The sequence below is a fragment of the Collinsella sp. An7 genome, from assembly GCF_002159335.1.
In the GTDB taxonomy this organism is placed as follows: Bacteria; Actinomycetota; Coriobacteriia; order Coriobacteriales; family Coriobacteriaceae; genus Coprousia.
This window is the reverse complement of the sequence record NZ_NFHP01000002.1, coordinates 115,344-228,006: the sequence shown is the minus strand read 5'-3', so window position 1 is coordinate 228,006 and position 112,663 is coordinate 115,344. Positions and strand designations below refer to the sequence as shown.

Here is a 112,663-nt window from a genome sequence, read left to right as displayed (position 1 = left end):
CGCATGGCCGTGGCCGTGGCGGGGAGCCCAGCGCGCGCAGTCGCTTTCCTTAAGAGCGCCGAGCGTCAGGAGGCCCGCCGCACGATGCTCCGCTCCCTCGACGCGCTCCCGCACGCCGATGAACTCGACATCCTCCGCGCGGCCAAGGAGCTCATCATGGCCGTCAAGGCACCGCTCGCCGAGGTCAAGTCGACCCAGGAGGCGGTTCTCAGCCAAAACGCCGACTACCTCTCGCGTGGAGCATTAAAGCAGCTTGAGGACCGTCAGAAGCGCGAACTCAACGCCCGCGAGCGTTCGGGTATGATGGAAGTGCTGGCGAGCGCCCGCTCGCTCATGCGCGACGTGCTGCTCACCCTCGAGGATGCGGGCGGCATCGTCAACGAGGACGCCCGCGAGACCGTGGGCCGTCTCGCCGCCGCCACGACCGTGCCCGGCGCGGTGCGCGCCATCCGCGCCGTGACCGCCGCCGAGCGCACCATCGCCCGGAACATCACCCCCCAGCTGGCCCTCGAGGTCATGCTCCTCGATATCAGAAAGGCGCTTCTATGCCGATCGTAGTACCCGTTAAGTTTCCCTTTGCCGCTCGCGAGCTGTGGTTTGACCCACAGGGTCTCGATATCGTCGAGGCCGATTACGCCGTCTGCTCCACCGAGCGCGGCACCGAGCTCGGCCTGGTAACGGCCGATCCCTTTGAGGTGGACGAGTCCGAGCTCGCCGCTCCGCTCAAGCCGGTCTTGCGCATCGCCACCGACGCCGACCTCGACCGCGCCGACGAGCTGGCCGATCGCGGCGACGCCGCCATGACCGACTTCCGCCGGCTCGTCAAGCAAAACGGCCTCGACATGAAGCCTGTGGGCGTGGAGTTTCTCTTTGGGGGCGAGAAGGCCGTCTTCTACTTTGCCGCCGAGGACCGTGTGGACTTCCGCCAGCTCGTCAAGGATCTCTCGGCGTGCTTCCACACACGGGTCGACATGCGCCAGATCGGCGTGCGCGACGAGACGCGCCTTGCGGGCGGCTACGCCACCTGCGGCCAGGAGCTGTGCTGCACGCGCTTTGGCGGGCAGTTTGAGCCGGTCTCGATCCGCATGGCCAAGGAGCAGGACCTCCCGCTCAACTCGGCCAAGATCTCGGGCGTGTGCGGTAGGCTCATGTGCTGCCTGCGCTACGAGTTTGAGGCGTACAAGGACTTTAAGAGCCGCGCCCCCAAAAAGAAGACGCTCATCGACACCCCGCTCGGCAAAGCCAAGATCCAAGAGTACGACACCCCGCGCGAGCAGCTGGTGCTCAGGCTCGAGGGCGGTAAGACCTTCCGCGTGAGCCTCTCCGACATGACCTGCTCGGACGCGTGCAAGAAGAAGGCCGAGGAGCAGCACTGCGCCTGCCGGCCCGACTGCGTGACGCGCGACGTGCTGGAGAAGATCGACTCGGCGGACATCTCGCTCGCCCTCATGGAGCTCGACCGCCAGAACGGCATGGACGTGGGCGACGGGCTCTCGCAGGCCGATCGCATCGTGACGTCTGGGCCCACGCGCCGGCGCCGTGCGGCCGAGGGCGGCTCGAGCGTGCAGACAGGTGGCAGCAAGCGCAGCCGCGGCAAGAGCCGCTCGGCGCAGGCCGAGCCGGAGCGCGATGAGGCTGCCGGCGCTGCGGGAGAGGGCAGCTCGACGGGTCGCCGGCGCCGCAAGCGCTCGACGGGTGCGGCTGCCGAGGGTCAGGAGCACACGAGCGCGCGCCGTTCCGGTGATGGCGCGGCGCAGCAGGCCACGGGCGATGCGAGCGCCGGCTCGGGTCCGACACGCCGTCGCCGCCGCCACCTGACGGCCGAGGAGCGCAACGACGCCTTCCGCAGCGCGGCAGCTCGCGAGGGGGCCGGTACCGGCGCGCCCGGTGCGGGCAATTCCGATGCCGCCGCGGCCAACGCCAAGGGTTCCGCATCCGCCGCACCCGGGCGCTCGCGCCGCCGGCGTCACACGGCCGGTTCGTCTGCAGAGGGGTTTGGCGGGCGCGGCCGCTCCGTTAAGCCCGATACTCCTTCCGTTGCGGACCAGTTGAGCGAGGGCGAGGTCAAGGTGACGCGTCGCCGTCCCGGCGATGGCGGGGGAGCGCGCGGCGGTTCGTCCTCCGGTGCTGCGGAGGAGCGCGGGGCGAATCCCGCCGCCTCGGGCGAGAAGGGCGAGGGCCAAGCTCCCAAGCGCCGCCGTCGCCGGCGCCCGCGCAAGCCGCGCTCCGAGGGTGGCGAGGGCTCGGCGCCCGCAGCGCCGAGCGGAGATGCATAAGGGAGCGCTCCTCGGCGCCCTCCGCGAGGCCGCGCTCGAGGTGCTCTCGCCCACGCGGTGCGCGGGGTGCGAACGGCCCGGTGCGCTCATCTGCGACGATTGCCTATACCAGCTCACGCCGATCGATCCCTTACACGCCTGCCTGCGCTGCGGCGCGCCGTTTGGCGACCTCCTCTGTACGGAGTGCGACCGAGCGGGCGCCACGGCGGGGCAGGCGTCGCGCGTTGTGGGCGCAACGACCCCAACGCCCCTGGCACCGGGCGGCAAGGTTCCTGCAGACCCTCAACGCGCCCTGGGTCGGGTGCTTGCCACGGCGGTCTTTGCCGAGCCCCTGCCGCGCATCATCCGCGCCTACAAGGATGGCGGCGAGCGGCGCCTCGCCCCGCTCATCGCCCAGATGCTCTACGATACAGCGCTCCACGCCGAGGAGACGGCGCCCGGCCGTTACGGCGGCATCCTCTCCGATGCGGACGCCGTCACCTTTGTGCCCGTAACGGCCGCGGCCTTTGCGCGTCGCGGGTTTGACCACATGGAGGCAGTGGCCCGACCGTTTGCCGAGCTTGCGGGCAAACCTCTGGCGGATGCGCTCGCCAAACACGGTCGCTCCGACCAGCGCGCCCTCGGTCGGGCCGCCCGTGCGGAGAGCGCGCAGGGTGTCTACGAGGTGGTGGCCGACGTGCGCGGCATGCGGCTCCTCGTGCTCGACGACGTCATCACCACCGGGGCCACGCTCTCCGCGGTTGCGGAGGCGCTGGCAGCCTCAGGTGCTGCTCGGGTGGAAGCGCTCGCCCTCGCCCGCGTCTGGTAAGGGGCCGGGCGTCTCGGGGTTGGCACTCAATCGTGCCCCACGCCGCGCCCCCATTGTCTTTCCGGGCCATTACCTGCGGCGCGACCTCAGCCCATCCGCCCGCGCTTTGGTATAATGCCCGCATCCCTCAGGCTGTGGTTGCGGGCGCGAGCCCTAGTCCAAGACAGACGCGGTCAAAAGGATCCACGTAAGCCGCCGCGTGCGCGCGGGGGCGATCATGGCGCGTCCTAGAGGTAAGTCGCACCGTCCGTTCTACCCATCGGGGGCATACCGCCCCGCGGGCGAGCGGGTTAGTCGTGACGCCGCCGCGGCGGCCGAGCAAACGCCCCAGTGCGCAGGTGTGGGGTCAAAGACCAGGTCAGCTGGGGGATAGACGCATAACGGCGCTGCGCTCGCTTGGAGCGTGCGCGGCTTGAGGCCCGGGTGGTACCGGGTAGGTGAGGACGGGCGAGATTCATGACGGGCAGCATGAAACGGCGCATCGGGCGTGTGCTGGCGGGCGTGTGCGCGGTGGCGCTTGCCATGGGCGCGGGCGGCTGCTCGCTGTTGACACCCTCGCTGAGCAGCGAGGCGCCCGTTACTCACAAGCAGACGGTCGACGACGCCGATCTGGTCCAGGCGGGCACCCTCACCGTTGCCGTCGACACCTCAGATGCCCCGCAGGCCATACAGCAGAACGGCACCATCGAGGGCTACGACGTGGACGTTGCCCATGCCCTCGCCGAGCGCATGGGACTCGACGTGCGGATCGTCTTCGGCGCCTCGGCCGAGAGCACCTTCTCCGACGGTACGGCCGACCTCTACCTTGGTGCCGAGGCGGGCGACAACTCGAGCTCGGTGGCCGTCTCGGGCGATTACCTCGAGAACGCGACGGCCGTCTTTGGCCCCGAGGACGCGGCCACCACGCTGAGTGCCGAGACGCTCGCCGCCTCCACCGTGGGCGTGCAGTCGAGCTCGGCCTCGCAGGAGGCGCTCACCCGCGCCGGCATCGGTGCCACCCAGAACACCTACTCCAACGTCAACGCCTGCTTTGAGGCGCTCGCCTCGGGCGAGGTCGACTACGTGGTGTGCGACGCCACGGCTGGTGCCTACCTCGCGCGTGCCTATCCGGGCGTGGGCTTTTTGGGCACGATCAGCGCTCCCACCGCCTACGGCCTTGCGGTGAGCACGCAGTCGGGCGATTTGGGTGATGCCATCATGGAGGCCTTTGACAAGATCGCGGGCGATGGCACGCTCGATGCCATCCACACCGTCTGGTATGGCCACCTGCCGCTTTCGCTCTCCGACACTGTGGTCTCGGGCGTGACCGTTCCGAGCGAAGAGGAAGAGGCGCCGGCTGATGACGCCTCGGGCGACGGCACCGCCACTGCCAGCGGGTCCGCCTCCGTCGACAGCATGAACAGTCTCGATTAACGTTTGTGCGTCGCGCCCGCCGGGGGCCGCCCCGCCGCGCTCGCATGCGCTCCGCCCCGCCGGATGCCGCCCATCCGGATAGGGGTTCAATCGGCTTGGATTGGGTACAACCTCAGTACCGAGTCCTATCCCCGAGGAGAACAGGAGCGCTCATGGATATCACGGTTTCGGGACGCAAGACCACGGTAACCGATGCTCTGCGCGCGCATGTTGACGAGAAGATCGGCGACGCCCTCAAGGTGTTCGATATCGAGCCCATGACGGCGGACGTCGTGCTCCGCTACGAGAAGAATCCCTCCAACCCCGAGCCCGCCATCGTGGAGGTCACGGTGCGCGCCCGCGGGTCGGTCATCCGCGTGGCCGAGCACGGGGTCGACATGTACTCCGCCATCGACCTGGCGGCCGATAAGGTCACCCGTCAGCTGCGTAAGTTCAAGACCAAGGTCATCGATAATCGTCAGCAGGGCCCGTCGGCGGCCGAGGTTGCCCCGGAGGCCCGGGTCGAGGACCTCGCCGATCTTCTCATCCCCGAGGACCAGGACGACCTCCTGGTGCGCGAGAAGATCATCGACATCACGCCCATGACCGAGGAACAGGCTCTCGTGCAGACGGACCTGCTGGGCCACGACTTCTACGTCTTTGAGAACGCGGCCACCGGCCTCATCAATGTGGTGTATCACCGTAAGAATGGTGGATATGGCATCATCAAGCCCAAGATTGAGGAGCCCGAGGGCTAAAAGCGAGTAAAATAGCGCCAGTGCACGAGTCAAGGCAGGCGGTCGTCTTGCGGCGGCCGCCTGTTGCTCACAGAAGGGCTTTGCATGAAGGATTCCTCGCCCACCGGTCACGCCAACCGCTACCGTATCGTTGTCGATACCTGCGCCGATCTCACGCCCCAGATCGCCGCGACGCTCGACGTCGATATCCTCGGGTTTCCCTATATCGTCGATGGGGTGGAGAAGACCGACGACATCTGGACGTCGATCTCTCCCAAGGAGTTTTACGACGAGATTCGCTCCGGTGTGAAGATGTCGACCTCGGCCATCTCGCTCGGTCGCTACCTGGAGTTTTTTACCGAGTGCGCCAAAGAGGGCACGCCCACGGTCTACCTGTGCTTTACGAGCGCGCTTTCGGGGAGCTACGACTTTGCGTGCCGTGCCGCCGAGCAGGTGCGCGCCGAGTACCCGGACTTTGAGCTCTACATCGTAGACAACTGCCTGCCCTGCGCCTGCGGCGAGCTGCTTGCGCTCGAGGCGGTCCGCCAGCGCTCGGCGGGACTCTCGGCCTCCGAGCTCGTCGAATGGGCCAACGAGGCCAAGCACTACGTGCACGGCTACTTTACGCTCGACAGCCTCGACTCGCTCGCTGCCGGCGGCCGCATTCCGCCCGCGGCGGCGCAGCTCTCCAGCAAGCTCGACGTCAAGGCGTCCCTCTCGTTCGACCTCGCCGGGTCGCTCTCGCTCACCGGGGTCAGCCGCGGCCGCAAGCGCGCACTCAAGGGGCTCATCAAGTCGTTCCAAGAGAACTACGTGCTCGATCCGGCGCTTCCGCTCACCATCGTTACCGCCGACGCCGAGAAGGACGGCGACTGGGTGGAGGCCGCGGTGCGCAAGGAGCCCGGTTGCGCCGATCTCACCATCATCCGCGGCTCGGTGGGCCCGACCATCGGCGCGCACGTGGGCCCGGGCATGGTGGCGCTCATCTTCTGGGGCAAGAACCGGGCGGAGAAGGTCTCTCTGTCCGATCGCATCGCACGGAAAGTCCGCAGCTGAGAATAGGGGGACGGGTGCGTTTTTCTCACTTTTGAGAATATGCGACCTGTCCCCATATTCTCAAAAGTGAGAAAAACGCACCCGTCCCCATATTCTCAGTCCGACGATTAAAGGAGTTATCACATGGCTGATACGAAGCAGTCCGTTGCGTTTATTGGGACCGGCATCATGGGTGCGCCCATTGCCGGGCACATCCTCGACGCCGGCTATCCCCTGACCGTCTACAACCGCACCGCTTCCAAGGCCCAGGGCCTTGTTGAGCGCGGCGCCACGTGGGCCGAGAGCCCGGCCGAGGCCGTGCGCGGGGCCGACGTGGTCTTTACCATGGTGGGCTACCCTGAGGACGTTGAGGAACTCTACCTCGCGGGCGATGGCATCCTCGCTGCGTCCAAGCCCGGCGCCATCCTCATCGACCTCACCACCTCCTCGCCGGCGCTCGCGCGCGATATCGCCGGTGCCGCCGCCGTGTCGGAGCGCACCGCGTTTGACTGCCCCGTGACGGGCGGCGAGGCGGGGGCCATCGCGGGCACGCTCACGGCCATCGCCGGTGCCACCGAGCGCGACCTCGAACCCGTTCGTGCCCTGCTCGAGACCTTTACGGGCAAGATTTTCTGCTTTGGCGGCGCGGGCAAGGGCCAGAGCGCCAAGCTCGCCAACCAGGTGGCGCTCGCCGCGTCGATGGTGGGCATGGCCGACGCGCTCGCCTTTGCCCAGCAGGAGGGCCTCGACCTCAACGCGACCCGCGAGATGATCCTTACGGGCACGGGTGCCTCGGGTGCTCTTGAGCAGCTCGGCCCCAAGGCCATCGACGGCGACTGGAAGCCCGGCTTTAAGGTTCGCCACTTTATCAAGGACATCAGCCTTGCCCTCGCCGAGGCTGAGGAGCGCGATATCGCCCTGCCCGGGGCCGATGTGGCCTTTACCCTCTACGACATGCTCGACGCCATCGGTGGTGCGGAGCTCGGCACCCAGGCCATCACCATCCTCTACCAGGAGGAAGAGGCGGCTATTGCGGCTGGGCTCGATTGGTCGCGCTATACCTCCGAGCACGAGGACGGCTGCGGCTGCGGCCACGATCATGGCGAGGGCGAGCATGAGTGCTGCGGCGGGCATCATCACGATCACGGTGACGGCGACCACGAGTGCTGCCACGGCGAGGGCCACGGGCATGGCGAGGGCTGCTGCCACGGCGAGGGTCATGGGCATGGCGAGGGTGGCCACGGGTGTTGCCACGGCCATCACGGGGAGTAGCGCCCGATGGGTGACACCGCCTTTGTGATCCTGTTTGCCCTGCTCTTTGTCTTTAGCGTCTACATCGGCTTTACGATCGGTGAGCATTGGGGCGAGCGGGCCGTCGATGCCCGGGCGTACTGGCTCTACAACCTCGCCGCCATCCTCATCTGCGTCGTGCTGACCGCGGTGCTGACGCTTCTGCCCTTGCTCTATGCCACGCCGCTCGGCCTGCTCATGGGCTCGATTGTGGGCCTTAAGATGGGCTTTGGCGAGTCGGTGGGGCCTTGGCGTCTGCTCGACCGGTTCTTTAACCGCAACCGGGGACAGCGTGGGGTCGACGCGGCGCGCAAGGCCGAGGTACGGCGCCGCAGGCGCGCCGGCGAGCGTGAGCCCGACCTCATCTCGGTGGCCCCGGGGCAGGGTGGCTCGGCCCCGGCCCAGCACACGTCCGACGCAGGACGCAAGCAGAACGATAACGGTACCGGTGCGCGCCGTGGACGCCGCGCCGGGCGGAAATAGGGAGTGGATTCTATGGCAGAAACCGCACAGCACGAGATGAACGACGAGGAGCGCGCACAGCTCGAGCTCGTCGAGAAGGACAGCTCGGCGCTCGACGCGCTCGTCGAGGACCTGTCGAGTGCGAGCCGCCGCAAGCGGCAGTTTGCCGCGCGCGTGGTGGCACTCCTTGCCGCTCAGGACGCCGAGCTCCTCGCGCCGCACATCGACGCGCTCATCGACGCACTCTACCGCCCCGAGGCACAGACCCGTTGGGAGGTGCTCGATGCCCTCACCTGCCTCGTGCCGGAGCATGCCAAGGAGGTCGGCGCGGCGTTTGAGGGTGCCGAGGCGGCGCTTTTTGACGAGCTCTCGTCCACGCTGCGCTTCTCGGCCTTTAACCTGCTCGTTACCTGGGGCGCCTCGGAGCGCGGCCGCTCCAAGAAGGTGTGGCCCATCCTCGATGAGGCCATCCAGTGCTATCACGGCGACCTTGAGTACCGCGACATGCTCGCCTGCCTCCACACCTTCGCTGAGGGCAAGATCGCCGGCGAGGTTGCCGAGGAGCTTGCCGGCCGCCTGCAGTTTGACGCGCAGAGCGGCAAGGGTGCCTTTATCAAGAGTCGCTCGGCCGAGATCTACGACCTGCTGGTCAAGCGCTTTAAGCTTAAGGATCCCAAGAAGCGCACGCGCGTCGCCCCGCGCGACGATGCGGACGACGCCGACGACGAGGAGTAACCCATGGCTCACGACGTGGTTCTCATTCCCGGAGACGGCATCGGCCCCGAGATCACCACGGCCATGCGGCGCGTGGTCGACGCCTCGGGTGCGCAGATCGTATGGCATGTGGCCGAGGCCGGCGCCGCCCAGATCGAGTGCGTCGGTACGCCGCTCCCGCCCGAGACGCTCGAGCTTGTGCGCGAGCTGGGCGTGGCCATCAAAGGGCCCGTCACCACGCCGGTGGGGACGGGTTTTCGCAGCGTTAACGTGGCGCTGCGCCAGGCTTTCGACCTCTATGCGTGCGTGCGGCCGTGCCGGTCGCTGCCGGGCGACGGCTCGCGCTTTCGCGATGTCGACCTGGTGATCGTGCGCGAGAACACCGAGGATCTCTACGCGGGTATTGAGTTTGCCCCGGATGCGCCGGAGGTGGCCGAGCTCGCCCGGCTGGTCGAGGCGAGCGGGCAGCGGCCGTTCCGCGCCGGATCGGCCATCTCGGTCAAGCCCATCTCGGAGGAGGGGTCGCGCCGAATCGTGACGTACGCCTTTGAGTACGCGCGCGCTCACTGCCGCCGCAAGGTCACGGCGGTGCACAAGGCCAATATCATGAAGGCAACCGACGGGCTCTTTTTGCGCGTGGCGCGCGAGGTGGCGGCGCTCTACCCCGATATCGCCTTTGAGGACAAGATCGTCGACGCCTGCTGCATGGGGCTCGTGCAGGATCCGACGCGCTTTGACGTGCTCGTGCTGCCCAACCTCTACGGCGACATCGTATCCGACCTGTGCGCGGGGCTCGTGGGCGGGCTCGGCATGGCACCCGGCGCCAACATCGGGGCGGATTGCGCCGTCTTTGAGGCCACGCACGGCTCGGCGCCGGACATTGCCGGGCGCGACCTTGCCAACCCCACGGCCGAGATTCTCTCGGCGGCCATGATGCTCGACCACCTGGGCGAGACCGAGGCGGCGGCGCGCGTGCGAGCCGCCGTGACGGCAACGCTTGCAGAGGGTACAAGCGTGACGGCGGATGTGCGCCTCGCCCAGACGGGTAGTGCCGAGGGTGCCGTGGGCACGGCGGCGTTTGCCAACGCGGTGATCACGCACCTGGCGTAAGCGCGTGCCGTCCGCAGGGGCGGCTGCGTGGCGTTGCGGGCGCGCAGCGCATGTGCGGTGTGTGTCCGATGGGGGGCGGCCGCTCCCTTGCCTGACGGGCGGAGTGCGGCTGAGTAAGTTGCTGCGAACGGTAACGAAGCGATCTCCGGGGGAGCGGGGGTCACGTGGGTGCGCCCGCGCATCGACGGAAAGGGAGTCGATATGGGTCTGATGCAGAAGAGGGACGACGAGGATCGCGAGTACATCGAGGGCATTGAGATCATAGGCCGCTCCGACGTGCCGGATGACCTGCCCCAGAACGAGGTCGAGCTTATGCAAGGGCCGTCTGCCGAGGACATCGCCCGCCGTGCTGGCGCCTCGGAGAGTGCCGACGAGGCGGCTGATGGCGAGGTCGCGGACGAGCCGGCGGCTGAGGATGCTTCCGAGGCGGACGATTCCGCCGACGAGCACGAGGTGGACGATGACGAGACTGAGGACGAGGTCGAGGACGCTGCCGAGCCTGCGCCCGACGCCGATGCGTCTGCCGGCGATGGGGATACCCCGGCTCCGCGCTCGCGCATCCTGCTCATGGTTGCCGGGGCGATCGTGGCGGTGATTTTTGCGGCCATCCTCGGATACTTTGTGGGCTCGGGCGGCTTTACGCAGACGGGCGGCGCTGGTGGCGCAACCGTTACCGAGGATCAGCTCGACCGGGTGCTCGCCCGCTACACCTGCGACGGTGCGGAGCGCACCATGACCGTGCGCGACGCCATCGAGGGGCAGTACAGCCTCGAGGCCGCCAAGAACGACGACGGCACCTACACCGTGCCCTCGGCGGAGGTTGTCATCTCCGACGTGCGCAACGAGCTGCTGGTGGCCGATGCCGAGCAGCGCGGCATCGAGGTCTCGGAGGACGAGATGGCCGAGTACGCCGAGGATACGCTCGGTGTGTCGGACTTTGAGACGCTTGCCGAGCAGTACCAGATCGACGAGGACCAGGCGCGCGAGATCGTGCGCACGAATGCGCTCATCAACAAGCTCTATGAGCAGATCGTGCCCGATGCGTCGTCTATGACCGCCCCGACCCAGCCGACTGCTCCCGCCGATGGCGACGAGAACGCCTCCTCGGCCGACTACGCGACCTACATCATCGGTCTTCTGGGTGACGAGTGGGATGCCGAGACCGGTACGTGGGCGCGCACCGACGGCGACATGTACGCCGCGATCGACGGGGCGAACTTTGACGGTAAGACGGCAACCTACGCGCAGGCTACGGCCGCGTTCTATGTGGCTTACCAGGACTACTACGAAACGGCGAGCGCCGCACAGCAGACGTGGACCGACTATGTCAACGGGCTCTACGCGGGCTGCAACCTGACGCTCTACGGCGTGTACGAGTAGGGCGAGGGCGCGCTGGCACCTAAGCAGCATGTGATCTGATTGGGGCGGGTGCCATCGTGCAGGCGATGGCACCCGCCCCGTTTTCATGCGCGCTTTGTGTCCGCACGGATTTCTATCCTTGGAACATGCGTTCGGATGTATCTGAGGAGGCGGTTCCTGTGGTGGGCAAGGGGATGCGGACCTATGTTGAGGTGCTGCTGCGCGTGGCGCCCGACGGCACGGAGACGCCCGAGGTGGTGATGCTGCCCGATGGACGGCTCTTCCGCATCGAGCGGGTCGAATCGCGGCGCCGTGTGGGGGATGGCTACGCGTTTAGCGTGCTGATCGGCAGCCATGTGACGACGCTCTGGAAGGAGCTGTGCGGATGGTCGGGCCCGCGGTGGTTCGTGGTGTTGCGCCACGAGCGGCGCGTGCCGCGCGCGGAGCGCACCGGGGCGGACCACGCCGCGGCTTGAGGGGGGGCATCTCTCAGGGGGGGCATAGATACGAAAAAGGCCCCATTGCCGGGGCCTCAATTTCTTATGGTGCGGGCGAAAGGACTTTCGCGTATTCGCTGCGCGAATCCGCGTCCGCTGCGGAGGCCTGCGGCCTCCTTGCGCGCTGCGCTGGAAAAGCGCTCATGCGCTTTCCTCAGCTCCGCGCCTTCTCAGGTTCAAGTCCCTGTGCGGGGCGCGGATACGAAAAAGGCCCCATTGCTGGGGCCTAAACATGTAATGGTGCGGGCGAAAGGACTTGAACCTTCACGGGGTTGCCCCCATATGGACCTGAACCATACGCGTCTGCCAATTCCGCCACGCCCGCGACTTTTGGCTTGCGCCGAAAGCACGGTCCATCTTACCGTAGCCGCGCCGACCGCGCAAGGGCCAACTTTTTAGCGCGCGAGCCGAGCGCTAGAGGCCGAGCGCCTCGAGCACCTCGCGCTCCGCTGCCGGACGGCCGATGCCGGTGAGGAAGGGCACGCCGTTAACGTACGGGCAGGAGAGGCCCTCGGGCGCGACGGTCGTGGCAATCAGGAGGTCGGCATCGGCGCACGCGTCCTTCGCGTCGCCCACGGCGCACTGGACGATCTCGTACGCATCGGCCTGGCCGTTCGCGTCGAGCAGCGCGGAAACCTTCTGAGCTACGACGGCGGAGGTCGCGACGCCTGCGCCGCAGGCAAGCACGATCTTCTTCATGGTTGTTGCCCCCTTTGAGGTCATATTTCCAAAGCTCCCACCTTTGCTGCGGGAGCGTCTGTACCCAGAGCGCCTGTCATCCCGCGGCGGAAGATCGGTTTGCCGGGGTGGCGACTGGCATCCAAAAAAGATAACCCGATTCTAACATCGCCCGCAGCGGGCTTCTACCCTAAAGCTCGCTCCAGCCAGAGGCGCAGAGAACTAGGCTTCGCTCGAGGGCGAGCCTGAGCTAACGCATGCCCCGTCACGAAGGTATGGGCCAGGGAATTATCCCTGGCCGAACCTACCCAAGAGCTATATATCGTTGCAAAGATGCTGGTAGGGGCGGTGGGACTCGAACCCACAATCCCGAAGGCCGAAGATTTTAAGTCTCCTGCGTATGCCAATTCCGCCACGCCCCCGCGAGCCAATAGTCTAGCAGATGCGCGCCGGCGGCAAGGGCGCCGCGCCCACTGCTCGCTGGATAGGGCTTAACCATGGCATGCCCCTCGCAAATGTGATGAAGTCGTGATACCGAGCGACGCCGACGGGTCTAACTAAATTCTGGCCAAAATCTAACCCAAGGGGTGTTATTTATCTAAATATCGTTCCTACCACGAATGATGATGCCATGACCAGAAAGCATCGGTAAACGTGCGTAAAAAATCGGTGTGTTATTAAAAACTATAGGAATCACGCGGGGGTATCGCGGTGTGAATAATCGAAATTCCGGTCAGTCAGTGCCATGAGCTGCGGCTTTGTGAGAGATGGTTGATGTTGGGCGGTCTAACCAATATCTGACCAGAATCTGACCGGGGTCTGACCGAACAGTCTGCACGCCCCAACTTGTTTGCGAATGCCGTCCATCCCTCACATACCGTGGAAATCGGAGGGGATGGGAGCCATGGAGACACGAGAAGGCGCGACGCAGAACATAATTGCCAAGGCAGGCGAGCAAACCGCAACGCAGGTGGGAAAGCGCGATGGGCGGTCACCCCAACCGCCGCGCTTGCCCATGGGGGAAAGTTTTACCGTGCGCCGCGTGGAGCTGCTGCGCGATCTGGTCAAGCAGGGTAGGAATGCGGGCATTGTCATCGTCGCGGCACCGCGGGGATTTGGCAAGACGGCGCTGCTGCTGCAGTATGCCGACGAGATTCGCAGCGACCCGGGGTGCGGGTACGCAAAGGCCGTGGATGCGGCAGGGATGGAGATTCAGGAGTTGCTGGCGGCGCTCGATACCTGCGAGGCTGAGCTCCCGGCAAAGCTGCACCCGCTTATTGCCGTTGACAACGTCCCGGATAGCAACGAGGAGGCGATGGAGACCCTTGTGGGGCGCCTGAGGAGCCTTCGAGCGGAGGGGTACGAGATGGCGCTCTCCTGTACGCCGGGCAACCGAGCGCTGCTGAGCGCCCTGGGCGATGCCGCGCGCATCGGGGCGCAAGCGCTCCGTGTCCACCCTCGTGAGTACGCAGCGTGGATGCGGACATTCTCCATTGCCGGCGACCTCGATGTATATGGTCTGACGCAGGGAATCCCCGCTTTGGTGGCATCCCTTTCCTCGGCGGTGTGGCAGGCGGGAACGGAGCCCGCGGTGCTCGATTCGTACGCCGAGACGCTCTACCGTGATGCCTGGCAGGAGCTGCTAACCGTGGCTCCTGATACGCTGCGCGGCGCGGGCATGATGCTGCTTATGGGCTCAGGCAAGCTGGCGGAGATGGAGATGTGCGGCGTTACGCTCTCGCGCGAGGTGCAGGTGCGTCTGACGCACGACTATCCGCTCTTTGGCCTCGACGCGGCGGCGCGGACCTTCTCGTGCGTGGGGAGCTCGTATGAGGCGCTTGCGGCTGTGCGCAAGATGGTAGCCGAGGCGATTCCCGGGTTGCCGGCGCGCGCCGTGCGGGCCTTGATGAAGGCGGGGCGCGTCGACAGGGCCGTTGCCCTTGCGCAAGAGGAGCTGGGCCGTACCGAGACGCTCGAGATCATGGGGCAATTTCCCGTGGCGTTTACGATGGCGGGCCAGGGGAGGTACATCGCACGTCTGGGGTCTTCCCTCGAGCTGGAAGAGCCCGACGCCGAGCCCACGATCGGGGTGGTGCTCGCGCGCTACACCGCCTCGCTCACGCTGGGAGATTTCAAGACGGCGCGCCGCATGGCGATGTGCCTCAGCATCAGCGCCGACGAGATAGAGCGCGATATCTCTCCCGACGATTGGGCCGTAGCCAGTGCGTTGCGGGGCGTTTGGGCCTCGTGCACGGGGATTGGCCTGCCTGATATCTCCTACCGCAATGAGGTGCGCCGCCCAAGCGAGACGGCCCAGTGCCTTCGGGACTTTGTAAGACTCATGCGCGCGATGTTCGAGGGCAAGCCGATGCCCGGCCGCATCGATGGGGCAGCCATCTCGCGAACACAGGGTGAGGGCGGCGAGGTCGAAGATGTGGCCGTGGCGCTCCCAAATATCTTTGCACGCATGACCGAGCTCATGGCCGAGGTGCTGAGCGGGAGCTTTGCAGGGGTCGACGAGCGGGATGACCGTCTCGCCGCCTCTCTCGAGGTGCTGCGGGAGCGAAATCTCGTCCCCGTGGTCGTGCTGGTACGGCTCGTCTTGGCGGTACGGCGTATCTATGCCGGGATGCCCCTGAGCGACGAGCGCGCCTTCGTGGATGCGGGAACACTTGCGGTTCGCACCTCCGATCAGGCGCTTCAGCTCTTCTGCCTGGTCTTTGAGGGATGGCAGTTCCTGGGGCTCGACCAGATGATCAACGCGGGATTTCGTGCGCAGCAGGTACTCAAGCTTGCCGATAAACGCCTGCGTTTCGTACTCGAGCAGGCGACGCTTCTGGAGCGCACGACGCATCTTTGCAACACCTCGCGGGCGGCGCTCTGCGAAGAGGCGGAGCTTCTCGACCTGTCACACGCGCCGTGCTCGCCTGCGCGGGCATGGGCCGAGGCGTTGAGCCTTGCGGTGGTGCGCTTTGATGCCGAGCTCTCGGCTTGGTTCTCGCTGCATCGCACGGAGCTCCTCGACCCGACCATTCGCCTTGCGGCACGGCTTTCGCTCCGTGCTCTGGGCAAGCAGGCGTCCTCGCTTGTGCGCCTGCTGCCCGAGCAGGTGCAGGGCCGGTATCTCTTCTCGGACGGTGCGTCCCGCGATGGCGAGCGGCTTTTTGAGGTGGTCGGCGATGCCGAGAAGACGGTTTTAGGACAGGTGACCATCCGTCTCTTTGGCGGGCTCAAGATTGAGCGCAACGGACACGTGCTTACGAGCGCGTTGTGGCGCCGGCGAAAGACAAGCGTTGTAGCGGCGCGCCTTGCCATCGCGCCCGGGGCCTTCGTCAAGCGCAGCGCCCTGCAGGAGGAGTTCTGGCCCACCTACGATTACGACCATGCCCGCAACAGCCTCTACTCAACGCTCTCGGTGCTTCGCCGTGCTCTTGGGCAGAAGAAGAGCGGGCCGCAGTACCTCATCGTGCAGGGCGAGGGCGTGGCGTTTAACGCGGAGTACGTGGTTTCGGACGCCATGCGCTTTGACCTGATTGCCCGCGAGGTGTTGCTGAAGCGCCGTGGGATCACGGCGCCAAACATCATTGACGCGTGCCTCAAGCTCGAGCAGCTCTACGCCGGTCCGCTCTATGTGCCGGATGCAGCCGGCTCCGACTACTTTATGCAGATGCGAGAGGCGTTTCGGACCAAGTTTGTCGACTGCATGCTGCGCGGCGCCGAGACGGCGATCGGCGAGGAGGACCTTTCCACGGCGGGCTGGATGGTCGAGGCGGCGCTTGCGGAAACGCCGATGCGCGAGGACGTGATTCGCATGGCGATGCGCGTGTACGAGCTTGGTGGGCGGCGCCGCGAGGTTGTGGAGCTCTACCGCGCGCATCTCGAGCGCCTCAAACGGCAGGAGCGCGCGATCCCCGAGCCCAAGACGCGCGCCCTCTACGACCAGATCGTGAGCGGCCGGGGTGTCGGCCGCATAGGACGGGGGTGATGTGCGACCTGTGGGAATAGAAGGCAGGAGGCGGCGATGTCAGCAGTGCGGAGTGGGGTGATGCGCGCTATACGGGGCGGGAGGGGCCGGTTCGGTTTCGCGGTGCTTGGGCGCCGCTTCGCCAGAAGCTTCTCGTGCACCCCGGCTGATTCGGTTTTGGGTGCACGCGAGCGCTGCGGAACCGCTCGGCCGGAGACTGGCGTCTGTTCCCGCGTAGGGTTTTGGACGCGCGGGCGCCGCGGAGCCGGGTTAGGCGCCGAGCACCTCCTCGCAGATGCGGGCCGACTCGGCGGCGTCTTTGGCGTAGTAGTCGGCACCGATCTGGCGGGCGTAGTCGGGCGTGAGCACGGCGCCGCCCACCATGATCGTAACGCCGGGCATCTCGCGCTTGAGGAGCTCGATCGTTGAGGCCATGTTGGCAACGGTTGTGGTCATGAGGGCGGAGAGTCCCACCAGGCGGATGCCGTGTTCGCGCACGCAGCTGAGGATCGCCTCGGGCTCAACGTCGCGTCCAAGGTCAAAGACCTCGTAGCCGTAGTTGTCGAGGAGCATCTTGACGATGTTTTTGCCGATGTCGTGGATGTCCCCCTTAACGGTGGCGAGGCAGACGGCACCCTTGGCTGCGGCAGATGCTTCGGGGAGCGCGGCGCGGATCACGTCAAACCCGGCGCGCGCCGCCTCGGCGGATGCCATGAGCTGGGGGAGAAAAAGCTTGCCGCGATCGAAGAGCGCCCCGACCTCGTCAAGTGCGGGGATGAGGTAGCCGTCGATGAGCTCTAGGGGCTCAACGGTGGCGAGCAGCTCTTCGCACGCCCGGGCGGTCTCGCCACGGCGTCCCGTCACCACGAGGTGGCGGATGGCCTCGTGCTGGTCGGCGGTGTCGACCGGCGAGCCATCAGCGCCCGCTGCGCCTGCTGCCGGGGTATCTGCCTGCGTTGGCGTCTTGGCCGCGGCGCCTGCCGAGTTGTCGCTCGCCACCAGTTTGCCCGCTGCCACATCGGCCGCCACGCGGTAGGGGTCTGTTTGCCCGGCGTAGCGCTCGATATAGGCGGACGACCCCTCGTCCTCGGCATTGAGCACCCGGAAGCTGCGGATAACGTCCATGTAGCGTTCCGAGCCGGGGTTGATGATGGGCGCATCGAGCCCGGCGCCGAGCGCGGCGGCAAGGAAGGTGGCGTTGAGGAGCTCGCGCGCGGGCAGGCCGAAGCTCACGTTGGAGACGCCGAGGGCGCACCGCACGCCGAGCCGGTCGTGCACCAGCTGGACGGCCCGGAGAATCTCTTGGGCCTGATGCTGGTTGGTGGAGACGGTCATCACGAGGCAGTCGATGAGGATGCGCTCGCGCCCGATACCCCAGTGCTCGGCCTCCCGCACGATGCGCTCGGCGATCTTGAGGCGCGCCTCCGCCGTCTCGGGGATGCCCTGCTCGTCGAGGGTGAGTCCGATGACGTTGCAGCCGTAATGCGCGGCGAGCGGGAGCACGGAGGCAAGGCTCTCTGCCGAGCCGTTCACCGAGTTGATGATCGGCTTGCCGGCGTAGCGACGAACGGCCGCCTCGATGGCGGCGGGCTCGGTGGAATCGAACTGCAGCGGCAAGACGACGCTCGCCTGCAGCTGCTCGCTCACGCGCTCCATGGTAGCCGGTTCGTCGAGGCCGGGGAGCCCTACGTTAACGTCGAGCGCGTCTGCTCCCTGCTCCTGCTGGCTGATGCCCTGGCCGACCACGTAGTCCATGTCGCCGGCGCGCAACGCTGCCTGCAGGCGCTTCTTGCCCGTGGGGTTGAGGCGCTCGCCGATGACGGCCACCTGGCGGGTGCCCTCGGCGAGGCACACGAGCCGCTGGGCGCTCGCGCAGGTAAAGTCGGGGCGCTCAGTGCGCGTCTGCGGTGTGCACCCGGCGACGATGCGGGCAAGGAGCTCGGTGTAGGCGGGCGTCGTTCCGCAGCACCCGCCGATGACGCCGACCCCGTCGGTAACCATCTCGGCCACCGCGGCGGCGTACTCCTCGGGCCCAATACTGTAGACCGTCTGGCCGTCCTCTACATGCGGGAGACCGGCGTTGGCCTGCACCATGACGGGTTTGGCGGTAACGCCGAGCATGCGCTGCACAAAGGGGCGAATCTCGGCCGGGCCGAGCGAGCAGTTGATGCCGATGACATCGGCCCCGAGCGCGTCGAGCGTTACGGCGGCCACCTCGGGCGGGGTCCCGAGGAAGGTGCGCCCGTCCGCCTCAAAGGTCATGGTGGCAAAGATGGGCAGGCGCGTTTGCTCCTTTACGGCGAGCACCGCAGCGCGCATCTCGGCGAGGTCGGTCATGGTCTCGATGACGATGAGATCCGCCCCGGCCTCCTCGGCGGCGCGCGCCATGCGGGCAAACTCGCGGTACGCCTCGTCAAAGCTCACCGTGCCGAGCGGCCGCAGCAGCGCGCCGAGCGGCCCGATATCGCCCGCAACGTAGCGCGCTCCCGCAGCCCGTGCGGCCGCGACAGCCGCCGCGTATACCTCCTCCACCTGCGCGGCGTCACCGAGCTTGAGGGCATTGGCGCCAAAGGTGTTGGTGGTGATCACCTCCGCGCCGGCCTCGACGTAGGCGGCGTGCACGCGCTCGATGGCCTGGCGGTCGCTGAGGTTGAGGAGCTCGGGCGCGGCGCCGGCCTTGAGTCCCGCTGCTTGGAGCATGGTGCCCATCCCGCCGTCAAAGAGCAGGTGGCGTTTGCCCTCGAGCACAGCACGCAGGTCGCCGTCGGCGATGCGCAGGGCGTCGAGCGTGCGCGGACGGTAAGCCTCGCCCGCCGCAAGGCGGCTGGTGAGCGGGGCGAGCACGGTGGTAGCGGTGTCGGTCATAAGGGTTCCTTCGGTCTGGAAGATCCGCGTCAACTCAAGGAGAAGATCGGTGTACGGGGTAGCATACCGTGCCGGGCATCCGTTTGCATTGCGGGTGTCCTGCCGACCAGCAGGCTCAGTCCCCGTGCGATATGGTGCGCTCGCGGCGACGTGCACCGTTTTTAGGCGCAACGGTGCGGCCGCGCGACGTGGGGTGTGCCGCCAGGCACCTGCGGGCGCGTCCGGCTAGGCAGGTGCGCTGCGCCCGCAGGTCTCGCCCCGGGCCCGGAGCGAGCAACCGCTGGCAAACCGGCAAGTTGCGCAGGCGAGCCGGGCGTCAGGCCGGGCCGTCTGACCCGCCTGGTTCCGCCCGTCAGCGTCCGCAGCCTGGGGGAAGAGCCCCACCAGCGCCGTCACGCTCTTGGTGGGCATGAGCAGGTTGGTGGGCGTGGCGGTGATACCGCAGAGACGCGTGGCGTTGAGAGCGGCGAGGAGGCCCGGCTGCGCGTCGAGCGGTAAGTCGCCGTACCCAGGGCTAAAACGCCAGGTGCAGAGGAGGTTTGCGGCGGCTGCGCGGTGCTCGACCTCGGTATTGAGTGCGTCCGCCGCAGCTTCCACGGCGGCAGACGCGGCAGCGTCGAGCACGGCGGCTTCCAGCGGGTGCTGGCTGCCGGCGGTGCGGAGTCGCCGCTCAACGTCCATGCCGAGCGTTACCGCAAACGCGGCGCACCAGGGTGCCCCTGCAAGATGGCGGCGGATGTCCCGCCCGGCAAGCTCGACGGTCGATCCGTCGAGGCTAAGCGGCGGCGCGCCGTCTGTATCCTCCGGTGCGTCTCCGTCCGTACCCCTGAGGGCAAAGACCGCCCAGACCCCCCGCGGTGCCAGCGAGGCCTCAAGCGTGGCAACAACCGTCTCGATGCGGTCGGCAAGCTCGGGTTCCATCTCCTGGCCCGTGTAGCCCAGGTAGCGGAGCACCTCGGCGCGGTTGATCGCAAGGTGCTCGCCTGCGCTTGGAGCCCAGGGGGTCGGCACCCCCGTTGCGTCCATGGGCCACATCTCGGCCACCGCTTACGCCGCGTCGCCGCGCAGGGCCGCCATCGCCGCCCGCGCGACGGAGGGACGGTTCATAGTGTAGATGTGGCAGCCGTCTACTCCGTGCGCGGCGAGATCCTCGAGCTGGCGGCGCGCGTAGTCGATGCCCGCTGCCATGAGGCTCTCGGGGTCGTCCTCGTAGCGGGCGAGAATCTTGATGACGGGGGAGGGCAGCGATGTGCCGCACAGAAAGACCGTGCGCGTGATCTGCTGTTTTCCCATAAACGGCATGATGCCGATGGTGATGGGCGCGGTTATGCCGGCGCGCTCGGCGAGGTCGAGAAAGCGGTAGATGGTCTCGTTGTCAAAGCAGAGCTGCGTCACAAAGAAGCTCGCGCCGGCATCTTGCTTGAGCCGCAGGTGCCGGATGCTCTCGGCGAGGTCGTCGCACTCGATGTGCCCCTCGGGATAGGCGGCGGCGCCCACGCAGAAGCCGGCTTCGGCAAGCGCGGGGATGATCTCCGCCGCATAGGAGAAGTCCCCCTCGGGCAGCGCGGCTCCCTGCGGGCGGTCACCGCGGAGCGCGAGCACGTTCTCTACGCCCGCCGCGCGGTACGCCTCGATGCGCTCGGCAAGGTCGCCCCGGGTGAGGCCGATGCCCGTAAGGTGGGCGACGGCGCTCACGCCAAAGTCGTGCGAGATCATGGCGGCGATCTGGGCGGTGGCGCTCGAATTGCCCGTGCCACCGGCCGAGCACGTCACGCTGATAAAGTCGGGCCCGCAGGCGCTGAGCGCCTCGGCGGCGGTGTGGGCGCGCTCGAGCGTGAGCTCGCCTTTGGGCGGGAACATCTCAAACGAGACGGGCGCGCGCCCTGCAGCCTTGGCCTCGTGGAATATTTGATCGACTCTCATCGGCGTCCCTCCGGTGTGCGGGCGGCGCACTCGGCGTCGCGGCGGAAATGCCCGAATCATACACCGCTCGCGCGCGTGTCCGGGCCCGATACGGGCGGGAAACCGAGTGTTCACGCGGACGGTGGGAAAATGGGGACGGGTGCCATTTTCCCAAAAGTGAGAAAAACGCACCCGTCCCCATTTTCCCACCGCTACAGGCCGAGTTCCTCAGCGAGCTCGTGTGCGCAGGTGAGGGCATCGGCGATGGCATTTACCACCAGCGATGCACCGTTGCGGGCGTCTCCGCAGGCCCAGATGCTTGCCCGCCGCGCCTCAGCGCCGTCGCCACGCGCAGCATCCCGCAGACGGCAGCGGTGCCCGCCCGCGGTGGTCATCACAGGCAGTGGTCGGCCGGCGCCGGGCTCGGGTAGCATCACGTCAAAGGCCTCGAGCACGCTGGCCTCGGGCCCCATAAACCCGCACGCGATGAGCACGAGCTGCGTGGGCAGCTCCCGCTCTGTCCCGGCGATGCGCTGGGCGCGCCCGCCCGTCCAGTCGAGGTCGGCCACCTTGAGCGCCCGCGCCTGTCCGTCGGCGTCGAGCAGAACCTCGAGCGTATCCACGCTCCAGGCGCGCATCTCGCCGCCCATGAGCGCCTGCGCCTCCTCTTGGCCGTAGTCGGTCTTGCGGACGTTCGGCCACTCGGGCCAGGGGTTGCCGGGCAGACGCTCGGCCGGCGGCTCGGGCATGACCTCGATCTGCCGGACGCTCCGCGCCCCCTGGCGCACCGCCGTGCCCACGCAGTCGTTGCCGGTGTCGCCCCCGCCAATGACCACCACGTCGAGCCCCGCTGCGCTGAGGGCGCTCTCGCGGCCGTCCAAGAGCGCACGCGTTGCCTCGGTAAGGTAGTCGAGGGCAAGGACCACGCCCGAGGCGTCCATGCCCGGCACGGCAAGTGTGCGCGCGTTCCGTGCACCGGCGGCAACCACCACGGCGTCGTACGCATTCAAAAGCTCCTCGGCGACCGCTGGGTCGGTGGCGTCCGTCTCGAGCCGGAAGGCGATGCCGCGCTCGCGCATGAGCTCGACGCGCCGGTCCACCACGCTCTTCTCGAGCTTCATGTTGGGGATGCCGTACATAAGGAGGCCCCCTGCGCGGTCGGCGCGCTCCACCACATCAACGCGGCAGCCGCGCCGCGCGAGCTCCCAGGCGCAGGCGAGCCCCGCTGGGCCCGAGCCCACCACGGCCACGCGCGGGGCGTCCGGCCCGAGCTCGCCGGCGGTAAAGGGGGCCGGTCCGCCGTGGGCCCACTCCCAGTCGGAGATGGCGCGCTCGGTATCGTGGATGGCCGTCGGCTCGCCCTCAACCGAGCCGAGGTTGCACGCGGCTTCGCAGGGGGCGGGGCACACGCGGCTCGTAAACTCGGGCAGCGGCGAGGTCAGCGCCAGGCGCTTGGCGGCCTCGGCCCAGCGTCCGCGCCACACGAGGTCGTTCCACTCGGGGATGAGGTTGTGGAGCGGGCATCCGCTCGAGCGCGCCCGTCCAAAGGGGTGCCCGGTCTGGCAGAAGGCCACGCCGCACATCATGCAGCGGCTCGCCTGCACGCGGCGCTCCGCCTCGCCAAGCTCCACGTAGAGCGGATCGTAGTCGCGCGTGCGCTCGGATACGGGGCGCAGCTGGTGCACCGCGCGGTCGTGCGTAAGAAACGCTCCCGGCTTACCCATATCGGTTCCTTTCGTCGTAAGGGGTCGTGCAGAGAAGGTCGTACTGAAGGGGACGTGCTGGAAGGGTCGTGTGTATGAAGTCGCGCTGCGGGGCGTTGGCGCGGGCCGGCCGGTGGAGTTGCCTGTGTCGGCCGTACGCCCGCCGGAGCCCCAAGGTCCGCGGCCCGAGTTCAGGCGGGGCGCTCCGTTCGCGCCGACCGCCGCGCCGAGCCCGCCCGGATGCCCGCCGGCCCGCCGTCCTACCGAGTTACCCGCTCAAACGCCAGCTCGAGCGCCTCATCGTGCGTGGCGCCGGTGCGCTCGGCCTCGGCCACGATCGCCATGACGCGCTCGTACTCGGTGGGGATGACCGTCACAAAGTCGTCCGCGATCGCGTCAAAGCGGTAGAGCATCTTGATGCCGCGCGGGCTCTGCGTGGTGCGCACGTGCTCCTCGATGAGCGCGCGAATCTCGGCGAGCTCGCGCTCGGTGGGGCGCCTGAGCGTCACGGTGCCGGGGTTCACACGGCGCTCGAGCGTGCCGAACTCGTCGTACACAAAGGCCGTGCCGCCCGTCATGCCGGCGGCAAAGTTGGGTCCGACCTCGCCCAGCACGAGCACGCGCCCGCCCGTCATGTACTCGCAGCCGTGGGCGCCCACGCCCTCGGCCACCAGGGTGGCACCCGAGTTGCGCACGGCAAAGCGCTGGCCGGCCAGGCCGTTCACAAAGCCGCGCCCGCCTGTTGCCCCCATAAAGGCGACGTTGCCCACGATGATGTTCTCGTCAAACTTGTAGCTCGCGCGCTCCGAGGGCCTGACCGTCACCACGCCGCCCGAGAGGCCCTTGCCAAAGTAGTCGTTGGCGTCGCCGATCACGTTGAGGGTGATGCCCGCCGGCAGGAAGGCGCCAAAGCTCTGCCCGGCCGACCCGCTGCAGTCCACGGTGATCGATCCGTCGGGCAGCCCCTCAGGATGCGCGGCGGTAACGGCATGGCCGAGCATGGTACCCACGCAGCGGTTGATGTTAGCGATGTCGGCGTGAAAGCGCACCGGGGTGAGGTGGCGCCGCGCCGAGGCCGTGAGCGGGATGAAGAGCGTGGCGTCGAGGGTGCGCTCGAGCCCGGAGTCGGCGGCCATCTCGGGCAGCATGTGCGGGGCGTCGGCACCGGGGATGTAGGCACCAAACTCGCAGCTGCCGGGGGCGAGCACCGCCGAGAGGTCCAGCAGGCTCGTCTTCCAGTTGCCGGGCACCGTCACCTGGCGCAGGCACTCGGGGTGGCCGACCATCTCCTCAACCGTGCGGAACCCAAGGCGCGCCATCACGCCGCGCAGCTGCTCGGCCACAAAGAGCATAAAGCGCTCGACGTGCTCGGGCTTGCCGGCAAAGCGGTGGCGCAGCCGGCAGTTCTGCGTGGCGATGCCCGCCGGGCAGGTGTCCTGGTGGCAGTCGCGCTGCATAAGGCAGCCCATGGCGATGAGCGGCATGGTGGCAAAGCCGAACTCCTCGGCTCCGAGCAGGCAGGCCACGGCCACGTCGGTGCCGTCCATGAGCTTGCCGTCGGCCTCGAGCACAATGCGGCTGCGCAGGCCGTTTTGCAAAAGCGTCTGCTGCGTCTCGGCCAGTCCCAGCTCAAGCGGTAGACCCGCGTGCCAGATGGAGTCGCGCGGGGCCGCGCCCGAGCCGCCGTTGTGACCCGAGATGAGGATCTTGTCGGCCGCGCCCTTGGCCACACCGGTGGCGATGGTGCCCACGCCCGCCTCGGAGACGAGCTTGACCGACACGCGGGCATTGGGGTTGGCGCACTTGAGGTCAAAGATGAGCTCAGCGAGGTCCTCGATGGAGTAGATGTCGTGGTGGGGCGGCGGCGAGATGAGCCCGATGCCCGGGGTCGACTGGCGCACGCGAGCAATCCAGGGGTAGACCTTCTTACCGGGCAGATGGCCGCCCTCGCCGGGCTTGGCGCCCTGGGCCATCTTGATCTGGATCTCGGTCGCCGAGCTCAGGTAGCGGCTCGTCACGCCAAAGCGTCCCGAGGCCACCTGCTTGATGGCCGAGCGCGTCGAGTCGCCATTGGCGAGCGGCGTCTCGCGCCGTGGGTCCTCGCCGCCCTCGCCCGAGTTGGAGCGGCCGTGCAGGCGGTTCATGGCGATGGCCATGCACTCGTGCGCCTCTTTGCTGATCGAGCCGTAGCTCATGGCGCCCGTGTTGAAGCGGCGCACGATCGAGCGGGCGCTCTCAACCGCCTCGAGTGGCACAGGGGTGCGTCCCGCGGCGTCAAAGTCGAGGAGGTCGCGCAGGCGCACGGCCCGCCCGGCGCGGTGCACGTGCTCGCTGTAGGCGAGGAAGGTCTCGTAGGAGTCTTGCCGCACGGCCTGCTGCAGCAGGTAGATGGTGTCGGGGTCGATGAGGTGGTCTTCGCCTCTCTGCGGGCGCCATGTGGTGAGCCCGAGCGTGGGGAGGGCGTCCGGCGCGGGCGAGCTGGCAGCGTGCGCCATCGCCTGGTCGTAGCGCTCGCAGAGCTCCCGTTCAACCTCGGCTATGCCGAGGCCACCTACGCGCGAGACCGTGCCCGTGAAGTAGCGGTCGATGAGCTCATCCGAGAGGCCCACCGCCTCAAAGATCTGTGCCGAGTGGTAGCTCTGCACCGTGGAGATGCCCATTTTGGACATGATGGGAACGATGCCCCCAACCGCGGCGCGGTTGTAGCGCTCGATACCCTCCTCGGCCGTGAGTGCGCGCCCGTCCGGGGCGGAGAGGTTGCCCTCGGCAGCCATCTGACGGATGCGCGCGTGCGCCAGGTAGGGAAAGATCCCGCTCGCCGAGTAGCTCACGAGCGCGGCAAAGTCGTGTGCCGAGAGCGCGTCGCCGCACTCCACCACCAGGTCGGCAAAGGTACGCAGGCCCGAGCGGATGAGGGCGTTGTGCACCGCGCCCACCGCCAAGAGCGAGGGGATGGGAGCCTCGCCCGCGCCGGCGCGGTCGGAGATGACCACGATGTTCACGCCGCCGCCGCGCACGGCCTCGCATACCTGGGCGGTGAGGTCGTCGAGCGCCTGTTCGAGCGCGCCCGCGCCGTCGCCCCGCCGAAAGACCGCCCGAAAGACCCCGGTCTTAAAGCCGGTGCGGCGGATGTCCACGATGCGGCGGAACTCCACCTCGGTGAGGAGCGGAGCGTCGAGCCGGATGAGCCGGCAGGAGGCGCGCGAGTCCTCGAGGAGGTTGCCGTGGTTGCCGAGGTAGAGCACGGTGGAGGTTACCATGCGCTCGCGCAGGGCGTCGATGGGCGGGTTGGTGACCTGCGCAAACAGCTGGTAGAAGTAGTCAAAGAACGAGCGGGTCTTGAGCGAGAGGCATGCGAGCGGCGCGTCGATACCCATCGAGGCGAGCGGCACGGCGCCCGTCTCGGCCATGGGGCGGAGCACCTCCTCGAGGTCGTCCCAGTGCAGGGCGAGCTTCATGGCCTCCACGGTGGGGTCCATCCCGGCGTCGGGGGCGGGCTCGCGCGCCGCCGCGGGCGCATCGAGGTCGGCGAGCGAGAGCGTCTCGTCGGCGATCCAGTCGGCAAACGGCTTGAGCTTTGCCATCTCCCCGCGGATCTCGTCGTTGTAGCGGATGCGTCCGCTCCCGAGCTCAAGCTCGAGCATCTCGCCCGGGCCGAGGCAGCCCGTGGAGAGAACGTTGGCGGGGTCGATCTCAATCGCCCCGACCTCCGAGGCTAACAGGAAGCGGTCGTCGCGCGTCACGTAGTAGCGCGCGGGGCGCAGGCCGTTGCGGTCGAGCGCGGCGCCGAGCGTGCGCCCATCGGTAAAGGCAATCGCCGCCGGGCCGTCCCAGGGCTCCATGAGCATCGACTGGTAGGCGTCGTAGGCCCGGCGCGCCGCCGGGAGCTCGTCGGCGCGGTCCCAGGGCTCGGGCATGAGCATCGAGACGGCGCGGGTGAGGGGCCGGCCGTTCATCACCAAAAACTCGAGCACGTTGTCGAGGATCGCGGAGTCGGAGCCCTCGCGGTCGATGATGGGGAGCACCCGCTCAAGGTCGCCCTGCAGCACGGGGCTGTAGAGGTTGGGCTCGCGCGCACGGATCCAGTTGACGTTGCCCTTAAGGGTGTTGATCTCGCCGTTGTGGATGATGAAGCGGTTGGGGTGCGCCCGCTCCCAGCTGGGGGTGGTGTTGGTGGAGTAGCGCGAGTGCACGAGCGCGACGGCGGTTTTGACGGCGGCGTCGTTGAGGTCGGTAAAGAACCGGCGCATCTGGGTGGCCACGAGCATGCCCTTGTAGACGATGGTCCGGGCGCTCATCGAGCACACGTAGAAGATCTTGCCCTGAAGCTCGTGGGCAGCCCGGGCGCGCTTCTCGATGGTGCGGCGGCACACGTAGAGGCGCCGCTCAAAGTCGTCGCCCGGCTCGACCTCCTTCGGGCGCGCCAGAAACGCCTGGACGATGGTGGGCATGCAGGCCCGCGCCGTCTCACCGAGGTCGTGCGGGTCGACGGGGACCTCGCGCCAAAAGAGCACGGGCACGCTCGAGGCGGCGCAGCCGTCCTCAAAGAGGCGCCGCGCGTCGCGCACGCCCTGCGGATCCTGGGGGAGAAAGAGCATCGCCACGCCGTAGTCGCCCTCGGCGGGGAGAAGCTGGCCCTCCTTCTGAGCCTCTTTGCGGAAGAAGTGGTGCGGGATCTGAAAGAGGATGCCCGCGCCGTCGCCGGTGTTCTTCTCCAAGCCGGTGCCGCCGCGGTGCTCGAGGTTGACGAGCACCGAGAGCGCGTCGTCGAGGATCTGGTGGCTGCGCACGCCGTCGAGCGCGGCCAGGGCGCCGATGCCGCAGGCGTCATGCTCGAACTCGGGGCGGTAGAGGGTGCGCGGGGCGTTGGTGGTTGACATGGGTCCTCCACAGGGTACTTGGGGGTCAGGGGCGGTCTGGCTTCTCGGCGGGGCCGGGTTGGTGGCGCCGGGCAGGTCGACACGTTGAGCTGGCGGCGCCGGCCGAGCTCTGCCGGGTGCGGTCGGGCCGGCGCGCGATTGCCGACACCCGGCAGCCCGAGAGCGAGACTGCAGCCCGCCCATCGTAGGGGTTGCGGGTTGCGGCGGGTTTTCCGTCCGGTTGCCGTCGGTTTGCAAGCGTGTTTCCGCTTCGTTTCGACCCCGGTCGGGCGCGTGCGCTTGGCCTGGCGGCTGCGGCAATGCCCCGCGACCTCGCGGATTGGGGTTCGTGCGGCAGCGATAACCCCGCGGGCGATGATTTTTTGCGAGCCCACCGTGTTGCCGCCCTGCGTGCGGGCGCGCTCGTGTACCCTTTGCAGTATGTTTTGCACCGGCAACACGCTCGCGACGGCGCGTTCGGGCGGGCCCGTGCACCCGGTGCCGCGCGACGGCTCCGGGCGGCACCGGGCGATCGGCCCCTCTACCAGCGTTCCGCGGGTGTGTTGTGCCGTGCCGCCACGATGAAGGGAGCTCACGCATGGCGAATCTGACCGAGCGCTACGGAACCAAGGTGTTCTCCGAGCACGTGATGAAGGAGTACCTCCCCAAGGACGTGTGGAAGCGTCTCTTCGCCACCATCGAGGGGGGCGAGCCGCTCGACCTCGACGTGGCCAACGCCGTCGCGCACGCCATGAAGACCTGGGCGCTCGAGCAGGGCGCCACCCACTACGCGCACTGGTTCCAGCCACTCTCGGGCATTACGAGCGAGAAGCACGACAGCTTCCTCGAGCCCGTGGGCGACGGCACGGCCATCACCAAGTTCACCGGCAAGGCGCTCATCAAGGGCGAGCCCGATGCGTCGAGCTTCCCCAACGGCGGCCTGCGTGCGACCTTTGAGGCGCGCGGCTACACCGCTTGGGACCCCACGAGCCCGGCCTTCATCAAAGACGACGTGCTCTGCATCCCCACGGCGTTTTGCTCCTACAACGGTGAGGCGCTCGACAAGAAGACCCCGCTTCTACGCTCGATGAAGGTGCTCGACACCCAGGCCAAGCGCGTGCTCGCGCTCTTTGGCAAATATCCCAAGCGCGTTGTTCCCTCGGTGGGCGATGAGCAGGAGTACTTCATCATCAAGAAGGATGCCTACCGCCGTCGCCGTGACCTCGTCATCTGCGGGCGCACGCTCTTTGGCGCGCCGCCCTGCAAGGGCCAGGAGCTCGAGGAGCACTACTTCGGCGCCATCCGCCCCTCGGTCTCCAAGTACATGAAGGACCTCGACAACGAACTCTGGGCGCTCGGCATTCCCTCCAAGACCAAGCACAACGAGGTCGCTCCCTGCCAGCACGAGCTCGCTCCCGTCTACTCCGATCTCAACCAGGCCGTGGACAACAACCTCCTCATCATGGAGAAGATGAAGCTCATCGCGAGCCGCCACGACCTTGTGTGCCTGCTGCACGAGAAGCCCTTTGAGGGCATCAACGGCTCGGGCAAGCACAACAACTGGTCGCTCGCTACCGAGGACGAGAACCTGCTCGATCCCGGCGATACCCCGCTCGAGAACCTGCAGTTTGTGGTCTTCCTCACTGCGGTGATCGAGGCTGTGGACAACTACCAGGACCTTCTGCGCATGTCGGCCGCCTCGTGCGGCAACGATCACCGTCTGGGCGCTAACGAGGCGCCCCCGGCGATCATCTCGATCTTCTTGGGCGACCAGCTCACCGAGGTCGTGCAGAAGATCATGGACGGCAAGGCCTCCGTGCACGCGCAGCACGGCGTGCTCGACCTGGGCGCCGACGTGCTGCCCAAGCTCCAGCAGGACAACACCGACCGCAACCGCACCTCGCCCTTCGCCTTTACCGGCAACAAGTTTGAGTTCCGCGCGGTGGGCTCCGAGGCCAACCCAAGCGATTGCAACCTCGTGCTCGACACCGCTGTAGCCGAGGCGCTCATGCACTTTGCCGACGCGCTCGAGGGCGTGGCCGTGGACGACTTTGCCGACGCGGCGCTCGAGTACTGCAAGAAGAGCCTGAACGAGCACCGCCGCATCCTCTTCTCGGGCGACGGCTACTCCGAGGAGTGGCAGGTCGAGGCCGAGCGCCGCGGCCTGGCCAACCTGCGCACCACGGCCGATGCGCTGCCTGCCATGATTGCGCCCAAGAACGTGGCGCTGTGGGAGCGCATGGGCGTGCTCAGCGAGACCGAGGCCTTCAGCCGCTACGAGGCCAAGCTCGAGAAGTACAACAAGCTCATGAACATCGAGGCCACGACCATGGTGCGCGAGGCGCGCCGCACGTATCGTCCCGTCATCACCGCGTACGCCACCAAGGTTGCCAAGGGTCTGGAGACCATCCGCGCCGCGGGCGCCGACGCCGCCATGGAGTGGGAGCAGAAGACGCTGAACGCGCTTTGCGACGGCATCACGCACATCAACGAGGCCATAGCGGCGCTCGTCTCGGTGCACACCAAGGCAGAGGCCATCGTGGATGCGCAGGAGCAGGCCAACTGCTACGCGCACGAGGTCGCGCCCGCTATGGAGGCGCTGCGCATGACCGTGGACGCCATGGAGGAGATCGTCGCTGAGGACTACTGGCCGGTGCCGACCTACGACGACATCCTCTTCTACGTCTAGCCAGGCTTCCCCGGGCACCGCACCTCGCCGTTCACTCGTCGGGCATGGCGCGAAGGCCTATGCCCTCCTCGTTCGCGGCGGTCTGCGGCACCCGGGGAATCCGGACGGAGCCCCTGGGGCCGGACATCGCACCTCTGGGGCTCACTCGTCCACCACTGGATAGTTTGACGAAGCGCCGCGCAACCGGTTGTCGGGTGCGCGGCGCTTCGGTTTCCCTGCGCTTGGTCAATCTTGGACGGGTTGTCGGCTTCTCGTTTGACGATCTGCGGTGGTACTCGGCGCCGCCGCGAAGTTCTGCGGCGGTTCGTCAGACGGGGGCGTCGCTCGGTCCGATAGATTGACGATGCGTGGTGGAATTTCGGGGCGTGGCGAAGTTTCGCTACGGTTTGTCAATCCGCCAGCGGGGCGCCCCGCCGTCGCAGACGCACCTTCCCGGCGATGTGGCATTCTCGTCGGGTTGACACCTCATATCCAGCCAAGTGGGGCAGCTGCTGCTCTCGTTTTGCTTGCAGGGATGTCCCGGGTGGTCAAAATTCGGAGAAATCAACGATTCGGCCATCGGGTAGCGGCTATGCATAAAACGCGACCTGCGGTTTTGGTATCGGCACGCGCCCGCCCGCTCGCCATGCGTCCGGTGCGGCCCCTGGAATCGTTGATTTCTCGGGATTTTGACCATGGGCCGGCCGTTTGCGCCCCGACAAGATCGCGGCTGGCGGATCCATACATAACTCTGCATATCCCGAGCTAAAAATGCATACCAGCGTAGCATCAAGCTCGATTCGCTGCGGGCCGCCTCGTTACCGGCGGTTGTTCTGCCAAAGCAGCGCGAGCCCGCGGAGCGTGAGGGTTTCGTCCACGGTTGCCGTGTGGCGAAGAAGCGGCTGGATACGCTCACCGTCGCTGCCGGTGAGCACCACGGGAGCCTCCTCGCCAAGCTCAGCCATGAGGGCAGTAAGCAGCCCGTCGATACGCGCGACCTCGCCAAAGACCACACCCGACTGCATGGCGGCGCGCGTGCTCGTGCCTATGACGTGCGCCGGTGCGGCGAGTTCGATCTGCGGCAGGCGCGCGGCCGCCTGGGCGAGCGCCTGCGCACCGAGCGCAATGCCCGGGGCGATGATGCCGCCGGCAAAGGTGCCAGTTGCATCGACGACCTCAAAGTTGGTGGTCGTTCCCAGGTCAACCACCACGACGGGTGTCCCGTAGGCGGAGCGCGCCGCCACCACGTCCGCAATGCGGTCGGGGCCAACCTCGGAGGGGTCGTCATAGCGCATACGCACGCCGGTCTTAAGGCCGGGTCCCACCACAAGCGGTCGCGTGGGCGAGAGCACCTCGAGCGCGCGCCGCCAGGTCTCGGTGAGTGCGGGGACCACGCACGAGAGCATGGCGCCGTTGACCTCGGCGCTTGGTAGCACGTGGAGCGCCTGCGCAACCTGGATGCGCGCCTCGTCGGAGGTGATGCGCGCCGGGGTTGTGAGCTCGCAGGTGCCCAGGAGGTCGGGCGTCGCGGCGTTGGCACCGGCGCCAGCACCGCGCCGCCTCGCGCCGCGCACGCAGAAGAGCCCGAGGCGGGTGGTGGTATTGCCCACGTCGACGGTGAGCACGTGCTGCGTAGCGGTATCGGGCATCGGTCCTCCTCGGACGCGCAACGTAACGGTGCAGGGTTCCTTCCCGCCAAACATTGTACGGCAGACGCCCCGGTGGCTCGGCTATACTGGGCAGGCATTGCCGTAACCCGACTCCCCGCTTTAGGGGGAGCGGATATACGAGGGAGCACTTATGCAGAAACCTGCCACGCGCGCCAGCCTGCGCGGGCAGCTCAGCGCCGCCGGTATCCTTATCGGCTGCGTGGGCTGCGTCGTCATTACCGCTTCATCGGTCTACACGGCCCTTAAGATGGGGTCTCTTCCCTGGCCGACGATCTTTACCTCCATCACAGCGCTCGTGCTGTTGCGCGCCGTGGGAAACACAAGCCTTAACGAAGCGAATATCACCCAGGTCATCATGTCCGCGGGTTCAATGGTTGCGGGCGGTCTTGCCTTTACCATCCCCGGCGTCTGGATCTTGGGCCTTGCCGACGAGGTGAGCTGGGGCGAGATGCTCGCCGTGGCGCTCGCGGGCACGCTCCTGGGGCTCGTGTGCACCTCGGTGATCCGCCGGCGTTTTGTTGAGCAGTCCGATCTGCCGTATCCCATCGGCACGGCGGCGGCCGAGACTCTGATAGCGAGCCGCGCGGGCGGCGAGACTGGCCGACGGCTCTTTGCGTCCATGGCACTCGCAGGCCTGTGGGGCGTGGCACGCGACATCTTGGGCCTTATGCCCGCGCTTATCTCGTCGTCGGCGCTGCCGGGTGTGGCGCTCGGCATCCAGAACTCGCCGATGCGCCTTGCCGTGGGATTTCTTGCGGGACGCCGCTCGATGGCGTGGTGGGCATTTGGTGCCGTGGCTGGTTGGCTCGGGATCGTGACGGGCGGCACGGCGCTGGGGCTCTGGAATGTATCCGCGGCACAGGGCATTGTGTCGAGCCTTGGCATGGGGCTCATGATGGGCGCCGGTGTGGGCGTGGTGTTCAAGGACGTCATCCTTGCGCACGTGCTTGGGCGCGGGCGCCGTCGCAGCGTCGGGCGCGGTGCGGGGCACGTGGAGGCGGCCCGCTGGCCCGAGAAGGCGGGGGAGCGCGCCGGCCGCGTCCGCTTTGCCTGGTTGACGGAACGTCCCGGGCTTTTGGCCCTCATGGTGGCGGCCGCGGCGCTCGTTCTCGCCTTTGTCCTGCGTCTTCCACCCGTGGCATGTGCGGTGATCGTTACGCTCTCGTTCGTGACTGCGGTCATGAGCGCGCAGTCCGTTGGTCAGTCGGGCATCGACCCCATGGAGATCTTTGGGCTCATCGTGCTGCTCATGGTGGCGGCGCTCTCGAGTACCACGCAGGTGCAGCTCTTCTTTGTGGCGGGCGTGATCGCCGTTGCCTGCGGTCTCGCGGGCGACGTGATGAGCGACTTCAAAACGGGGCAGATTATCGGGACCGACCCGCACGTGCTGTGGATCGGGCAGGTGATTGGCGCGCTCCTCGGCACGGGCGTGGCCGTGGCGGTGCTCGTCGCGCTTGTGGCGGCGTATGGGCCGAACGCGTTTGGTCCGGATGCCCTCTTTGTCTCGGCGCAGGCCAACGTGGTCGCCACCATGGTGGCGGGCATTCCGAGCGTGCCGGCGTTTGTGCTCGGGCTTGCGGCGGGCGGGGTGCTCTATGTTGCAGGCATTCCCTCGATGATGCTCGGCCTGGGCGTTTACCTGCCCTTTTATATGACGCTCACCACGGTTCTTGGCGCGCTTGTGCGTCTTGGGTGGGACCGTCTGCAGGCCGCGCGCGGCGCGGCGCGCGAGGAGGCGGATGAGGCGGGAATCGTCATAGCGTCCGGTGTGTTGGGTGGCGAGTCCATCGTGGGCGTAGTTGTGGCGCTCGCCACCGCGGCGGGCGGCTTGCTGGGGTAGCGGTGGGGCCCACGCCCGCCGTCGTCGCCAGCGGCCTTGCGGCACTGCCGCGCCGGCAGCGCGGGGTGCCGGCTGCGGCCGTTGCTCAGCCCTACGGCAAAAAGCGCCCGTGCCGCGCCCTTGGGATGGGGGAGGGCGTGCGAGCGGGCGCCTGCCGAATCGGCGCGGGATGGGGAAGGCTGTATCGCGCCGACACCTGCATGATGCACCCGGAACCTGATGCGAACCTTACGCCCGGCGGCTCCATCGTTTGTCCACAGGTACCGCGCCCCAAGCGCGGCAGCGGGCTCGCCGCGGCGGTCGCGCGCGGCGCGCCAAGCGGCTTGTAGTACCATACGCACATCACGTTAGCGCGATCGCGCGGCCCTCGGGCGGCGCTCGTATACAGAAAGGAGCCAACGTGGCGGTTAACGAAGAGCTGCTGGTTAAGGTTCTCGACCAGATCCGTCCCAACCTGCAGGCCGACGGCGGCGACATGATCTACCGCGGGGTCGACGACGAGGGCGAGGTCTCGCTCGAGCTCACCGGCCACTGCGCGGGATGCCCCATGAGCCAGCTCACCCTCTCGATGGGCATCGAGCGCATCCTCAAGGAGAACGTCCCGGGCGTTACGCGCGTTGTGGCCGTAAACGACCTCGGTCAGGCCGGCGCGAGCGACCTCTACGACGAGTACACGCCGTTCTAAGGTCGCCCGGTGCTCAACGATCTCTACCAGATGCTGGACCCCGTCGCGTTCTCGGCGGGGCCCATCACCATCTACTGGTATGGCTTGGCCTACGTGGTGGGCACGGCGCTCACCGCGCTCGTGATGTGGCGCACCCAGCGGCGCTGGGGGCTCAGCCTCACGGGCGACGACCTGTCGATGGTGGTCTTTGCGGTGTTCTTTGGGCTCGTAGTCGGCGCGCGCCTCTTTTACGTGGTCTTTTACGGAGATGGCTACTACTGGACGCACCCGTGGGAGATCCTCATGACCAACCACGGCGGCATGAGCTTTCACGGCGGGCTCGTGGGCGGCATCGTGGGCGGGTTCATCGCCTGTCGCGTGATGCGTATCTCGCCTTGGACCATCGCCGACCTCGCCGTGATCGGCGCGCCCATCGCCCTGGCGCTCGGACGCTGCGCCAACTTTGTAAACGGCGAGCTTTGGGGCAAGCCGACCGACCTGCCCTGGGGCGTGGTCTTTGGCGGGGCGGCGGGCGAGGTGCCGCGCCATCCCTCCCAGCTCTATGAGGCTCTGCTCGAGGGTGTGGTCCTCTTTTTGGTGCTCTATCTCTTGAGCCGCAAGAAGCCGACGCTGCCGCAGGGGACGTTCCTCGGCATCTTTCTCATAGGGTACGGTGTCGCGCGCATCTTGGTCGAATTTGTGCGCGTACCCGATGCGCAGCTCGGGTACCTGTTGGGCGGTGTCATCACCATGGGGCAGCTTTTGAGCTTGCCGCTCGTGGTCGCGGGCGTCGCCGTGCTGATCGTCGCGCTGCGCCTCAAACGGCCCCAGCGCGATTACGTGGGGTGACGTACCGACACCTACGGCACCGGCCCCCTTGGGAACAGGGGCTGGATATACGAATAGATACGGGGACGGGGCACGCTGGCTGTCTTGCGCGGAATGCGCGGCAGCTCCCGTGCCCCGTCCCCTATACGGCGCGCGCGGCAGGCGGGCGTGCGCGCCGTATGTTCCGAGCACCCTTACGAGAACAGGCGGCGCAGCTCGTCGGTGCTCCCGTCGGTGGTGAAGAGTACGGCCTCGTCGCCAGGGGCGAGCACGGTGTCGCCGTTGGGGACGGCAAGCGTGCCCTCGTGGTCGATACCCACCACGATGGTCTCCGCCGGGAAGGCGATGTCGCGGAGGGCATGCCCCGCCACGCGCGCCTTGGGGGCAACCGTCGCCTGCACGATGCGGTGGTCGTCACGCCCGAGCCGCATGAGGGTGTAGACATCGCGGGCGTTCATGCCCTCCATGATGAAGCGCGCGGTGATCTCCGCCTGGTTCACGCCCACATCCACGCCGTTTGCCGGCGTGAACATCCAGGCGTTGGCGGGGCTGTTGACACGGGCGACAACGCGCGGGACAGAAAATTCCATCTTGGCGAGCAGTGAGACCACGAGGTTGACCTCGTCCTCGCCCGTGACGGCGGCGACGGCGTCCACCATATGGACGCCGGCGCGCTCGAGGACGCGCGGGTCGGCGCCGGAGCCTTCGATGACGGTGGCGGCGGGGCAGGCGGTGCGCACGCGCTGCGCTGCCTCGGGGCGGTTCTCGATAACGGTGACGGCGGCGCCGTCGTCGGTAAGGCGTGCGGCCAGGTGCGAACCGGTCTTTCCGCCGCCCACGATGATGATCTGCATGATGCGTCCTCCTTATGCGGCGATGCCGAACATCTGCTTGAACTTGCGCGCGGCGCTCGTGGCGACGGCGGCGTAGACGATGTCGCCGTCGGAGAGCACGGTGCCCTGCGTGGGGATAAACGTCTCGTTGTCGCGGGAAACGCTCACGATTTGCACCTCGCCGAGTGCGGTGAGCTCGCGCACCGTGGTGCCGTCGAGCAGCGCCGGTACGTCGGCGCGCACCAAGACCACGTCGCCAGAGCCCACCTCGTACACGTTGTCGAGGTGGTGGTAGGTGAGAAGTTCGGCGGTGCGGGCGATACCCCAAGCATTGGGCGATATCGTCTGGATGTTGAGGCGGCGGTAGGTGTCCGCCTTGGAGAGGTCGTGCAGGCGCGCGATAACGCGGGGCACGCGGAAGGTCGAGCGGGCAACATGGGCGACCACGATGTTGGCTTCGTCGGACCCCATGCACGAGACGACGGCGTCCGTGCGCTCGATGCCGGCGCGCTCGAGCACGGTGCGGTCAAAGCCCACACCGCATACGCGCCTGCCGGGAAAATCGGTGCCGAGGGCGTCGAGCGCGGCTTGGTTTTGGTCGACGGCGGTTACGGCGAATCCCTGATGGATGAGGCGCTGGGCAAGGCCCGTGCCCATAAAGCCGATGCCTACGATGATGACGTTCATAAGGGTCTCCTCCCTATAGACGGGGCTTAACGGCGGGCGCGCCGGCGAAGCCATGCCTTGCGCGCCTCCTCGATGACAAAGACGACGGGCGGGATGCAGCAGAGGAACGCGTAATCCTGCCAACCGAGCGGCGCGGTGTGGAACACGGCCTGAAGCGGCGGGAACATCGTGAGGAATACGATGAGCGCTACCTCGAACACGATGCCGACCAAGATGCGGCGGTTGGAGAATAGGCCGATCTTGAGGACGGACGTGCGCTCCGTGCGGCAGTTCATGACCTGCCCGATCTGCGCGAAGACGATGCCTGCGAGCGTCATAGTCGTCGCTTGGATGTAGACGGGGTCGGTGTCATCGCCCACACCGAAGAGGGGCATGCCGAGCGCCCAGCCGTTCAGCAGGTTCACCACGAGGTAGCCCGCCATCGCAGCGATCGATGCCATAAGGCCGTACCAGAGGAATGCCTTTACCAGCACATGGCGGTTGAGCAGGCGCTCGTGGGGATCGCGCGGGGGCTGGTCCATGATGGCATCCTCGGGAGGCTCGGTGCCGAGGCCGAGGGCGGGCAGCATATCGGTGCCGAGGTCGATCGTAAGAATCTGCATCGTGGTGAGCGGTAGCGGCACGGCGCCGCCGGAGAGCAGGTACACGGCTGACGGCACGGCCTCAGGTGCATTGGAGTTCAAGATATACAGAAGGAACTTGCGGATGTTGCTGTAGACGGCGCGCCCCTCCTCGATGGCGGCGACGATGGAGGCGAAGTTGTCGTCGGTGAGGATCATGTCCGCCGCCTCCTTCGCCACGTCGGTGCCCGTGATGCCCATGGCGACGCCGATGTCGGCCTTCTTGAGTGCTGGCGCGTCGTTCACACCGTCGCCGGTCACGGCCACGATCTCGCCCATTTCCTGAAGGGCCGTCACTACGCGGAGCTTTTGTTCGGGTGCCATGCGGGCGAATACCACCTGCCCGGCCAGGCGGCGCTTGAGCTCCTCGTCGTCCATATGCGCGAGCTCAAAGCCCGAGATGACCGAGACGTCGTCTCCCTCTACAATCTTGAGGCGCCGGGCGATACTTGCGGCGGTGAGGCCGTAGTCGCCGGTAATCATGACGATGCGGATGCCCGCGCGGCGGCACTCTGCCACGGCTGCCGCCACCTCCGGGCGCGGCGGGTCCATCATGACCTCGAGTCCCACGAAGGTGAGGTTGCGCTCGATGGTGTCGGGATCGTAGTCGCTCAAGCTCGCCGGGATGTCGGCATCGGCGTCGATGCCATCGAGCGGGCGGTACGCTACGGCAAGCACGCGCAGGCCGTCGGCCGCATAGGTGTCGTTTGCCGCCATGATGCGCTCGCGCGTGGCGTCGTCGAGCTCGACGGTTTTGCCGTTTCGGCGCACCTTGGTGGAAAGCCGGACGACCTCGTTGGGGGCGCCTTTCACAAACGCCAGGCGTCGGGCCCCGTCGACGGGGTGTTCGAGGGCATGCACCGTCGTCATGCGCTTGCGCCGGCTCTCAAAGGGGAGCTCCTTGATGCGCGGCATGCGTTTTTCGAGCTCGGCGCGGTCGATACCGCCTTTCGCTGCGGAGACGATGAGGCACGCCTCCGTCGGGTCGCCGTAGACCTCCCAGCGGCCGCCCTCGGTCTCGGGTGCGGCGAGGCGCGCGTTACCGCAGAGAAGTCCCCCTTCTAGCAGAAGCTCGAGGTCGGCGTCGTCAACGGCGCGCCAGCTGCGCCCCTCAGCCTCGATGGTGCCTTGCGGCTCGTAGCCGACGCCGCTGATCTCGTATTCGCGCGTTGCGGTCCACAAGTGGTTCACGGTCATCTCGTTTTGTGTGAGCGTGCCCGTCTTGTCGGTGCAGATAACGCTGGTGGAGCCGAGCGCCTCGACGGAGTCGAGCTTCTTGACGAGGGCGTTTCTCGTACTCATGCGTTGCACTGCCATAGCGAGCGATAGCGTCACCGTGGGCAGGAGCCCCTCAGGAATAAAGGCGACGACCATGCCGAGCGCAAAGATGAACGAGCTCGCAAACGGCTCTTTCACCACCAGCATGCTCAGCAGGAAAAACGCGATGCCCATGCACATGGCGAAGACGGTGACCTGTTTGGTCAGGCGATTCAGCTCGCGCGTGAGCGGGCTCTCGGCGGCCTCCATGTTCTGCGTCAGGCTGGCGATCTTGCCAAACTCGGTCGCCATGCCGATGCGAAAGACCACGGCACGCCCGTTGCCCTCCGACACGCTCGTACCGGCGAAGACGAGGTTGGGGATCTCGGCTGCGGAGAGCCCCTCTTCGAGCACGGCATCGGCCGTCTTGCGCGACGGGGTGGACTCGCCGTTTAGCGTCGACTGGTTGACCTGCAGGTCAGAGCTCTGAATGACGCGCGCGTCAGCCGAGATCTTGTCTCCCTCGGCGAGAAGCATCACATCGCCGGGGACAAGATCCTCAGCGAGGATTTTTTGCTCCTGCCCATCGCGGATGACGGTGGCGTAGGCGGGGAGCATCTTCTTTAAGGCCTCGGTCGCTTGGCTCGCGCGATGCTCCTGCCAGAAGCTGAAGACGCCGTTGATGATGTTTACCAGCCATACGGCGACGCCGAGCTCGGGCATGCCGGCTAAAAAGGCGATGGAGCCGGCGACCCAAAGCAGGACGGCCATAAGGTGCGTAAAGTTTGAGAGGAACGCTAAAAGAGGCGATCGCTTCTTCGCGCTCTCGATGAGGTTCTTGCCCGCCGTTTGCTGGCGCGAGCCGGCCTCTTCGGACGCGAGGCCTCCACGGCTTGAGCCGAGTTCCGATAGTACCTGGTCGATTGTCTGTTTGCGGATGGTGTCGAGCGGGTCGGCGTCCTCGCGCCGGTCGCCCCGCTCCGTCGCGCCCTCCCATGGCGCGGTGGGCGCATCGCGATACACGGGCTGCGATGCGCCGAAGCGGCTTCCCATGAAACCTCTCCTCTCCCCATGCCGGCGGTCTCTCCGCACGGCGAGAAAAAAAGAAACTACACGGCCGCGACCGCGCCTCCGGATGCGTTGGGTCGCGATGACGCGGTATCCTAGGAGATGGTCAACCCGCATGCAAGTGTCAATCACAATGATGTTTGATGCTATATAACTGCGGTTTTGACAAAAAGCACTAATGTATATAACGGGAGATGGCACCCAAATTATTTTCGGTGAACGGCGCGATCTCGCGCTCCGCGCGAAGCGGGTGGCAACGCGGCCCCGCCGCCGGCGGGCGGCCTCGCACGTCCGCCTCGAATCTCTTTGCATATTGCGTGGCAGCGCGCGCCGGGACTGTACCGGTGCGCGCAAACGGTATATCATGCTAAAGTTCATGCTCAAATGGGCCAGCTCGGCACCTCAGCGCCCCGTGGCCGCAAATACATGAAGGAGTCTTGCATGTCCGGACATTCTAAATGGGCAACCACCAAGCATCGCAAGGGCGCTCAGGACGCCAAGCGCTCGGCCCTCTTCTCCAAGCTCTCCCGTAACATCACCGTTGCGGCCCGCCTGGGCAACGACCCCAATCCCGATAACAACGCGTCGCTCGCCGCCGCCGTCGCCAAGGCGAAGGCCCAGTCGATGCCCAAGGACAAGATCAAGTCTGCCATCGACAAAGCGTTTGGCGCTGGTGCCGACGCGGCCGTGTACGAGAACATCGTCTACGAGGGCTACGGCCCCGCGGGCGTGGCGGTCTACGTCGAGTGCCTGACCGATAACCGCAACCGCACCGCGGCCGACGTGCGCTCCGCCTTCAGCCACTCCGGCGGCAACCTCGGCACCACGGGCTCGGTGGCGTTCCAGTTTGAGCGCAAGGGCCAGGTCGTCGTTGCCAAGGAGATCGTCGACCCCAACGACAAGAAGGAGAACCTCATGGCCAACGGCGCCGCTGGCGATGAGGAGGAGTTCATGATGGCCGTGGCCGAGGCCGGTGGCGAGGATTATGAGGACGCCGGCGAGGAGTGGATCGTCTGGACCAATCCCGGTGATCTCATGGCCGTCTCCAATGGTCTTGAGGAGCAGGGCGTCGAGGTCAAGGGCTCCGAGCTCACCATGGTGCCGACGACCCCGACCGCCGTTTCCGCCGCCGACGCCAAGAAGGTGCAGCGTCTGATTGACCGTCTCGAGGAGCTCGACGACGTCCAGGACGTCTACAGCACGATGGACATGACCGACGAGGTCATCGCCGCCCTCGAGGAGGAGTAAGCGCTCTCGGCGCGTCAGCGCGCAGGTGTGACAGCGCCCCGCCGCACCGGCGCTCGCAGGAGCCCGCTTCCGCCGAGTCTCCCGCAGTACCGCCAAGCGCTCGCCCCGCCAACCTATGACAAAGTCCTTAAGCCGGGTCCGTGGCATGTCGCCGCGGGCCCGGCTCGCGTATAATCAGAGGGTCGCGCAGGCCAAGGACGCCGCGCGTTCGCGCCGTCTGCCCGGGAGGTGTGCATGCGCGTCATCAAGAAGATCTGTGCTTTCTTCTACCTGCTTTCTGCCATCGTGGTGCTCGGCGTGGTGACGGGGCTCACCTACGGGCCCTTCACGGCGCGCTTTGAGCGGCTCGTTGACGACCCCACTATGCAGGGTGCGCTCGGCGTCTGTCTTGTGGTGCTCGCGCTCGGTGCGCTCATCACCGTGCTCGCGGTCTTTCTTTCGCGCCGCGAGCCGGTGAGCATGCACCCCGGCGGAAACCCCGAGATCGAGGTTACGCTCGGCGCGCTCGAGTCGACCATCCGCACCGCCGCCGAGCGCGAGGACGTGCTCGTGGAGTCCGTCGAGGGGCGCATCCTGGGCCGGGAGCGCGACCAGCTGCGCGCGACCGTTGAGGTCATCGCGTTTACCAACCAAGGCCTCACCGAGCTTGCCGAACGTATTCAGCATAGCATCGAGCGCGCCTGCGCCGAGACTCTGGGCACCCCGGGCGTTACGGCGCGCGTGCGCTTTTTGCCCGCCAAGACCACCGTTGTGACCAAGGAGGTCCCCCATGAGCGATGAACGCGACGACGCCCGCTCGGTGCGGATTCCCAAGCTTTCGATCGAGACCGATCCCACCCAGCCCGACGAGGCAGAGGAGGCGTCTGCCGGCGACGCCGCGCGCTCCGCGTGGTCGACGGCAACGGATGCGGTCCACGACGCCATGGCCTCCGACGACCTGCGCGGCGCGGTCGGCTTTATCAAGGGGCTCGGCGCCACGGCGTGGGAGTACGCCAAGCGGCACCCCTTTACCGTGACCTACGGCTTTGTGGGGCTCGTGCTCGCGGTGCTCATCCTTACCATCGGGCTCTGGGACACCATCGTGATCGCCGTCTTTGTGATGGTGGGCGCGGTGATTGGCCAGATTCGCGATGGGGATAATGGAATCGTCAACTTCTTCCGCCGCCTTCTGCGCGGCGGCCGGTAGCGCCCGGACGGCGCCCACAGGTTCCGTGCGGCCCCGTGCCGCCGATGCGAGAGGAGTCGCGATGGCTCAGGAGAAGGATCTGCGCGAGAGCGTTGCGGTTGCGGACGAGGATGCGGCTGCTGAGGAGAAGGCCCCTGAGGTCGAGGTCACGCCGGCGGCGGATACCGAGGCTGCCCCCGCTGCAGACGAGCCGGAGAATGCGGCGGCCGACGAGGCGTCCGACGATGAGGATGACGAGGAGTACGAGGAGACCGAGGACTCGCTCACCTATTCCAACGGCGTGATCGAGAAGATCGTGGCCATGGCCACGCGCGAGGTGCCGCACGTGCTCGGCATGAAGGGCAACCTCATCCACTTTGTGCAGGAGACGCTCGGCGCCAAGGACCTCACCAAGGGCGTGTCGGTGGAGGTCACCGACGACAACCGCGTGATCGTGAACATCTCGGTCATCATCGAGTACGGCTGCTACGCGCCGGCGATCTTTGAGGACGTGAAGGAGCGCGTGACCGAGCGCTTGGCCGCCATGACGGGCCTCGAGGTCGCGGGTATCAACCTGCGCATCGAGGACGTTGTGACGCTCGAGGCCTACAACGCGAGCAAGAAGCAGGCGGAGGCGGCGCGCGAGAACGCGGCCTAACCTATTCTGACGGCACGTCTGCCGAAGGCATGCGACGGGCGCCTACCTAGATGCGGTGGGCGCCCGTTTTGCGTCGCGGGAGGGGTACTGCGGTGCGCTCAGGCGTAACTAACCGATAACATTCGCGGGTTGCGCTCGGCCCCGCGCGCTGCTACCCTAGACACCATGTTTACGACTTCCGCACATATCACGATGATGATGGTCATGCAGATGCCCTCGCCCGGGCACTTTGTCATGCCGCGAGACATCGCGGGCAGGTAAAGACCGGGCGCCTCCTTCGCAGTCTCCGGCGGGAGACCGCGCGCCTCACTTGAGACCACCTCATCGAGCGGAGTTTTTCCCGTGATAGAAATCAAGAATCTCACCAAGGCCTATGCCGCAGCCGAGGGCGCGCCCCATGCGCTCGACAACGTCTCGCTCACGATCGCCGACGGCGACATCATGGGCATCATCGGCATGAGCGGTGCCGGCAAGTCGACCCTTGTGCGCTGCATCAACCTGCTCGAGCGCCCCACCTCGGGGAGCATCATCGTCGACGGGCAGGATATCACCGGGCTTTCCGGCGCGGCGCTGCGCAGCTACCGCCGTCGCGTGGCCATGATTTTCCAGAACTTTGGCCTGCTGGCGCAAAAGACCGTGCTCGCCAACGTGTGCTTCCCGTTTTTGGCGGCCACGGGCAAAGTCACCGCGGCTAACCGCGAGCGCGCCCTCGAGCTGCTCGACATGGTGGGCCTCAAGGAGAAGGCACAGTCCTATCCGTCTCAGCTCTCGGGCGGTCAGCAGCAGCGCGTGGCCATCGCCCGCGCGCTCGCGTGCGACCCTGAGTACATCCTCTGCGACGAGGCCACCTCGGCCCTCGACCCCGCGAGCACCAACACGATCTTAAAGCTGCTGCGTCAGATCAACCGCGATACGGGCGTTACCGTGATCGTGATCACGCACTCGATGGGCGTGGTCGAGAAGATCTGCCGCAACGTTGCCGTCTTGGAGCACGGACGCGTGGTGGAGCAGGGGAGCGTGGCGGACGTGTTCGCCAACCCCCAGTCCAATGCCGCCAAGGTGCTGCTCGAAAGGGTTGATTGGGATGCTTGATGCCGTAAACGCCTTTATCGCCGAGTACGGCGCACTCCTAGCCGAGGGAACGTGGAGCACCATCGTGATGGTGCTCGTGCCGACGGCCATCTCGTACGCCATCGGTCTCGTGCTCGGCGTCGTCCTCTATCTCACCGCACCCGGGTCACTGCGCCCGGCGCCCGTGCTCAACGCCGTGCTCGGATGGATCGTCAACATTCTGCGGTCGTTCCCGTTCATCGTGCTCATGGTCTTTATCATCCCCTTTACGCGCCTCATCATGGGGACGGGCTCGGGCATTCTGGGGACCATCCCGCCGCTCGTGCTCTCCGCCTCGCCCTTTATCGCGCGCATGGTTGAGCAGTCGCTCGCCGAGGTCCCGCGCGAGAGCGTTGAGGCGGTGGAGGCCTGCGGCGCCTCGGTGCCGCGCATCGTGTTCTCGGCGCTTCTGCCCGAGGCCCTGCCCTCCATCGTGCGCGGTGTGGCCGTGGTGCTCATCTCGGTGCTCGGCTATACGGCCATGGCGGGTGCCATCGGCGCGGGCGGCCTTGGCGACATCGCCGTGCGCTATGGCTACTACCGGCGCGTCGAGGAGGTCATGTGGGTCGCGGTGATCATTCTGATCGTGATCGTGCAGGTGATCCAGAGCGTCTGCGACCTCGCCGCCCGCAAGGTCGACCATCGCACCGCGTCGGTCGTCAAGGCGGCCTCCAAGCGTGCGGCCAACCGCGAGCGCGCGGCGATCAAGCGCTAGAGGCGTTTTGAGCTGAGCGCTTTGCGCAAACGTCTTGCGCGGCCGGCCCGGCACCTGCACCCGGCGCAGCTCTGTGGTCAGCACATCCAATATAGGTATCAGCGCCCCGTGCTGCGGGGCAACAGAAAGGAAACCATCATGACGAACTTCAGCCTCTCCCGCCGCTCCTTCCTCTCCGGTGCCGCCGGCCTCGTGGCCGCGGGCGCCCTCGCCGCCTGCTCCAACGGGGGCGACGGCGCCGCCACCGGTTCCGCCGCGGCCGAGACCCAGACGCTCACCGTCGCCGCGAGCCCGAGCCCACATGCCGAGATTCTCAACGACTTTGCCGCGCCGCTGCTCGAGGAGCAGGGCATCACCCTCGAGGTCAAGGAGTACACCGACTACATCCTCCCCAACCAGGACACGAGCTCGGGCGAGGTGGACGCCAACTACTTCCAGCACATCAACTACCTCAACAACTACAACGAGGAGAACGGCACCGACCTCGTGAACGTGGGCAAGATCCACTTCGAGCCGATGGGCATCTTCGCCGGCAAGTCCAGCGACCTCTCGACGATCCCCGACGGCGCGACCATCTCGGTGCCCAACGACGCCACCAACGAGGGCCGCGCGCTGCTGCTGCTCCAAGAGAACGGCGTCATCACCCTCTCCGAGGACGCCGGCATCACCGCCACCAAGAACGACATCGTGGAGAACCCGCACAACATCGAGATCCTGGAGCAGGAGGCCGCGATGCTGCCGAGCACGCTGGCCGATGTGGACTTCTCGGTCATCAACGGCAACTACGCCATCGACGCCGGCCTTTCGCTCGCCGACGCCGTGGCGCAGGAGAGCGCCGACTCCGACGTCATCAAGAACGAGTACGCCAACGTTATCGTGACGACGCCCGAGCTCGAGGACGACGAGCGCATCGCCGCGCTGGTCGAGGTGCTGCAGACCGACGACTTCAAGGCGTACCTCAAGGAGACCTTCGGCGACGCGGTGCAGGCAGCATTCTAAGCGAGCAAGGCTGATACTCCCGACGGGCGGCCCGACGCCGGCCCCGAAGGGTTCTTCTGCGAACGTCCTCGGCGCAAGCGCCTGCGGAATGTTCGCCGGAGAATCCCTTCAGGGCCGATGTCGGGCCGCTCTGCGTATGAGCCTTGCGGGTCGCGGGCGGGCAAAAAGGGTGCGCTGGGGACTGGGTTGAGGCGGGCTTTGAGCTGCCGCGGTGACGGCGGGGGTGCGGCGGGTTACGCGGGTGCCGGGCGTTGCTTGGGCTGCGGCGGGTTATGCTGGTGGCGCGGGCGGTGCTTGGGCGGTGCGGGTGCTTTGGCTTGTGGACGGGGTTGTTGGTGCCAACTTGGGGCTTCTGTTCGTTTCGGTCGTGTTTGGGCGCCCCTAATGTGCTTGGGCGGATTGCTGCCTGCGCTATGATGGTCTCGATTGCCGCGAGGGTTGGGGGAGCCTATGGATACCCATCGGCGGGAGCGATTCGTGCTGCTCATGGCCTGCGAGACGGATGCTGCTGCGGCGACGGCCGCTGCCGATGAGGCGCGGCGCGCGGGCTATGAGGTGCGGTTCGAGATGTTCTCCTGTGCCGACGCCCCCGGGCCGTCCGATGCGGCTGACACTTCTACGGCTGAGGCAGCCACCCACACCGATGCGGCCTCGGTGGTCTCTACACCGGGCAGCGCCAAGGCGGGCGATGCCAAGGAACGTGCCGAGAGTGCGCCCGATGCGGACGTGCTGCGTGGCCTAGCTCTTTGCGTGGTGCTCCTCTCCGAGGCCACCGTCGGGCTGCCCGGCTTTCTCGATTGTGCCAACCACCTAGCCGAGCTTGCGCCCGCCGCGATTCCCGTTCGGCTCGATGACATCACGCCTGAGCGTTGCGGTGCGCCCGGCTCGCCCATTCGCGAGCGGCATTGGGCCGATGCCCGTACCGATGGTGCTATCTGGCAGAAGATATTCCATTCTCACGTCTGGCTCTACGGCGCGTTCGACGATCTTGCTGCCCGTTCCGCGCGTTGGGAAACGTGCGGTCGCGACGACAGCTTTCTCATCCAGCAGGTTGCCCAGGCACAGCAGGCCCTTTCCCTTATCAGCGAGATGCGCGACGATTCCTTTCAGCCGCCGACCGCGACGATGGTGGAATATGCGAGAGCCTCTCTTGTCTTTGCGGACCGGCAGCGGCGCCGCACCCGCCGGCGGGGCCTTGTGTTCGCTGCGGCGGTCGTGGCGGCCGTCGCGGTGGTCGCCGTGGTGCGCGGCATCGTCTCGGGGCAGGTTGCAGATGCCGTTCGCACCGGTCAGGCCATCTATAACATGCGGCTCGAGACCGACCCGGCGTTCTTTACCTTTCAGACCTATCGCTCGATGCTCGATGCGGATGAGGTTGCCTCTTCGCAGGTGAGCGACTTGGCAGAGGGTCTTGAGCGGCCGTGGGCGACGGGGATGCTCGGAACCGAGAACTTCAACGCCGGCGAGTGGCAGGGCGAGGGCGTCATGGCGCTGAGCGGCACGCGCTATTGGGTTCGCGCGTCGGGCGGGGCGCTCCAACAGTGGGATCTATCGACGTTCGATCCGCTCGACACGGTCCGTGTGTCCTCGTCGGACGCCTTTGCCTTTGACGTAACGGCAGATGGCGCGCAGGCTGTGATAGCCGATGCCGAGGGCGTGGCGCTCGTCGACCTGACATCGGGCGAGCGCTCGGTGCTTGACGGAGCGTGCACCGACGGCGTTGCCGTGGTCTGCAGTGCCGACGGTTCACAGATTGCCGTGCAGACGACGAACTCTCTTGCGGTGTACGAGGACGGCTCGCCGGCGCAGACACTCGACGTGAGCAAGACCCAGGCCCTTGCCCTTGCGCGAACATCCTCGGGCCTTCTGGCGCTCTGCGCGGAGCCGGCGGCGGGATCGCAGGGCGCGTCCGACGCGGACGCATCCACTTCAGATTGGACGCTGCGGCTCATCGATTTGACTGCGGGCAAGACCGTTCGGCAGGCCCCGCTCCCAGACGCCGAAGTGCTCACCGGTGCGGTGTCGCCCCAAGGGGATGCGCTCGTCTGCGCCAACGGCCAGGTTTTGGCCCTCTCAAACGAGGGGGAGCTCAGGCCCATCGGTTTTACCACATACGACGCGCCCGACGCGCTCGCAACGGACGGCAGCGTGCTCGTGGTCGCCACGGCGCAGGACGGGGTGCAGGTGGTGGACCTCGCCACGGGCGCCAAGCTCGGCACTATCGCCAACGACATAGCGGGTGTCTGCTATCTTGCGATCGGCAAGACGGGTACTGTTGCCTGCGGAAACGGGTTTGTTACGAGCGTCTGGTCGCTCGATACCCTGGTGCCCCACGAGGAGCCGTCCGAGGGGAGCGTCACGTCTGCGGGCGCATCCTCCCGGGCATCTGGGGTGACGGCGGAGGTTGTGGGCGAAGGGCTCGTGCGGGTCACGCGCACGGCTGACACCTCCGGGCCATCGGAGGGCACAGGCGCGACCAATGGCTCGGACGCTCAAGGCGATGCCGCCGCGCAGGACGATGGGACATCGTCCGACCGGTCGGCTTCGCTCGATATCCCCCTCGACTCGTACGGGGATCTTGGTGCGGTGTCGAGCGTGTGCGTGGCGCCGGACGGAGATGCCGTCGCCGTGGGCTTTGCCTCGGGCACCGTGCTCGCCTTCGACCTCACGGCGGATGGCGAGGCACACGCCTGCCGTGCTTGGCGAGTGCCGACGGCTGAGGAGGTTACGCAAGTGGGATTCTCGGCGGATGGGGTCCAGCTCATGGTGGAGGCGGACGGCCGCTGGTGGCACCCGTGGTCCAACAGCGGGTGCACGAGTATGTCCGGTGCCGAGCAGCTGTTGCGGGCTCGTCAGCCGCGCCGGTGGGCGCTTGCGCAATGGCAGACCTTCCCCGAGGAGTTTCGGACACAGCTCGGCATGACGTGCGCCGCTGCGGCGCCGAGTGCGCGGTAGGGAGGATGCCATGGCGTACCTGTTTATCTCATATCCCCGCCGGCGCGCCGAGTCCGTCGCCCGCTTGCAGGCGCTTCTCGAGGCCCGGGGCATCGAGGTTTGGCGCGATACCGAGCAGCTGCGGTTTGGCACCGCGTGGGACGCCCGGGTGACGGCGGCGATTCGCGGGTCTGCCATGGTCGTGCTCTTTCAATCCGAGGAATGGTTTGCCTCCGGCCCATGCCGCAGCGAGGCAGACCAGGCACGCTACTACCATCGGCCGATTGTGACGCTCTCCGCGCATGACAGCGAGGTTGACCTCGAGGAAGCCGCGGCGTTTGTGGCCAAGCGCTTTGCCGCTCGTCCGCCGGAGGGCGATGTGGTTGCCGACCTCGAGGTTGAGGCGGCGGAGTGGGCCCGCACGGGGCGGCGCGTGCGCAACCTTGCTCGCCGGAGAAACCTGAGGAGGTTCCTGCCGGTGGCGGCTCGCCCCGGGGCGGTGACCGAGCTGGCGGAGGACTTTGTTCAGCAGTCGCTGCGCTGGCGGCGCATGGTTCGGGCATCTCTGTCGGTGCTCGTCATGGGCGTGATGGCGAGTGTGATGGTACTTGTGGCGGGAGCCTACCAGATAGGCCAGGTTGACGAGGCAAACCAGAGCAACACCGCGTTGGCCGAGCGGCGCACGGCGCTCGAGAGCGCCTTGCTCGAGAGCCCTTACGCAGGAGCCGAGGCGGCGCTTGCGGAGGACCCGGCAAGCGAGGGGCCAACAACGCTCGCTTCGTATCAGGATGCCCTCGAGCCGTGTGTTCCCGTTGCGTATGCGCCGGCCGGGGGCGAGGCCGCAGGCGACGCTTCTGCCGTCGAGGCACTCGAGAACGCCGCATTTCCGCAGGCGGGACGCACGTCGGCAACCGGCGCGGGATGGCGCGCCTCCGTCTCGGACGACGATAGGGTGCTGCGCATCGACCAGGATGGGGGCGCGGCAGGCGCGGGAGACGGCGCTGCGGCGACGGCGGTGCTCGACGCCCCTTGCGATGATATGGCGGCATCTCCTGGTGGCGACGTGCTCGCGGTGGTGAGCGCGCAGGGCGTTCAGCTCTTCGATCCGGTGTTCGGTACCTGCTTTGCGGAGCTTTCCGGTGCGCCGGTCGCGGCGGGCAGCGTGCTCTCGTGGAGCGTGGACGGCACCTATCTTGCCATGCGGGCTCCCGACGGCTCGGTTGCGGTGTGGGAGCCGAGCTCCCGTACCACCGTGACGGCCAGCACAGGCCTCTGGTTCATGGATGGCGCGATAATCGCGGACGGATCCCAGGTGGCGTTTCTTGCGCGCGACGGCTCCATCGCCGTGGTGGATGCGGCAACCGGAGAGGTGCTCGGGCTCGATACGAGCTTGGGCGGCATGCTAAAGACGGCTTCGGATATCGCACCGGGTGCCACGGCGCACGAGGTCTTGGTGGTGGGTGTCGATACCACGGGCAAGCGGGGGCTCTATCTGGTTGATGTTGCCGGGCACACGGCGCAGGTGGTCAACGTGCCGGCGGATGTGGAGCCCTGGTACATCGCCACGTCGCCCACGGCGGACATCTTGGCGCTGAGCGACGGGGCGCAAACACTGGTATACGACCTTGCCACCGGTGAGGGGCTGAAGCGCATCGAGAACGTCTCGGTCTCCGCCCTTGCGGTAGACGACGAAGGGCGCATCTACCTTGGGAGCTTTGGCGGGGGTGGCTTCTCGGTGGTGGAGCCCGACTCGTCCGTGCCCGCCGATACCACGGCTGCGAGCATCGATGGCGTCGCGAGCGTCTCGGCAACGCCGGGCGCCTCTCCGCGCGCAATCGCCGTGGGCGGGACGCACGCCGTGAGCGTAGGCGACGGCTTTGAAGAGAACGGCTCGCTTGCGCTCGCTTTTGAGGACGGTTCGTGGCAGCTCACAACTGGTTTTCTTACCTCGTGGACGCCCGTCGACGCGCACCAGGCCCGCGCACTCGCCGCCTCTCCCGACGGCACGGTGTTTGCCGCCGGGTTTTCCGACGGCAGTGTGGCGCTTCTGCGCGACAGCGACCTCTATCCGGGTGCGGTGGTGCGCGAGCAGGGGAGCGAGGTGCGTGCGCTCGCGTTCAGCCCAGACGCCTCGGCGCTCATCGTGGCGATGCGCGATGGCACCATTGCGCGCGTCGAGGTGGACGATGGGTCGTTTGATGCCGCTACGCTGCGCGAACGTTTGCGGGAACGCCTCGACACCGCCCGTGCCCTCGGTCTGTGGGAATAGCCTCTTGTCCTCTGGCAAGGCGCCGAACAAGGGATTTCGCGCCCTGCGCAGAAACTCGACCCCCGAAGTGAGTGCATCTTTTGGGGCCCCTCGGATAGACCGCTCAAATCGGTGATGAATCTCAAGTAAAAGACCAGTTGAGTGCTTTAGTCTAGTGGAGTGCTACGGGGACATCTCAAAAGATACGCTCACATCGGGGGTCGAGATGATTCAGCGCCCCTTACGGCGGCGAGACGCGGGCTTTTCTGTGCGCTGCGGACACCCCCAGGCGCGTGGCAACCGATACATCGGGTCTCCCAAGCTGACCCTCCCTGCGTTTCAGCTTGGTGTACGGCACTCGATTTCACCGAACCGTAACTCGCCCGCCATGCACGCGTAACCGCGCTGACTCGCACTGTTCACCATCTCGACGCGTGGCGGCAATCAAAGCGCAACCGCCGCGTAACCTCCGGCCCCTATTGTGGTTTGCGTTCTGGGGCGCCGTAGGGAGCCACTGATTAAAGCGTTTTGCAACCCGTCCTGTTGTTTCGGCGACTGGCGGGGTGTGAAGGCCGTTGACCGGTGGTTCCCTTGCGCCCGTACGAGAGCGCGGCCGCTCGGCCGCGGGAGAGGGGACCGTATGCCCGCTTTGGAGGACCGGTTTGGCACGATGGTGTTCTCGGACGCCGAACAGCGTCGCTATCTGCCAAGTGATATCTACAAGAGGCTCTCGGCCACGATCGAGGAGGGTGAGCCGCTCGACCTCGACGTAGCCAACGCCGTCGCGCACGCCATGAAGACCTGGGCAATCGAGCGCGGCGCCACCCACTACGCGCACTGGTTCCAGCCGCTCAGCTGCATCACGTCCGAGAAGCACGAGGCCTTCCTCGAGCCCAAGGGCGACGGCACGGCCATCACCAAGTTCAGCGGCAAGGAGCTCATCCAGGGCGAGCCCGATGCGAGCTCGTTCCCCACGGGCGGCCTGCGCGCTACCTTTGAGGCGCGCGGCTACACCGCCTGGGACCCCACCTCGCCGGCGTTCATCAAAGACGAGGTGCTCTGCATTCCCACGGCCTTCTGCAGCTACACCGGCGAGGCGCTCGACAAGAAGACCCCGCTGCTGCGCTCGATGAAGGCTCTCGACACACAGGCCAAGCGCGTGCTCGGCTTCTTTGGCAAGCACCCGGAGCGCGTTGTTCCCTCGGTCGGCAACGAGCAGGAGTACTTCCTCATCCGCGAGGAGGACTACGCCCGCCGCCCCGATCTTATCCTCACCGGTCGCACGCTCTTTGGCGCGCCGCCCTGCAAGGGCCAGGAGCTCGAGGAGCACTACTTCGGCGCCATCCGCCCCACGGTCAACGAGTTTATGAAGGAGCTCGACGACGAGCTCTGGGCGCTCGGCATCCCAGCAAAGACCAAGCACAACGAGGTCGCGCCCGCGCAGCACGAGCTCGCCCCGGTCTTTACCAACGCCAACCGCGCGGTGGACGAGAACCTCATTACGATGGAGGAGATGCGCCTCATCGCGAGCCGCCATGGTCTGGTATGCCTGCAGCACGAGAAGCCCTTTGAGGGCATCAACGGCTCGGGCAAGCACAACAACTGGTCGCTTGCCACCGAGGATGCCAACCTCCTCGACCCCGGCGAGACTCCCGAGGAGAACCTGCAGTTCCTCGTCTTTCTCGCTGCGGTGATCGCCGCGGTGGACGAGTACCAGGACGTGCTGCGCGCAAGCGTTGCCACCTGCGGCAACGATCACCGTCTGGGCGCCAACGAGGCGCCGCCGGCGATCATCTCGATTTTCTTGGGCGACCTTCTTACCGAGTGCGTGCAGAAGATCGTCGACGGCAAGGCGTCGGTCCATGCCGCCCACGGCGTGCTCGACCTGGGCGCGGACGTGCTGCCCAAGCTCCAGCAGGATAACTCCGACCGCAACCGCACCTCGCCCTTTGCCTTTACGGGCAACAAGTTTGAGTTCCGCATGCCCGGCTCGGCCGTGAACGTCTCCGACGCCAACATGGTGCTCGACACCGCCGTGGCGCTCGAGCTCAAGCGTTTCGCCGACGCGCTCGAGGGCGTGGGCGCAGACGAGTTTGCCGAGCGCGCGCTCGACTACGTGCGCGAGAGCCTGACGATGCACCAGCGCATCCTCTTTGGCGGCAACGGCTATTCCGAGGAGTGGCATGAGGAGGCCGAGCGCCGTGGCCTGGCCAACCTCCCCACCACTGCCGACGCGCTGCCCGCGTTTGTGACCGAGCGCTCCATTGCCCTCTTTGACGAGATGGGCGTGCTCTCGGAGGTTGAGGTCCGGAGCCGCTACGAGGTTAAGCTCGAGAAGTACGCTAAGCGCATGAACATCGAGGCTCGCACCATGGAGCGCATGGCGCGCCGCACCTACCTGCCGCGCATCAGCGCCTACGCAACCAAGATCGCCAAGGGCATCGACACCGTCATGGGTGCCGGCGGCGTGAGCACCCTCAATTTTGAGCGCGACCTCTTGGAGCGTCTGCTCGAGGGCGTGACCGTCATCAACGAGGCGATTCTTGAGCTGACCGTCGTGCACAACAAGGCGCTCGAGACCGAGGGCTGGCAGGAGAAGGCCGACGTCTATGCGCACGAGGTCGTCCCTGCCATGGAGCGCCTGCGTGCGTCGGTCGACGCGATGGAGGACGTGGTCGCAGCCGATTACTGGCCGGTGCCGACGTACGACGACATCCTCTTCTACGTCTAGCCTGGGAACCTCAGACACCGCACCTCGCCGTTCACTCGTCGGGCATGGCACGAAGGCCTATGCCCTCCTCGTTTGCGGCGATCTGCGGCACCTGAGGCCCCCAGCCTCTCCGGCGACGCGGAGCGCCGCGTCTCGCCCCTCAAGCCGTCGCTTGCCTGCCTAAGCACGCGGCGCTCCTCTTTCGGGGCGACCTGCGGCACCCGGGAAACCCGGACGGGGGACGGGTGCTGCGCCTCGGGACGCCGGCCATCACCCCGAGGCGCGCTCCCTCCTCGTTCGGCCCGATCCGCGGCACCTGAGGGTCCCGGATGGGGACGCCGGGGAGGGTACCGCATCTTGCCCCGTCAACCGTTGGTCGGGGGTCCGCTGCCGGCCAGATTGACGAAGCGCCGCGTAACCGGTCGACGGGTGTGCGGCGCTTTTGGTTCCTCTGCATTTCGTCAATCTGGGGCGGGGCATCGGCAGCTCGTTTGACAATCTGCTGCGGTACTCAGAACTGCCGCGATGTTTCGCAACGGTTCGTCAAACCGGGACGCGTGTTGGGTCGCGCGATTGACAAAACGTGGTGGAATTTCGGGTTGTTGCATAGTTGCGCTACGGTTCGTCAATCTGGGGCAGGATATCAGCCGCTCCTTTGACGATTTGCGGTGGAACTCGGCACCGCCCAGAAGTTCCTCAACGGTTCGTCAAACGGGGGGCGCCTCTCGGTCCGGTAGATTGACGAAGCGCGGTGGAATTCCGGGGCGCGGCGAAGTTACGTTGCGGCTCGTCAATCCCCCGCCGACGTCTCTGCCTCGCCAGCGCGGGGGCAGGTGAAAATGCGGGTCGCCCGAGGCTGCATGGGCGCCCTGCTCGCCGAATCTCAAATTTGGGCAACAGAATCAACCTGAGTTCTGCATTGCGGGCCATAATGGTGTGCAAACCCGATCGAGCGAGGGGAGATGCCATGGCCGAGACGGGCGTGCACTCACCGTACGTAGGCATGACGGCCGAGGAGGTCGTGCGTTCCTATAACCGCAGCATACTCACCATGCGCGTGACGCATATCATCCTGGCGCTCGCGTGCGGCGCCGTGTCGATCTACGCGGTGCACTGCGACCTCGAGCCACTCTATGTTGTTGGTCTGGTGCTTCTAGCGCTCGACTTTGTGGTGTTCTGCATCCGGCTTGCACGCAGCTTTCTGCCTCTGCAGGATATCCTCTGGCAAGATGCCGATGTGGCCAAGTACCGCGCCGTTATGGAGGCGCGGGCCCTCAAGGTGCGCAACCGCCGGTCGGGCGCGAACCTTATCGAGCTCGAGCTGGCCTTTTGCGACTACTACGACGGGCGCGACCGCGACGCGCTCACGCGGCTCGACCGCGTCTCGTTCCGCGGTGAGCGCAACTTCCAATGGGTCCGTGCGTACAACCTGAGGGCGATGATCTGCAACGACCTGGGCAAAATCGCCGATCGCGATGCCGCCGTGGCGCGGCTCTCGCAGATGCATGAACGCTACCGCGCGGGGTCTAAGGCCGAGCGTCAGCTTGTCAATCTGCTGCAGAGCATGGAGGTGCGGTTCCGCCCGGTGAGCGAATGGAGCGAGAGCGACGTGCGGTTCATCCGTGAGCAGCTGGTGCTCACCGAGAAGCACCTCAACCGTGCGGGGTTCCAGCTGCGCCTGGCAGCCTGGGAGCTTGCCCAGGGCAACACCGAGGCCGCCCGCCGCGAGCTCACGGCGTCCTCCCTGGAGCCGCTCGCCCCGCGCCAAGCTGCCGAGCGCGAGCTGTTGCTCAAGCAGTGCTGAGTCGCCCGCGCGTGACAAAAGAACCTGCCCCCAATCTCACGTGGCTGCCCTACCTGCGGCGCTACGTAACAGAAAATCTAAGTGCCAATTCATAAGATTTTTTGCCTTCGTGTTGTATAAGTCTCCAATCGTGGGTACTATTCTCTGCGTACGTAAAGGCATGGATGCACGGCAGCCTGCCGGAGCACCAGCAAAGGAGGAATCCCACATGAGTCTCAAGCCGCTTGGAGATCGCGTTCTCGTTAAGCCCGATGCCGCGGAGCAGAAGACCGCCTCTGGTCTCTACATCGCGAGCAACGCGCAGGAGAAGCCGCAGCGCGGCACCGTCGTCGCCGTGGGCGCCGGCAAGATGAACGACAAGGGCGAGCGTATGCCCATCGACGTCCACGAGGGCGACGTCGTCATCTACGGCAAGTTCGGTGGCAATGAGGTCAAGGTCGACGGCGAGGACTACCTGCTCATGCGCGCCGACGACATCTACGCGATCGTCGAGTAGCGCCAAGCGCCCACTCACCCCAGGTAATCGTTTCCAAACAGGAGGCATAACAAGATGGCAAAGGACATCGTTTTTGACACCGCCGCGCGCACCAAGCTCGCGCAGGGCGTAAACAAGCTGGCCGACGCGGTCACCGTCACCATGGGCCCCAAGGGCCGTTACGTGGCGCTCGAGCGCTCCTACGGCGCCCCGACGATCACCAACGACGGCGTCTCCGTCGCCAAGGAGATCGAGCTCGAGGACAAGATCGAGAACATGGGTGCCCAGCTGGTGAAGGAGGTCGCCACCAAGACCAACGACACCGTGGGTGACGGCACCACCACCGCCACGCTCCTCGCCCAGGTCATCGTCAACGACGGCCTCAAGAACGTGGCCGCCGGCGCCAACCCGCTGGCCATTCGTCGCGGCATCGACAAGGCCGTGCGCGCCGCTGTTGAGTCGATGAAGAGCCAGGCCAAGCAGATCGAGACCAAGGAGCAGATCGCCTCGGTCGGCACCATCTCCGCCGGCGACCCCGAGGTCGGCGCCAAGATCTCCGACGCGATGGACGTTGTGGGCAAGGACGGCGTCATCACCGTCGAGGACGGCCAGACCTTCGACATCGAGATCGACACCGTCGAGGGCATGCAGTTTGACAAGGGCTACGTCTCGGCTTACTTCGTGACGGACAACGACCGCATGGAGGCCGTGCTCAAGGATCCCTACATCCTCATCACCGACCAGAAGATCTCCAACGTGCAGGACATCATGCCCGTGCTCGAGGCCGTCTCGCGCGCCGGTAAGGCCCTGCTCATCATCGCCGAGGACATCGACGGTGAGGCCCTGCCCACCCTCGTGCTCAACAAGATCCGTGGCGCGCTGAACGTCTGCGCCGTCAAGGCCCCGGGCTACGGCGACCGCCGCAAGCGCATGCTCGAGGACATCGCCGCCCTCACCGGTGGCCAGGCCGCGCTCGACGAGCTCGGCATCAAGATCGCCGACATCACCGCCGACATGCTCGGTACCGCCAAGTCCGTTACCATCACCAAGGACAACACCACCATCGTGGACGGTGCCGGCTCCAAGGAGGCCATCGAGTCCCGCGTGGCACAGATCAAGGCCGAGCTTGAGCACACCGACTCCGAGTTTGATCGCGAGAAGCTTCAGGAGCGTCTCGCTAAGCTCTCCGGCGGCGTTGCCGTGATCAAGGTCGGCGCTGCGACCGAGACCGAGCTCAAGGAGATCAAGCACCGCGTTGAGGACGCCCTCCAGGCGACCCGCGCCGCAGTGGAGGAGGGCATCGTCGCCGGCGGCGGCGTGGCCTTCATGGACGCCCTGCCTGCGCTCGAGAACATCGAGATCAGCGATCCCGAGGAGCAGATCGGCATCGACATCGTCAAGAAGGCGCTGACCGCCCCGGTGGCCACCATCGCCAAGAACGCCGGCTACGAGGGCGCCGTTGTGGTCGACAAGGTCGCGAGCCTGCCGGCCGGCCAGGGCCTCAACTCCGCCAACGGCGAGTGGGGCGACATGATCGAGATGGGCGTGCTCGACCCGGTCAAGGTCACCCGCACCACGCTCCAGAACGCTGCCTCCGTGGCGTCGCTCATCCTCATCACCGAGGCCACCGTCACCGACGTGCCGAAGAACACCCAGCTTGAGGATGCCATCGCTGCTGCTACCGCTGGTCAGCAGGGCGGCGGAATGTACTAAGCGAGTACGGCGGTAACTCCCTGTCCGGGAGGCCCCGAACACTGAGGCCCCGGAGGGTTCCCTGGCGAACGTCCTCGACGCAAAGATCGCGTCTGCAGAATGTTCGCCAGGGAATCCCTCCGGGGCCTCAGTGTTCGGGGCCTCCCTGCGTTACGAACCGTGCAGGTCGCGGGACCGGAAGGCTCTGATGCTCGTCCCGGGCGTGACTAATACTTTCTAGTAGAAGCAATTGGATACGGCGGAGACGGCCGCCGCGGGCAAAGGTCGCTGCACGTGCGATGCCGCCACGCGCCTCTGTGACGATTCGGGCTGTCGTGGTGGCGGGCAAACGGTGCGCGGTAGAATATGCAGGTTGCCAGGGCATCGCAGCCAAATGCAGGGAGGGCACTCGATATGGCGCAGCAGCACGACCTCTTTGACGACATCATCGATATCAGCAAGAGCCTCGACGTTCTCAAGGACCCGCTCGGCGGTGTCACCGACGCGCTGCTCGGTAAGCCCGAGGCCCAGACCCCCGAGTGGAACCCGGCCGACTACAAGGAGCGCCCGCGGTTCAACGCGATTCCGTGCCTTGTCTGCAAGTCCGAGAAGAGCACGTGCCGCCGCTGCGAGGAGGTCTGTCCCGTAAACGCCATCGAGGTCGATGACGGCGAGGTCGACATCTCCGACGCGTGCCGCAAGTGTGGGCTCTGCGTGCCCGTGTGCCCCACTGAGGCGATTCTTTCGCCCAGGGTCCAGCCCAAGAAGATCTACGATGCCGTTGCCAAGGCGGCGACGGCCCATACCACGGCCTACGTTACCTGCACGCGGGCCCTGCGCCGTGTGCCGCGCGAGAACGAAGTGGTCATCGCCTGCGTGGGCGACGTTACGCCCGAGGCCTGGTTTGCCATCATGACCGATTTCCCGCAGGTGAGCGTTTACCTGCCGCTCGGCATCTGCGACAAGTGCCGCAACGCCGGCGGCGAGGAGATCCTCGGCGACGCCATCGCCACCGCGGAGGAGTGGTCGGGCACGGGCATGGGACTCGAGGTTGAGCCGCGCGCGCTCGTGTGCCAAAAGCGCCGCGAGTACGAGCGCAAGGAGTTCCTCGACAACATCAAGCGCACCACGGGCCTCACCGTGTCCAAGCTCAACCCGGCCGCGGCGGCGGTCGCCACGGTGACGCAGCGCCTCAAGGAGCATAACAAGAAGCTTTCTGCGCTCGAACGCACGCTGGCCCAGGCCACGGGAACGACCACCCAGAAGCGCCGTCGCGTCCTTACGCAATCGCGCCAGCTGCTGCTCTCTACGCTACAGGCGCACCCCAAGCTCGCCGAGAACATCCAGATTACGCTACCCGAGTGCGATTTCTCCAAATGCACCATGTGCGGCGAGTGCGTGCGCGTCTGCCCGCTCCATGCGTGCGATCTTGTGGGCGCGGGCCGCTTTGCGCTCGAGCCCACCTATTGCGTGGGCTGCGGGCTCTGCGCGGAGGTCTGCCCCGAGCATGCGCTCACGATGGCTACCCACGAGGGTACGGAGCTTGTGGTGCCCGACCCCGAGGCCGAGCGCAAGGCGCTCGAGGCGGCCCAGGCCAAAAAGGACGCCGAGAAGATGAAGGCCGAGGCAAAGCAGAAGATCAGCAAGGTGCTCGACCAGGTGGAGAAGCTCGCGGACTAGCGGCGGGGCGCGGAGAGCGTACGATACGACCCGGCGTGGGGCTGTGGCGGAGCCGCGGTGGTCTTGTGGCGAAAGCGTCTAAGGCTCGACCCGGCGCCGTGGCAGAACCGTGGCGGTCTTGAGGCGGAAGTGCCGAAAACCTGGCACGGGGCAGCGGCTGCCTCGCGATGGGAGTATCGAGGACCCGACGAGACTCGGTCGGCACCCAGCGGGGCGTTGCCGCAGGGGCGCACCCACACGGGGGCAGCTATCGACTGCGACCCTACTCCTCCAGCTGCTCCGCGATACCGCGGTCGCTCTCGCGATAGTCCCAGTTGCGCAGCCAGCTGAGACATCCTGCCTGCTCGACAGTCTCGCGGATGCCCGGATAGTCGGAGAGCGCCGCGATTGCGCGGTCGGCCCGGGGCAGGTCCGCCCAGTCGACGAGCGCGGTATGGCGCTTGAGCCGGCTGTCGCGCAGCTCGCCCTTTACCGCGGCCTTTACGACCTGCGGGTTGTCCAAGTTTTCTCCTCGTTCGGCAAGCTCGCGCAGCCGCGCGGCAATGTCCTCACCGAGCGTTCCCCATGGGCGCGTAACGTAGCCCGACGTTGCCATGTAGGCGTTCCAGCGCAGGTGCTCAAGCTGTCCCACAAGGTCGCGCAGGTGCCCGCGGGCCTCGACTTTCGACTCCTCTTGTCCTTGCATCGCGGTGGCACACTGCTCCCAAAAGAGGCGTTCGGCCACGATAAAGTCGGCCGTGGCGCGGCTCGACTCATGGTCGTAGAGGCTGAGTGAGCAGCTCTCCCACGCCGCGAGCGCCCGGGCAAGAAACGGCTCGTTGGCGGCATCGTTAAAGAGACTGGGGTGGCATGAGCGGTCGGCGTAGCGCAGGTTTACCATCATCGCGCGCCGGTCGATGGCGCGGTGGAGCACGAGTGCGCTTTGCAGACTGTCGGCGGTGCCGCCATAGAGGAGCACGCGTTTGAGGTCGTCAGCGTGGGCCTCTTCGCGCCCGCCAAAGGAGTTCTCGCGCACCCAGTCCGGCGCCTCGGCGTCGTCGTACTGCACGTAGATGGGCACAATGCCCGGTGCGCGTCGCTCGAGGATTCGGTGCCACACCTCGCGCTGCGAGGGCGCGCGCCCGGTGTCGGGCCGCGTGTTGATCACGAACGTCACATCAGCGGCGTTGAGCGGCTCGTGTTCCATCATGTCGAGCTTGCTGGTGTAGAAGGCAAAGCGTGCCGGCGGGGTGGGGAGGGGCGTGCCGTCGGGGAGCTCGTGCGAGTCATAAAAGAGCGCGGGGTAGGCCGAGCGCAGGCGGTGCTCGATGCGCGCGGCTTGGGCGCTTGCCACGGCGATGCGCGGTATGCACGGCTGCGGCTCGGGGCCGGTCGCGTCGAGCGCCTGGCCGTTCCGGATGAGGTAGACGATGGCGAGCACCACGCGTTCGACGTCGTCACCGAGGACCATGGCGTGGAGTGGGCGCAGGCCGAGCCCGATGCCAGGGCCGCTTGCGGGGAGAAGCTGCCGGACGAGCTGGCGGACTTTGATCTCCTCGATGCTATAGGAGTAGAGATCGGAAGGCGCGGTGAGCGAGAGCTCGGAAGGGCGCGGCGCTGTGCGGGAGGTCTCGGGGAGATCGGCTGCGGCATGCGCGGTGGCGGGGCCGTCGAGGGCACGCTCCCAGTCGCGGGAGCTCCAAGAGGCGGCACGGTCGGGGTGAAAGACCGCGACGGAGATGCGCCCGTTGCGGAAGACAATGAGATAGACGCTGCGGCGCGGGGTTCGTGCGCGCCCGCCTCGATGTGCGAGGACGTCCGCCCCGCCGGCCGAGGACGCGTCTGGTGCCGGTGCGGCGCTCGGAGCGCTTGCCGGCATACGCTCCGCTTCTGCATCTCGGGCATTGCGGTGGAGCTGCCGCGTGATGCACGCAAGCTCGCGCTGCGCAAGATGCGCCGGCAGCTCCTCGGCATGCCCGGCCGCCATGATGCGGCAGCCCGCGCCCTCGGCACCCTGTTCGGCAAGAATCACCGCCGGCGCGCGCGGGCCCTCGGCACACGCCTCCTCGATAAACCGGTCGGCAAGAGGGCGCATGGCGTCGGTGGTGCGTACGATCAGCACATCGCCAAAGTGCCCTTGGCGCAGGCTCAAGTGGGTGGAGAAGCCCGTAAAGAGCGAGAGGACAAATTCCGCCGTGAGGGCGAGGGCGAGCAGGTTGGCGAGTTCAAAGAGGGCGTGGAGGCCAAAGGCGAGGGGATTGGCCGCGATCCAGGCAAGGCCGCCCGAACCCGCCGCTTCGGGCAGGAGCGAGAAGCCGTTGCCGCCCAGGAAGGCGGCCCCCGCGGTACCGAGCGAGCTCAGGGCAGCGGTCGCGGCGGCAGCGGTGAGGTTGGGGAAGGCACCCGCCGTGGTATCGACCTCGAGGAGCATGCTCTGGCAAAAGCTCAGGAGGGCGACGGCCGCAAACGTCGCCACGGCAACGCGCGGTCGGCGGCCTTGGTCGAGCCGATCGTGCAGGACAAAGATAACCATGCCCACCACGGCGAGCGCTGCCAGCACGCCGAGCGCGGTTTCGGCCACGTACCAGATGCCCATGATGCCTCCCTCAGACGGGGTGCGCGGCGCCGGTGGCAAACGTTTCCATTGCCCACCGGGCCGAATCGTCATACCCCCATCTTAGTCGTTGGACTACCATCAGGAAAAGCGCGCAGCGCGTGCCCGGGCGCAAGGAGGCTCCTATGGCGGACGTTAAGACGACGATTTCGGTGTTCCTTGGTTCATCGCATGAGCTTGAGCCCGATCAGCGCATTCTGTGTGACTTCGTAGCAGAGCTGAACCGCATTATGCTGGACCGCGGCGTGTTCTTTCGGCTGGTGAGCTGGCAGTGGGACGGCCGTAACGACCCGCTGAAAGACTACGATGCCGCGGTGCGCGGCAGCTCGCTTGCCTTGTTTTTGTATTTTATGACGAGCGACGACGCTATGGAGGAGCGCTTTCGGCAAGCGCTTGAGGCGTTTCGTGCCAACGGCGCGCCGCAAATCGTAACGTGGTTCAAAGTGGTGCCGCAGGGAGGCTCCATCTCGTGCGAGCTAGAGCGTTTTCGCAATCAGCTGGATACGGAGCTCCACCACTTCTATAACACATACGAAACGCTTGACACCGTGAAGCTGGGCGTGCTGTTGCAGATTGCGCGCGATGCGGAACTCGATAGCGCGCCAGATGAGATGATGGGGAAGGTAGCGGGCTCGTTCGCAACGGGCGGCACTGCCGGGGGCCTTTCTGTGCGCGACGACACGATGTATCTGGATGGACGAGCGCTCGTGAATCTCGCCGATGTCCCCGCATACCGTGGCTGGCGTGCCATTGCAGACGCGCGCGCCGCGCTCGATGCGTTTGAGCCGCAGTATCAGGCAGCCAAGGCGCGTCAGCTTGAGGCGCCGGATAACGATGAGGCAGCGCGGGCCTACGGTGACGCCGCCGCCCGCCGTGCGCAGCTTACCCAGGCGCTTGAACAGGCGCAGCGGCAGTTTTTGTCGTTCATGCGCACCATGACGCGCGATACGGCTACGGGTGCACGCCTGACCGCTCGCCAGCGACAAGCTTATCGGCTCGTGGAGGCGGGCAAGATCGATGAAGCCATTGCGCTGCTCGATGAGGCGGAGATTCGCGCCGATCGCGCGCGGGCGGAGCAGGATTTGGCGGTGGTGGATGCTGAGCGCGACCGCGTGCTTGAGCGCTTACGCGCAACGGTTGCGGAGCAGCTGCAGCTTGCCGATTTGCTTGCTGCGCATATTGAGGACACCGCCACGGTGGAGCGCATCGAGACGGCGCTTGCCGAGGCGGCGGCGTGCGAGGCGGCGCATGAGTTGGGGTTCACGGCGCAGGCGGAGTTTGGGTCTTTCCTGTTTTGGCATAATCGCTACAATGAGGCGCGTCCGTATCTGGAGGCGGCGGAGCGCGTTTGCGACGAGTGGGAGCACGCCGGCGTGACGTTTTCCGATGAACAGTTTACGGCGCGCATCAACACGCTCAAGGCGCTGGGCACGCTGCTGAGTGATGAGTGTGCCTGGGATGATGCTCTCGCAGTGAGTGAACATGCCGTTGAAGTCGCTCGGCGTGCGGGTGCGCCTTGGCGGGCTCTACTGGCTTGGTGTCTGCGCACGAAGGCGGTGGTGCTCAGTGATATGCATCGGTTTGAAGATGCGCTAGCAACCCTTGACGAGGCCGAGGCCGTGGTGAGCCCACTTCCTCATCCCGAGCGCTTGGAAGCGAGTGTGCAGCTTTCGCGCGGCGTGGTGCTTAGGCAGAGTTGGCGACCGCGCGAGGCACTGTGCGCCCACAAGCGCGCCGTTGACCTCATACGTGTCATGTTAGCGGCACGTGACAGCGATGATAATCGTTTCAACCTCGCAATTGCGCTGGGTAACGCGGGCACTGCTTGCACAAGTCTCAATCAACACGATGCGGCGCAGTCGTACTTTAGGGAGGCGGCGGAGCTGCTACGCGATCTGGCGGCGCGCGATCCGGGGCGCTATGACGTCGACTTTGCCAGGTCGCTCGCTGAGCTGGGTGACAATGCATCGACCTTTAGGCGTTACGAGGAGAGTGAGGCGTGGTATCTTCAGGCGTTGGCAATCCGCCGGCGACTTTTTGAACAGAATCCGGCGGCGTTTGGCGAGGACTACGCCATAACGCTCAACAACTTGGGAAGTCTATACTGGAAAATGGGGCGTCTCGCAGACGGTGAGCGTTTGCTGCGCGAGTGCGTTACCCTGCGTCGCCCTTGGGCGCGCGAGAACCTTGCGGTGTTCGGAGAAATGTTCAGTTCGTCGTTGGCACAGTTGAGCAACGTGTACCGAGAGCTTGGGCAAAATGCGCTCGCCGAGCAATATATACGCGAGGGCGTTTCGGTGATGCGTGCACTCGCGCGGCTGCAACCGGGCATGCACGACCATCGGCTTGTGTATCGCTTGCTGGATCTTGCGTTGCTCTTGGGACAAACGGATGCGAACGAGGCGCTGCCAGTGTATGAAGAGGCCCGCGCCGTGGCACAGGCGGCACAGGATGCAGGCAAGGCGGGCGCCGCAGGTGATGCTGCCGATGTTCTGCACAACGAAGCGCTCTGCCTAGACAAAGTGGGGCAGCACGAGCGCGCTATCGCCATGTTAGAGGATGCGCGTGCACGTTATCGCGCACTGCACGAGGCACAGCCCGACGTGGTGTATCGCGAGGATTATGCGCGCTGCCTGGGCAACACCGGTGCTCTATATAATCGTGCTGGCCAGACGGCCCGTGCGGAGACTGCTTATAGTGAGGCAATGGGCATTTTGTGGGAACTCGCGGCGGATGGTAATCCGTATTACCGTGATTGGCTCGTGCGCACGCTGAGGAGCTGGGCCGATCTGGCGCGCCATGAGGAGCGCTGGGCCGACGCCGCGGCGCGCTACGACGAGGCGGCGGTGCTGTACGAGCGCACTGCCGGCTGGGGGTACACCGATGTCGAGGATGCTACATCCATCCATTCCGGGGACGCCGATGCGCCATCGCGCGCCGACGCCGCCACCGAAGGCGTTGCGTCTACGGGCGCGGGTGGCACGGATGACGCGCAGCGCGACCTCGATGCGTTGAGTCGAGCCGCGCGCATGCGCTGGTGGCAGGCATGGGTGCTGGATAAGCAGGGGCGTTTCGATGAGGGGCTGAGCGCGTACGAGCGGGCGGTCGAGCAGTATCGCACGCTGTACGAGATGCAACCAGATGAGGCGTACCGCAAGAATATCGCAGAGTGCCTGGATAATATCGGTCTCTTATGCGATCGTGCAGGCAAGACGGCGCGCGCGGAGGCCGCCTACGGCGAGGCCGTGACCGTTTTTCGCAAGCTTGCAGCGAACGATGAATCTGGCTACCAAGATCGGCTCGCGCGCACGTTGAGGCGCTGGGCCGACGTGGCGCGCCGTGGAGAGCACTGGGCCGACGCCGCGGGGCGCTACGGCGAGGCGGCGGAGCTGTATGAGCGCGCCGCCGGCTGGGGCTCCGACGCCGCGACGGCGGATGTGGGCGACGAGGAGGGCGAGCTGCACGATCACGATGCGTTGAGCCAGGCCGCGCGGATGCGCTGGTGGCAGGCATGGGTGCTGGATAAGCAGGGGCGCCTCGACGAAGCGCTGAGCACATACAAACGGGCGGTCGAGCTGTATCGCGTGCTGGGCGACAAGAAAAGTCTGGCGTCTTGTTACTACAACGCGAGCTTCGCGTTCCGTGATCCATCGTGCGACGAGGCGCTGACGCTACTTGAAAACGCGCTTGTGCTGCGCCTCGAGTTGTATCGAGACGGTAAGATGAAGGGCGAGGAGCTTCGCAAGGTCATCGAGCGGTTGCAACGTCAGGCGCTGCGTCACGGTGCCACCGATCCGGCGGGAGCTATTGCGTCGATGAACATTGCTACGATGTCCGCCAAGTTAGTTGCCTTGCGCGCGCCTGATGCGTTTGCCGATCTGGAACTTTCTGCGCAGGCCGATTTGGACGATTTGCGCCAGCGCGCGGGGGCAGCGACATCCGATACGACGGAGGCGTAGGGCGCCATGCACACGACGCGCATCTTTCTAGGGTCGAGCGAGGAGCTACGGGGCGACCGCCTAGCGCTCTCGGCGTTCATCAACAGCGTGAACAATGCGTGTGTGCCGTACGGGCAGCGCTTCGTGCTCGTGGTGTGGGAGCACGAGAGCATCGCCATCGCGCGGCACGAGGCGGGCAAGCAGGCTGAATACGACGACCTGGTGCGTGGGTGCGATGCGTGCCTGTTCCTGTTCCACACGAAGTGTGGCGCATACACCATGGAAGAGGTGTACTGCGCGCTTGATGAGCAAAAGCGCCGCACTTACAGGGCGTTGCGCATCTTTACGTGGATGCGCGCGCTGGCGGCGGGTGAACACGAGACGCCAGAGCTCACGGCGCTAAAGGAGCGTATCGCCGCGGGGACGCTGTCATTGCCGTACCAGATGTACGACGACGTGCGCACCATTGAATTGGCGCTGCTGCAGGCGTTTGTGAGCTGGGGTGTTCTGATGGCCCCGCAGCGCCATGGTGATTTTGTCTACGTTGGCGACGAAGCGGTTATTGACTTGGGGTGAGTGGGGGAGCTGCGCGCTTTGCTCACCATGGGGCCCTGTCGGGTTCGAATCCCGGCGCTGGATAGCAAAAAGCCCAGGTACCGATGGGTATCTGGGCTTCAGACTTTAAGGGTGCCCCGTTTGCAAAAATACTCGAACGATGATGACCGTCGTGAACGGGGCCGTCTACCTGCGCTTCAGCCGCGCGGCCTAGCTCGCGGGCTTCATGACGCCAGCGGTGACCATGGCGTCGCGCAGGGAGATGAACTCCGCCTTGGTCGGCGTCTCACCGGCGGGGTCTGCGACATAATCGACCTGCTTCACGCCGCCGAGCGCGGAGGCCGACGCGGCCGGGAGCGTGTACTTCTCCGGAATCACGCCGTCGGCGATCTTGTCGGCGGTTACGGCCTTGGAGGCGAGCTTGTCGGTTGTGATTGAGCCGTCATCGACGGTAGCGGAGCCGCCAGAAGGGAGCCCCTCGATGTAGAGGCTCACCTCCTGAGCGCCCTTCTGCTTGGTAGAGGTGTACTTGGCGTTGATGGTCTGCATGGCTTCCTCCTAGTACTTGAGCTTCTGGCCGGGATAGATGGTGTACGGCGACGAGATGCCGTTCTTGCTCGCTATGCCCTTCCAGCTGACGCCGAGCTTGGCGCCGATGCCAGAGAGCGTGTCACCGCTCCTGACGGTGTAGGTGCGGGACTTCCCGTTGATGATGTCCTGCGCCTCCCGGTACTTGCCTCCGCACGCCTCGATGACGGTCTGGCGAACCGGGTTGTTTCCGTACTTCCCGGCCCTGATCCACTTGGCGAGCGTGGACGCGGAGGCGTCGTGGGTGTCGTTGATGAAGCCCTGGACCTCGTCGTAGCGGCTGCCGCAGTAGTCCCTACGGGCATCGCCGTTGATGTTGTTCGTGACGATGTGGTACACGAGGTCGAGCGTGGAGCCGGACGGCGCGGAGTCCGCCGGCTGGGACGGGGACGGCGCAGGGGTCGAGGTGCTGCCGCCGGGGTTGGCGTACTTCTTCCAAGCCGCAGCGTCCATGTACGCCTTGTTCAGGTCGAGGTTTCCGCTGTAGCCGGAGAGGCGGCCGCAAGAGCTGTACTGGCGGATGGCGCACGAGTAGGCCCCCTCGTTCCAAGGCGCATCCTGATAACCGGTGGCGTTCATGTTTGCGTACTGTGCGATCCAGAGGGCGCAGTTGAGCGCGTCGGCGATTGGCTTCACCTGAGCCATGCGGCTCTGCTGCACGTAGATGACGGGCGGGATTCCGGTGCGGTCGATGACGCGCTGCGCGACCTGCCGCAGGTAGTCCTCGTTGCCCCACGCGCTGTTCTGGTTGCTTTCCCAGTCGAGGCACAGCATGCCCTCGCCGACCCAGTTCTTGATGTTGTCGATGAAGAAGTCGGCCTCGCCGATAGCGCCGGAACCGTCGATGTAGTGATATACGCCGAAAAGCTTGCCACGAGCGCGGGCCTGCTCGACCTGACGCGCGCAGTCCGGGGAGACGTAGGTCTTGCCCTGCGTGGCCTTGGCGATGATGAAGTCATAGGGAACGGCGTCGAGGTTGATGCCGTTCTGCCAGTTGCTGATGTCGATACCGTTCATGGACATTTCTAGCCCCTTCCGATCGAGATGAAGTAGTCCCAAGCGACGGCGTTGAACTCGTCGTAGTCGAGTGCGACGGGATACGCCTCGCACGGGTCGTGGATTGTGATGTGTCCGTAAAGGTTCTCCGTTATGAGCACCACGTGGCCGCCGTACTCGCGCCCGTCCTCGTGGAGCGCGCTCTCCATGGTTCCGAACACCAGACGCCCGGCGGCGGACTCCTCAAGCGCCCGCGATCTGTCCTCGTAGAGAACCGTGTAGTCGAGCTTCGGGTCTTGCTGCGCCATCCACTCGCAGAAGCCGGGCATGTAGTTCTGCCCGTCCTGAACGTAGTCGTTGCCCACGAGGTTGAGCAGCATGGGCGGCGTGCACGTCTCGCCAGAAAGCCTCTCCCAAGCCATGGCAGCGCACGTGAGACCGCAGCCGGACGTGGCGAGGTCTGCGCCGGCGTAGGGCAGCCCGCCCCACCGCTCGTCCGTCTGCATGTAGAGCGGGACTTGCGGCTCGGCGGGCGTGTCGTACACGACGGGGAGCTGCTCCGGCTCCTCCTCGACGGGCTGCGGCTGAGTCCATACCACGAGCGCGCCGAAGAGGAACAGGGCCACGAGAAGGAGCGCTACTGCTGCTTGGAGAGCGGGCTTGTGCCTTCCTCCACCTCCGGCACGCCAACGATGCTCGTGAGCACCGACGCGACCGCAGCCGTGGCCGCGAGCGCCGCGATCTGCGGCCAGTCCAGCGCGGTAATGGAGACCACGGTCGTTCCCATGGCGGCGAGCGCCGTCTGGGCTGCGGTCTTGACGGCGCGGACGCCAGCCGCGACGAACCACTTCTTGATTCCGTCCTTGGTCATGGTTGAACCCCTTTCTAACCTTCATCGCCCGCTCCCTTGCGTCGGACGACGATTGCGTGAACCTCGTCAATCTGCTTGGCCATGTGCGAGGTGGTCTGGTCGATGCGCTGGGCGGTGGCCTCGGTGTGCTCCAAGCGCCCGCCCATCTCGTGGCTGCGCTCCTTGGAGTCACCGACCTGCGTAGAGAGCACCTCTAGGATTCGCGTCTGCGCCTGCTGGCCGTTGGAAAGCGTCTCGATGACGCGCGTCTGCTCGTTCTGCGCGGCCACCTGCTGCTGGGTGGTCTTGATGCGCTCGCGCTCGCGGGAGTCGAGGGCCTTGTCCGCCGTCTCCTGCACCTCGATGCGGTAGCGCTCGATCTCAAGCTTCTTCTCCTCGATGGCGCGCTCGTTCTCAAGCTGCTTCTCCTTGAGGGCGCGGCGCTGGGGCATTCCCCACTTGACGACCACGAAGCAGATAGCCGCAACGGTGAAGGCGAGGAGGGCGGCAAGCGGCTCGGCTATGGCGGCGGCCTCGAACCCTCCCGCTAGGGCATCCCCGCTCATGCCTCCTCCGGCACATAAGCCGAGGGGGCCGTCTCAAGCTCGGCCTCGCAGGCGTTGATCTTGGCGCGAAGCTCCTCGCGCTGGGCCTTGACCGGCTCCCATTCCTCATCTGGCATAACGCCGTCAGCGTGCTTGAGGGCCTTGTAGTCGCTCTGCACGAGAAGCTGCTTGTAACCGTTGATCTCGGCCTCGATGGCCTCTCTGGTTCGCTCCATGGCGCACTCCTTTCATAGGGTGCGCACATCGTATGGGCGGCGTGAGATTACGCGGCGGCCTTGAGCCTAGTCAGGGTCAGGATTTCCGCTCCGGGGGGGGGGTATTCATTGACGAACAGCTCCTTGTAGAGCCTGTCCATGCTGAGGACGGTTTCGTGCGCGTCGAGCCTGAGCATGCCGCCGCGCCAGCTCTGGTATGACTGGTTTATCTGCCTCAGCGTTATCTCGCCACGGTCTAGCATGCGGCGCATCGCCTTGAGCTTGCGGCGCTCGCGGGTTATGGCCTCGCGGCTCGGGCGCACGACGACCTTGCCCGTGGGGCCGTAGTAGAACCGCTTCTTGAGGAACCTGAAGCCGCGCGATAGCTTGACGATACGCGTCTTCTTCTTGTTGATTGTGATGCCGAGGTCATCGCACAGTATCTCGATGCAGGCCAAGACCAGCTTGAGCTTGTCCTTGCTCATGTCGATGTAGTAGGAATCGTCCATGTAGCGGCCCGTCGCCTCAAGCCCCGCCATCTCCTCCGCCCAGTGGTCGATGGGGTTCGGGAGCGCAACCGCGAGTATCTGGTTCGGCTCGCTTCCGAGGCCGAGGCCCACGTCGCCGCATGCGTCTATGAGGCCGTTTGTCAGCGCCACGAGACGTTCGTCATCGAGGGCCTTCATCACGAGCCGCTTGGCCGCGTCGTGGTCGATGCGCGCGAAGTAGTCGCTGAAGTCAACGAGCAGCACGTAGCCATCGGTTCCGTGCCGCCGGTAGTGGCGCGCGAGCTGGTTCTTGAGCCGCGCTATAGCGTAGTCGACGCCCCTGCCCTTCATGTTGGCGGAGTTGCCGGCGGTGAGCGTCGGCATGATCGCGGGGACGAGCGCGTTCTGGCTCAGCGACTTGTGTACGACCCGCTCGCTGAAGTGCACGGACGATATGTGCCGAAGCTTGCCGCGCTCAATGAGGTCGAACTCGTGGAAGCCGCGCCGGATGTCCTCGCCGTTCAGCAGGTCTTGGCGTGCCTTGTAGACGTTGCCCAGAACGTGGAGGCAGTAGCCCTGAACAGACGCCTTCCACGACACACCGCGCCTCGACTTCATGGCGGCGTCGTAGAGCGCGTCCATGTCGGCGATACGCTCAAGCGTGAGGCCGTCTATTCTCTCGGCCCTGTTGCGGGCGCGCTTTTCCTCGCGCCTAGCCCTGCGGGCAGCGCGCCTGTCGTCTGAGTTCATGGAGGGCACCCCGCACGGCTAGCAGTGGCGCTCGAACAGCCGCTTTGCGGGGAGACCATGAAACCGGGCTGAGCGCCGGAGCGCCCGGCCATGCAAGAAGCGTCCGGCTCCCCGCGCGGGGTGCATATTTACGGCGCTGAGGCCGATGGTCGCGCCTTCCTTCCTCTTTGCGCTCGGCTTTCGGCTCTCGCTTACTCGGTCTGGCAGTGAAAGGGAAGCCGGGGCGGGGCCGCACCCACGTGTTGCGAGGGGAGGTGCCGTTGGCGTTGCCGTTGTTGTTGCAATAGCAGACGTTGGACGCCGAACCACCCACGACGGAGCGAAGCCACCAATTGACGCGAATAACAAAGCGCAACCGCTACGCATTATAGCCGCCCGGCTGTTCGAGCACCACGGCCTCTAGGCGCTCGGTCTCGGCCCTCGCGGCGGCAAGCCTGTCCTCCGCCGACTCCCTGCCGATTATGCGCGTGTACTTGCGCTTTTTGGAGACCTTGTCCGCCTCGTCGCGGATCATGCCGGAGATGCGCTCAAGCTCGCTCGCGGTGGTGCACTTCATGGCGATGAGGCACTGGAAGTCCTGCTCAAGCTGATCGCAGTCCGCCATGGCGAGTCCCAGATACCTCTTGCGCTCCAACACGTTAAAGGAGTTGCTTGGGTAGAAGCGGTTGGCCCTGTTCACGTTGTACACCAGCGAGCGGGCGGTTTCTGCCATGGGGACGCCCAGAATGAGCCTCTTGCGCTTCGGCACCACGTTCTCGTTGCTCACGAGGGAAAGCACCTCAAGGCGTATGTCTGCCGCGAGGCTTAGGAAGTCCGTGTCGGCCTCCTTGCGGTTCCGTTGGAATACTTGGCTCATTTCGCCCCCAAAAATTCGGCCCGCTTCGCGGGCATATAAGAACAAAAGCAAAGGGCGACCGCGCAAGGCGGTCGCCGTAAGTATAGCCGTGGTTCAGCTGAATGAATCAGCTGAGGAGGAAGCCGGGGCGGGGCCGCACCCACGTGTTGCGAGGGGAGGTGCCGTTGGCGTTGCCGCCGCTGGCGCAACAGCAGACGTCGGACGCCGAACCACCCACGACGGAGCGAAGCCACCAAGGGACGCGAACTTTCACGCGGTCTTTGGTCTGGCGGAAGATGGGCAGCTGGCAGCTCTCTCCGACGGAGTAGCCATGCGTACCCCATACGGGCGCGCCGTACACCTCCATCTCGTTGAGCGACCAAACCTTGCCGAGGTTGGCCCAAGACCAGCCCGTGGACTCCTCGACGTTGCCGCTCGCGCTGTAGCGCTCCTCAAGCAGGCACCGGCGGTCGATGATGCGGTTGCGGAGCGCCTGCGGGAGCTTCGGGAAAAGCCACTCGGTCTCCCACTTGTGCAGGTTGCTGTTGAGGTACGGGTGCTTCTCCTCCGCCGTGCCCTGATTGCTCTCGGTGTCTCCCCAGTAGAGGTACTGCCCGTCTGTCGTCTGCCAGTCCGTGTCGGTAATGGCGATGGGATCGAACAGGCACACGAGATGATGCTGGGTGAGCTGCGTGTCCATGGCGTTGAGGTAGGTGTCCATGCCCGCGATGCGCGCCGTGAGGTTGTTGCTCTCGACGGGCACGGTGAAGTAGTCGCCGATGCGCAGGTTGCCGAAGCCAGAGTCACACAGCCCGCCGAGGTAGGCGTAGAGGTCGGACTGACCGGAGAACAGCGAGTTGAGGTTGCGGCCCGCATAGATGCCGTTGAACTCCTGACGGTCGTACTCGGCGTTGGTCGATGCCAGCGTTGCGGAATTTCGCGCCGTCTGGTCGATGATGCTGTAGTTGGTTCCGTTGACGTTGAGGGTCTTCGCGTCTGCCATTTACTTGCCTTTCTACTCGAGGGTTATGGTCGTGCCGCTCGCCGTGCAGGTCGAGCCGAAGGTTACGGTGCTGCCGGATACGGACGCCTTGGAGCTTGGGCAGTACACCGTGCCGTCCATGTAGAAGAACCCGCCTGTGGAGTCGGCGAGCATCGAACCGAGCTTGTCGATCTGGGCGCGCATCTCGGCCACGTCCTCGTCCCCCACGACGCTCGATTGCAGGTTGTCCGCGACGTTGCGGGCGTAGGTCGCCGCGTTGTTGGCGTTTGTGGCCGCACCGTTCGCCGCGTTCGTGGCGGCTTGAGATTGGCTCTTGAGCGAGTTGAACTCCGTCACGCGGTTCTCCTCGGCGGTGGCCCTCGCTTCCTCTTGGCTCTCGCGGGTCTCCTCGGCCTTCTGGCGCGCCGACTCGTTGCTCTTGCGGGCGTTCTCTGCGCTTACGCGCGCGGACTCTTGGCTCTCGGCCTTCTTCTCGTAGGCTTCCCACTTCTCGTAGAGCTTGGTGAGCATGTCATCGTAGTACTCTGCGGCAGCCTCGGGGTCGGACGTGTCCACGGCGGGCAGGATTCTCAGCTCGAAGCCCTCGGTGGATTCCGCCTTCGACGTTCCGCTGTAGAGCACGAAGTGCGCGAGCCTCGCCAAGCCGGGTGACGAGACCGCCTGAGACGGGAGCGTGCACTTCACGATGCTGCCGGAGATGGACGCCGTGCAGCGCGCCCACGTCCCGTCGGCCTTGAGGATGTCGAGGCGCGCCGTCAGGCCGCTGGGCGTGTATTTCTCGCCGTCGTTCATGAGCTGGGCGCTGATGGTCTGCGTGGCCACGTCGCCCTCGCGCACCACGACGCGCGGCGGCACGAGCGACGTGCTCTTGTTGACTTCTAGGACTATGTTGTGCTCTACGGACATCAAAGGCCCCCCATCAATTCATATCGTGCTATTGGTTCCTGTCTTTCACGTACTCCTCCAACCCGACCCATCGCCCATAGCTTGAGTTGAGGTACTGGATTCCGGCATCGGTGATGCGAATCCCGAATACCGATCTCGTTGCTCCGACGGAAACTCTTCTGTTGCTCGTCATCTCTATGCTCTTTGGAGACAGCTGAAGACTTGCGGAGAGATTCGCGTCGGGAACGCTTTTCGCATCATAGACATCCATGTAGAGGGTGCAGTCCTGATTTGTGTTTGCGCTCAGCGTTGCGAGGACGTTTTCACCGAACTTGATTCGCATGACTTCTATGTTGGAAGTGTCCTTTGAGTCCCTCTCAACCCTGAACACGACGTCTCCGTATTCGTCAGTAATCATCAGACCGTTTTCTGGGCTGATTTCTACCGTGTTCCAAGACCCGGCAATCTTGACCGTGCCGTTAGTGACAGATAGGTCACCGCTCTCCAGATCCCAGGAGTTCTTGCCGCTCTTGTCGGTCAGGATTCCCGCCTTTACGAGAGCGGCGTCCACGACACCGCTCTTGATGTAGTCTCCGTTGATATAGAGCTTCCCGTTGCTGAGGTAAACACCCTGCGTCTGCCCGTTATTAGTCAGTCGATTGAACACATCGAGCTGCGTTAGCGAGTTGTCTAGGTCGTTCGTGCTCTGGTTGCCGCTCGTGAGCGCCCGCGCGAGAACGGGGTCGGTGTAGGTAACCGTCCCGTCAGACCACGTGATGCGGCTGCGCGTCCAGTAGTAGCGACCGGCCACCCACGTCTGCTGCGTGGTTGACCAAGAGCCGCCCGCTTGCGTGGTGCTGCTGGTGCTCAGGTAGTATTGCTCCACTACCTCCTTAGCTCCTATGCCGCCGTCGTTCGCTATGCGCCTTGCCTGTGTGTACTCGGTAGTTCCGTCGGCGAGCGTCATTTTTACGCGCGTCCAAAGGTGCTTCCCCTGAGACCAGAGCGCGGTGCTCGTCCAGCTCGTCGGCTCGGTGGTCGCGCTGCCCGAAAGACCGTATTGCACATCGGTTGACACCACGACGGAACCGGCCTGAGAACCCGCGAGGTTCGCAAGGGCGGAGATCGTCACGTCGCCAGTGTCGATGTCGGCGCTGAAGACGGTCTTCCCGTTCTTCTCAACCTTGATGGTGCCGGTCTTGATGTACTCTCCGTTGAGGTACAGCTTGCCGTCCTTCATGTAGAGGCCCTGCACCGCCCCGTTGTCCGTCAGGCGGTTGAACACCTCCTCCTTGTCGAGCTTGGTGTCCAGATCGTCGGTCGACTGGTTGCCGCTGGTAAGGGCGCTCGCAAGAACCGGCTCCGTGAAGGTTATTGTTCCGTCAGACCACGTTATCCTTGAGCGCGTCCAGTAGTAGCGTCCCTTGACCCATTTCGGCTGCGAGTTCTGCCACTGGCCGCCCGTCTGTGTGGTCTGGCTCGTGGAGAGGTAGTACTGCTCAACGACCTCGGAAGCGCCTATGCCCTTGTCGTTGGTGATGCGGCGCGGGGTCGTGTACTGCACCGAGCCGTCCGCGAGCGTCATCTTCACGCGCGTCCAGAGGTGCTTTCCCTTCTGCCAGAGGGCCGTGGTAGTCCATGACGTGGGCTGTGCGGTGGCGGAATCCGAAAGGCCGTACTGAACGTCGGCGGATATGACTATCTCGCCCGCCGTGCTGCTTCCAACGGAGGCGGTGGCGGATATGGCCACGTCGCCGGAATCGAAGTCGACCATGAAAACGGGGTCGTTAGGGTCACCCACGACCATGCGGCCCGCCTTGATGAGGTTGGCCATGAGCGTTCCGGTCGTGATCCAGTCGGCTACGAAGCCGTTACCCGTACCGAACGTGCGCCAGTCGTAGGAGCCGTCGGCCTTGGTTCCCGCAGCGATGCGGAATCCAAGCGAGCACAGCTGCATGGCCGTGCCGCCCGTTGCGGTCGGCCTGCCGTCCTCGTCAAGCGGAACACTCGAGAATATGAAGCCGTTCTCGAAGCTCACGTGCATGTAGCTCATGCCGTTGAGGTTGAACTGCTCGTTCAGCGAATCTATGAGCTGTTGCAGGAATGCTGGCGTGGTTCCCGCAACGGCGTCCCAGCTGCCCGACTGGTTCTGCAAGTGCGTTATCTGCTGCTGTTGCTGCTGCAAGATGTCGGCGATGCTCTCGGTCACGTTGCCGAGCGTCACCTTCTGCGTCTTGGCTAGGATGTCGATGACCAGCTTGGTAACGCGCCCTTGGCACCGAAGCGTGGGCTCGAAGCTGCTATCTACCATCTGCGTGTCATCGCCGACGCCAACGCCCTCCCACGGGCGGCCCATGGCCACGAGGTCAACCACGTCCGCCTCGTAGGTGACGCCGGGCGTCTTGTGCTGGCCTAGGTAGTCCTGCGTCTCGTCCTTGAGCTGCTGCGCGTCCTCGCAGCTCGAGTTCTCGTACTTTCCGAACACGTGCTTGAGTCCGCCCTTGCCGTCGGGGCGTCCGTACAGCTTGAGGGCTTCGGCGTCCTCAACGTAGTCCTTGCCGTTGTTGATCTCGCCGAAGGTGAGCTTGCGCCCGTAGCCGCCCGCGTCCGTCTCGACGCCCTTGCCGTAGCCGTAGCACGCTGTGATGGCTCCCCAGTGCTCGGTGCGCGTGATGCTGTTGATGTCCTTGCCGTAGCTGAAGCGGCGGTGACCGTTCGCCTCCCCACGGTGCTTGAGGATGGAGACGCGACGGCCCGTGACGCCGCTCGCACCGACGGTGATTGAGGTCTCAAGCTCGCCGCCGCACTCTAGGATGCTGTTGAGGGCGGAGCGGCAGTCGGTGTGGTAGAAGGTGAGGCCGTCGGAAACGGTACCCGGCTGGTCTACCGTCCCGACCTCCCAGCGGGTAGGCTCAAGGCACACCTCGAGGGCGCGCTGGAAGCTGTAGCCGTAGGGACGCTTGTCCTCGATGTAGTCGCCGAAAAGCTCGCAGATTGAGTTGAGCGCGGTGTCGCTGTAGATGGGAAGCCCTGCGGCGCTCGCGCCCTGCGGGTCTTGGCACACGTGCTCGTGCGGCACGCCGTTGAGGTCTTGCCATACGAGGCGGTACCCCTCCTTGAGCGGAAAGGTCGTGGTGATGTCCACGGTGTCCTCGCCGTTGAGGCAGTCCGTCCACACGAAGTTGAGCAGCTGGCGCGCCCCTATGGTGCCGACGTATGCGTCGTGCCGGCTGTAAACGTCTACGCGCATCACAGCCACCTCTCGTCCCACTCGACGGTTGCGGTGCCGCCCGACACCATGAGCGACGCATCGCCCGCGATGGAAAAGAAGTCGCTCGTGATGTCCACGGCGTGATCCGTGCCGTTGACGGTGCAGCGCTCAAGCCCCATGTCGAGCACCAAGGTCTGTGAGCCGGTGAAGCTCGCGAGCACGCGCACGTACTCCCCAGTTCCTACGTTGGTTATCTGCCACTGGCTGCCCTTGGGAGGCTTTACGGTCACGACGGGGCGCGCCGGATAGCTCCCGCCGACCCGCACGCGCTTGGTTCCGCTCACCTCGACGCTGCGACGTTGCCCGTAGGCCACCGGGTCTGCGCAGAGGAACACAAGCTCCACGTCGGGGATGTAGGCGGGCTTGCTCAGCTCCGCCCCGCCCTCGTAGAGCGCCATGAGGTAGGTCGTTGGGTCATCTGGCAGAACCAGCGGAGCGGGGTCGGCGGACATCAGGCACGCCGAGAGTGCCTTGCGCGCCTCGGTTACCTCGCTCATGAGGCGGCGGGTGATGCAGCCGCTCACGGTGACCTCGATGGCGTCAAGCTCCACGGAGGAGACGAGCGCGCCGTCCATGCCGGGAACCTGCGTCTGCGTGATGCGGCGCTTGGGCACCACCTGCCGCTTGATGTCGGTCACGAGCATGTACGGTGAGAGGTCGTGGCCGTCGAACTGTATCCTCTGGTCGAAGCTCATACGGCGTACCCCCTTCCTCGTGCCGTGATCCTGCTGCTCTGCGCGAGCGCGGTGGAGACCGCGTCAACGCCGATGTAGGCGTTGGTGTCCTTGGATGCTATCTCGCGCAGAAGATTCACCATCTCGCCCAGCATGGCCATAACCTCGGCGTCGCTTCCGCCGTCCTGCTGCGCCGTTCCGTAGCCGACGGTGCGCACGCCGGAGGAGAACCCGCCGTTGTTCGCCTCGAAGTAGGAAGCGCTGGCGAGCCTTCTGGCGGCGTCGGAGACGGTTCCCTCACCCTTGAGCATGCCGCTCGCGAAGTTCTGCGCGAGGTGCAGGCCGGAGGTCTCGCCTCCCTTCTCGGCGCCAGACCACGGGCCTTCCTCCGGGACTGAGAAGCCCATGGCGCGCTTGGCGGCGCTGACAATGCTCCAAGCGGCGTTCGAGACCCACGTGATACCAGCGCGGATGCCGCTGGCGAAGTTGCTCGCGAGGTGGCTGCCCCACCCGTAGGAGTTGCCCGCGTTCTGCATGTTGCTTGCGGCGCTGGCGAGGCTCCGCGCGTTGCTGAGGGTGGAGCCGACGCCGGAGCCGATGCCGCTGGCGAAGTTGCTTGAGGCGATGCGGCCCTTGCTCGAAAGGTCTGAGGGCGTGCCGGAGACGCCGGACGAGGCGCTCCTGGCGAGGCTGCGGGCGCTTGAGGACACCGCGCCGATTCCCGCCGCGAGGCCGGACGAGAGGCCGCTTGAGGCTCTGCTGCCCGTGCTCTGCGCGTCCCCCGGAAGCCCGCTGATTCGGTCGATGAGCTGATGACCGAGCTGCGCGATCGAGCTGAGCGGGCCGTCCGTGTTGCCGCTGATGCCGTTCGAGAGGCCAGCGTCCACGTCGGAGCCGATGCGGTAGAAAGCCTGAGACGGCGAGTGCGATTCCAGCGTGTCCTTGGCCTTGCTGATGACGTCCTCGCCGAGGAGCGCAGCCTGCTCCTCTGAGAGCGTCCCGTTGGCGATGCCGTCTGCAAGGCCTTGGTCGATGTCGTGGCCGAGGAGCTGCGCGGCTGCGGGAACGTCACCGCCCGTTAGCTGAAGCGCGATCATCGAGAGCATGGTGTTGGTCGCGCCGGATGCCGTGAAGCTGTTGGCGGTGATGCCGTCGGCGACGCTCTGCGGTAGGCTGATTCCAGCGCTGCTCATCTGCGACGAGACGCTAGACCAGTCCCCCGTTGCGGCGGCCTTCAGGATGCTCGTGGCGGTGTCGACGTTGACCGTCCCGCTCTGCATGCCGTTGGCCAAGGCGGTGGCGGCGTTGAGGCCCGCGTCGCCCATCTGGACGCCCATGTTGTCGAGCGTCGTGATGATGCTCTGCGAGGTGCCGTCCCACGACGCGACGAGCTGCGTGAGCTGCTGGTCGTTGAGGCTGCGGAAGGACTCGACGGACACGCCCGCGTTGCTCAGGTCGTTGGCGAAGTCGTTGATGTCGCCACCCACGGCATTCATGGCTGTCGAGACCGTGGAGCTGGACAGCACGAGGTTCTGCATGCTGAAGGCGTTTCCGTCTGCTATGGCGGCCTGCGCCGTCATGGACGATGAGACGTTGTTGATCGACGTGTTGGTAGCGTCGAGGGCCGCCTGCGCGTCCTTAACCGCCTGCCCGTACTTGGAGTTCTCGGCGGTTGCCTCTATGGTTGCGCGCGCCTGCTCCATGGTAATGGGAACCCCTTGCGCAGCCATGGTGTTGTAGTAGTTCTGCGCCAAGGTGTCCATGTCGCCGTATACGTTGTTGTACTCCTGCTGCGCCTGCGTAAGGGCTGTGATGTTCTCGGCCTGCTGCTGGTAGAGCGCGGAGAGGTTCTGCTGCTGCGCGTCGACCTGAATCTGCTGCATCTTCTGGTCGATGTAGCCGCCGAGCGACTGCGTCACGTTCTCGATAGCGCCCTGCTCATCCGAAAGCTTGCCGTTTGCCGCATCCGTCACCTGTATCTGCGTTCCGCACAGGTCGTTCACCGTATCGACGGCGGTGCGGAGCCGCGCCTGCGCGTCGTTGGCGAGGTCGGTGTGGTTGGCGTACTGCTGGATGGTCGAGTAGGCCTGCTGAAGCTGCGCCATCTGGGCCGAGGCGCTGGTGTTGGTGTCGCTGATCGTCTGGGCGAGCTGGGCTTGGGACTCAAGCATCTCGTCAATGTCAACCTTTGCGACACCGGCGGAGGCCCCGTAGCCCTCCAAGGCGTCGGCCCCGGCGTTCGAGGCGCTCACGCCCTTCTCGGTCGCTGCGGTAAGGCCCTCCGTTGCCGCCTTCAGGTTGTCCTCGTGCTCCTTGGCCTCTTGGAAGACGCCGACCAAGGCGGTGATTCCCGCGATGATCGCGAGCGGCGCGATGGTCGCCAGCGCGAGCTTGAGGCCGGTTGCCGCTACGGATGCGGCCTTCATGGCCACGCTCTGGGCGGTCACGGCGGTGGTGCTCGCCTGCGCTGCGGTGGCCGAGGCCTTGTATCCCTCGACGGTTCCCTTGGCCGCGTCCATGTCCTGCTTTCGAGCATCGACAACGTTCTGAAGCGCTTCTACGGTGTCGGCGTTGGCCTTGGAGCCTTTCTGCTGCTCCGTTGTAAGCTTCTTGACCGCCTGCTCGTAATCGCGTGTCTTTACAATCGAATCCGTAACCGCGTCGATGTACTGCTGAACGCCACCGGCTGCCTTTGCGGCGGGGTTGCGCTCGAGCGCCTTCGCCAGCTTGTCGTTGCCCTGATAAGCCTTGAGTGACGCGACGTTGGTCGTCGTGAGCGCGTCGGCATAGGTCGCGATGTCCTGCTTGGCCCTGCCGAACGCCGTGAACATGGAGCCTACGCCCTTGGTTATGCGACCGGTGACGGACAGCACGGGGCCTGCCGCAGCCGCCACGAGGCCGAAGCCGATGACGGTCTGCTGCGTGCCCTCGTCCATCTGACTGAAGGCGTCGGCAGCGCCGCCCACGGCCTCTGCGGCGTCGGTCACCGCCGGTGCGAGGGCGCTGCCCACTTGGATGGAGGCGGTCTCGATTGCGCCGTTCATCTCCTCGATGCTGCGCTGCGTGTCGCCCATCTGGGAGTCGGCGAGGCGCTGGGCCGCCGTCTGGTCGTTCGTGGCGGCGGTGTAGCGCTGTATGCCCTCGGTGCCTTGGTTCATCATCACGAGGGCCGCACGGGACGCGTCAGCGCCGAAGATGGTCTGGATCGCGGCATCGCGCGTCGCGGAGTCGAGGCCGCTCAGCTTGGCCTGAAGCTCGCCCGCGACTCCGGCGGCGTCAAGCATGTTGCCGTTCGCGTCGCGGACGTTGATGCCAAGGCTCTCCATCATGGCGGCGGACTTGTCCGTGGGGGCCGCGAGGCGCTGAAGCATCGTCTTGAGCGACGTGCCCGCGTCGCTTCCACGGATGCCGGCGTCGGCGAAGGCACCGAGCACGGCGGTGGTGTCTTGGATGCTCCACCCGGCGCTGTGGGCCTGAGCGGACACCTGAGATAGGCCCTGCGTGAGGTCTGAGACGTCCGCAGAGGATGCGGCGGCAGCACCCGCTAGGGCGTTGGCCGCCTCGCCGGTCTCGTCGGCGGTGAGGCCGAACGCGCCCATGGCCTGAACGGTCACGTTGGCAGCATCGGCGAGCTGAAGGCTTCCGGCGGCTGCCAAGTCCATGGTGGTCTTGAGCGCACCGCCCTTGATGTCCGCAGCTGTAAGGCCTCCCTTGGCAAGCTCCTCCATGGCGGCACCGGCCTCGGAGGCGCTGAACACCGTGTCCGCGCCCATGTCGAGCGCGAGCTGTCGAAGCTCCTCCATGTTCGCCTTGGGGTCGTTCAGCGCGCCCTCTACGCGGCTCATGCTGCTCTCGAAGTCTATGGCGGTCTTGGCCGATGCCGCGCCGATGGCCGCGAGTGGAATGGTTACCCCTGCGGTCATGGCGTCGCCCGCATCGGCGACCTGCTGCCCGGCGCTGTAGATGCGACCGCCAGCCTCGGCGGCCTTGGAGCCTGCCTCGACCCAGCTCTTGGACATGGAGCCCTCTGCCGCTGCGGTCTTCACCGCGAGGCGGTCTAGGGACTTCTCGGCCCTCTCGACCGCAGAGGCGTTGTAGGAGCCGGATATGGCGATGGAGATGCTTGCCTTACCCATTGAGGTACTTCCTTATGGTCTGCTCGATGCGGGTCTCTACCGCGTCCACAACGGCGTCCTCGTTGTCGAGGACGGCCCTCACGAGGGCGCGGGGAGGGTTGCCCTGCGGGACTCCGACGGGGAGGCCCCTGCGCCTGCCCGAAAGGTAGACGGCCCCGGCGTTGGCGAACTCGATGGTTCCCGCGCCGGGGTCGGTGCTCTGTATGCGTATTCCGTTCGAGATCGCGCGCATGGCCATGCTCGACGCGTAAGCGCCGGTTCTGGCGATTGACTGGGCGTTGTTTCGCGCGTCGGTGAGGATGGGCTTGGCGTCCTGCTTCAGGCCCTTCTTGAACTCGCGGGGAAGCTCCTTGTTGATCGAGCGCAGGGCCTTGATGGTCTCCTGAAGCCCCTTGGCCTCGATGCGGACGCCGCCGCCGTGAGTGAACGCCATCATTTCCTCCCGCGATTGAAAATCCTGTTTACCCTCGCCCTTCGCGCCTCCATGTCGGCCTTGCGCCCCCGCTCCTCCTGAGCGTCGTAGAACATGTCCACGTACTCATCGAAAACAGCGGGGTACTCGTCGCACAGCCTCGCTAGGTCATACGGCGAGCACCCCGTTCTCAGGCTCAGCGCGGCTATTCGGGGCGCGCGCCCGCTAAAGGGGCGTCGGGCTTGTTGTCCTTGATGAGAACGTCGTAGGTGTCCGCAAGGGCCTCGACGGCCTCATCGAACTCCATGCCGTCAAGGCCAAGCTCCTTGAGCTTCCCAGCGCGCTTGGCGGCAACGTAGGCCCACGCGAAGTCGAGGCGGTTCTGGTTGGTGACGCGATCCGGCCAGCCTGCGGCGTTCTCCTGCGCCTCCCAGAGGGCGGAGCGGCCTCCCTCGATCTCGAAGCTGGTGCCGTCCTCCGGCTTGGTGAACACGAAGGCGTATTTCATCGCTGCTCCTTACTCGGTGATGTAGCTCTCGGTCTTGTTGACGATGGTCACGGTGACGGGGGTGCCGTCTGCGGAGTCGATGCCGATGTCATCGGCGCTGAACTCGACCTCTGCGGCGTTTCCCTCGGGGTCGACCTCCGGCATCTCGAAGTTCCACGGCACGTTGGTGAACGCGACTTCGAGCGTGCAGTTGGCGTCGGCGGAGTGGGTGAACTTCCACAGCGCGGAGCCGTACACGATCTTGGAGGAGACCTTGGTGCCGTCGGCAGCGCCGGTGAGGCACTTGCGCATGAGCGCGAAGTCATCCGGCACGACGGTCATGTTCACGGAGGTGGTCAGCTTGCCCTCCGCGAGGATGGTTGGCACGACCTGACCCGCCGCGCGCTTCGCCTCGAGGCTGTTGGACATCTCGAAGCTGCCCTGCGTAACGGTCACGTCAACGGGGGTCTTGCTCGCGGTGTCGATCTTGAAGTCGCCGCCGGTGGGCACGAAGTAGCCGTCGAAGCACGAGGGGTTGACCACGTCGCCCCAAGACTGGAAGAGCGTCGCGTCGACGCCCGCTGCGGTAACGCTGATGTCGAGCGGGGCGTTGCCCTCGAAGGTGAGGCCAAGCGTGTCAACCTTGCAGCCGTCAACCTTGTGCACGGTCTGCTGGGCGGTGTCACCGATCTGGCCCCAGAAGGTCAGCAGCGGGAGCACCGAGCCGAGCGTGATGACGTGCTTGTGGTAGCCGGGATGCTCTTCAACGGTGGTTGAGACGATGTTGCCCATTGCGGCGAGGCAGTAGAGGGCAAGTGAGTCGGCGTAGGCCAGCGTCTCGAAGTCAACGCCCATGTTGACCTCGGAGACGTAGGCACCGTTCGCGGCGTTGGCGCGCAGGCCGCACGCAACGGCCTTCTGCTCGATGGTGCGCTCGGGGTTGACCAGACCGCCGCCGGTCAGGCCGTGCTTGATGGTGGGCTGCTCCGCCGGGGCGTCGCTATCCTGAAGCGCGACGCCCAGCATGCCGATGGAAACGTTAATCATCGCTGGTCTCCTTCTTCCGTGCGGCGGCTCGAACCGCCCCCTGCTCCTTGAGCGCCCTCACGAGCGCGGTGGGCGCTTTGACGGTCGCGCCCTTCTTGAACCGGTAGGGGTGCCCGTTGTAGAGCACCGAGACGTCCTTGGTGGCGATCACTGCATAACCTCCCTGAACTTCTGCGGGCACTTGGCGAACACGGAGCACTGCACGCCCACGGATGCAGCGGCCATGTGGTACTTGGAGCTGTCACCGGACGCTCCGGCGGCCTCGATGGATGGGAACGAGTTGTCAACGGACATGGCGAGGCGCTGGTCTGCCATCACGGCGTTGAAGACCGCGTCCACGTAAGCCAGAAGCGTCGCCGATGCCGTGGCTTGGTCGGAGTGGCGGGCGAAGCACAGGACGTGGATGGTGAAGTCGAGCTTCCCGGCACCCGGCACAGCGCGCCCGCCCATGGTCGCGGTGTCCACGATGGAATCGACCGCGATGTAGAACGGCGGCTCGCTGGTCGGGAACCCGTCGTAGACCTTCGGTGCCTGCACGCCTGGGTAGAGGTCGGCGAAGCCCTCGGCTACCTTGGCCATGCGCCGGTACAGCTCGTCGCGCGCCTCCTTGAACGTCACCATACGAGGTTCGCCCCCCGCCCGAACTGCTCGATGGCCGCATTGACCTCGGGGATGTCCGTGGCGCCGTCCTGCCCTGCCGTGGTGAAGCGGATGAAGCCCGCGTCCGTGCTCTCGCCCGTGGCACCGATGGGGCGGTTCGAGGGGCGGAGCATGTACGCCGCGAGCTCAAGGGCGGCGCGGGACACCTGCGCGGGCACCTCCCCGTAGCCGTAGAGGTACTCGACCCAGCACGGGAAGGGGTGGCACGCCGTGCGCGTGGCCTGACAGTCGCTCTCGAGCCGGTAGCCCTCGGTCAGGAGCTCGCGCACGTCGTTGTGGTCGAGCTGAAGGTAGCTGCCGCGCCCGTAGTCCTTGGTGCGCCCGATGCGGGTGACGAAGGAGCGGAGGGCGTTGCGCTCGATGACCTCGGTGGCCGCCTGACGCGCCTGGAACAGCTCCTCCTCGCTGAGCTTGTCGAAGTCGTCCTGCCCGTCGCCGTAGCCCCTGAGCGCGTCGAGCGGGAAGTAGTGGCGGGAGACCACCTCGCAGTAGGTGGAGAACATGGTCTCGCCGCCGACCTTCCAGTCGATGCGCAGGAGGTCGGGCGCCTTCATCACGGGAAGCTCGATGGCGTTGTCCTCAACGGGGAGACCCTGCTCCCCGCCGAAGCGGGGGCGCAGGGTCGCGGAGTCGATCGAGGCGTCGGCCTCTAGCTTGAGCGTGATGGCCTCGGATGCCGCGACGCGGATTGTCGAGTCCGGCGCTACGAGCATCACTCCTCCTCGTCCTCTGGCTCGGGCTTGGCCTTGCGGCGCGGCGCCTTGCCCTTGGGCTTCTCCTCCTTGAGGAGCCCGCGCTCGCGCGCCTCGTCGTCGGACATGGTCTCGCCCTTGTAGGCGACGAGGCGGCCGTCGCGCGTGACCCTCTTGGTGCTCGTGTACATGGCTCCTCCTTACTCGGTCTTGTCGAGGTCGGTCTTCTCGGCGTAGCAGAAGCCGTCGGGGCGGCGCACCTGAAGCGCCTTGGTCCACTCGGCGAGGATGGACAGCTCGTTTTTGATGAACTGGTCGTTGTAGTAGCCGATCTCCACCGAGACCCCGCCGTGAATGGCGCGGCGGCGAGCGGCGAAGGAGTCGTACACGAGGATGCCGGGGCAGTCGGGGTCTTCCACGACGGGCATGCCCCAGTAGATGTTGGTGCCGAGCGTCTGGTAGAGGCCCGTGGCGGTCTTGTAGAGGTCGATGGCCTCCTTGATCTCGGGCGAGACGGCGACGTGCGTGGGGATGCAGAGGCCGTTCTTCATGACGAGGGTGCGCATCTTGCGGATGGCCTCGTAGTAGTTGCCGCCCATGGCGGTCTCGAAGGTCTGGATGCCGGTGACGTTGGTGATGCCCACGATGCCGGTGGAGCTGTCGCCGGTCCAGTACTTGGAGTTTGTCTTCATGTCGAGGTCGAGCAGGAGGTCATGGTTGGTGACGTCCATCAGCTCGTCGTAGTCCCTGAGGGACTCCTTGGAGATGGGGACGTAGCCAGCGATGGTCTCCTTGTTGGCGACGGCGTCCTTGTAGGAGTAGAGCACGCGGCTCTTGGTCGCGGAGTTGCCGGAGGTCACGCCGCCCCACGTGTCCGGGGAGCCGGTCTGGGTGCTGCGCTGCTTGTAGCTGACGGAACCGGCTGCGGGGGCCTCGAGGAGGGTGTCCGCGAAGGTCTGGAACGGGGACTCGGGCTTGGCCGGGAGCTCGAGCTCGATCTCGGTGGGGGCGCCGACGGTGACGACGGTCGCGTCGTTGCGCGGGCCGACCTCGGCGGAGTTCTTGAAGCCGATCTCCACGCCGTGGAACTCGTCGCGAGCGCCGAAGATGCGCTCGGCGAAGGAGGTGTTCTGCGGCTTGGGCTTGGGCGCGTTGCGAAGCGCGTCCTCCATGTCGATGACGTGCTCGAGCGTGACGTCGAGCTGCTCGATGTGGCCCTGAATGACGAGGGCCTTGTCCTTGTCGCCGGAGTCGGCGGCGATGCGCTGCTCCTCCGCGAGTCGGTTGCGCTCCTGCCAGAGCTGCTTGGAAGTGATGACTGCCATTTCTACTCCTTTGTCTGGTAGACCCTGTTTCCCAGCACGAGGAGGCGGCTCCCCTCGTTTTGCTGCATGGTATTTGCGGCGTGAGATTTGCCCGGCTCGTCCTCCGGCTCGGCGGGCTTGGGAGTGGAAAGCGCCTCGATTGCCGCCTTCGGGGCATGCTTGTAGCGGGCCAGCATGGCCGGGTCGATGCAGGCCGCCACGCGCTGCTCGGTCTGGATGATCTCGTCCGCGAGGCCCGCGTCAACTGCGGCCTGCGCGTCGTACCACGTCTCGGCGTCCATGGCGGAACGCACGTCCTCAACGTCCATGCCGGAGCGTGCGGCGATGATGCCCGCGATGGTGGCGTCCACGGCCTCAAGGCGCTCTGCGGCCACAAGAAGCTCTGCCGCGTTGCCGCTCGTGTAGGTCCATGCGTCATGAATCATCAGCTGCGCGAAGTCGCTCATGATGACCTTGTCCGCCATGACGGCGATGTAGGAGGCCGCCGAGGCCGCGATGCCGTCAACGTATGCGGTGGTCTCGCCCTCGTAGCGCTGGATGGCCGAGGCGATGCCGAAGCCCTCGTACACGTCGCCGCCGCAGCTGTCGATGCGGATGTCGAGCGGCTTGGGACTCAGCTCGTCAAGCGTCGCGGCGAAGTTCTTGGCCGTGTTGCTCGAATCCATGTCCCAGAAGTCGCTCCCGATGGTGCCGTAGAGGTACACCGTCGCGCGCTGGGCCTCATTCTTGATTTGAAACATTCGTGCCTCCTACTCCCGTCTGGCTCCCGTCTCCGGGTTCCTTCGGCTTCTCTGCGTTGGACGAGTTGAAAACGTTCACGGTTCCATCAGGGTTGACGGTTCCGTAGTTCAGCGGGAACAGCGGAAGCCCGATGCCCTCAAGCGGGTCGAAGTCCTCAAGGTCGCGGACGTCCTCGCGCGTGATCGCGCCCAGATAGCCCATCTCGCGGTAGTACTGGGTGCGGGTGGCGTCGTCGCCGCGCATGAGGCCCTGAACGCGGAACTTGGCCTGCGCGTTCGGAAGCCCGCAGGACGCGAGAACCGGATGCAACGCGATCTCGATGCACCGCACGTCGGGCACTATGGTGTCAGTCACGTAGTCGATGTTGGACTGCTGCCCGCCGGCGTAGGTCGTCTGGTCTCCGTCGTAGACCTTCCAAGGGGGAACGTTGCAGGCGCGGCACACCTGATGCAGCACCCACTTCTGCTGCTCGATGACCGACGCGTCCTTCATGGTCTGCTGGTCGGCGACCCACTTAGCCCCGTAGCCGAAGATGGGCGCGCGCCCTGCCTCGGTGATGCCGCTCTTCATGTCGATTGCCGTGCGCAGGGCGCTCAGCTTCTTCTCGTCGTTGATGACGTTCCCGGCTGGTAGCTCGACGTGGCCCAGATGGTGGTTCCCGTTGCGGAGCATCGATCGGTAGAAGCGCTCAAGGTCGAGGCTCAGGCCGATCTCCTCGGCTGCCAGCTTCGCGAGCGACTTGCCCTTGATGCCGTCCTTGGTCACGTGCGTGCAGATGTTGACGACCTCGTGGTTGAAGTACGTCCCTGCGGGCACGTGGTCATCGCCCGGCGATACGGTGTAGGTGGTGCGGTAGCCCTTCGGCGCGTCGCGGTCATAGTTGTGCTGCACGGTCGCGGTGATGGGCCAGATGGCCTCGATGCGCCCACGGTTCCACTCGATGAACCAGTAGGCGTTGCCGAACGTGTCACGTCGCAGCACCGTCCACGCCATGAGCGCCGGGGCGGTCATCTCCTCGTTGGCCATGCCGTTGAGGAGCTTCGCGAGCGGATGGTTGGTCAGGCGCTCCGATCCGCTGCGCCTGTGGTTGACCACGCTGAACGGAAGAGACGCCATTGAGCGCGCCTTGGTCTGCTCGCACGCGGCGTAGTCGATTGACATGAGCGCGCCGTATCCAGCCGGTGTGGGAGCGAACCCCGGCGGAAGGTTGACGCGCACCACGTCTGAAAGCTCCGGCTCCTCGCCGCGCTTGTAGAACATGTCGTAGAAACGTCCCATGCTGCCCCTTTCTTCTGGCGGCATGGTACGGGCGGCGTGAGATTAGTAGATTTCCGGGGCGTCCTCGCTTCCCGACACGAGCTTGTTGTAGGCGAGCGCGGCTATAGCCAAGGCGATAGCGCCGTCTATCTTGGATTTGCGAGAGTCCTTGCCGAAGCGCGTGCCGTATGGCTCGCGCTCCTCCTCCACGGTGTTCTCCAAGTGCTGCCGAAGCTTCCTCTCGCCCTTGAGCTTGAGCCGCCTGTCCTTCACGAGGTTCATCACGATTGAGGTCGCTTGGCACATGGTGGCGTTGTTCTGGGCGAAGGACACGGTGTCGATGCCGTACACGTCGTTGAGCTGGCTGCTCATGACGATCATGCGGTTCGGGTCGATGCCAACGACCTCCGGCCAGTGCTCTTGGCACACCCCGGCTATGAGCTCCATGATCTGGTTCAGCGGGTAGTGCCCGGTGTCCTCGTCCGGCGTGTCGAATATCCAGCTCTTGGTGTAGCCGACCATCTTCCCGCTCTTGTTCGGGCGCTCCTGATAGGCCACTATCGCGTACGAGTCGCCCGCCGTGGCGCCGTCGATGCCTATGGTGTAGGGCCGCTCGAAGTCGAGCCTGTTCACGCCGCGCTCGCACCGGTCGAGCTGCGCCGTGGTGAAGCACGAGTACGCGTCCCTGTCCGATGGGAACCGGTTGGCGGTGTAGCGCTCGAACGACCGCTTCGACGTGGCCATGCCGCGCTGGTCTTGGATGCTCTCCCACGTGACCCACGAGGCGCACATGAGAGGCTCCCAGCTCTCGCGCTTGTCGATGTCGGCCTTATCATCGAGGCCGAGCCAGTAGAGGTACATGCCGTGGTCGTCGTCGGCCTTCTTCAGGGTGTCCCAGAGGAAGCCCTCGCGCGCGTCCGCTGCAGTGGTGATGCCGATGGAGAGCGGGTTCCAGAGCACCTTCTGTCCCTTGAGGCCCGCGTCCCACACCTTGCTGTCCTTGTAGACGTGGAGCTCATCGAATACGAGCACGTTGAAGTGCCACGATTCCAAGGCGTCCGGCTTGTTCGGCAGCACCATGATCTTGGCGCCGGTCTCGCGGTGGGTGATGACGTCCTTGCCTATCTCCCACTGGTCGCGCCACGTGTCGTTGAGCTTAATCATGGTGGCTATCTTCTCGAAGATGTTGCGCACCTGGTCCTTGCTCGACGCCACGACGCCGTACTGGCCGTTGTGTATGACCTCCATCGTGGCCACGGTGAGCACGATGGCCGCCGCGAGCTCGGTCTTGCCGTAGCCGGACGGGAGCCCGATTATCACGCGGCGGAACCGGCGCTTGAACCTCCCATCCTCCATGCTCCCGGTCGCGAATATGGGCTTCCAGATGTTCTCGCGCTGGAACGGCTCGAGCAGGAAGGGCTTCCCGTAGTAGGAGTCGTTCGACACGTGGTGGCACATCGAGGAGAGGCACTTCTCGTAGTCGCGGGCCATGACAAGGCCCTCGCGCGAGTACGCGGTCTCAGTCCTCCTCATCTACTACCACCTCGACCTCCGGCAGCTCGTAGGCGGCGTCGATGGAGCGGAACATGGCGGCGGTGTCGGCAGCCGTCTTGGTTGCGGTGGCGTCCATGAGGCCGATGCGCGAGCGGGCGAGCGGCGAGAGACCGAGCATGTCCGAGAGCGCGCGAATCTCCGAGCTGGCCTCCTTGAGGATGGTGAGCGCGGGGCTCTTGCGCACCAGCGGAACCTCGTGCCCGTCCGGCGTCTTGAAGGGCTTCACGCCGATCTTGTCGAAGATGGCTATCTTTCCGTTCTCCGAGTGTATGGCCTGCTCCGCCTGATGCGCCACGGCGTGCCAGTAGGTCAGGAGCCGCAGCGTCGGGATGTCCTGCTCCGTGAAGCTGTTCACGGGCGGCGCGAGCCACGCCCATATCTCGCTCTGCACGGGGTCTTCGGCTATGTCCTGCGGCATGAGCACGCCCGAGAAACCATCGCGCACGGCGAGGCCGTAGGAGTCCGAGAGGCCCCGGCGTATGGCGTTGTGCTTCGGCTTCGCGCCCTTCACAGGCCCTCACCCCTCAGTGCGTCCTCGATCTTCTTCGCGACCCTGCGCAGCTTCAGGCACAGGGGCGATGACGTGAGCATGGAGGCGCGGGAAAGGTCGCTCGCCGCCACGTGGGCGCGCTGCAAGACCTCAAGCACCTCGTCATCGGTCATTGATGCGGACGGGGCGGGAGCCTGAAGCTCGCCCGTGTAGGCGTAGCCTCTGGCCGCGCGCGAGCGGCACGTGGCGGAGCAGTACCGCGCCGTGCTTCGCTGGGCCTTGAACTCCCGCCCGCATATCTCGCACCGCTTAATCAAGCTGCTTGACCTTTCCGATAACAACCTTGGTCACGGGGAACATGACGACCTCGTAGGCGACCTTTGCGAGGCCGAAGGATACGACCGTCGCCAGAATTACCTGAGCCGGCATCACGCCGAGGAACATTCCGAAGTTGAAAACGGCGGCATCGCTCAGCTCGCCAAAGAGCGTGGAGACCACGCAGCGCGCCATAAGGTGCCTCTCTCCGTGACGGTCGTGCATGACCTGCATGATCTTGGCGTTGAGCGTGGAGCCAACGAGGTAGCCGCCGAAGCTTGCCGCAAGCGCTCGCGGAGTCGTTGAGAACACCGCCTCGAACGCGGGCTGCGCGGTGAAGTGCGCGGAACCGGGAACGATGATCGCGATCTGGTACACCAGCACGGCTGCGAGGTTCAGGATAAAGCCCATGAAAACGACCTTGCGCGCGGTCTTGAAACCGTAGACCTCGGTGAACACGTCGTTGAGGATGTACACGACCGGGAACGTAACGAACGCGCTCGACCAGCTGAAGCCGAACACGTCAAACGTCTTCCCAGCGATGGTGTTGTTTGCGATCAGCAGAACGCAGTACGTCGCTGCCGCATAGAAAAGGAACTTACTCTTTGTCATGCTTACCACTCCTTGTCGTTTGCTTCCAAGTACTCCGCGTATCGGAGCCATTCGGTGAAGTTATGGATGACGGCCTCCCGCGTTTTAAGCCGGTGGCCCTTTGGTGCGTTGACCTTGCAGATGGCAACGCCGTCGAACGTGTAGATGTATCCGCCTCGGTTCCCGTAGAGCCACGCCGTGGAGTCAACGGAATCGAAGCCAACGGATGGGAGCGTTTTCAGCTCGGTGTATCCGAGCCCGTGAACCTTTGCCCCAAGCCTGTGCGCCTCCCTCGTGAACCACCTGAGATACGGCTTGAGCCTCTTCCTGCCGTCCTTGGTGGCTATCCCGCCGATGGCGACATACGGGTACTCCGTGCACATCTCCTGAAAGGCCCTCTTGCCGCGCTCTAGGTGCCAGACCGGGATGCACCTGCGCCCCGTCTGCGCCTCGATCTCGCGCCGGAACTCAAGCACGCGCTTGTAGCCAACAACCGAGTCCACGTCCATCTCGAAGAAGTCTTGGACGTTGTTCTCGCAGATGTACCGGATGTACCTGTCAACGTAGGCCGGAAGGGCCTTCGCCTCCATCCCAGCCCCGTAGAGCGCGGTGAACGCTCCGGAATCGAGCAGGAAGCGCTTGAAGCGGTGGATGTTGCGCGTCTGCCAGTCCGCCACGTAGTAGTAGCTCTCAAGGATGTTGCACATTCCGGCCAACCCTCCTTGGAGCGCACCCCCCGTTAGCGTTTTGGAAGATGTACGGTCGAGTGAACGTCCCGGCTTGGTAGAGTCGCAAAACAGTTCTCCTTGCAGATAGCGGCCTCCGGGGCCGTGGGTGGCGGCAAGATAAAGCCTCATTTCATCGACGCCCCCCCCCGCAGCGTTTTGGAACAGGGCGCGTTCCAGATAGTTGCCGAGGCCGTTCGTTCCGGCGACGTACAGCCTCATAGCTCAAACGTCTCACCGCAGTTCGGGCATGTGGCTGTTTTTGGCGCTGGCGAATCGTCCTTCGGCTCGCCCTCCTCGGTAAAGAGGTTGTCGATGTCCGCCACGCCGGTCGTGTCGAAGCCGAAGTCTCCCATGTCGAACTCCCCGCACAGCGTGTCAAGCTCGTAGTTGAGCGTGTCGAAGTCCCACCCGGTCATCATGGTGGTTTGGTTGTCCACCAGCGTGAGGGCGCGGCGCTGGGCGTCCGTGAGGTCGTCGCAAGAGACGCATGGAACCTTCTGCATGCCGATGTTCTTGGCTGCGGCCACTCTTGCGTGCCCGGCCACCACCTCGGGGCGTCCGTCGGCGTTGCGCCACACGATCACGGGGTTCCTGAAGCCGAACTCCTTGATTGAGGCCTCTACCGCGTCAATCTGCTCTCGCGTGTGCTTCTTGGCGTTGTTTTCGTAGGGAACCAGCTCGTCAATCGGGATTTCCTCGATTTTCAGCTCGGTTTTTCGCATAAAAAGCCTCCTTCCAGACGGGTGAAAGGAGGCTATCGCGCGTGTGAGATTTAGCGTTGCGTTTTTTGGCGTCTTAGCGTTGCGCCCTCGCTCAGGCCCCCCCGAACCTCCAATTTCGTGGCGATAGACGCCGGGGGGTGGCGCGCGGGGTATGGGGTTTCTTTTGCGGTTTTCGGAGGGGTTAGGGGGTCTTGCGCCTGAGCCTCGCGTCCTTGGTGCCGTGGCAGCTCTTGCAGAGCAGCTGGAGGTTGCCTGGTGCGTTCGTCCCTCCCTTGCACAGCGGCACGACGTGGTCCACCTCGCCTCCCATGCCAGCCGTCCTCCACTTGGCGCCGTCGAACCACGCGCACTGCCTCCCGCACGCCGAGCACCTTCCCCCGGTCCTCGCTATCGCCTGCTGCCTTGAGGCCTGGTACTCCTTGGTGGAGTAGTTGGCCCGCCACGGCTCGCGTCCGCCGCGCGTGCGGTCGCCCTCGGTCGGCCTGCGCTTTGGCCTCGGGCGACACGGGCAGCGCTTGCCCGCCGGCACGACGCGGCCGCAGTGCGGGCAGTAGGTCCTCATCCTGCTCATCCCCGCCTCCCTCTCGTCCTTTCCCGAGGATGGTAGCGCGCGCATGAGAAAGGCCGCCCGGAGGCGGCCACATTATGGGAGAGCATAGGTGACGTGCGTGGCGTGGAAGAGACGCGCGGGGCGCCCCTTAGTGTCTACGCCTTCTGAGCTGCGTCAAGACGGCTCTGCAATGGATCGGACATTTTGACGCGGAACTCTCTGCCTGACGTGTCTACGACTCTCATGCTGTATGGTCGACCGATAACACCTCGCACGAAGCCGCGCAGCCTTCCCTTTCTCTTGCTGGGGACATACATGCGGAAGTAGCTGATGGGATAATCACGCTCGATCTGCTCGCCTCCCTCGAGAGTCCTAAACGCCTTGACGTGGGCGTATCCTTGGTCTATGCCAATCAATACAGGCTCCATCCCCGGCTTCCTGATGACAACGCCTTTGATGGAGGCCCGGCACGCGCCGACATTGGTGACGACAATCCCAACGCCCTCGTGAAGCATATTGTTGAACGGACCGTAGGCACGCAACTCCGCAGCGGACATAACGCGAGGCTTGTTCGCCCTAGATGACTCCTTAAGGGCAACCAGGACGGCGGCGAACGTCGCCATACCTCCGAACCACGTCCCGACTGCGGACACGGCGTCCCAGTTCACTTGCATGTCTTCACACCACCCCTCAGTTGATCACCTTTTCCCATTCTAACCACCATACGGGCGCTTGACCTCGCTCCCCCTGCCGTCGATGTACCAGACGTACTCGGGCGCACCGGTGTACGGCTCCCTGTACTGTCCGTATCTCCAGCTCGCGACCTCGAGCGCCTCCTGCAGCGGCACCCATCGCGCGGCCCAGCACCTGTCCCACAGCGTGTGGTAGTCGATACCCTGGTCGAACACCCCCATGATGGAGGGCGGGCATGCCTGGAGCCTCTGGATGGCGTGCGTCCCGTAGAAGCAGGCGAGGGCCTTGGCGCGGTCGAACGCCTCGGCGTCCCCGAACTGCCTGTAGAGCTGGGCAACGAGCGGCCTCACCCTCCCCTCGTCGCAGCCGTGCGTCTCAACGAGCCACGACACGCACAGATCCTCCGGGCTCCTGTCCTCCTGGCGCTCCTCGGGGAAGAGGTCGAGCACCATCTGTCCCGGCTCGGGTCTCACGACTTCGCCCCCAGCTCCTCGCGGATGCGGCGGGCATTCGCCTCGTACTCGTCGGCTAGCGCAATCGCCATCGCAGCGTTCGCGGGCTCGTTCCACCTGCGAGCGCGCGCGACTCTCGCGCCACTCTTGAACTCGTCTGCCAGCGCAAGCAGCGCGTCGCGGTCGCAGCTCGGCTGCGGCCTCTGGATTACGTCATGGCCGGGGGCGTTGCAGATGTCGAGCAGCGCGTCGACCAGCTCGTCCACCTCGTCGTCCTCGATTGCGGACTCGTCGCGCGGGTGGCGTCGGAGCACGGCCTCGTAGAGCGAGTAGAGGTTGTACGGCGGCTCGCCCTCGGTGACGCTCGGCTCGAAGTCGCAGCCGCCCTGCTCGTCTCCCGGCTCGCACCCGCACCACGACGCGCTCTCGCAGTGCGCGCAGAGGATGGTCCTCCCGCCGGAGCCTCGATGCGGCTCTATGAGGTCGGCGAGGCGGGCGAACAGTTCCCCTTCTCTGTGTCTGTTGACGTCGCCGAAAACGCACTTCTCGACGTAGAACTCGGCTCTCGTCTCCTGCCACCAATCATCGGGAAGGTCTACGTAATCCCGCAGCCTCCGCGCCACCTCGCGGCGCTCGTCGTCAGTAACCATTAGATCACCTTCCCCTCTCGAACTCGCTTCTGGAGGCGCTTGACGGCGGTCACGAGATCGCCGTGCTCGTCGTCCGGGTCGAGGTCGAGCACGGCAATCTTCAGGACGGCCAGCTCCTCGGATATGACGCCCGCGTTGATGGCCTTGGTGAGAGCGTCCGCCAGCTCCTCGTTACGCTCGTGGGCGCGCAGAGCGCTCGCCTGGCCGTCCATCTGGTAGCACTCCCAGTAGTAGTCGGCCTTCTCCTGGTACTTGTCGCGCAGCTTCTCGATGCTCATTCGCTCACCACCCTTGACCCGCAGTGCTTGCAGTACACGTCGTCGCGGCCGATTGCACCGCCGCACTCCGAGCAGACGTGGTGCATGGTCCAGACGTCGCCCTCGAAGCGCGGCTCAGGCCCGTGGGAGCCGTGCGACACCTCGACGTGGCAGGTGCGCTCCGCGCGGCTGTTCCACGCCAGGCGCGCGCCGTTCTCGTTCTCGTGGTAGAGCCGGGTCTTCGCCGCGCACTGCCTGTTGGTGCATCGCGCGAAGTAGCTCCCGCTGCTGTTCCGTACAATCTCGGCCTCTGCCCCGCAGAAGGGGCACCGCTTCAGCTCGGTCATTGCTCATCACCAGTCCCTCTCCGGCTTGGTAAAGGTGACGTCGATGTTGCAGCGCCAGTCCTTTACCGTCTCGTTGACGAGCGCGCCAACGAACTTCTCCGCGAGGTCTTTGGTGAACACCTGATCCCCAAGCTCCTTGGCGATGGCATCCCTGATCTGCGGGCGGTACTTCTCCATCATCTCCGACACGTAGGCAGCGGCCTCCCGCTTCACGACCTTGCGCACGTAGTGCTCGATGATGGGCGTGCCCTTGTCGTACGTGTAGTTCCCCTTGCCGATGACGTTCCCGTCCTTGTCGACCCTGCTGTTCAGCACCTCGTGGACGATCTCCGACGCGACCGCCTCCTTGCCGCCGAGCGCTTCTGCGATGCCGGCGCACACGGTCTGCCGCACGACCTCCTCCAGGTACTCCGGGTCGATTCCAAGGTCGATTCCGATGATGGGCTTCTTGTTCTCAGCCATGCTTGCTCTCCTCTCGGTAAAGTCGTCAACTAATCAGGCGACGAAGGCGAACTCCCCGGCCCATGCCCTCATCGCGGCTCACCATCGATGACCGTAGGCAGCACATCGCTCGCCATGTCCATGCAGGCCTCGCACCTCGTCCAGTCCGGCTCCGGCCCGCTGACGGCCTCAAGGGCCTCGGTGAGGTGCTTGCGCGCCGCGTCGATGCGGATTCGCGCCTGCTCCGCCTTAACGTCTTTCATCGTGTCTCCTTTCACGCTACGAGCGACAGAAAGCACAGGAACGCAAGCCCGAGGGCGAGAAGCTGCAATGCCCTCAGCGCCGCGTAGATGATGGCCGCCGGAATGCTCACGGCGGCAGCTATCGCGATTGCGAAAAGAAGCCTTCTCACTCGTTTTCCTCGCCCTTCTTCGCCTCGGCGTCCAGCTTGTCGGCGTACTCGATGAGCCGCTTCTTGAGCAGGTCGAGGCCGAACCTTTCAAGCTCCTGCGCGCGGTACGCCGGGAAGTAATTCCCCGTGCACGCCTTCTCGGTGTCCTTGGCCACGCGGGCCTCGGAGAGGTTGCGCCCGTTGTCCCAAACGTCCATAACGAACGTCTGGGTTCCGGTGCGGAGTTGGCAGGGCCAGATGCGCGTCTCAACGCTCATGGCCTCGTTCCTGCTCCAACCGACGCGCTTGCGGGCCACCTCTCGCAGGCCCTCCTCGCTTGCGGCCTTCTCGCGTGCCTCCTCAGCAGTAAGACCAAGCCCGTTCTCGCTGTTCTTGAAGTCGTAGACGTCCTTCACCGTGAGATAGGCCGTCTCGAACGGCTCGTTGAGCTTGACGATCTGCACCTGCCTCGGCTCGATCTCGCCGTTGGGGCTTTCAGCCTTCTTGGCGGCCGCCTCGCTCTTCTCGCGCTCAAGCTCCGCGATCTTTCCGCGAAGCACCTCGTTCGCTGCCTCAGCCGCATGAAGCTTGGCAAGAACGTACTCTTCGCAAGTCCTGATTTCCATTTCAAACCCTTTCCCTGATGGTGATGATCCTGCCGGTATCCCGGTCTTCAATCTCCCAGCGCCCGTAGTCGTAGAGGCCGGGATGGTGCGGGGGGAACAGCTTCAGAAGAAGCCCGTCCCACCACTGCTGCTCGAACTGGATGTTGTCCCACACCCAGCGGGGAACGAATCGTGCCGCGCCGTGGAACCCGTCGTGGCACCCCGTGGTGCCGGAACCGCAGAGCGCGAACAGCGGGCTGCGAAGGCTCCACTTGCCGTTCGGCGTGACGAGGTTGAAGCGCTCGCCGCGCCCCCTCGGGATGACGTGGTGGCAGCTCATGGCGGGCTTGCCGCAGATGCAGCACCACTCCTGCGTGCGCTCGTAGTCCCTCGCCCCCTTGCCGGTGTATCGCGCGCCCACGTGCGGCTTTCCGTAAAGCTCGGCCCTCTCAAGCGAGTGGCCCTGAAGCTGTCCCATCGAGATCATCGGAGCCTCCTGTCCGGCCCAGTCACCTCGATGCGCTCGCAGGCCCCGCCGAGCCTTGAGGCGATGCGCGCGCCGGGCATGCCGCCCCACAGCTCGCGCAGCTGCCCGAGGCTGTAGTTGCTCGTGACGATGGTCGGCAGCCCCTCGGCGGTTCTGGCGTCTATGAGGCCCGTGAGCGTCTCGATTGCCCAGTCGGTGGGCCTCTCCGCACCTAGGTCGTCAAGCGCCAGAAGCGGAACGGTCTCGGCCCTTCTCAGAGCGTCGCGGTCTCCTCCGTTGAAGCCGTCGCGGATGCTGTCCAGCAGGTGCTTGGCGCTCACGAGCTTCGCGGGCGGCTTGGTGCCCTTGGAGCGCTCGACGGCGACGCGCACCGCATGGGCCGCCGCGTAGGTCTTGCCGCGCCCCGGCTCGCCCCAGAGGTACGCGCCGCGCCCGCTCTCGATGAGGGCGCACACGCGCTCGCCCACGTCGCTGCGGGCGCTCATGTAGGAGCCGCGCAGACCGGCCTTGCGGAGGCTGCTCTCGCGCATCCGGCGCAGCGTCTCCCGATACTCCTCGGTCTGCTCGAAGGGCACGGGCTTGGAGGGTCTGACGCCGTCGGGGATCTCGACAGCCTTGAGCGCGTCAGAGATTCGAGTACTCGTCATTGCTGGCCTCCTTCCCGCCCTGCCGCTTCTGCCACGTGGTGCAAGCCGCCTGCCACGACCTCATGGGGTTTCTCCCGACCTTCCAGCCCTTGGACTCGTAGAACGCCACGAAGGCCTCGGGGTCGAAGGTGTAGCCCCTCTCCCGGCAGTGCTCGCGCACCTCCTCGACGGTGGGAGGCGTGAAGCGCCTCTCTTTCTTTGGCTTGGTGTGGTTTGGTATGGATTGGTATGGTTTGGGTTCGGTAGATGCCGAACCCCCGTTTTCGATTTCCGAAACCCCCGTATCGTCCTCGGCGTAAGCGGGGTTTGCATCATCGGAAAGGGGGGTTTCGCTTTCAGCAAAGGGGTCTTTCGAGTCGCTTGAAGCGCCCTTTCGCCTCCCGCGTCCCCCCGTTTTCCCCGCCGTGATTGCCCGCTTGGAGTTGTCGATGTCCTCGCGCAGCCCCTCGAAGATCGCGTCGAGCGGCCACTCAAGGTCGGACTCCTCGCCGGTGGTGCCGTAGAGGGCCAAGGCCCAGAGGAGAGCTCCGCGCTGCTCCTCCGGCACCTTGGCCGCCGTGGCGGTCAGCTTCGGAAACCATGTGAACTTGGCTTCCGTCATGGCGCTACTCCTCGTGCTTCCAGACGTAGGCGCCCTTTACGCACGAGACGGTCACGGTTCCGCCGCTTCCGATCAGCGCGCACAGCACGTCGCAGCTGAGGCTCTCAACGCCAGGGTGCTCCACGAGGTAGCACATGGCGATGCGCGACAGCCTCTTCTGGCTGTAGGACGGCTCGAGCTCCGAGCCCTTGCGCGCGCGCTTCGCCGTCACGAAGACAAGGGTGGTCGAGTCGGCGTCGACGCAGACGATGTCCGCCCTTCCCTCCGGGCACTCGTAGCCGGCCGCGCTTGCCTGGGGGTGTCCGGCGTCGCGCAGATACGCCTGCGCGGCAAGCCCCCCGATTGAGTAGGTCTTCTCCATGCTTCCTCCTAGAAGGGAATGTCCTCGTCGTAGACGTCGGCGGGCGGCTGCTCGTCCGAGCCCTGGCCCTGCCGCTTGCCGGTCATGAACTCGATCTCGTCCACGACCACCTCGAGCTTGCTGCGCCTCTGGCCGTCCTTGGTCTCCCAGGAGCTGTAGCGGAGCTTGCCGTCGACGGCCACCTTGCTCCCCTTGGAGACGTACTTGGCCACCGCCTCGGCGCGGTTGCCGAAGATGATGCAGTCAACGAAGTTGGGCCGGTCCTCCCACACCCCGGTCTGCTGGTTCCTCATGCGGTCGTTCACGGCGAGGCCGAAGGAGAGCACCTGCTTCCCGCCCTTGGTCATGCGGAGCTCGGGGTCTCGGGTCAGGTTGCCCGATAGGTTCACGCGGTTAATCGACATTCGGGGTCTCCTTCCCCTCGTACTCCTCGACCGTCTTCGCGAGCTGCTTGCCGTAGTCGATCAGCTGCTCGTCGGTGAGCTTGTCGGGAGAGTCCACGTTGTAGTGGGCGGTCAGGTAGGCGTTGAGCCCGTCCTCGGAGAGGCCTCGCTCCATGAGGGTCGCCTTGTACTTCGCGACCTTGGCGAGCATGCGGGTTCGGCGGTCGGGAACCTGCTGCTCCTTCTTCGGCTGCGCCGCCTTGGAGGCGGGTTTGGGAGCGGCCTTCGCCGGTCCGGTGTCGCCGTCGGTGTCGTCCTCCCCGGCGAGGCCGAATGCGGTGAGCAGCGAGTAGCGGCGCGCGTAGGTCTCGCGCTTGCCGAACTCCTGCGGGTCGCTGTCATACTCGTAGGGCTTCGTGTCGAGAACCATCTGGGTTCCCTTGTAGAAGACCACCGTCTGCACCCGCATGGTCCCGTCATCGAGCTTGCCCGACGGCTGCGACAGGAAGATTCCACGCTCGTTGAGCGGCGCCTTCACGATGTCCAAAACGGCGTCGAGCGTGGCGTACTTGTACTTCTGGTAGCCCTTTTGGCCCTCGCGGGACTTCTTCGGGTTGGGCATCTCCTTCTGTGCCTCAGACAGAAGCTCCATCAGCTCAGCGGCAAGGCCCTCGTAGGTCTGCGTCTCATCCATCTACTCCACCTCCCCTTCAAGCAGGGCCACGGCGTCCACGGATGCGAGGCGCGGGCCGAAGGCGCGCATGACGTCCTCGGGCTTGCAGCCGCGTACCGCCGCCGTCTTGGCCGCCTTGGGGCTCCAACCGGCCCACTCGACCACCTCGCCGGTGGGCTTGTAGACGACCTGGCCACCGATGAGGTCGAACTGGGTCTCCCAGCCCTTCGCCGGTGCCTCCTGAACGAGGCCGACCTGCCGCAGGAAGTCGAGGGCAGCGGGCATCTGCTCGGCGTAGATGAACGGCGCGGGCTTGGAGTAGCTGATGCCGACCTCGCCGACCTTCTCGCCGCCCACCAGAATCGCCTTGCGGTCGGTGCCGTTCTCGGCGTAGGCGCCCATGATCTCCGCGCGTGCCTCGTCCTTGGCGTCCTTCAGCGCGGGGGTGACACGCTTGTCGATTGCAACGAGCAGGGCAAGCTGCTCATCCTTGGTGATGTTCATTACTCGCTCCTTTCGGTGAGCATGTGGGCCTCGTTGGCCTCCTTCTCGTATCTCTCGCTGTAGTACTCGACGCGCACCCTCACGAGGCACTCGTCGCTGTATGGGGTTCTTGGGTCGAAGGTCACACCGAGCTGCGTGATCTGGCAGTCATCGCGGTACGCGAGCCCGTTGAGGCTGTCGCAGATGACCTTGGCCAAGTTGTCCGCATCCGGCTTCATGAGGTCGGGACGCCCCGACCAGTACTTCGGGTTGCTCTTGGCCAAGGGGCGCTGAACCTCGATGAAGACGCGCACCTCGGTGGCGAAGTCCTTCCAGCGGTCGCCCGCTGCGGCCTCCCACTGGCGCTTGATGGACTTCTCGGCGTGCCGGGTCTTGTCCGGCGTGTAGGTGCGGAAGCGCTTCGTGTCGAACTTCGGTCGCTGCTTGGTGGGAACCTCCGGGAAGCACATGACGCACTCGGCCACGCCCACGCGCTTGGTCTTCCAGCTCATTTGAGCACCGCCGTCGTATAGCAGTCGGCGTCGCTGCGCGCCACCCTCATGCGGATGGACGGGTCTTGCTCCATGGCGATGCGCGCGAGGTACGGCGCGAGGTAGTTGGGCAGCTCGATGCCGAACGTTATGCGCATGCCGTAGATGCAGCGGTTCGGGCTGGCCTTGCCGTCGTGCGGCTTGGCGCACTCTCGGCGAGCGTTGGCCTTGTACCAGCCGAACTCCTCGGGGTGGGCGTCCACCCAGGCACGTGCGTCCGCCATGCGCTGCTCGCCCTTGCCGTCGAGGCCGGGGAGAGCCATCTGGTCGCTGGTCGGCTTCATGCTCCTCACATGACCATCCCCTGAGCGGTCGCGACTGCCGCGTCCATCGTTGGGATGACCCAGAGCCAGAGGACGGCGCCGAGCACCAGAGCGGTGGCGGCGAAGCCGACCAAGACGCCGAGCCTGAAGGCGCGCATCTGGTTTTCCCGCTGGATTTCGGCGGGGATGCGCATCACGTGCGCTGGCATGCGCGTCTGGCGTGTTACGCTGTTCGCGGCCCTTCGGCCGTTCCGGGCGCTCGTGCTGTGGTAGGTGGGGGTGCCCGGATATTTCTTTTGCTTGGTCACGTTCTCTCCTTTCTTACGTTTCCGCAGGTACTCGTGAGTACGCATTACTTACGCATGTTTTTGAGCTTTTTCTTGGCCCTGTGCTTCGCGCTGTAGAGCCTCTGTCGCTCGCGGTTGACCCTCTCCTCCCGTCTCACCTCCTCCTGAAGCTCCCGTACCTCTTCGGCGATCCGCTCGTTGCGAAGCTCGCGGGTGCATGCGACGCACCAGCCCGTCTTGGGCGATAGAGGCGTGTGCACGCGCATCCCGCACTTCGGGCACTGCCAAGACCTCCGGAGTGAGAGTCCGAAGCGGCGTGCCTGCGACTCGACCGAGCGAACCGAGCGTCCTAGCACATCGGCTATTGCCGCCGCCCCGTCGCCCGCGTGCTCCTCGAGGTACTTGATTTCTCGGGTAGTCCACTTCACCTGACCGGCTCACCTTCCTCGAGCCATTGCAGGTAGAGCGCTGTGAGGAAGTCGCGCATGTACTCGATGCGCTCGTTGATTTCCATGGCGAGCCCTAGCAAACCTGCTGGATAACCGCGAGGCGATAAAACTCGTCAAGCGACATGCCGAGGATGCGCGACATGTTGAAAGCCTCGGAAAGGCTGAACTCGTTTGATCCGCGCATTTTGTTAAACAACGACGAGCGGCTCATCCCGAGCTTGTCGGCAAACGCGCCCATTGTCATTTGGTTGGCCTCGACATACTGGCCTACCTTCTCTTGCAGGGTCATCTCTCTCCCCTCTCTCGCGTACAAAACTTTGTACGCCTGTTAGTATTGTACAAAGTTTTGCACCGTGCAATACTTTGTACGTGTAAATAATTGGACTCTAAGAGAGGCGTGAGATGGAGTACCGGGACGTGCTTGCGCACTACCTTGAGCAGAAGGGGATGACGCCTGCTGAGCTTGCGCACGCCATTGGCTCGCCGCGATCGACTATCAATGCACTTTTGAAGGGAAGGGCGAAGGAGCCAACGCTGGGGAAGGCGAAGGCTATAGCAGATGCCCTAGGTGTTTCGCTTGAGGAGATGGCACGGATGACATGCGAGGAGGATCAATGAGCCTTACGAGAAGAGAGTTCGTTTTCGTAACAGGAACTGCCCTTTTGGGCCTTTCCGGTTGCACCGGCAAAACGCAAGAAATGGGCTCGAATCAGGTGAATGAGCCAGCAACCACAGATGCCGTGTCTGAGGCTGAGCCGATTGATCTTGAGGTCGTTGAGTCTGGCTTTTACTTCGACTCGTACGGAAGCGCGCACTTTGCAGCGATCGTGAGCAACCCGAACTCATCGTGGGCAGCGGAGAACATACACGTGACCGTTGCAGCTCGCGACTCAGATGGCAACGTTGTCGATACGCTTGACGACTACATCACCCTGATGTTCCCGGACGGTCAGACCGCCATTTGCGGCGACATGGGCGCACCGGATAGCACCGCGAGCCTGGACGTAACCGCTTCGGTTGGTTCGAGCGGTTGGACGAAGCAGGACATAACCCAGAAGGATTTCTACGACCAGCTTCCCATCGAGAACATCACCGAGAGCGTTGACGAGTGGGGAGAGACCACCGTTGCTGGTGAGATCGCCAACAACACAGAGGGAACCTTCTCGGGCACCCGCGTGCAGGTGGTGTTCCGCAACGCCGACGGCGGAATCGTGGGAGGCACGTACACGTACGTCAACGGCGAGCTTGCCCCCGGCTCAACGGCCCCGTTCTCTACGATTTCTCAGGAGGTTCCCGAGCATGCGAGCGTTGAGGCCTACGTTGACTGCGGCTGGCCTATGACCGAATAAAAGAGCCCCGGTGCGTCCGCCAAGACACATCACCGGGGCAGCAAACCCCTCCTAGAAAGGAGGCGAGCACATTATGTCACAGAAGACCGCCGTTCTCTACGCGCGGTTCTCGTGCTCCAAGCAGCGCGAGGAGTCTATCGAGGGCCAGCTCAGGGTGTGCCGCGACTGGTGCGCCCGCGAGGGCTACGCCATAGTGGCGGAGTACTGCGACTACGCCATATCCGGGCGCACGGATGACCGCCCGCAGTTCCAGAAGATGATCGCCAACGCCGGCGAGTCCGACATCGTCCTCGTCTACATGATGGACAGGTTCAGCCGCGATCCGTTCGATGCCCCCATATACAAGCGCGAGCTTCAGGCCCACGGGGTGAAGCTGGTTTCCGCCCTTGAGGCCATACCCGATTCCCCCGAGGGCATCATCTACGAGAAGCTTCTTGAGGGCCTTGCCGCGTGCGAGTCCCGCAAGACCTCGATACGCTCGCGCCGTGGCATGGAGGGCAACGCGCTTCAGTGCAAGACCAACGGCGTGCGGTGCTTCGGGTACCGGACGGGCGATGACGGGCGCTATGAGATCGTGCCGGAGGAGGCGGAGATAGTCCGCGAGGTGTTCCGCCGCAGGACGCACGGCGAGTCCGTCAACTCGATAGCGATGGACTTGCGGCAGCGCGGCGTCGTGTCGAGGGCCGGCAACCCCATAAAGGACACGTTCGTAAACAACATGCTCCACAACGACAAGTACCGGGGCATCTACTCGTGGGGCGGGATAACCCAGAAGGACGGCATGCCGAGGATAATCAGCGAGGAGGTCTTCATGAAGGCTCAGAGGGTGAAGGGCAAGAAGCAGCGCCAGAACGAGCAGTGGGGGGACTTCGCGCTCTCCGGGCGCGTGATCTGCTCGGCGTGCGGGCGCAACATGCGCGGGGTCTCCGGTCGCGGCTCCTCGAAGCGGAAGTACGAGTACTACGCCTGCGGCAGCTGCAAGGAGGTCAAGCCCGTCCGCCGCGACTGGCTTGAGGGGCAGATCGTGAAGGCATTGAGGGAGCTGCTGTCGCAGCCGGAGGAGGCGCGCAGAATCGCCGAGATGTGCGTTGACGGCGGTGAGCCTAAGGAGATAGCCGAGGGGCGCAAACGGGCCGCAGCGGCGCTGAGAGCCGCCCAGACGGGCCTTTCCAACATCCTCAAGGCGGTGGAGCAGGGCATCGTGGTTCCCGGAACCAAGGAGAGGGCCGAGGAGCTTGAGGCGCAGAAGGATCGCGCCGAGCGCGAGCTGGCCATGTACGACCGAAAGCGCATAGACCCGGAGAACTTCGCGCGGTTCCTTCAGTTCGGGGCCACGCTCACCGACGAGCTTCTTCTTGACGCCTTCGTGTATCAGGTGATGGTGTCGGACGATGCCGTTGTGGTGACGATGAACTTCGACGCAGAAAGCAACGAACCCGCAAGACTTGAGGTCTCACGGGTTCGTACTTTTTTCAAATGGTGCCCCCAGCGGGATTCGAACCCGCGATATCCACCTTGAAAGGGTGGCGTCCTGGGCCGCTAGACGATGGGGACAGACTTGCTCAGTATAACAGACACATCGCTCTTGGCATAGTGCGCGAGAGGGGGTCTGCGATTATCCGCTGGCACTCGCACGGCCGGCACCTCAGTCCTCACCCTGCTCCTCGTCAAACCGCGCCGCCGAATAGCGCGCAAAGCGCTTCTCGGCGGGCGTCATGCGCTGGCGCGGCGAGAGGATGGTGTGCGTGCGGCAGTAGTCGGCGCACAGGTCGCAGCCGGCGCACGCCTCCGTATCGATGACACAGACGGGCGGCACAAACGAGAGTGCCGGGCACCCGGTGATCTGCGTGCAGCGCATGCAGCCCACGCAGGCTATTTCGTTGATCTCGGCCGGCTCAAAGGTCTCGCTCATCAGCTGGACGCACGGCGAGGCAAAGATGAGTGCGTGCACGCCGGGCTGCTCGAGCGCAGAGAAGACAGCTGCTCCGCTCGCGGCGGTATCGAACGGGTCGAGGATGCGCGCGTCGCCACAGCCGAGCTCCCGCGCGCGGTCCGCAAGGCGGTTGAGACCCTCACCAGCGGCCCAGGCACGGCTCGACGCCAGCACGCAGAGGAGCACGCATTCGCCCTCGGCGCTCAGATGCCCAAGGTCGGGTGCCTGCGCCGCCACGACGCGCGCCTGCTCCGCAGAGAGGCCCTCCGCACCGGCCATAAGCTCGCGGTCGGTTACAAAGTGAGCGCACACGCGTGCCGGCACTTGCTCGTCCCCGCTGGGGACCTGCTGCCGATAGCGCGGCAGCAGCGCGGCATCGCCACCGGGGCAGGTGAGGGCGGCAGGGTGCATCTGCCCCACCACCGGGCAGCCGCCGTTGCCGCAGAACACGCGCCCGCGGCCACGCCCCACGGCATCCTTTACCACCACAAACGCCGCGCGATGTGGGCAACCGGGGCACGCGACCCCCTGCTCGGGCTTACGCATCGGCCTCATCCTCCTCAACGGGCTCGCGCGAGACGAGCTCCAGGTCAAACGTGAGCGTGCACCCCGCCATGGGATGGTTGAAGTCAAAGACCGTCTCGCCGTCGTCCTGCACGCGCAGCACGCGGGCGAGCCGCTGGTAGCCGTCGCTGTTCATGAGGTAGATGAGCTGACCCACCACGAGGTCGTCGTAGTTGGGAATCTCCACGGTGGGCATGCTGCAGATGAGGTCGGCACGGCGCTCGCCGTACGCTTGGGCGGGCGCGAGCGTTACGGTCTTCTTCTCTCCGGGCTGCATGCCGGCAACGGCCGCCTCAAACCCGGGAACGACCTCGTGCGCACCCTCCACATAGGTGAGGGGCTCGCGGCCCTCGGTGGTGTCAAAAACCCCGCCGTCGTCAAAGCGGCCGGTGTAATGGACGGTGACTTTGTTCTTGAGGGAGAAGTTGGGCATCTTGCTCCTTGTACGTGCGGAATGGTCGCCGATTACTATACCGCAGGCGTGGGCCCGGGCGCGCGGGGCGTTGGGTGGGCCCGGGCGCGCGGGGCGTTGGGTGGGCGCGGGGAGCGCGGGTCCCTTGGGCGCGCGCCGTGGGATGCGGGCACGGCAGATGGGCGCCGAACGGCTCCCTAGAACCCGTTGCGCGCCGCAAAGCCCTCGGAGCTGTCAAAGATGCCGTTCACGCCCTCGGCCCACCCCACAAAGTCGGGCGTATCGGCGATGATTCCGTCGGCTTCCCAGACCGCCTGGTGGGTGAGGTCCCACGCCTCGCGCGGGGCGGGCCGCACGGGTAGGTAGGGGTCGAGGTAGGTGGGGTTGAGCAAGAAGAACGCGCCGCCCTCGCACCGCGCGGCAAAGTCGCGCAGCGACCGCTGGGCGGGCTTGCGCTTGCCGAGCTTGTAGAGCAGAAGCGTCCGGCCAAGGAGATACCACGGCGAGTCGTCCACCGCGAGCGGCGCGCCGACGGGCAGGTCTGCGCTGATTTCGGCCCCGGCGGCAGCGACCGCGTCGCTACCAGTGCCGTCCTCCGTATGGCTCTCGCTCTCAAGCTCGTGCGCAAACGAGAAGAACCCCTCTTCGTCTTCGAGGCGCGCGAGCGCCAGAAAGACCGTGCCCTCGGCATGGTTGGGGTAGCCCACGGCGGCGCGCACCATGCGCGCGTACGAGATGGCGGGGCGGTAGCGAGCACTGGCAAGGCAGAGGTTCGCGAGCGCCTCGAGCACGTGCAGCCAGCCCACAACCTCGGGCTCGCGCACGGTGCGCTCCGCAGCGCTCAGGCCGCGCGCTGAGAGCTCGTCTGCGCGCCAATAGTGAGGAGCCTCGAGGTCAAAGCCCGTAACGCCAGAGGTAAGATGCGCCCGAACCTCGCTTTCGAGCTTAAGGAGGTCGCCGAGGGCCGCATCGATGGGCACGTCTGCAAGAAGGATCGTCATAAGCCGCGCGTCCACGCAGAGCTGGTCTTCGTGGGCGATGCGCCCAAAGGTGCCGCGCGCCTCGCCAAAGAGCTGGGCACGGCGGCGCTCAAACTCTTCGTCCGAAAGATCGTCAAAGCTCGCAAGCGCCGCCATGAGCTGCTCATGCGCACGCGTGTAGGCAAGGAGTGCCTGCGCATGGTCGGTCTGGGCGTACTTCTCGGGCCGGGTGCGCACGTCGCTGTGCACGAGCTCGCGCGCGGCAGGCGTGAGCTCGGCGTGCTCGCTCAGATAGCGCGCCTCCAGATAGGCGCAGAGGTAGGCGCGCGGCTCCATTAGAGCTCCCCTCCCAGCGGCCGGCGGCGCTCGGTGCCGGCGGACGGCGCAGCGCGCCGCTCGAGCCCGTTGGTCACGAGCGGGTTAGTGGCGATCCACGATGCCAGGCAGGCGCTCTCGGGCGAGCCGATGCCCTCTTGCAGCAGCGGCGTGGCCTCGCTGAGCGCAAGGATCAGCTCGTCATCGCTCTGCGGCAGCACGTGCACGCGGGCAAAGACCCCCTCAGGAAACTCCGCCTGGTAGTAGAGCGGCTCGGCCGCACGGGGATAGGCGCGCATGAGGGAGCGGAGCGCTCTGGTGGCGCCGGTAAAGTCGAGTTCGTGGTATGCCGCGGCAAGCTCGGCGAGGAGCGTCCAGGCGTCAGGCGTCTTCTCGGTCGTGTGATGCCGGCGGCGGAAGGGGATGGGCGGCAGGTAAGCCGTGGCGTGGGCGCGGCGCCAGCGGGCGAGCTCCTCGCGCGGGGTCTCGAGCTTGGCGAGGGCGAGCATGCCGGTATGTCGCACGTCGCCCGGGTCGTCGGGGGCGGCGGCAAGGCAGTCCTCGACAGCCTGGAGCGCTAGGCGGTACTTGCCGGCGATGAGTGCGTGCGAGGCGAGCGCGGCGAGCCAGCGCAGGTAGGGGAGCCGGCCGAGCCCGATGGCATACTCGCGGCTGTAGGGGTCGTGCGCGTCGGCGGCGAGCGCCTCTGTGGCCAACTCGACCTCTGCGCGGTGGTCTACCAGATAGGTTACATACTCGTCGTTGGAGGCCGCCCCGAGCGCGGCGAGCATGCGCCGCGCGTCCCAGTTGCCCGGGTCAAGATCGAGGGCCTCCTGGAGCTGGTGCTCAGCCTGGGAGGTCAGGCGCTCGGCCTCGGCGTCGTCGCCGATAAAGGGAATGCGGTAGTCGATGGCCTCGGTGGCAAGCGCCACGAGGTGGAAGGAGCGGTCGCGGTCGTGCACGATGAGGCTCGCCGGGTCGCGCCGATACGCCTCTGCGCACTGCTCGGCAAAAACAGCGTCCTCAAGCGGGTAGATATGCTCGCGGCGCATGGCCTCGAGCGTGAGGCGCAGGCAGTCTTCTTGGATGGGGTCGAACGCCATGGCGCCTCCCTTCGCCTTGTTCTGCGGCCGGGTCTAGATTGGCTCCCGGCCATGGTCGAATGGGATAGAGTACCACATCAGTGTACCCGCTGGGTGAAGGCGGTGTGGCGGCGCGGGGACGCGAGGGAGGGTGGGGTGTGGAGGACGGTCGGCTGGTTTGTCCGTCCCGCCCCGTCGCTATACAAGCTCTGCGGCGTCTTCCTCGTCGGCCACGACCTCAACCACCAGGCCATGGGGAAGGCAGACGATCTGCTCGCCGGGCTGGCTGATGGGGTCGTGCTCAACGCAGATCTGGTTGGAGCAGTCCGCCTCGGCAACCTCCGCTACGCCGTCGTGAATGCGTACCGTGTTGTAGCCGTGCTCGGCCGAGGCGTCCCCCGCAGCCTCGACGGTATAGGTAACGTCGGAGTTCAGCGGGTCTGCCCGATAGAAGCCGTTGCGCGACTGGGCGACAACAATAAGGCCCGCGTCGTCCGCCGATCCGTCGGCACCCCAAAACCCCAGGCCCTGCCCGCCAAACCACACCGCCGCGACAAGGCAGGCAACGAGCGCGAGTACGATGAGCACGCAGTCTCCAGTCTTGAGTTTGGGCACGGTTCCTCCTTTGGGGCGTCGGCCGCGCGGTCACGGGGCGGCACATCGGGCACGGGGTGTAGGGGCGCGGTTGGACGGTGGTGCGCGCCTTGGCTGGAACGCTGCCAAGCTCTGGCACGAGTGCGGCCAGCTTAGCAGTGCGGCTGTGCGGCCATCGCCGGAGCGCGAGCTACCTGTTAACCGGTGTATACTGAGCCAGCATTGTCGCATGTCTCGGGCACAAAAGCGAACATCGGGCAAGCGGCTCCACGCTATGAGCGGGCACTCCGGTCGCGTGCGGTCGTCTCTACGTTGGCGCAATGTCCCACGACGCCCCGTGGGCGCATCGAACACGCATCCTGACTGCCCTCGCGGCTTGCCCCGCCAGCAGCCGCAATTCGCACCCGTCCCCGTGCGACACGCCCCAAGCGGGATGGTCGGCGCTGGAGTACACTGTCCCCCGGAAAAGACGATGCGCGAAAGGGGACCGATGGAGGCAACGGCAGCAACTGATGCGGCAACGACCTGCGCCGTGGCGTTCTTTGATGTGGACGGCACGCTCGTGTGGCGCGACTTTAAGCAGATGGAGAAGCAAAAGACGGCCGACGTCAACAGCGCGGAGCAGATCAAGCCCACGCCTGCGGTCTACGACGCCTTCCGCCGGATGCGCGAGCGCGGCAACCTCACCTTTATCTGCACGGGCCGCTCTCTGCCGTTTGTGATGCCCTCACTCTGGGAGCTCGAGCCCACGGGCGTTGTGGGCGCAGCGGGTGCCTACGTGCAGGTGGGGGATACCGTCGTGCGCGACGAGCATTTGAGCCCGGAGCTTGTGCTCGAGGTCGCGGAGCGCTTTGTGCGCGCCGGCGTCGACCTCACCTTTGAGAGCAACGTGCGTAACGTCGAGTTGCGGCCCTCGGGCGCTGAGCTCCACAACGGGCGCTCGGTCCTTGCGCGGACGGTCGCCGACGTGGAGCCTTACGTGGAGCCGTGCCGCTTCCAGAAGTTCTGCGTGTACGGCACCGCGTTTTTGGAGGACGCGGCGCTCCGCGCGTTTGTTGAGGAGCACTTTACCATCTGCGACCTGCAGGGCGGGGTGTACGAGTGCTCGCTCAAGGGGGTCGACAAGGGGACGGGTATCGAGGCGGCGCTGCGCTTTCTCAACCACGGCCGCGAGCGCACCTTCGCCTTTGGCGATTCGGAAAACGACCTCTCCATGGCACCCGCGGTGGAGACCTTTGTGGCCATGGGCAACGCCCTTCCGCAGGTCAAGGAGGTTGCCGACTACGTGACGCTCTCCGCCGCGGACGACGGCGTGCCCGCGGGCCTCGCGCACTTTGGCCTGATCTAGCGGCACGCTTGCCTGCAGGGACGCGCTGAGCGCCCGGCGATAGACCCAAGCTGTGGGTCCATCACCGGGCGTTTGTGTATGGTGGGCGGCGGCTCACAGCGTGTCGGCCGGGCTATTGGCCGTTTCGCAGCCCGCGTCCTCGTCGCTCCCGCCCCCAACTGTTGCGACTTCGTGTCGTGTTGCGCAATGGGCATCCTGCGGTGGCATACCGCATCATATCGTGCTATTCTTCCAGAGAACTACATAGCAGGGCCATAATATGCAGAATATTGCAAATAATGGCAAATAATATGCAAAGGAGTTGAGCGCGATGGCATATCGGGCGGGTGTGGTGGGCGCAGCCGGCTACGCGGGGGTGGAGCTTGTCCGCCTGCTGCTGGCTCACCCGGACTTTGAGCTGACGGTCATCACGTCCAACGCCGATGCGGGCACCCCGCTCGCATCGACCTATCCGGCCTTTACCGGGGCGAGCGACCTGGTCTTCTCGGGCCACGATGCGCCGGAGCTCGCAGGCTGCGACGTGGTCTTTCTGGCGGTGCCGCACACGGCGGCGCTCGCCCAGGTGCCCTCGCTTCTTGCCGCGGGGGTTACGGTCGTCGACCTCTCGGCCGATTACCGCCTCTCCGACCCGGCGGTCTACGAGACATGGTACGGCGTGCCCCACACCTCCCCGGAGCTCCTTGCCGAGCGCGCCTTCGGCCTCCCCGAGCTCTTCGCCGACGAGCTTGCCGCCCTTGCCACGCGCCATGCGGCGGGCGACGCCGTGCTCGTGGCCTGCGCGGGGTGCTACCCCACGGCAACCTCGCTCGCTGCGGCGCCGGCGGTTCGCGCAGGGCTCGTGGCCCCCGGTGCGCCCGTTGTGGTGGACGCGATCTCGGGCGTAACGGGCGCAGGCAAGACCCCGAGCGCCCGCACGCACTTCTGCCATGCCGAGGAGAACGTCGAGGCGTACAACGTCTGCCGCCACCGGCACACGCCCGAGATCGAGCAGATTCTCGATCTGCCGGGGCGCGTGGTCTTTACGCCGCACCTGGCGCCGCTCAAGCGCGGCCTACTCTCTACGGTGACGCTTCCCCTGGGGCCCGCCGCCGCAGACCTCACCGCCGAGGAGCTCGTGGAGCGCTACCGCGCCTTCTATGCCGGCCGTCCCTTTGTGCACGTGCTCGACGCGGGCGCGTGCCCGCAGACGGCCTCGGTTGCGGGGAGCAACGTCTGCCAGGTGGGGCTTGCGCTCGATGCGCGCACCGGCGTGCTCGTAGCCATGGGCGCTATCGATAACCTCTGCAAGGGCGCGGCCGGTCAGGCCGTTCAGTGCGCCAACATCGTCTTTGGCCTGTCCGAAGCGGCGGGTCTCCCCGTCATGGCGCTTCCGGTGTAGCGCACGGGCGCGACGTTGCGGCGTTGCGGCGGCGACGGGTCTGCGCGCCCCGCGAGAGGGGTACCATCTACGGCACGGTCAACCACGTTTAGGGAACGGGAACGCATGGATATCGATGATTTCGACACGCGTCTGAGGGGCATCCCCAACGGCGGCGTCACAAGTGCGCGGGGCTTTACCGCGGCGGGCGTGCACGCGGGCTTTCGCAAGAACCCCGAGCGGCTCGACTTTGCCCTCGTTGCGGCCGACCGGCCGGTTGCCGCCGCGGGCGTCTTTACCAAGAATCGTTTTTGCGCAGCGCCCGTCACGGTGAGCCGCGCGCAGCTCGGCGGCGTTGGTTACGGGCGCGTGCGGGCCATCGCCGTCAACTCGGGCAACGCTAACGCGGCCACGGGCGAGGAGGGCATCGCCACGGCCCGCGAGACCTGCGAGATCGTCTCGCAGGTGATGGGCTGCGAGCCCGGCGAGGTGCTCGTGGCCTCCACCGGCGTGATTGGCCAGCTGCTCGACATCGCCCCCTTTGAGCGGGGCGTGCCCATGGCGGCCGAGGCGCTCTCTCGCAAGGGCGGG

Annotated in this window: 108 protein-coding genes and 3 tRNA genes (2 of these 111 only partly in view); 39 read left to right on the top strand and 72 right to left on the bottom strand. The window is 65.7% G+C overall.

What is annotated here, in order from left to right; genetic code table 11:
- The 12 genes from B5G20_RS03190 to B5G20_RS03135 form a co-directional block, all read left to right on the top strand.
- Window positions 1–558, top strand: partial view of an AAA family ATPase gene (locus B5G20_RS03190; protein WP_087354986.1) — the 3' portion only. 573 nt of this gene lie to the left of the window's left edge; the window shows 558 of its 1,131 coding nt (coding positions 574–1,131); the start codon falls outside the window, past its left edge; its stop codon occupies window positions 556–558.
- On the top strand, window positions 546–2,276 hold the full coding sequence (gene ricT / locus B5G20_RS03185; protein ID WP_087354984.1) for a regulatory iron-sulfur-containing complex subunit RicT: 1,731 nt from the start codon (window positions 546–548) through the stop codon (window positions 2,274–2,276). The genes B5G20_RS03190 and ricT overlap by 13 nt, the downstream gene beginning before the upstream one ends.
- Window positions 2,269–3,084 (top strand): phosphoribosyltransferase family protein, encoded by an 816-nt coding sequence (locus B5G20_RS03180; RefSeq protein WP_087354982.1) that lies wholly within the window; start codon window positions 2,269–2,271, stop codon window positions 3,082–3,084. The genes ricT and B5G20_RS03180 overlap by 8 nt, the downstream gene beginning before the upstream one ends.
- A gap of 468 nt (window positions 3,085–3,552) precedes the next feature.
- On the top strand, window positions 3,553–4,497 hold the full coding sequence (locus B5G20_RS03175; protein WP_087355259.1) for a transporter substrate-binding domain-containing protein: 945 nt from the start codon (window positions 3,553–3,555) through the stop codon (window positions 4,495–4,497).
- A 152-nt stretch (window positions 4,498–4,649) separates the two neighbouring features.
- Window positions 4,650–5,234: a ribosome-associated translation inhibitor RaiA gene (gene raiA, locus B5G20_RS03170; RefSeq protein ID WP_087354980.1), complete on the top strand. Its 585-nt coding sequence runs from the start codon at window positions 4,650–4,652 to the stop codon at window positions 5,232–5,234.
- An 84-nt stretch (window positions 5,235–5,318) separates the two neighbouring features.
- Window positions 5,319–6,269 (top strand): DegV family protein, encoded by a 951-nt coding sequence (locus tag B5G20_RS03165; protein ID WP_087354978.1) that lies wholly within the window; start codon window positions 5,319–5,321, stop codon window positions 6,267–6,269.
- A gap of 123 nt (window positions 6,270–6,392) precedes the next feature.
- Window positions 6,393–7,520 (top strand): NAD(P)-dependent oxidoreductase, encoded by a 1,128-nt coding sequence (locus B5G20_RS03160; RefSeq protein WP_087354976.1) that lies wholly within the window; start codon window positions 6,393–6,395, stop codon window positions 7,518–7,520.
- A gap of 6 nt (window positions 7,521–7,526) precedes the next feature.
- A complete protein-coding gene (locus tag B5G20_RS03155) occupies window positions 7,527–8,021 on the top strand; it encodes a hypothetical protein (protein ID WP_204207632.1) in 495 nt (164 codons plus the stop codon).
- A gap of 12 nt (window positions 8,022–8,033) precedes the next feature.
- On the top strand, window positions 8,034–8,735 hold the full coding sequence (locus B5G20_RS03150) for a hypothetical protein (RefSeq protein WP_087354974.1): 702 nt from the start codon (window positions 8,034–8,036) through the stop codon (window positions 8,733–8,735).
- 3 nt (window positions 8,736–8,738) lie between these two features.
- Entirely contained in the window at window positions 8,739–9,824 is a 1,086-nt protein-coding gene (locus B5G20_RS03145) for an isocitrate/isopropylmalate family dehydrogenase (RefSeq protein ID WP_087354972.1), read from the top strand.
- Window positions 9,825–10,025: 201 nt separating this feature from the next.
- Complete coding sequence (locus B5G20_RS03140; RefSeq protein ID WP_087354970.1) at window positions 10,026–11,204, top strand: hypothetical protein; 1,179 nt, start codon at window positions 10,026–10,028, stop codon at window positions 11,202–11,204.
- A gap of 125 nt (window positions 11,205–11,329) precedes the next feature.
- Complete coding sequence (locus tag B5G20_RS03135) at window positions 11,330–11,659, top strand: hypothetical protein (protein WP_239286843.1); 330 nt, start codon at window positions 11,330–11,332, stop codon at window positions 11,657–11,659.
- A gap of 259 nt (window positions 11,660–11,918) precedes the next feature.
- Here B5G20_RS03135 and B5G20_RS03130 read toward each other — a convergent pair.
- The 3 genes from B5G20_RS03130 to B5G20_RS03120 form a co-directional block, all read right to left on the bottom strand.
- Window positions 11,919–12,005, bottom strand: a tRNA-Leu gene (locus B5G20_RS03130).
- An 89-nt stretch (window positions 12,006–12,094) separates the two neighbouring features.
- A complete protein-coding gene (locus B5G20_RS03125) occupies window positions 12,095–12,379 on the bottom strand; it encodes a PTS galactitol transporter subunit IIB (RefSeq protein WP_087354968.1) in 285 nt (94 codons plus the stop codon).
- A gap of 316 nt (window positions 12,380–12,695) precedes the next feature.
- A tRNA-Leu gene (locus B5G20_RS03120) sits at window positions 12,696–12,780 on the bottom strand.
- Window positions 12,781–13,373: 593 nt separating this feature from the next.
- Here B5G20_RS03120 and B5G20_RS03115 point away from each other — a divergent pair.
- Window positions 13,374–16,343: a BTAD domain-containing putative transcriptional regulator gene (locus B5G20_RS03115; RefSeq protein ID WP_158094379.1), complete on the top strand. Its 2,970-nt coding sequence runs from the start codon at window positions 13,374–13,376 to the stop codon at window positions 16,341–16,343.
- A 249-nt stretch (window positions 16,344–16,592) separates the two neighbouring features.
- Here the strand turns inward: B5G20_RS03115 and B5G20_RS03110 are convergent, their stop codons facing one another.
- From B5G20_RS03110 to gltB, 5 genes are all read right to left on the bottom strand, one after another.
- Complete coding sequence (locus B5G20_RS03110; RefSeq protein ID WP_087354965.1) at window positions 16,593–19,187, bottom strand: homocysteine S-methyltransferase family protein; 2,595 nt, start codon at window positions 19,185–19,187, stop codon at window positions 16,593–16,595.
- Window positions 19,188–19,412: 225 nt separating this feature from the next.
- Window positions 19,413–20,213, bottom strand: a complete 801-nt coding sequence (locus B5G20_RS03105) for a hypothetical protein (protein WP_239286842.1) — start codon at window positions 20,211–20,213, stop codon at window positions 19,413–19,415.
- Window positions 20,214–20,234: 21 nt separating this feature from the next.
- Window positions 20,235–21,110: a methylenetetrahydrofolate reductase gene (locus B5G20_RS03100; RefSeq protein ID WP_087354962.1), complete on the bottom strand. Its 876-nt coding sequence runs from the start codon at window positions 21,108–21,110 to the stop codon at window positions 20,235–20,237.
- Between the two features lie 191 nt (window positions 21,111–21,301).
- On the bottom strand, window positions 21,302–22,813 hold the full coding sequence (locus tag B5G20_RS03095) for a glutamate synthase subunit beta (RefSeq protein WP_087354960.1): 1,512 nt from the start codon (window positions 22,811–22,813) through the stop codon (window positions 21,302–21,304).
- A 239-nt stretch (window positions 22,814–23,052) separates the two neighbouring features.
- A complete protein-coding gene (gltB, locus tag B5G20_RS03090) occupies window positions 23,053–27,672 on the bottom strand; it encodes a glutamate synthase large subunit (RefSeq protein WP_087354958.1) in 4,620 nt (1,539 codons plus the stop codon).
- 577 nt (window positions 27,673–28,249) lie between these two features.
- Here gltB and B5G20_RS03085 point away from each other — a divergent pair.
- Complete coding sequence (locus tag B5G20_RS03085; protein ID WP_087354957.1) at window positions 28,250–30,340, top strand: glutamine synthetase III; 2,091 nt, start codon at window positions 28,250–28,252, stop codon at window positions 30,338–30,340.
- A gap of 797 nt (window positions 30,341–31,137) precedes the next feature.
- On the opposite strand, the gene B5G20_RS03080 is transcribed toward B5G20_RS03085, so the two are convergent.
- Window positions 31,138–31,968 carry a type III pantothenate kinase gene (locus B5G20_RS03080; protein ID WP_087354955.1) on the bottom strand — a complete coding sequence of 277 codons (831 nt, stop codon included), beginning with the start codon at window positions 31,966–31,968 and terminating at the stop codon, window positions 31,138–31,140.
- Window positions 31,969–32,119: 151 nt separating this feature from the next.
- Between B5G20_RS03080 and B5G20_RS03075 the strand changes: the two genes are divergently transcribed.
- The 4 genes from B5G20_RS03075 to lgt all read left to right on the top strand — a co-directional run bounded on the left by B5G20_RS03075 (window position 32,120) and on the right by lgt (window position 35,342).
- Window positions 32,120–33,829 carry an OPT/YSL family transporter gene (locus B5G20_RS03075; RefSeq protein ID WP_087354953.1) on the top strand — a complete coding sequence of 570 codons (1,710 nt, stop codon included), beginning with the start codon at window positions 32,120–32,122 and terminating at the stop codon, window positions 33,827–33,829.
- A gap of 2 nt (window positions 33,830–33,831) precedes the next feature.
- Window positions 33,832–34,158, top strand: a complete 327-nt coding sequence (locus B5G20_RS10125; RefSeq protein WP_143750205.1) for a hypothetical protein — start codon at window positions 33,832–33,834, stop codon at window positions 34,156–34,158.
- Between the two features lie 71 nt (window positions 34,159–34,229).
- On the top strand, window positions 34,230–34,514 hold the full coding sequence (locus B5G20_RS03070) for a NifU family protein (protein WP_087354951.1): 285 nt from the start codon (window positions 34,230–34,232) through the stop codon (window positions 34,512–34,514).
- A gap of 9 nt (window positions 34,515–34,523) precedes the next feature.
- Window positions 34,524–35,342, top strand: a complete 819-nt coding sequence (gene lgt, locus B5G20_RS03065; protein ID WP_087354949.1) for a prolipoprotein diacylglyceryl transferase — start codon at window positions 34,524–34,526, stop codon at window positions 35,340–35,342.
- 173 nt (window positions 35,343–35,515) lie between these two features.
- Here lgt and B5G20_RS03060 read toward each other — a convergent pair whose 3' ends face one another.
- The 3 genes from B5G20_RS03060 to B5G20_RS03050 are packed head-to-tail and all read right to left on the bottom strand — an operon-like array spanning window position 35,516 to window position 39,771.
- Window positions 35,516–36,175, bottom strand: a complete 660-nt coding sequence (locus B5G20_RS03060) for a TrkA family potassium uptake protein (protein WP_087354947.1) — start codon at window positions 36,173–36,175, stop codon at window positions 35,516–35,518.
- Between the two features lie 12 nt (window positions 36,176–36,187).
- Window positions 36,188–36,841: a TrkA family potassium uptake protein gene (locus B5G20_RS03055; RefSeq protein ID WP_087354945.1), complete on the bottom strand. Its 654-nt coding sequence runs from the start codon at window positions 36,839–36,841 to the stop codon at window positions 36,188–36,190.
- A gap of 26 nt (window positions 36,842–36,867) precedes the next feature.
- Window positions 36,868–39,771 carry a cation-transporting P-type ATPase gene (locus tag B5G20_RS03050; protein ID WP_087354943.1) on the bottom strand — a complete coding sequence of 968 codons (2,904 nt, stop codon included), beginning with the start codon at window positions 39,769–39,771 and terminating at the stop codon, window positions 36,868–36,870.
- A gap of 456 nt (window positions 39,772–40,227) precedes the next feature.
- On the opposite strand from B5G20_RS03050, the gene B5G20_RS03045 reads away from it, so the two are divergent.
- The 14 genes from B5G20_RS03045 to B5G20_RS02980 all read left to right on the top strand — a co-directional run bounded on the left by B5G20_RS03045 (window position 40,228) and on the right by B5G20_RS02980 (window position 59,224).
- The gene (locus B5G20_RS03045; protein ID WP_087354941.1) at window positions 40,228–41,034 is read left to right on the top strand and encodes a YebC/PmpR family DNA-binding transcriptional regulator; all 807 of its coding nucleotides are present in this window, start codon (window positions 40,228–40,230) and stop codon (window positions 41,032–41,034) included.
- A gap of 234 nt (window positions 41,035–41,268) precedes the next feature.
- On the top strand, window positions 41,269–41,814 hold the full coding sequence (gene amaP / locus B5G20_RS03040) for an alkaline shock response membrane anchor protein AmaP (RefSeq protein WP_087354940.1): 546 nt from the start codon (window positions 41,269–41,271) through the stop codon (window positions 41,812–41,814).
- Window positions 41,804–42,220, top strand: coding sequence for a DUF2273 domain-containing protein (locus B5G20_RS03035; RefSeq protein ID WP_087354938.1), 417 nt, complete (start codon window positions 41,804–41,806; stop codon window positions 42,218–42,220). The genes amaP and B5G20_RS03035 overlap by 11 nt, the downstream gene beginning before the upstream one ends.
- A gap of 61 nt (window positions 42,221–42,281) precedes the next feature.
- Complete coding sequence (locus B5G20_RS03030) at window positions 42,282–42,857, top strand: Asp23/Gls24 family envelope stress response protein (RefSeq protein WP_087354935.1); 576 nt, start codon at window positions 42,282–42,284, stop codon at window positions 42,855–42,857.
- A 342-nt stretch (window positions 42,858–43,199) separates the two neighbouring features.
- On the top strand, window positions 43,200–43,949 hold the full coding sequence (locus B5G20_RS03025) for a methionine ABC transporter ATP-binding protein (RefSeq protein ID WP_087354934.1): 750 nt from the start codon (window positions 43,200–43,202) through the stop codon (window positions 43,947–43,949).
- Window positions 43,942–44,682 (top strand): methionine ABC transporter permease, encoded by a 741-nt coding sequence (locus tag B5G20_RS03020; RefSeq protein WP_087354932.1) that lies wholly within the window; start codon window positions 43,942–43,944, stop codon window positions 44,680–44,682. The genes B5G20_RS03025 and B5G20_RS03020 overlap by 8 nt, the downstream gene beginning before the upstream one ends.
- 138 nt (window positions 44,683–44,820) lie before the next feature.
- On the top strand, window positions 44,821–45,681 hold the full coding sequence (locus tag B5G20_RS03015) for a MetQ/NlpA family ABC transporter substrate-binding protein (RefSeq protein WP_087354930.1): 861 nt from the start codon (window positions 44,821–44,823) through the stop codon (window positions 45,679–45,681).
- A gap of 450 nt (window positions 45,682–46,131) precedes the next feature.
- Window positions 46,132–48,636, top strand: a complete 2,505-nt coding sequence (locus B5G20_RS03010; protein WP_143750204.1) for a hypothetical protein — start codon at window positions 46,132–46,134, stop codon at window positions 48,634–48,636.
- Window positions 48,637–48,646: 10 nt separating this feature from the next.
- On the top strand, window positions 48,647–50,884 hold the full coding sequence (locus tag B5G20_RS03005; protein ID WP_087354926.1) for a TIR domain-containing protein: 2,238 nt from the start codon (window positions 48,647–48,649) through the stop codon (window positions 50,882–50,884).
- 619 nt (window positions 50,885–51,503) lie between these two features.
- A complete protein-coding gene (locus tag B5G20_RS03000; RefSeq protein ID WP_087354925.1) occupies window positions 51,504–53,594 on the top strand; it encodes a glutamine synthetase III in 2,091 nt (696 codons plus the stop codon).
- A 946-nt stretch (window positions 53,595–54,540) separates the two neighbouring features.
- Entirely contained in the window at window positions 54,541–55,377 is an 837-nt protein-coding gene (locus B5G20_RS02995) for a hypothetical protein (RefSeq protein WP_087354923.1), read from the top strand.
- A gap of 208 nt (window positions 55,378–55,585) precedes the next feature.
- Window positions 55,586–55,873, top strand: coding sequence for a co-chaperone GroES (groES, locus tag B5G20_RS02990; protein ID WP_087354922.1), 288 nt, complete (start codon window positions 55,586–55,588; stop codon window positions 55,871–55,873).
- A 54-nt stretch (window positions 55,874–55,927) separates the two neighbouring features.
- Entirely contained in the window at window positions 55,928–57,565 is a 1,638-nt protein-coding gene (gene groL / locus B5G20_RS02985) for a chaperonin GroEL (protein ID WP_087354920.1), read from the top strand.
- A 393-nt stretch (window positions 57,566–57,958) separates the two neighbouring features.
- Window positions 57,959–59,224: a 4Fe-4S binding protein gene (locus B5G20_RS02980; protein ID WP_087354919.1), complete on the top strand. Its 1,266-nt coding sequence runs from the start codon at window positions 57,959–57,961 to the stop codon at window positions 59,222–59,224.
- A 262-nt stretch (window positions 59,225–59,486) separates the two neighbouring features.
- Here the strand turns inward: B5G20_RS02980 and B5G20_RS02975 are convergent, their stop codons facing one another.
- Window positions 59,487–61,799: a hypothetical protein gene (locus tag B5G20_RS02975; protein ID WP_087354916.1), complete on the bottom strand. Its 2,313-nt coding sequence runs from the start codon at window positions 61,797–61,799 to the stop codon at window positions 59,487–59,489.
- A 143-nt stretch (window positions 61,800–61,942) separates the two neighbouring features.
- Here B5G20_RS02975 and B5G20_RS02970 point away from each other — a divergent pair, with 143 nt between their 5' ends.
- Together B5G20_RS02970 and B5G20_RS02965 are read left to right on the top strand one after the other, a co-directional pair.
- Window positions 61,943–65,776, top strand: a complete 3,834-nt coding sequence (locus B5G20_RS02970; protein WP_087354914.1) for a tetratricopeptide repeat protein — start codon at window positions 61,943–61,945, stop codon at window positions 65,774–65,776.
- A 6-nt stretch (window positions 65,777–65,782) separates the two neighbouring features.
- Window positions 65,783–66,331, top strand: coding sequence for a hypothetical protein (locus tag B5G20_RS02965; RefSeq protein WP_087354912.1), 549 nt, complete (start codon window positions 65,783–65,785; stop codon window positions 66,329–66,331).
- A 189-nt stretch (window positions 66,332–66,520) separates the two neighbouring features.
- Here B5G20_RS02965 and B5G20_RS02960 read toward each other — a convergent pair whose 3' ends face one another.
- The 52 genes from B5G20_RS02960 to B5G20_RS02730 form a co-directional block, all read right to left on the bottom strand.
- Window positions 66,521–66,859 carry a head fiber protein gene (locus B5G20_RS02960; protein ID WP_087354910.1) on the bottom strand — a complete coding sequence of 113 codons (339 nt, stop codon included), beginning with the start codon at window positions 66,857–66,859 and terminating at the stop codon, window positions 66,521–66,523.
- A gap of 9 nt (window positions 66,860–66,868) precedes the next feature.
- Window positions 66,869–67,921 (bottom strand): GH25 family lysozyme, encoded by a 1,053-nt coding sequence (locus tag B5G20_RS02955; protein ID WP_087354908.1) that lies wholly within the window; start codon window positions 67,919–67,921, stop codon window positions 66,869–66,871.
- A gap of 2 nt (window positions 67,922–67,923) precedes the next feature.
- On the bottom strand, window positions 67,924–68,520 hold the full coding sequence (locus tag B5G20_RS02950) for a C39 family peptidase (protein ID WP_087354907.1): 597 nt from the start codon (window positions 68,518–68,520) through the stop codon (window positions 67,924–67,926).
- An 11-nt stretch (window positions 68,521–68,531) separates the two neighbouring features.
- Window positions 68,532–68,765 (bottom strand): holin, encoded by a 234-nt coding sequence (locus B5G20_RS02945; protein ID WP_087354905.1) that lies wholly within the window; start codon window positions 68,763–68,765, stop codon window positions 68,532–68,534.
- Window positions 68,766–68,779: 14 nt separating this feature from the next.
- Entirely contained in the window at window positions 68,780–69,310 is a 531-nt protein-coding gene (locus B5G20_RS02940) for a hypothetical protein (RefSeq protein ID WP_087354902.1), read from the bottom strand.
- The gene (locus tag B5G20_RS02935; RefSeq protein WP_087354899.1) at window positions 69,307–69,525 is read right to left on the bottom strand and encodes a hypothetical protein; all 219 of its coding nucleotides are present in this window, start codon (window positions 69,523–69,525) and stop codon (window positions 69,307–69,309) included. The genes B5G20_RS02940 and B5G20_RS02935 overlap by 4 nt, the downstream gene beginning before the upstream one ends.
- A gap of 47 nt (window positions 69,526–69,572) precedes the next feature.
- Window positions 69,573–70,742, bottom strand: coding sequence for a reverse transcriptase domain-containing protein (locus B5G20_RS02930; RefSeq protein WP_087354898.1), 1,170 nt, complete (start codon window positions 70,740–70,742; stop codon window positions 69,573–69,575).
- Window positions 70,705–71,097 (bottom strand): DUF6273 domain-containing protein, encoded by a 393-nt coding sequence (locus tag B5G20_RS10660; protein WP_343283985.1) that lies wholly within the window; start codon window positions 71,095–71,097, stop codon window positions 70,705–70,707. The genes B5G20_RS02930 and B5G20_RS10660 overlap by 38 nt, the downstream gene beginning before the upstream one ends.
- A gap of 3 nt (window positions 71,098–71,100) precedes the next feature.
- The gene (locus tag B5G20_RS02925) at window positions 71,101–71,598 is read right to left on the bottom strand and encodes a hypothetical protein (RefSeq protein ID WP_087354896.1); all 498 of its coding nucleotides are present in this window, start codon (window positions 71,596–71,598) and stop codon (window positions 71,101–71,103) included.
- A 106-nt stretch (window positions 71,599–71,704) separates the two neighbouring features.
- The gene (locus B5G20_RS02920) at window positions 71,705–72,580 is read right to left on the bottom strand and encodes a DUF6273 domain-containing protein (protein ID WP_087354893.1); all 876 of its coding nucleotides are present in this window, start codon (window positions 72,578–72,580) and stop codon (window positions 71,705–71,707) included.
- Window positions 72,581–72,592: 12 nt separating this feature from the next.
- Window positions 72,593–73,486: a BppU family phage baseplate upper protein gene (locus tag B5G20_RS02915; RefSeq protein WP_087354892.1), complete on the bottom strand. Its 894-nt coding sequence runs from the start codon at window positions 73,484–73,486 to the stop codon at window positions 72,593–72,595.
- Window positions 73,487–73,514: 28 nt separating this feature from the next.
- Window positions 73,515–76,715, bottom strand: a complete 3,201-nt coding sequence (locus B5G20_RS02910; RefSeq protein ID WP_087354888.1) for a phage tail spike protein — start codon at window positions 76,713–76,715, stop codon at window positions 73,515–73,517.
- Window positions 76,715–77,431 carry a distal tail protein Dit gene (locus B5G20_RS02905; RefSeq protein WP_087354886.1) on the bottom strand — a complete coding sequence of 239 codons (717 nt, stop codon included), beginning with the start codon at window positions 77,429–77,431 and terminating at the stop codon, window positions 76,715–76,717. The genes B5G20_RS02910 and B5G20_RS02905 overlap by 1 nt, the downstream gene beginning before the upstream one ends.
- Window positions 77,428–81,546, bottom strand: a complete 4,119-nt coding sequence (locus B5G20_RS02900) for a phage tail tape measure protein (protein ID WP_087354885.1) — start codon at window positions 81,544–81,546, stop codon at window positions 77,428–77,430. The genes B5G20_RS02905 and B5G20_RS02900 overlap by 4 nt, the downstream gene beginning before the upstream one ends.
- Window positions 81,539–81,979: a hypothetical protein gene (locus tag B5G20_RS02895; RefSeq protein ID WP_087354883.1), complete on the bottom strand. Its 441-nt coding sequence runs from the start codon at window positions 81,977–81,979 to the stop codon at window positions 81,539–81,541. Before B5G20_RS02895 ends, B5G20_RS02900 begins: the two co-directional genes overlap by 8 nt.
- A 184-nt stretch (window positions 81,980–82,163) precedes the next feature.
- Window positions 82,164–82,466 carry a hypothetical protein gene (locus B5G20_RS02890; RefSeq protein ID WP_087354881.1) on the bottom strand — a complete coding sequence of 101 codons (303 nt, stop codon included), beginning with the start codon at window positions 82,464–82,466 and terminating at the stop codon, window positions 82,164–82,166.
- A gap of 9 nt (window positions 82,467–82,475) precedes the next feature.
- On the bottom strand, window positions 82,476–83,492 hold the full coding sequence (locus tag B5G20_RS02885; protein ID WP_087354879.1) for a phage tail tube protein: 1,017 nt from the start codon (window positions 83,490–83,492) through the stop codon (window positions 82,476–82,478).
- Entirely contained in the window at window positions 83,485–83,643 is a 159-nt protein-coding gene (locus tag B5G20_RS10305; RefSeq protein WP_158094378.1) for a hypothetical protein, read from the bottom strand. The genes B5G20_RS02885 and B5G20_RS10305 overlap by 8 nt, the downstream gene beginning before the upstream one ends.
- Complete coding sequence (locus B5G20_RS02880) at window positions 83,640–84,113, bottom strand: hypothetical protein (protein WP_087354877.1); 474 nt, start codon at window positions 84,111–84,113, stop codon at window positions 83,640–83,642. Before B5G20_RS02880 ends, B5G20_RS10305 begins: the two co-directional genes overlap by 4 nt.
- Window positions 84,107–84,865, bottom strand: a complete 759-nt coding sequence (locus B5G20_RS02875; protein ID WP_087354875.1) for a hypothetical protein — start codon at window positions 84,863–84,865, stop codon at window positions 84,107–84,109. The genes B5G20_RS02880 and B5G20_RS02875 overlap by 7 nt, the downstream gene beginning before the upstream one ends.
- Window positions 84,865–85,035, bottom strand: coding sequence for a hypothetical protein (locus B5G20_RS10300; protein WP_158094377.1), 171 nt, complete (start codon window positions 85,033–85,035; stop codon window positions 84,865–84,867). The genes B5G20_RS02875 and B5G20_RS10300 overlap by 1 nt, the downstream gene beginning before the upstream one ends.
- A 9-nt stretch (window positions 85,036–85,044) precedes the next feature.
- Window positions 85,045–86,169: a phage major capsid protein gene (locus B5G20_RS02870; RefSeq protein ID WP_087354874.1), complete on the bottom strand. Its 1,125-nt coding sequence runs from the start codon at window positions 86,167–86,169 to the stop codon at window positions 85,045–85,047.
- A gap of 2 nt (window positions 86,170–86,171) precedes the next feature.
- Window positions 86,172–86,909 (bottom strand): head maturation protease, ClpP-related, encoded by a 738-nt coding sequence (locus B5G20_RS02865; RefSeq protein WP_087354872.1) that lies wholly within the window; start codon window positions 86,907–86,909, stop codon window positions 86,172–86,174.
- The gene (locus B5G20_RS02860) at window positions 86,890–88,188 is read right to left on the bottom strand and encodes a phage portal protein (protein WP_158094376.1); all 1,299 of its coding nucleotides are present in this window, start codon (window positions 88,186–88,188) and stop codon (window positions 86,890–86,892) included. The genes B5G20_RS02865 and B5G20_RS02860 overlap by 20 nt, the downstream gene beginning before the upstream one ends.
- 42 nt (window positions 88,189–88,230) lie before the next feature.
- On the bottom strand, window positions 88,231–89,700 hold the full coding sequence (locus B5G20_RS02855) for a terminase large subunit (RefSeq protein ID WP_087354868.1): 1,470 nt from the start codon (window positions 89,698–89,700) through the stop codon (window positions 88,231–88,233).
- Window positions 89,687–90,232, bottom strand: coding sequence for a P27 family phage terminase small subunit (locus B5G20_RS02850; RefSeq protein WP_087354866.1), 546 nt, complete (start codon window positions 90,230–90,232; stop codon window positions 89,687–89,689). The genes B5G20_RS02855 and B5G20_RS02850 overlap by 14 nt, the downstream gene beginning before the upstream one ends.
- The gene (locus B5G20_RS02845; protein WP_087354864.1) at window positions 90,229–90,528 is read right to left on the bottom strand and encodes a hypothetical protein; all 300 of its coding nucleotides are present in this window, start codon (window positions 90,526–90,528) and stop codon (window positions 90,229–90,231) included. The genes B5G20_RS02850 and B5G20_RS02845 overlap by 4 nt, the downstream gene beginning before the upstream one ends.
- Entirely contained in the window at window positions 90,521–91,138 is a 618-nt protein-coding gene (locus B5G20_RS02840) for a queuosine precursor transporter (RefSeq protein ID WP_158094375.1), read from the bottom strand. The genes B5G20_RS02845 and B5G20_RS02840 overlap by 8 nt, the downstream gene beginning before the upstream one ends.
- 2 nt (window positions 91,139–91,140) lie before the next feature.
- Window positions 91,141–92,064, bottom strand: a complete 924-nt coding sequence (locus B5G20_RS02835; protein ID WP_158094374.1) for a hypothetical protein — start codon at window positions 92,062–92,064, stop codon at window positions 91,141–91,143.
- On the bottom strand, window positions 92,061–92,567 hold the full coding sequence (locus B5G20_RS02830) for a ParB/Srx family N-terminal domain-containing protein (protein WP_087354857.1): 507 nt from the start codon (window positions 92,565–92,567) through the stop codon (window positions 92,061–92,063). Before B5G20_RS02830 ends, B5G20_RS02835 begins: the two co-directional genes overlap by 4 nt.
- Window positions 92,568–92,748: 181 nt before the next feature.
- A complete protein-coding gene (locus B5G20_RS02825; protein ID WP_204207631.1) occupies window positions 92,749–93,138 on the bottom strand; it encodes an HNH endonuclease signature motif containing protein in 390 nt (129 codons plus the stop codon).
- Window positions 93,139–93,272: 134 nt separating this feature from the next.
- Window positions 93,273–93,791 carry a hypothetical protein gene (locus B5G20_RS02820; protein WP_087354853.1) on the bottom strand — a complete coding sequence of 173 codons (519 nt, stop codon included), beginning with the start codon at window positions 93,789–93,791 and terminating at the stop codon, window positions 93,273–93,275.
- A 39-nt stretch (window positions 93,792–93,830) separates the two neighbouring features.
- Complete coding sequence (locus tag B5G20_RS02815; protein WP_087354852.1) at window positions 93,831–94,283, bottom strand: hypothetical protein; 453 nt, start codon at window positions 94,281–94,283, stop codon at window positions 93,831–93,833.
- Entirely contained in the window at window positions 94,280–94,912 is a 633-nt protein-coding gene (locus tag B5G20_RS02810) for a hypothetical protein (protein WP_087354850.1), read from the bottom strand. The genes B5G20_RS02815 and B5G20_RS02810 overlap by 4 nt, the downstream gene beginning before the upstream one ends.
- Window positions 94,912–95,190, bottom strand: a complete 279-nt coding sequence (locus B5G20_RS02805; protein ID WP_087354849.1) for a hypothetical protein — start codon at window positions 95,188–95,190, stop codon at window positions 94,912–94,914. Before B5G20_RS02805 ends, B5G20_RS02810 begins: the two co-directional genes overlap by 1 nt.
- Window positions 95,187–95,516 carry a Lar family restriction alleviation protein gene (locus B5G20_RS02800; protein WP_087354847.1) on the bottom strand — a complete coding sequence of 110 codons (330 nt, stop codon included), beginning with the start codon at window positions 95,514–95,516 and terminating at the stop codon, window positions 95,187–95,189. The genes B5G20_RS02805 and B5G20_RS02800 overlap by 4 nt, the downstream gene beginning before the upstream one ends.
- A gap of 6 nt (window positions 95,517–95,522) precedes the next feature.
- Entirely contained in the window at window positions 95,523–95,978 is a 456-nt protein-coding gene (locus B5G20_RS02795; protein ID WP_087354845.1) for a hypothetical protein, read from the bottom strand.
- 68 nt (window positions 95,979–96,046) lie between these two features.
- A complete protein-coding gene (locus B5G20_RS10295) occupies window positions 96,047–96,220 on the bottom strand; it encodes a hypothetical protein (RefSeq protein WP_158094373.1) in 174 nt (57 codons plus the stop codon).
- A gap of 11 nt (window positions 96,221–96,231) precedes the next feature.
- The gene (locus tag B5G20_RS10290) at window positions 96,232–96,369 is read right to left on the bottom strand and encodes a hypothetical protein (protein ID WP_158094372.1); all 138 of its coding nucleotides are present in this window, start codon (window positions 96,367–96,369) and stop codon (window positions 96,232–96,234) included.
- Window positions 96,366–96,974: a hypothetical protein gene (locus B5G20_RS02790; protein ID WP_087354844.1), complete on the bottom strand. Its 609-nt coding sequence runs from the start codon at window positions 96,972–96,974 to the stop codon at window positions 96,366–96,368. The genes B5G20_RS10290 and B5G20_RS02790 overlap by 4 nt, the downstream gene beginning before the upstream one ends.
- Before the next feature lies 1 nt (window position 96,975).
- Complete coding sequence (locus B5G20_RS02785) at window positions 96,976–97,440, bottom strand: hypothetical protein (protein WP_087354842.1); 465 nt, start codon at window positions 97,438–97,440, stop codon at window positions 96,976–96,978.
- Window positions 97,437–98,087, bottom strand: coding sequence for an ATP-binding protein (locus B5G20_RS02780; protein WP_087354840.1), 651 nt, complete (start codon window positions 98,085–98,087; stop codon window positions 97,437–97,439). The genes B5G20_RS02785 and B5G20_RS02780 overlap by 4 nt, the downstream gene beginning before the upstream one ends.
- Window positions 98,065–98,688, bottom strand: a complete 624-nt coding sequence (locus tag B5G20_RS02775; RefSeq protein ID WP_087354838.1) for a DUF6291 domain-containing protein — start codon at window positions 98,686–98,688, stop codon at window positions 98,065–98,067. The genes B5G20_RS02780 and B5G20_RS02775 overlap by 23 nt, the downstream gene beginning before the upstream one ends.
- Window positions 98,689–98,692: 4 nt before the next feature.
- Window positions 98,693–99,049, bottom strand: coding sequence for a hypothetical protein (locus tag B5G20_RS02770; protein ID WP_087354836.1), 357 nt, complete (start codon window positions 99,047–99,049; stop codon window positions 98,693–98,695).
- Window positions 99,050–99,057: 8 nt separating this feature from the next.
- Window positions 99,058–99,453, bottom strand: a complete 396-nt coding sequence (ssb, locus tag B5G20_RS02765) for a single-stranded DNA-binding protein (RefSeq protein WP_087354834.1) — start codon at window positions 99,451–99,453, stop codon at window positions 99,058–99,060.
- The gene (locus tag B5G20_RS02760) at window positions 99,443–100,126 is read right to left on the bottom strand and encodes an ERF family protein (RefSeq protein ID WP_087354832.1); all 684 of its coding nucleotides are present in this window, start codon (window positions 100,124–100,126) and stop codon (window positions 99,443–99,445) included. Before B5G20_RS02760 ends, ssb begins: the two co-directional genes overlap by 11 nt.
- The gene (locus tag B5G20_RS02755; protein WP_087354830.1) at window positions 100,127–100,609 is read right to left on the bottom strand and encodes a hypothetical protein; all 483 of its coding nucleotides are present in this window, start codon (window positions 100,607–100,609) and stop codon (window positions 100,127–100,129) included.
- Window positions 100,609–101,100 carry a RusA family crossover junction endodeoxyribonuclease gene (locus B5G20_RS02750; protein ID WP_087354828.1) on the bottom strand — a complete coding sequence of 164 codons (492 nt, stop codon included), beginning with the start codon at window positions 101,098–101,100 and terminating at the stop codon, window positions 100,609–100,611. The genes B5G20_RS02755 and B5G20_RS02750 overlap by 1 nt, the downstream gene beginning before the upstream one ends.
- Window positions 101,097–101,423: a hypothetical protein gene (locus B5G20_RS02745; protein ID WP_087354825.1), complete on the bottom strand. Its 327-nt coding sequence runs from the start codon at window positions 101,421–101,423 to the stop codon at window positions 101,097–101,099. Before B5G20_RS02745 ends, B5G20_RS02750 begins: the two co-directional genes overlap by 4 nt.
- Window positions 101,424–101,428: 5 nt before the next feature.
- Window positions 101,429–101,710 carry a hypothetical protein gene (locus B5G20_RS02740; RefSeq protein WP_087354824.1) on the bottom strand — a complete coding sequence of 94 codons (282 nt, stop codon included), beginning with the start codon at window positions 101,708–101,710 and terminating at the stop codon, window positions 101,429–101,431.
- A 44-nt stretch (window positions 101,711–101,754) separates the two neighbouring features.
- A complete protein-coding gene (locus B5G20_RS02735; protein WP_087354822.1) occupies window positions 101,755–102,117 on the bottom strand; it encodes a hypothetical protein in 363 nt (120 codons plus the stop codon).
- Between the two features lie 94 nt (window positions 102,118–102,211).
- The gene (locus B5G20_RS02730) at window positions 102,212–102,427 is read right to left on the bottom strand and encodes a helix-turn-helix transcriptional regulator (protein WP_087354820.1); all 216 of its coding nucleotides are present in this window, start codon (window positions 102,425–102,427) and stop codon (window positions 102,212–102,214) included.
- Between the two features lie 113 nt (window positions 102,428–102,540).
- On the opposite strand from B5G20_RS02730, the gene B5G20_RS02725 reads away from it, so the two are divergent.
- Window positions 102,541–102,756: a helix-turn-helix transcriptional regulator gene (locus tag B5G20_RS02725; RefSeq protein ID WP_087354818.1), complete on the top strand. Its 216-nt coding sequence runs from the start codon at window positions 102,541–102,543 to the stop codon at window positions 102,754–102,756.
- Between the two features lie 122 nt (window positions 102,757–102,878).
- Entirely contained in the window at window positions 102,879–103,487 is a 609-nt protein-coding gene (locus B5G20_RS02720; protein WP_087354816.1) for an FxLYD domain-containing protein, read from the top strand.
- A 76-nt stretch (window positions 103,488–103,563) separates the two neighbouring features.
- Here B5G20_RS02720 and B5G20_RS10530 read toward each other — a convergent pair whose 3' ends face one another.
- The 7 genes from B5G20_RS10530 to B5G20_RS02680 form a co-directional block, all read right to left on the bottom strand.
- A complete protein-coding gene (locus tag B5G20_RS10530) occupies window positions 103,564–104,214 on the bottom strand; it encodes a hypothetical protein (RefSeq protein ID WP_239286841.1) in 651 nt (216 codons plus the stop codon).
- A 750-nt stretch (window positions 104,215–104,964) separates the two neighbouring features.
- Window positions 104,965–105,041: transfer RNA gene (locus tag B5G20_RS02705), tRNA-Glu, on the bottom strand.
- Between the two features lie 91 nt (window positions 105,042–105,132).
- Window positions 105,133–105,966 carry a hypothetical protein gene (locus B5G20_RS02700; protein WP_087354812.1) on the bottom strand — a complete coding sequence of 278 codons (834 nt, stop codon included), beginning with the start codon at window positions 105,964–105,966 and terminating at the stop codon, window positions 105,133–105,135.
- A complete protein-coding gene (locus B5G20_RS02695) occupies window positions 105,959–106,417 on the bottom strand; it encodes a peptidylprolyl isomerase (RefSeq protein WP_087354811.1) in 459 nt (152 codons plus the stop codon). Before B5G20_RS02695 ends, B5G20_RS02700 begins: the two co-directional genes overlap by 8 nt.
- 176 nt (window positions 106,418–106,593) lie before the next feature.
- Window positions 106,594–107,712, bottom strand: a complete 1,119-nt coding sequence (locus B5G20_RS02690) for a hypothetical protein (protein WP_087354809.1) — start codon at window positions 107,710–107,712, stop codon at window positions 106,594–106,596.
- Window positions 107,712–108,794 (bottom strand): hypothetical protein, encoded by a 1,083-nt coding sequence (locus B5G20_RS02685; RefSeq protein ID WP_087354807.1) that lies wholly within the window; start codon window positions 108,792–108,794, stop codon window positions 107,712–107,714. Before B5G20_RS02685 ends, B5G20_RS02690 begins: the two co-directional genes overlap by 1 nt.
- A gap of 177 nt (window positions 108,795–108,971) precedes the next feature.
- A complete protein-coding gene (locus B5G20_RS02680; protein WP_239286840.1) occupies window positions 108,972–109,388 on the bottom strand; it encodes a NusG domain II-containing protein in 417 nt (138 codons plus the stop codon).
- A gap of 469 nt (window positions 109,389–109,857) precedes the next feature.
- Between B5G20_RS02680 and B5G20_RS10285 the strand changes: the two genes are divergently transcribed.
- The 3 genes from B5G20_RS10285 to argJ all read left to right on the top strand — a co-directional run.
- On the top strand, window positions 109,858–110,715 hold the full coding sequence (locus B5G20_RS10285) for an HAD family hydrolase (protein ID WP_158094371.1): 858 nt from the start codon (window positions 109,858–109,860) through the stop codon (window positions 110,713–110,715).
- Window positions 110,716–111,025: 310 nt separating this feature from the next.
- Complete coding sequence (gene argC, locus B5G20_RS02670) at window positions 111,026–112,093, top strand: N-acetyl-gamma-glutamyl-phosphate reductase (protein WP_087354800.1); 1,068 nt, start codon at window positions 111,026–111,028, stop codon at window positions 112,091–112,093.
- Between the two features lie 105 nt (window positions 112,094–112,198).
- Window positions 112,199–112,663, top strand: partial view of a bifunctional glutamate N-acetyltransferase/amino-acid acetyltransferase ArgJ gene (argJ, locus tag B5G20_RS02665; protein WP_087354798.1) — the 5' portion only. It continues 816 nt past the right edge of the window; 465 of the gene's 1,281 nt are visible here — the first part of the coding sequence; its start codon is at window positions 112,199–112,201; its stop codon lies off the right edge, out of view.

Bases quoted from the DNA above. Each gene is read 5' to 3' on its own strand.
- ricT (WP_087354984.1), top strand. From the start codon at position 546: ATGCCGATCGTAGTACCCGTTAAGTTTCCCTTTGCCGCTCGCGAGCTG.
- B5G20_RS03180 (WP_087354982.1), top strand. From the start codon at position 2,269: ATGCATAAGGGAGCGCTCCTCGGCGCCCTCCGCGAGGCCGCGCTCGAG.
- B5G20_RS03175 (WP_087355259.1), top strand. From the start codon at position 3,553: ATGAAACGGCGCATCGGGCGTGTGCTGGCGGGCGTGTGCGCGGTGGCG.
- raiA (WP_087354980.1), top strand. From the start codon at position 4,650: ATGGATATCACGGTTTCGGGACGCAAGACCACGGTAACCGATGCTCTG.
- B5G20_RS03165 (WP_087354978.1), top strand. From the start codon at position 5,319: ATGAAGGATTCCTCGCCCACCGGTCACGCCAACCGCTACCGTATCGTT.
- B5G20_RS03160 (WP_087354976.1), top strand. From the start codon at position 6,393: ATGGCTGATACGAAGCAGTCCGTTGCGTTTATTGGGACCGGCATCATG.
- B5G20_RS03155 (WP_204207632.1), top strand. From the start codon at position 7,527: ATGGGTGACACCGCCTTTGTGATCCTGTTTGCCCTGCTCTTTGTCTTT.
- B5G20_RS03150 (WP_087354974.1), top strand. From the start codon at position 8,034: ATGGCAGAAACCGCACAGCACGAGATGAACGACGAGGAGCGCGCACAG.
- B5G20_RS03145 (WP_087354972.1), top strand. From the start codon at position 8,739: ATGGCTCACGACGTGGTTCTCATTCCCGGAGACGGCATCGGCCCCGAG.
- B5G20_RS03140 (WP_087354970.1), top strand. From the start codon at position 10,026: ATGGGTCTGATGCAGAAGAGGGACGACGAGGATCGCGAGTACATCGAG.
- B5G20_RS03135 (WP_239286843.1), top strand. From the start codon at position 11,330: ATGCGTTCGGATGTATCTGAGGAGGCGGTTCCTGTGGTGGGCAAGGGG.
- B5G20_RS03125 (WP_087354968.1), bottom strand. From the start codon at position 12,379: ATGAAGAAGATCGTGCTTGCCTGCGGCGCAGGCGTCGCGACCTCCGCC.
- B5G20_RS03115 (WP_158094379.1), top strand. From the start codon at position 13,374: ATGGGGGAAAGTTTTACCGTGCGCCGCGTGGAGCTGCTGCGCGATCTG.
- B5G20_RS03110 (WP_087354965.1), bottom strand. From the start codon at position 19,187: ATGACCGACACCGCTACCACCGTGCTCGCCCCGCTCACCAGCCGCCTT.
- B5G20_RS03105 (WP_239286842.1), bottom strand. From the start codon at position 20,213: ATGGACGCAACGGGGGTGCCGACCCCCTGGGCTCCAAGCGCAGGCGAG.
- B5G20_RS03100 (WP_087354962.1), bottom strand. From the start codon at position 21,110: ATGAGAGTCGATCAAATATTCCACGAGGCCAAGGCTGCAGGGCGCGCG.
- B5G20_RS03095 (WP_087354960.1), bottom strand. From the start codon at position 22,813: ATGGGTAAGCCGGGAGCGTTTCTTACGCACGACCGCGCGGTGCACCAG.
- gltB (WP_087354958.1), bottom strand. From the start codon at position 27,672: ATGTCAACCACCAACGCCCCGCGCACCCTCTACCGCCCCGAGTTCGAG.
- B5G20_RS03085 (WP_087354957.1), top strand. From the start codon at position 28,250: ATGGCGAATCTGACCGAGCGCTACGGAACCAAGGTGTTCTCCGAGCAC.
- B5G20_RS03080 (WP_087354955.1), bottom strand. From the start codon at position 31,968: ATGCCCGATACCGCTACGCAGCACGTGCTCACCGTCGACGTGGGCAAT.
- B5G20_RS03075 (WP_087354953.1), top strand. From the start codon at position 32,120: ATGCAGAAACCTGCCACGCGCGCCAGCCTGCGCGGGCAGCTCAGCGCC.
- B5G20_RS03060 (WP_087354947.1), bottom strand. From the start codon at position 36,175: ATGCAGATCATCATCGTGGGCGGCGGAAAGACCGGTTCGCACCTGGCC.
- B5G20_RS03055 (WP_087354945.1), bottom strand. From the start codon at position 36,841: ATGAACGTCATCATCGTAGGCATCGGCTTTATGGGCACGGGCCTTGCC.
- B5G20_RS03050 (WP_087354943.1), bottom strand. From the start codon at position 39,771: ATGGGAAGCCGCTTCGGCGCATCGCAGCCCGTGTATCGCGATGCGCCC.
- B5G20_RS03045 (WP_087354941.1), top strand. From the start codon at position 40,228: ATGTCCGGACATTCTAAATGGGCAACCACCAAGCATCGCAAGGGCGCT.
- amaP (WP_087354940.1), top strand. From the start codon at position 41,269: ATGCGCGTCATCAAGAAGATCTGTGCTTTCTTCTACCTGCTTTCTGCC.
- B5G20_RS03035 (WP_087354938.1), top strand. From the start codon at position 41,804: ATGAGCGATGAACGCGACGACGCCCGCTCGGTGCGGATTCCCAAGCTT.
- B5G20_RS03030 (WP_087354935.1), top strand. From the start codon at position 42,282: ATGGCTCAGGAGAAGGATCTGCGCGAGAGCGTTGCGGTTGCGGACGAG.
- B5G20_RS03020 (WP_087354932.1), top strand. From the start codon at position 43,942: ATGCTTGATGCCGTAAACGCCTTTATCGCCGAGTACGGCGCACTCCTA.
- B5G20_RS03015 (WP_087354930.1), top strand. From the start codon at position 44,821: ATGACGAACTTCAGCCTCTCCCGCCGCTCCTTCCTCTCCGGTGCCGCC.
- B5G20_RS03010 (WP_143750204.1), top strand. From the start codon at position 46,132: ATGGATACCCATCGGCGGGAGCGATTCGTGCTGCTCATGGCCTGCGAG.
- B5G20_RS03005 (WP_087354926.1), top strand. From the start codon at position 48,647: ATGGCGTACCTGTTTATCTCATATCCCCGCCGGCGCGCCGAGTCCGTC.
- B5G20_RS03000 (WP_087354925.1), top strand. From the start codon at position 51,504: ATGCCCGCTTTGGAGGACCGGTTTGGCACGATGGTGTTCTCGGACGCC.
- B5G20_RS02995 (WP_087354923.1), top strand. From the start codon at position 54,541: ATGGCCGAGACGGGCGTGCACTCACCGTACGTAGGCATGACGGCCGAG.
- groES (WP_087354922.1), top strand. From the start codon at position 55,586: ATGAGTCTCAAGCCGCTTGGAGATCGCGTTCTCGTTAAGCCCGATGCC.
- groL (WP_087354920.1), top strand. From the start codon at position 55,928: ATGGCAAAGGACATCGTTTTTGACACCGCCGCGCGCACCAAGCTCGCG.
- B5G20_RS02980 (WP_087354919.1), top strand. From the start codon at position 57,959: ATGGCGCAGCAGCACGACCTCTTTGACGACATCATCGATATCAGCAAG.
- B5G20_RS02975 (WP_087354916.1), bottom strand. From the start codon at position 61,799: ATGGGCATCTGGTACGTGGCCGAAACCGCGCTCGGCGTGCTGGCAGCG.
- B5G20_RS02970 (WP_087354914.1), top strand. From the start codon at position 61,943: ATGGCGGACGTTAAGACGACGATTTCGGTGTTCCTTGGTTCATCGCAT.
- B5G20_RS02965 (WP_087354912.1), top strand. From the start codon at position 65,783: ATGCACACGACGCGCATCTTTCTAGGGTCGAGCGAGGAGCTACGGGGC.
- B5G20_RS02960 (WP_087354910.1), bottom strand. From the start codon at position 66,859: ATGCAGACCATCAACGCCAAGTACACCTCTACCAAGCAGAAGGGCGCT.
- B5G20_RS02955 (WP_087354908.1), bottom strand. From the start codon at position 67,921: ATGTCCATGAACGGTATCGACATCAGCAACTGGCAGAACGGCATCAAC.
- B5G20_RS02945 (WP_087354905.1), bottom strand. From the start codon at position 68,765: ATGACCAAGGACGGAATCAAGAAGTGGTTCGTCGCGGCTGGCGTCCGC.
- B5G20_RS02940 (WP_087354902.1), bottom strand. From the start codon at position 69,310: ATGAGCGGGGATGCCCTAGCGGGAGGGTTCGAGGCCGCCGCCATAGCC.
- B5G20_RS02935 (WP_087354899.1), bottom strand. From the start codon at position 69,525: ATGGAGCGAACCAGAGAGGCCATCGAGGCCGAGATCAACGGTTACAAG.
- B5G20_RS02930 (WP_087354898.1), bottom strand. From the start codon at position 70,742: ATGAACTCAGACGACAGGCGCGCTGCCCGCAGGGCTAGGCGCGAGGAA.
- B5G20_RS02925 (WP_087354896.1), bottom strand. From the start codon at position 71,598: ATGAGCCAAGTATTCCAACGGAACCGCAAGGAGGCCGACACGGACTTC.
- B5G20_RS02920 (WP_087354893.1), bottom strand. From the start codon at position 72,580: ATGGCAGACGCGAAGACCCTCAACGTCAACGGAACCAACTACAGCATC.
- B5G20_RS02915 (WP_087354892.1), bottom strand. From the start codon at position 73,486: ATGTCCGTAGAGCACAACATAGTCCTAGAAGTCAACAAGAGCACGTCG.
- B5G20_RS02910 (WP_087354888.1), bottom strand. From the start codon at position 76,715: ATGCGCGTAGACGTTTACAGCCGGCACGACGCATACGTCGGCACCATA.
- B5G20_RS02905 (WP_087354886.1), bottom strand. From the start codon at position 77,431: ATGAGCTTCGACCAGAGGATACAGTTCGACGGCCACGACCTCTCACCG.
- B5G20_RS02900 (WP_087354885.1), bottom strand. From the start codon at position 81,546: ATGGGTAAGGCAAGCATCTCCATCGCCATATCCGGCTCCTACAACGCC.
- B5G20_RS02895 (WP_087354883.1), bottom strand. From the start codon at position 81,979: ATGGCGTTCACTCACGGCGGCGGCGTCCGCATCGAGGCCAAGGGGCTT.
- B5G20_RS02890 (WP_087354881.1), bottom strand. From the start codon at position 82,466: ATGAAATACGCCTTCGTGTTCACCAAGCCGGAGGACGGCACCAGCTTC.
- B5G20_RS02885 (WP_087354879.1), bottom strand. From the start codon at position 83,492: ATGATTAACGTTTCCATCGGCATGCTGGGCGTCGCGCTTCAGGATAGC.
- B5G20_RS02880 (WP_087354877.1), bottom strand. From the start codon at position 84,113: ATGGTGACGTTCAAGGAGGCGCGCGACGAGCTGTACCGGCGCATGGCC.
- B5G20_RS02875 (WP_087354875.1), bottom strand. From the start codon at position 84,865: ATGCTCGTAGCGCCGGACTCGACAATCCGCGTCGCGGCATCCGAGGCC.
- B5G20_RS10300 (WP_158094377.1), bottom strand. From the start codon at position 85,035: ATGTACACGAGCACCAAGAGGGTCACGCGCGACGGCCGCCTCGTCGCC.
- B5G20_RS02870 (WP_087354874.1), bottom strand. From the start codon at position 86,169: ATGGCAGTCATCACTTCCAAGCAGCTCTGGCAGGAGCGCAACCGACTC.
- B5G20_RS02865 (WP_087354872.1), bottom strand. From the start codon at position 86,909: ATGTTTCAAATCAAGAATGAGGCCCAGCGCGCGACGGTGTACCTCTAC.
- B5G20_RS02860 (WP_158094376.1), bottom strand. From the start codon at position 88,188: ATGGGACGTTTCTACGACATGTTCTACAAGCGCGGCGAGGAGCCGGAG.
- B5G20_RS02855 (WP_087354868.1), bottom strand. From the start codon at position 89,700: ATGAGGAGGACTGAGACCGCGTACTCGCGCGAGGGCCTTGTCATGGCC.
- B5G20_RS02840 (WP_158094375.1), bottom strand. From the start codon at position 91,138: ATGACAAAGAGTAAGTTCCTTTTCTATGCGGCAGCGACGTACTGCGTT.
- B5G20_RS02835 (WP_158094374.1), bottom strand. From the start codon at position 92,064: ATGAGGCTGTACGTCGCCGGAACGAACGGCCTCGGCAACTATCTGGAA.
- B5G20_RS02830 (WP_087354857.1), bottom strand. From the start codon at position 92,567: ATGCGAAAAACCGAGCTGAAAATCGAGGAAATCCCGATTGACGAGCTG.
- B5G20_RS02825 (WP_204207631.1), bottom strand. From the start codon at position 93,138: ATGAGCAGGATGAGGACCTACTGCCCGCACTGCGGCCGCGTCGTGCCG.
- B5G20_RS02820 (WP_087354853.1), bottom strand. From the start codon at position 93,791: ATGCAAGTGAACTGGGACGCCGTGTCCGCAGTCGGGACGTGGTTCGGA.
- B5G20_RS02810 (WP_087354850.1), bottom strand. From the start codon at position 94,912: ATGGTTACTGACGACGAGCGCCGCGAGGTGGCGCGGAGGCTGCGGGAT.
- B5G20_RS02805 (WP_087354849.1), bottom strand. From the start codon at position 95,190: ATGAGCATCGAGAAGCTGCGCGACAAGTACCAGGAGAAGGCCGACTAC.
- B5G20_RS02800 (WP_087354847.1), bottom strand. From the start codon at position 95,516: ATGACCGAGCTGAAGCGGTGCCCCTTCTGCGGGGCAGAGGCCGAGATT.
- B5G20_RS02795 (WP_087354845.1), bottom strand. From the start codon at position 95,978: ATGGCTGAGAACAAGAAGCCCATCATCGGAATCGACCTTGGAATCGAC.
- B5G20_RS10295 (WP_158094373.1), bottom strand. From the start codon at position 96,220: ATGAAAGACGTTAAGGCGGAGCAGGCGCGAATCCGCATCGACGCGGCG.
- B5G20_RS02790 (WP_087354844.1), bottom strand. From the start codon at position 96,974: ATGGAAATCAGGACTTGCGAAGAGTACGTTCTTGCCAAGCTTCATGCG.
- B5G20_RS02785 (WP_087354842.1), bottom strand. From the start codon at position 97,440: ATGATCTCGATGGGACAGCTTCAGGGCCACTCGCTTGAGAGGGCCGAG.
- B5G20_RS02780 (WP_087354840.1), bottom strand. From the start codon at position 98,087: ATGACGAGTACTCGAATCTCTGACGCGCTCAAGGCTGTCGAGATCCCC.
- B5G20_RS02775 (WP_087354838.1), bottom strand. From the start codon at position 98,688: ATGACGGAAGCCAAGTTCACATGGTTTCCGAAGCTGACCGCCACGGCG.
- B5G20_RS02770 (WP_087354836.1), bottom strand. From the start codon at position 99,049: ATGGAGAAGACCTACTCAATCGGGGGGCTTGCCGCGCAGGCGTATCTG.
- ssb (WP_087354834.1), bottom strand. From the start codon at position 99,453: ATGTCGATTAACCGCGTGAACCTATCGGGCAACCTGACCCGAGACCCC.
- B5G20_RS02760 (WP_087354832.1), bottom strand. From the start codon at position 100,126: ATGGATGAGACGCAGACCTACGAGGGCCTTGCCGCTGAGCTGATGGAG.
- B5G20_RS02755 (WP_087354830.1), bottom strand. From the start codon at position 100,609: ATGAACATCACCAAGGATGAGCAGCTTGCCCTGCTCGTTGCAATCGAC.
- B5G20_RS02750 (WP_087354828.1), bottom strand. From the start codon at position 101,100: ATGAGCTGGAAGACCAAGCGCGTGGGCGTGGCCGAGTGCGTCATGTGC.
- B5G20_RS02745 (WP_087354825.1), bottom strand. From the start codon at position 101,423: ATGAAGCCGACCAGCGACCAGATGGCTCTCCCCGGCCTCGACGGCAAG.
- B5G20_RS02730 (WP_087354820.1), bottom strand. From the start codon at position 102,427: ATGACCCTGCAAGAGAAGGTAGGCCAGTATGTCGAGGCCAACCAAATG.
- B5G20_RS02725 (WP_087354818.1), top strand. From the start codon at position 102,541: ATGGAGTACCGGGACGTGCTTGCGCACTACCTTGAGCAGAAGGGGATG.
- B5G20_RS02700 (WP_087354812.1), bottom strand. From the start codon at position 105,966: ATGCGTAAGCCCGAGCAGGGGGTCGCGTGCCCCGGTTGCCCACATCGC.
- B5G20_RS02695 (WP_087354811.1), bottom strand. From the start codon at position 106,417: ATGCCCAACTTCTCCCTCAAGAACAAAGTCACCGTCCATTACACCGGC.
- B5G20_RS02690 (WP_087354809.1), bottom strand. From the start codon at position 107,712: ATGGAGCCGCGCGCCTACCTCTGCGCCTATCTGGAGGCGCGCTATCTG.
- B5G20_RS02685 (WP_087354807.1), bottom strand. From the start codon at position 108,794: ATGGCGTTCGACCCCATCCAAGAAGACTGCCTGCGCCTCACGCTCGAG.
- B5G20_RS10285 (WP_158094371.1), top strand. From the start codon at position 109,858: ATGGAGGCAACGGCAGCAACTGATGCGGCAACGACCTGCGCCGTGGCG.
- argC (WP_087354800.1), top strand. From the start codon at position 111,026: ATGGCATATCGGGCGGGTGTGGTGGGCGCAGCCGGCTACGCGGGGGTG.